111 protein-coding genes, 1 tRNA gene and 6 pseudogenes are annotated in these 115,343 nt (G+C 30.5%); 90 read left to right on the top strand and 28 right to left on the bottom strand.

Features of this window, described 5'->3' with window-relative positions; genetic code table 11:
- Positions 1–36 precede the first annotated feature (36 nt).
- The 6 genes from ACWJKE_RS07975 to ACWJKE_RS07950 all read left to right on the top strand — a co-directional run bounded on the left by ACWJKE_RS07975 (position 37) and on the right by ACWJKE_RS07950 (position 5,089).
- The gene (locus ACWJKE_RS07975; RefSeq protein ID WP_462959313.1) at positions 37–465 is read left to right on the top strand and encodes a flavodoxin; all 429 of its coding nucleotides are present in this window, start codon (positions 37–39) and stop codon (positions 463–465) included.
- A 62-nt stretch (positions 466–527) separates the two neighbouring features.
- On the top strand, positions 528–1,220 hold the full coding sequence (locus ACWJKE_RS07970) for a DUF3793 family protein (RefSeq protein ID WP_462959312.1): 693 nt from the start codon (positions 528–530) through the stop codon (positions 1,218–1,220).
- A gap of 374 nt (positions 1,221–1,594) precedes the next feature.
- Positions 1,595–2,740, top strand: a complete 1,146-nt coding sequence (locus ACWJKE_RS07965) for an efflux RND transporter periplasmic adaptor subunit (RefSeq protein ID WP_462959311.1) — start codon at positions 1,595–1,597, stop codon at positions 2,738–2,740.
- A complete protein-coding gene (locus tag ACWJKE_RS07960; protein WP_220320425.1) occupies positions 2,730–3,419 on the top strand; it encodes an ABC transporter ATP-binding protein in 690 nt (229 codons plus the stop codon). Before ACWJKE_RS07965 ends, ACWJKE_RS07960 begins: the two co-directional genes overlap by 11 nt.
- A gap of 2 nt (positions 3,420–3,421) precedes the next feature.
- Positions 3,422–4,606, top strand: a complete 1,185-nt coding sequence (locus tag ACWJKE_RS07955) for an ABC transporter permease (protein WP_220320402.1) — start codon at positions 3,422–3,424, stop codon at positions 4,604–4,606.
- 57 nt (positions 4,607–4,663) lie between these two features.
- Positions 4,664–5,089: a hypothetical protein gene (locus tag ACWJKE_RS07950; RefSeq protein WP_220320403.1), complete on the top strand. Its 426-nt coding sequence runs from the start codon at positions 4,664–4,666 to the stop codon at positions 5,087–5,089.
- A 189-nt stretch (positions 5,090–5,278) separates the two neighbouring features.
- On the opposite strand, the gene ACWJKE_RS07945 is transcribed toward ACWJKE_RS07950, so the two are convergent.
- Positions 5,279–6,655 carry a complement C1q domain-containing protein gene (locus ACWJKE_RS07945; RefSeq protein WP_462959310.1) on the bottom strand — a complete coding sequence of 459 codons (1,377 nt, stop codon included), beginning with the start codon at positions 6,653–6,655 and terminating at the stop codon, positions 5,279–5,281.
- Between the two features lie 288 nt (positions 6,656–6,943).
- On the opposite strand from ACWJKE_RS07945, the gene ACWJKE_RS07940 reads away from it, so the two are divergent.
- The 7 genes from ACWJKE_RS07940 to ACWJKE_RS07910 all read left to right on the top strand — a co-directional run bounded on the left by ACWJKE_RS07940 (position 6,944) and on the right by ACWJKE_RS07910 (position 13,594).
- Positions 6,944–7,555: a DNA-3-methyladenine glycosylase gene (locus ACWJKE_RS07940; protein WP_216302856.1), complete on the top strand. Its 612-nt coding sequence runs from the start codon at positions 6,944–6,946 to the stop codon at positions 7,553–7,555.
- Positions 7,556–7,812: 257 nt separating this feature from the next.
- Positions 7,813–8,124 (top strand): hypothetical protein, encoded by a 312-nt coding sequence (locus tag ACWJKE_RS07935; protein WP_165413217.1) that lies wholly within the window; start codon positions 7,813–7,815, stop codon positions 8,122–8,124.
- Between the two features lie 157 nt (positions 8,125–8,281).
- Positions 8,282–8,881 carry an acetylglutamate kinase gene (locus ACWJKE_RS07930; RefSeq protein WP_253198159.1) on the top strand — a complete coding sequence of 200 codons (600 nt, stop codon included), beginning with the start codon at positions 8,282–8,284 and terminating at the stop codon, positions 8,879–8,881.
- Positions 8,882–9,254: 373 nt separating this feature from the next.
- On the top strand, positions 9,255–10,511 hold the full coding sequence (locus ACWJKE_RS07925) for a Bcr/CflA family efflux MFS transporter (protein ID WP_462959309.1): 1,257 nt from the start codon (positions 9,255–9,257) through the stop codon (positions 10,509–10,511).
- A 24-nt stretch (positions 10,512–10,535) separates the two neighbouring features.
- The gene (locus ACWJKE_RS07920) at positions 10,536–11,291 is read left to right on the top strand and encodes a sulfite exporter TauE/SafE family protein (protein WP_216302854.1); all 756 of its coding nucleotides are present in this window, start codon (positions 10,536–10,538) and stop codon (positions 11,289–11,291) included.
- 271 nt (positions 11,292–11,562) lie between these two features.
- Positions 11,563–13,308 carry a sensor histidine kinase gene (locus ACWJKE_RS07915; protein ID WP_216302853.1) on the top strand — a complete coding sequence of 582 codons (1,746 nt, stop codon included), beginning with the start codon at positions 11,563–11,565 and terminating at the stop codon, positions 13,306–13,308.
- A 121-nt stretch (positions 13,309–13,429) separates the two neighbouring features.
- Positions 13,430–13,594 (top strand): ATP-binding protein, encoded by a 165-nt coding sequence (locus ACWJKE_RS07910; protein WP_216302852.1) that lies wholly within the window; start codon positions 13,430–13,432, stop codon positions 13,592–13,594.
- A 33-nt stretch (positions 13,595–13,627) separates the two neighbouring features.
- On the opposite strand, the gene ACWJKE_RS07905 is transcribed toward ACWJKE_RS07910, so the two are convergent.
- The gene (locus ACWJKE_RS07905) at positions 13,628–14,227 is read right to left on the bottom strand and encodes a TetR/AcrR family transcriptional regulator (RefSeq protein ID WP_216302851.1); all 600 of its coding nucleotides are present in this window, start codon (positions 14,225–14,227) and stop codon (positions 13,628–13,630) included.
- A 134-nt stretch (positions 14,228–14,361) separates the two neighbouring features.
- Here ACWJKE_RS07905 and ACWJKE_RS07900 point away from each other — a divergent pair, with 134 nt between their 5' ends.
- The 3 genes from ACWJKE_RS07900 (at position 14,362) to ACWJKE_RS07890 (ending at position 18,085) form a co-directional block, all read left to right on the top strand.
- Positions 14,362–16,032 carry an MFS transporter gene (locus ACWJKE_RS07900; RefSeq protein ID WP_216302850.1) on the top strand — a complete coding sequence of 557 codons (1,671 nt, stop codon included), beginning with the start codon at positions 14,362–14,364 and terminating at the stop codon, positions 16,030–16,032.
- Between the two features lie 147 nt (positions 16,033–16,179).
- Positions 16,180–16,908 carry an ABC transporter ATP-binding protein gene (locus ACWJKE_RS07895; protein ID WP_216302849.1) on the top strand — a complete coding sequence of 243 codons (729 nt, stop codon included), beginning with the start codon at positions 16,180–16,182 and terminating at the stop codon, positions 16,906–16,908.
- Complete coding sequence (locus ACWJKE_RS07890; RefSeq protein WP_216302848.1) at positions 16,901–18,085, top strand: ABC transporter permease; 1,185 nt, start codon at positions 16,901–16,903, stop codon at positions 18,083–18,085. Before ACWJKE_RS07895 ends, ACWJKE_RS07890 begins: the two co-directional genes overlap by 8 nt.
- 123 nt (positions 18,086–18,208) lie before the next feature.
- Here ACWJKE_RS07890 and ACWJKE_RS07885 read toward each other — a convergent pair whose 3' ends face one another.
- A complete protein-coding gene (locus tag ACWJKE_RS07885; RefSeq protein WP_216302847.1) occupies positions 18,209–18,784 on the bottom strand; it encodes a C40 family peptidase in 576 nt (191 codons plus the stop codon).
- A 204-nt stretch (positions 18,785–18,988) separates the two neighbouring features.
- On the opposite strand from ACWJKE_RS07885, the gene ACWJKE_RS07880 reads away from it, so the two are divergent.
- The 17 genes from ACWJKE_RS07880 to ACWJKE_RS07800 all read left to right on the top strand — a co-directional run bounded on the left by ACWJKE_RS07880 (position 18,989) and on the right by ACWJKE_RS07800 (position 36,796).
- On the top strand, positions 18,989–19,315 hold the full coding sequence (locus ACWJKE_RS07880) for a hypothetical protein (RefSeq protein WP_216302846.1): 327 nt from the start codon (positions 18,989–18,991) through the stop codon (positions 19,313–19,315).
- 184 nt (positions 19,316–19,499) lie between these two features.
- Positions 19,500–20,297: a nitroreductase family protein gene (locus ACWJKE_RS07875; protein WP_216302845.1), complete on the top strand. Its 798-nt coding sequence runs from the start codon at positions 19,500–19,502 to the stop codon at positions 20,295–20,297.
- A gap of 359 nt (positions 20,298–20,656) precedes the next feature.
- Positions 20,657–20,887 carry a PspC domain-containing protein gene (locus tag ACWJKE_RS07870; protein ID WP_216302844.1) on the top strand — a complete coding sequence of 77 codons (231 nt, stop codon included), beginning with the start codon at positions 20,657–20,659 and terminating at the stop codon, positions 20,885–20,887.
- Between the two features lie 226 nt (positions 20,888–21,113).
- Positions 21,114–21,992: a MerR family transcriptional regulator gene (locus ACWJKE_RS07865; RefSeq protein ID WP_216302843.1), complete on the top strand. Its 879-nt coding sequence runs from the start codon at positions 21,114–21,116 to the stop codon at positions 21,990–21,992.
- Between the two features lie 393 nt (positions 21,993–22,385).
- Positions 22,386–22,763 (top strand): HIT family protein, encoded by a 378-nt coding sequence (locus tag ACWJKE_RS07860; RefSeq protein ID WP_216302842.1) that lies wholly within the window; start codon positions 22,386–22,388, stop codon positions 22,761–22,763.
- Positions 22,753–22,974 carry a phospholipase D-like domain-containing protein gene (locus ACWJKE_RS07855; protein ID WP_326492864.1) on the top strand — a complete coding sequence of 74 codons (222 nt, stop codon included), beginning with the start codon at positions 22,753–22,755 and terminating at the stop codon, positions 22,972–22,974. Before ACWJKE_RS07860 ends, ACWJKE_RS07855 begins: the two co-directional genes overlap by 11 nt.
- Before the next feature lie 21 nt (positions 22,975–22,995).
- Entirely contained in the window at positions 22,996–23,364 is a 369-nt protein-coding gene (locus ACWJKE_RS07850) for a phospholipase D-like domain-containing protein (RefSeq protein ID WP_462959357.1), read from the top strand.
- A 467-nt stretch (positions 23,365–23,831) separates the two neighbouring features.
- Positions 23,832–25,553, top strand: coding sequence for a phosphoadenosine phosphosulfate reductase domain-containing protein (locus ACWJKE_RS07845; RefSeq protein WP_216304133.1), 1,722 nt, complete (start codon positions 23,832–23,834; stop codon positions 25,551–25,553).
- A gap of 2 nt (positions 25,554–25,555) precedes the next feature.
- Positions 25,556–26,458: a DUF4007 family protein gene (locus ACWJKE_RS07840; RefSeq protein WP_216304132.1), complete on the top strand. Its 903-nt coding sequence runs from the start codon at positions 25,556–25,558 to the stop codon at positions 26,456–26,458.
- 7 nt (positions 26,459–26,465) lie between these two features.
- Positions 26,466–30,056 carry a ligand-binding sensor domain-containing protein gene (locus tag ACWJKE_RS07835; RefSeq protein ID WP_216304131.1) on the top strand — a complete coding sequence of 1,197 codons (3,591 nt, stop codon included), beginning with the start codon at positions 26,466–26,468 and terminating at the stop codon, positions 30,054–30,056.
- A 34-nt stretch (positions 30,057–30,090) separates the two neighbouring features.
- A complete protein-coding gene (locus tag ACWJKE_RS07830) occupies positions 30,091–31,248 on the top strand; it encodes an aminotransferase class V-fold PLP-dependent enzyme (protein WP_216304130.1) in 1,158 nt (385 codons plus the stop codon).
- Between the two features lie 521 nt (positions 31,249–31,769).
- Positions 31,770–32,042, top strand: a complete 273-nt coding sequence (locus tag ACWJKE_RS07825) for a hypothetical protein (RefSeq protein ID WP_216304129.1) — start codon at positions 31,770–31,772, stop codon at positions 32,040–32,042.
- Positions 32,039–32,476: a hypothetical protein gene (locus tag ACWJKE_RS07820; RefSeq protein ID WP_216304128.1), complete on the top strand. Its 438-nt coding sequence runs from the start codon at positions 32,039–32,041 to the stop codon at positions 32,474–32,476. Before ACWJKE_RS07825 ends, ACWJKE_RS07820 begins: the two co-directional genes overlap by 4 nt.
- Positions 32,477–32,520: 44 nt before the next feature.
- The gene (locus ACWJKE_RS07815; protein WP_216304127.1) at positions 32,521–32,871 is read left to right on the top strand and encodes a hypothetical protein; all 351 of its coding nucleotides are present in this window, start codon (positions 32,521–32,523) and stop codon (positions 32,869–32,871) included.
- Between the two features lie 275 nt (positions 32,872–33,146).
- Positions 33,147–35,306 (top strand): DUF262 domain-containing protein, encoded by a 2,160-nt coding sequence (locus tag ACWJKE_RS07810; RefSeq protein ID WP_216304126.1) that lies wholly within the window; start codon positions 33,147–33,149, stop codon positions 35,304–35,306.
- Positions 35,307–35,931: 625 nt separating this feature from the next.
- Positions 35,932–36,069 carry a hypothetical protein gene (locus ACWJKE_RS07805; RefSeq protein ID WP_216304125.1) on the top strand — a complete coding sequence of 46 codons (138 nt, stop codon included), beginning with the start codon at positions 35,932–35,934 and terminating at the stop codon, positions 36,067–36,069.
- A complete protein-coding gene (locus ACWJKE_RS07800; RefSeq protein WP_216304124.1) occupies positions 36,053–36,796 on the top strand; it encodes a hypothetical protein in 744 nt (247 codons plus the stop codon). The genes ACWJKE_RS07805 and ACWJKE_RS07800 overlap by 17 nt, the downstream gene beginning before the upstream one ends.
- Positions 36,797–37,425: 629 nt before the next feature.
- On the opposite strand, the gene ACWJKE_RS07795 is transcribed toward ACWJKE_RS07800, so the two are convergent.
- On the bottom strand, positions 37,426–37,992 hold the full coding sequence (locus tag ACWJKE_RS07795) for a transposase (protein ID WP_216304123.1): 567 nt from the start codon (positions 37,990–37,992) through the stop codon (positions 37,426–37,428).
- 476 nt (positions 37,993–38,468) lie between these two features.
- Here ACWJKE_RS07795 and ACWJKE_RS07790 point away from each other — a divergent pair, with 476 nt between their 5' ends.
- The 6 genes and pseudogenes from ACWJKE_RS07790 (at position 38,469) to ACWJKE_RS07765 (ending at position 42,111) form a co-directional block, all read left to right on the top strand.
- Complete coding sequence (locus tag ACWJKE_RS07790) at positions 38,469–38,960, top strand: hypothetical protein (RefSeq protein ID WP_216304122.1); 492 nt, start codon at positions 38,469–38,471, stop codon at positions 38,958–38,960.
- A gap of 89 nt (positions 38,961–39,049) precedes the next feature.
- Positions 39,050–39,292, top strand: coding sequence for a hypothetical protein (locus ACWJKE_RS07785; RefSeq protein WP_268064200.1), 243 nt, complete (start codon positions 39,050–39,052; stop codon positions 39,290–39,292).
- Positions 39,293–39,392: 100 nt separating this feature from the next.
- Positions 39,393–39,572 (top strand): hypothetical protein, encoded by a 180-nt coding sequence (locus tag ACWJKE_RS07780; protein ID WP_216304120.1) that lies wholly within the window; start codon positions 39,393–39,395, stop codon positions 39,570–39,572.
- A 15-nt stretch (positions 39,573–39,587) separates the two neighbouring features.
- A pseudogene (locus ACWJKE_RS07775) lies at positions 39,588–40,424 on the top strand (DUF2357 domain-containing protein).
- A gap of 891 nt (positions 40,425–41,315) precedes the next feature.
- Positions 41,316–41,471 (top strand): hypothetical protein, encoded by a 156-nt coding sequence (locus ACWJKE_RS07770; protein ID WP_216304119.1) that lies wholly within the window; start codon positions 41,316–41,318, stop codon positions 41,469–41,471.
- Positions 41,472–41,508: 37 nt separating this feature from the next.
- A complete protein-coding gene (locus ACWJKE_RS07765; protein ID WP_216304118.1) occupies positions 41,509–42,111 on the top strand; it encodes a glycosyl-4,4'-diaponeurosporenoate acyltransferase CrtO family protein in 603 nt (200 codons plus the stop codon).
- A 182-nt stretch (positions 42,112–42,293) separates the two neighbouring features.
- On the opposite strand, the gene ACWJKE_RS07760 is transcribed toward ACWJKE_RS07765, so the two are convergent.
- Positions 42,294–43,646, bottom strand: a complete 1,353-nt coding sequence (locus ACWJKE_RS07760) for an APC family permease (protein WP_216304117.1) — start codon at positions 43,644–43,646, stop codon at positions 42,294–42,296.
- Positions 43,647–43,798: 152 nt separating this feature from the next.
- Here ACWJKE_RS07760 and ACWJKE_RS07755 point away from each other — a divergent pair.
- The 3 genes and pseudogenes from ACWJKE_RS07755 to ACWJKE_RS07745 all read left to right on the top strand — a co-directional run.
- A pseudogene (locus ACWJKE_RS07755) lies at positions 43,799–43,903 on the top strand (sugar O-acetyltransferase); the annotation flags it as partial.
- Between the two features lie 90 nt (positions 43,904–43,993).
- Positions 43,994–44,692, top strand: a complete 699-nt coding sequence (locus tag ACWJKE_RS07750) for a DUF998 domain-containing protein (RefSeq protein ID WP_253198273.1) — start codon at positions 43,994–43,996, stop codon at positions 44,690–44,692.
- A 2-nt stretch (positions 44,693–44,694) separates the two neighbouring features.
- Positions 44,695–45,786 (top strand): hypothetical protein, encoded by a 1,092-nt coding sequence (locus ACWJKE_RS07745; protein WP_216304116.1) that lies wholly within the window; start codon positions 44,695–44,697, stop codon positions 45,784–45,786.
- Between the two features lie 122 nt (positions 45,787–45,908).
- Here ACWJKE_RS07745 and ACWJKE_RS07740 read toward each other — a convergent pair whose 3' ends face one another.
- Positions 45,909–46,457 (bottom strand): TetR/AcrR family transcriptional regulator, encoded by a 549-nt coding sequence (locus tag ACWJKE_RS07740; RefSeq protein WP_216304115.1) that lies wholly within the window; start codon positions 46,455–46,457, stop codon positions 45,909–45,911.
- A gap of 159 nt (positions 46,458–46,616) precedes the next feature.
- Here ACWJKE_RS07740 and ACWJKE_RS07735 point away from each other — a divergent pair, with 159 nt between their 5' ends.
- The 6 genes from ACWJKE_RS07735 (at position 46,617) to ACWJKE_RS07710 (ending at position 53,292) form a co-directional block, all read left to right on the top strand.
- On the top strand, positions 46,617–47,507 hold the full coding sequence (locus ACWJKE_RS07735) for an alpha/beta hydrolase (protein WP_216304114.1): 891 nt from the start codon (positions 46,617–46,619) through the stop codon (positions 47,505–47,507).
- A gap of 155 nt (positions 47,508–47,662) precedes the next feature.
- Complete coding sequence (locus ACWJKE_RS07730; RefSeq protein WP_268064198.1) at positions 47,663–48,196, top strand: nucleotidyltransferase substrate binding protein; 534 nt, start codon at positions 47,663–47,665, stop codon at positions 48,194–48,196.
- Between the two features lie 332 nt (positions 48,197–48,528).
- Positions 48,529–50,463: a BglG family transcription antiterminator gene (locus ACWJKE_RS07725; RefSeq protein WP_462959308.1), complete on the top strand. Its 1,935-nt coding sequence runs from the start codon at positions 48,529–48,531 to the stop codon at positions 50,461–50,463.
- A 229-nt stretch (positions 50,464–50,692) separates the two neighbouring features.
- A complete protein-coding gene (locus ACWJKE_RS07720; RefSeq protein ID WP_253198271.1) occupies positions 50,693–52,108 on the top strand; it encodes a PTS fructose transporter subunit IIC in 1,416 nt (471 codons plus the stop codon).
- A gap of 27 nt (positions 52,109–52,135) precedes the next feature.
- Positions 52,136–52,582, top strand: coding sequence for a PTS sugar transporter subunit IIA (locus ACWJKE_RS07715; RefSeq protein WP_462959307.1), 447 nt, complete (start codon positions 52,136–52,138; stop codon positions 52,580–52,582).
- A gap of 218 nt (positions 52,583–52,800) precedes the next feature.
- Positions 52,801–53,292, top strand: a complete 492-nt coding sequence (locus ACWJKE_RS07710) for a hypothetical protein (RefSeq protein ID WP_462959306.1) — start codon at positions 52,801–52,803, stop codon at positions 53,290–53,292.
- 368 nt (positions 53,293–53,660) lie between these two features.
- On the opposite strand, the gene ACWJKE_RS07705 is transcribed toward ACWJKE_RS07710, so the two are convergent.
- A complete protein-coding gene (locus tag ACWJKE_RS07705; protein ID WP_216304111.1) occupies positions 53,661–54,305 on the bottom strand; it encodes a helix-turn-helix domain-containing protein in 645 nt (214 codons plus the stop codon).
- Positions 54,306–54,580: 275 nt separating this feature from the next.
- Between ACWJKE_RS07705 and ACWJKE_RS07700 the strand changes: the two genes are divergently transcribed.
- The 5 genes from ACWJKE_RS07700 to ACWJKE_RS07680 all read left to right on the top strand — a co-directional run bounded on the left by ACWJKE_RS07700 (position 54,581) and on the right by ACWJKE_RS07680 (position 60,071).
- Positions 54,581–55,408: a sugar phosphate isomerase/epimerase family protein gene (locus ACWJKE_RS07700; protein WP_216304110.1), complete on the top strand. Its 828-nt coding sequence runs from the start codon at positions 54,581–54,583 to the stop codon at positions 55,406–55,408.
- Between the two features lie 85 nt (positions 55,409–55,493).
- Positions 55,494–56,546, top strand: coding sequence for a zinc-dependent alcohol dehydrogenase (locus tag ACWJKE_RS07695; RefSeq protein WP_216304109.1), 1,053 nt, complete (start codon positions 55,494–55,496; stop codon positions 56,544–56,546).
- Between the two features lie 40 nt (positions 56,547–56,586).
- Positions 56,587–57,600, top strand: coding sequence for an inositol 2-dehydrogenase (iolG, locus tag ACWJKE_RS07690; protein WP_216304652.1), 1,014 nt, complete (start codon positions 56,587–56,589; stop codon positions 57,598–57,600).
- A gap of 18 nt (positions 57,601–57,618) precedes the next feature.
- Complete coding sequence (iolE, locus tag ACWJKE_RS07685) at positions 57,619–58,515, top strand: myo-inosose-2 dehydratase (protein WP_220287598.1); 897 nt, start codon at positions 57,619–57,621, stop codon at positions 58,513–58,515.
- A 146-nt stretch (positions 58,516–58,661) separates the two neighbouring features.
- A complete protein-coding gene (locus ACWJKE_RS07680) occupies positions 58,662–60,071 on the top strand; it encodes a sugar porter family MFS transporter (protein WP_216304529.1) in 1,410 nt (469 codons plus the stop codon).
- A 322-nt stretch (positions 60,072–60,393) separates the two neighbouring features.
- Here ACWJKE_RS07680 and ACWJKE_RS07675 read toward each other — a convergent pair whose 3' ends face one another.
- Positions 60,394–60,534, bottom strand: coding sequence for a hypothetical protein (locus ACWJKE_RS07675; RefSeq protein WP_216304528.1), 141 nt, complete (start codon positions 60,532–60,534; stop codon positions 60,394–60,396).
- A 380-nt stretch (positions 60,535–60,914) separates the two neighbouring features.
- Between ACWJKE_RS07675 and ACWJKE_RS07670 the strand changes: the two genes are divergently transcribed.
- Complete coding sequence (locus ACWJKE_RS07670; RefSeq protein ID WP_216304527.1) at positions 60,915–62,075, top strand: MerR family transcriptional regulator; 1,161 nt, start codon at positions 60,915–60,917, stop codon at positions 62,073–62,075.
- Positions 62,076–62,158: 83 nt separating this feature from the next.
- On the top strand, positions 62,159–62,392 hold the full coding sequence (locus tag ACWJKE_RS07665; RefSeq protein ID WP_216304526.1) for a hypothetical protein: 234 nt from the start codon (positions 62,159–62,161) through the stop codon (positions 62,390–62,392).
- Between the two features lie 178 nt (positions 62,393–62,570).
- Here ACWJKE_RS07665 and ACWJKE_RS07660 read toward each other — a convergent pair whose 3' ends face one another.
- Positions 62,571–62,822: a hypothetical protein gene (locus tag ACWJKE_RS07660; RefSeq protein WP_216304525.1), complete on the bottom strand. Its 252-nt coding sequence runs from the start codon at positions 62,820–62,822 to the stop codon at positions 62,571–62,573.
- A gap of 532 nt (positions 62,823–63,354) precedes the next feature.
- On the opposite strand from ACWJKE_RS07660, the gene ACWJKE_RS07655 reads away from it, so the two are divergent.
- From ACWJKE_RS07655 to ACWJKE_RS07645, 3 genes are all read left to right on the top strand, one after another.
- Entirely contained in the window at positions 63,355–63,840 is a 486-nt protein-coding gene (locus ACWJKE_RS07655; protein WP_216304524.1) for a MarR family transcriptional regulator, read from the top strand.
- Between the two features lie 264 nt (positions 63,841–64,104).
- Positions 64,105–64,686, top strand: coding sequence for a flavin reductase (locus ACWJKE_RS07650; protein ID WP_216304523.1), 582 nt, complete (start codon positions 64,105–64,107; stop codon positions 64,684–64,686).
- Positions 64,687–64,898: 212 nt separating this feature from the next.
- On the top strand, positions 64,899–65,891 hold the full coding sequence (locus tag ACWJKE_RS07645; RefSeq protein WP_165414767.1) for an alpha/beta fold hydrolase: 993 nt from the start codon (positions 64,899–64,901) through the stop codon (positions 65,889–65,891).
- A gap of 311 nt (positions 65,892–66,202) precedes the next feature.
- Here the strand turns inward: ACWJKE_RS07645 and ACWJKE_RS07640 are convergent, their stop codons facing one another.
- The 4 genes and pseudogenes from ACWJKE_RS07640 to ACWJKE_RS07625 all read right to left on the bottom strand — a co-directional run.
- Positions 66,203–68,440, bottom strand: coding sequence for an ATP-binding cassette domain-containing protein (locus ACWJKE_RS07640; RefSeq protein WP_216304522.1), 2,238 nt, complete (start codon positions 68,438–68,440; stop codon positions 66,203–66,205).
- A 210-nt stretch (positions 68,441–68,650) separates the two neighbouring features.
- Positions 68,651–68,854, bottom strand: coding sequence for a helix-turn-helix transcriptional regulator (locus ACWJKE_RS07635; RefSeq protein WP_253198308.1), 204 nt, complete (start codon positions 68,852–68,854; stop codon positions 68,651–68,653).
- 7 nt (positions 68,855–68,861) lie between these two features.
- Positions 68,862–69,230: a hypothetical protein gene (locus ACWJKE_RS07630; protein WP_216304521.1), complete on the bottom strand. Its 369-nt coding sequence runs from the start codon at positions 69,228–69,230 to the stop codon at positions 68,862–68,864.
- A gap of 388 nt (positions 69,231–69,618) precedes the next feature.
- A pseudogene (locus tag ACWJKE_RS07625) lies at positions 69,619–70,527 on the bottom strand (IS30 family transposase); the annotation flags it as partial.
- A 99-nt stretch (positions 70,528–70,626) separates the two neighbouring features.
- Between ACWJKE_RS07625 and istA (ACWJKE_RS07620) the strand changes: the two are divergent.
- Positions 70,627–72,222, top strand: a complete 1,596-nt coding sequence (istA, locus tag ACWJKE_RS07620) for an IS21 family transposase (protein WP_462959286.1) — start codon at positions 70,627–70,629, stop codon at positions 72,220–72,222.
- The gene (gene istB, locus ACWJKE_RS07615) at positions 72,219–72,983 is read left to right on the top strand and encodes an IS21-like element helper ATPase IstB (RefSeq protein WP_258876041.1); all 765 of its coding nucleotides are present in this window, start codon (positions 72,219–72,221) and stop codon (positions 72,981–72,983) included. Before istA (ACWJKE_RS07620) ends, istB (ACWJKE_RS07615) begins: the two co-directional genes overlap by 4 nt.
- 88 nt (positions 72,984–73,071) lie before the next feature.
- On the opposite strand, the pseudogene ACWJKE_RS07610 reads toward istB (ACWJKE_RS07615), so the two are convergent.
- Positions 73,072–73,491: pseudogene (locus tag ACWJKE_RS07610) on the bottom strand (helix-turn-helix domain-containing protein); the annotation flags it as partial.
- Positions 73,492–73,764: 273 nt separating this feature from the next.
- Positions 73,765–73,968: a recombinase family protein gene (locus ACWJKE_RS07605; protein ID WP_216304650.1), complete on the bottom strand. Its 204-nt coding sequence runs from the start codon at positions 73,966–73,968 to the stop codon at positions 73,765–73,767.
- 463 nt (positions 73,969–74,431) lie between these two features.
- Here ACWJKE_RS07605 and ACWJKE_RS07600 point away from each other — a divergent pair, with 463 nt between their 5' ends.
- Both ACWJKE_RS07600 and adc read left to right on the top strand, forming a co-directional pair.
- Positions 74,432–75,862: an aldehyde dehydrogenase family protein gene (locus ACWJKE_RS07600; protein ID WP_220287620.1), complete on the top strand. Its 1,431-nt coding sequence runs from the start codon at positions 74,432–74,434 to the stop codon at positions 75,860–75,862.
- A 199-nt stretch (positions 75,863–76,061) separates the two neighbouring features.
- Complete coding sequence (adc, locus tag ACWJKE_RS07595) at positions 76,062–76,805, top strand: acetoacetate decarboxylase (RefSeq protein WP_220287621.1); 744 nt, start codon at positions 76,062–76,064, stop codon at positions 76,803–76,805.
- A 244-nt stretch (positions 76,806–77,049) separates the two neighbouring features.
- Here the strand turns inward: adc and ACWJKE_RS07590 are convergent, their stop codons facing one another.
- Positions 77,050–77,181, bottom strand: a complete 132-nt coding sequence (locus tag ACWJKE_RS07590; protein WP_290441255.1) for a hypothetical protein — start codon at positions 77,179–77,181, stop codon at positions 77,050–77,052.
- 500 nt (positions 77,182–77,681) lie between these two features.
- On the opposite strand from ACWJKE_RS07590, the gene ACWJKE_RS07585 reads away from it, so the two are divergent.
- A complete protein-coding gene (locus ACWJKE_RS07585; protein ID WP_216304449.1) occupies positions 77,682–78,062 on the top strand; it encodes a DUF2268 domain-containing putative Zn-dependent protease in 381 nt (126 codons plus the stop codon).
- 206 nt (positions 78,063–78,268) lie between these two features.
- On the opposite strand, the gene ACWJKE_RS07580 is transcribed toward ACWJKE_RS07585, so the two are convergent.
- From ACWJKE_RS07580 to ACWJKE_RS07570, 3 genes are all read right to left on the bottom strand, one after another.
- Positions 78,269–78,427 (bottom strand): GNAT family N-acetyltransferase, encoded by a 159-nt coding sequence (locus tag ACWJKE_RS07580; RefSeq protein ID WP_216304450.1) that lies wholly within the window; start codon positions 78,425–78,427, stop codon positions 78,269–78,271.
- A gap of 98 nt (positions 78,428–78,525) precedes the next feature.
- Entirely contained in the window at positions 78,526–79,221 is a 696-nt protein-coding gene (locus ACWJKE_RS07575) for an aspartate/glutamate racemase family protein (RefSeq protein ID WP_216304461.1), read from the bottom strand.
- Between the two features lie 275 nt (positions 79,222–79,496).
- Positions 79,497–79,578 (bottom strand) — tRNA-Leu (locus ACWJKE_RS07570).
- Between the two features lie 301 nt (positions 79,579–79,879).
- Here ACWJKE_RS07570 and ACWJKE_RS07565 point away from each other — a divergent pair.
- The 3 genes and pseudogenes from ACWJKE_RS07565 to ACWJKE_RS07555 all read left to right on the top strand — a co-directional run.
- Positions 79,880–81,076 (top strand): DnaD domain-containing protein, encoded by a 1,197-nt coding sequence (locus tag ACWJKE_RS07565; protein ID WP_216304452.1) that lies wholly within the window; start codon positions 79,880–79,882, stop codon positions 81,074–81,076.
- Between the two features lie 268 nt (positions 81,077–81,344).
- Positions 81,345–82,427, top strand: a complete 1,083-nt coding sequence (locus ACWJKE_RS07560) for an XdhC family protein (protein ID WP_216304454.1) — start codon at positions 81,345–81,347, stop codon at positions 82,425–82,427.
- A gap of 218 nt (positions 82,428–82,645) precedes the next feature.
- Positions 82,646–82,945: pseudogene (locus ACWJKE_RS07555) on the top strand (transposase); the annotation flags it as partial.
- On the opposite strand, the gene ACWJKE_RS07550 reads toward ACWJKE_RS07555, so the two are convergent.
- Entirely contained in the window at positions 82,935–83,384 is a 450-nt protein-coding gene (locus ACWJKE_RS07550) for an HNH endonuclease (protein WP_442781456.1), read from the bottom strand. The pseudogene ACWJKE_RS07555 and the gene ACWJKE_RS07550 sit on opposite strands and share 11 nt — an antisense overlap.
- A gap of 993 nt (positions 83,385–84,377) precedes the next feature.
- Here ACWJKE_RS07550 and ACWJKE_RS07545 point away from each other — a divergent pair.
- Positions 84,378–84,857, top strand: a complete 480-nt coding sequence (locus ACWJKE_RS07545; protein ID WP_216304457.1) for an NUDIX hydrolase — start codon at positions 84,378–84,380, stop codon at positions 84,855–84,857.
- A 309-nt stretch (positions 84,858–85,166) separates the two neighbouring features.
- On the opposite strand, the gene ACWJKE_RS07540 is transcribed toward ACWJKE_RS07545, so the two are convergent.
- Both ACWJKE_RS07540 and ACWJKE_RS07535 read right to left on the bottom strand, forming a co-directional pair.
- Positions 85,167–85,715 carry a DUF6144 family protein gene (locus tag ACWJKE_RS07540; RefSeq protein ID WP_216304458.1) on the bottom strand — a complete coding sequence of 183 codons (549 nt, stop codon included), beginning with the start codon at positions 85,713–85,715 and terminating at the stop codon, positions 85,167–85,169.
- 362 nt (positions 85,716–86,077) lie between these two features.
- Complete coding sequence (locus ACWJKE_RS07535; RefSeq protein WP_366510050.1) at positions 86,078–86,308, bottom strand: hypothetical protein; 231 nt, start codon at positions 86,306–86,308, stop codon at positions 86,078–86,080.
- Between the two features lie 2,031 nt (positions 86,309–88,339).
- On the opposite strand from ACWJKE_RS07535, the gene ltrA (ACWJKE_RS07530) reads away from it, so the two are divergent.
- From ltrA (ACWJKE_RS07530) to ACWJKE_RS07470, 13 genes and pseudogenes are all read left to right on the top strand, one after another.
- Positions 88,340–89,350, top strand: coding sequence for a group II intron reverse transcriptase/maturase (gene ltrA / locus ACWJKE_RS07530; protein ID WP_462959305.1), 1,011 nt, complete (start codon positions 88,340–88,342; stop codon positions 89,348–89,350).
- 61 nt (positions 89,351–89,411) lie between these two features.
- Positions 89,412–91,007, top strand: coding sequence for an IS21 family transposase (gene istA / locus ACWJKE_RS07525; protein ID WP_462959286.1), 1,596 nt, complete (start codon positions 89,412–89,414; stop codon positions 91,005–91,007).
- A complete protein-coding gene (gene istB / locus ACWJKE_RS07520) occupies positions 91,004–91,768 on the top strand; it encodes an IS21-like element helper ATPase IstB (protein ID WP_258876041.1) in 765 nt (254 codons plus the stop codon). Before istA (ACWJKE_RS07525) ends, istB (ACWJKE_RS07520) begins: the two co-directional genes overlap by 4 nt.
- Before the next feature lie 99 nt (positions 91,769–91,867).
- On the top strand, positions 91,868–92,731 hold the full coding sequence (locus tag ACWJKE_RS07515; RefSeq protein WP_216304639.1) for an HNH endonuclease: 864 nt from the start codon (positions 91,868–91,870) through the stop codon (positions 92,729–92,731).
- Positions 92,732–92,868: 137 nt separating this feature from the next.
- A complete protein-coding gene (locus ACWJKE_RS07510; RefSeq protein ID WP_253198319.1) occupies positions 92,869–93,471 on the top strand; it encodes a reverse transcriptase domain-containing protein in 603 nt (200 codons plus the stop codon).
- A 551-nt stretch (positions 93,472–94,022) separates the two neighbouring features.
- Entirely contained in the window at positions 94,023–95,798 is a 1,776-nt protein-coding gene (gene ltrA / locus ACWJKE_RS07505) for a group II intron reverse transcriptase/maturase (protein ID WP_462959304.1), read from the top strand.
- Between the two features lie 134 nt (positions 95,799–95,932).
- On the top strand, positions 95,933–97,213 hold the full coding sequence (locus ACWJKE_RS07500) for a group II intron reverse transcriptase (RefSeq protein WP_253198317.1): 1,281 nt from the start codon (positions 95,933–95,935) through the stop codon (positions 97,211–97,213).
- A gap of 680 nt (positions 97,214–97,893) precedes the next feature.
- Positions 97,894–98,175, top strand: a complete 282-nt coding sequence (locus tag ACWJKE_RS07495; protein WP_462959303.1) for a hypothetical protein — start codon at positions 97,894–97,896, stop codon at positions 98,173–98,175.
- A 19-nt stretch (positions 98,176–98,194) separates the two neighbouring features.
- Positions 98,195–98,362 (top strand): annotated as a pseudogene (locus ACWJKE_RS07490) (transposase); the annotation flags it as partial.
- A gap of 51 nt (positions 98,363–98,413) precedes the next feature.
- The gene (locus tag ACWJKE_RS07485) at positions 98,414–98,704 is read left to right on the top strand and encodes a hypothetical protein (protein ID WP_462952948.1); all 291 of its coding nucleotides are present in this window, start codon (positions 98,414–98,416) and stop codon (positions 98,702–98,704) included.
- Between the two features lie 430 nt (positions 98,705–99,134).
- On the top strand, positions 99,135–99,665 hold the full coding sequence (locus ACWJKE_RS07480) for a hypothetical protein (protein WP_216304632.1): 531 nt from the start codon (positions 99,135–99,137) through the stop codon (positions 99,663–99,665).
- 230 nt (positions 99,666–99,895) lie between these two features.
- On the top strand, positions 99,896–100,117 hold the full coding sequence (locus tag ACWJKE_RS07475) for a helix-turn-helix transcriptional regulator (RefSeq protein ID WP_216304634.1): 222 nt from the start codon (positions 99,896–99,898) through the stop codon (positions 100,115–100,117).
- Entirely contained in the window at positions 100,098–100,535 is a 438-nt protein-coding gene (locus ACWJKE_RS07470) for a hypothetical protein (RefSeq protein ID WP_216304633.1), read from the top strand. The genes ACWJKE_RS07475 and ACWJKE_RS07470 overlap by 20 nt, the downstream gene beginning before the upstream one ends.
- A gap of 383 nt (positions 100,536–100,918) precedes the next feature.
- Here the strand turns inward: ACWJKE_RS07470 and ACWJKE_RS07465 are convergent, their stop codons facing one another.
- Both ACWJKE_RS07465 and ACWJKE_RS07460 read right to left on the bottom strand, forming a co-directional pair.
- Positions 100,919–102,379, bottom strand: coding sequence for an IS1182 family transposase (locus ACWJKE_RS07465; protein WP_220287894.1), 1,461 nt, complete (start codon positions 102,377–102,379; stop codon positions 100,919–100,921).
- Between the two features lie 187 nt (positions 102,380–102,566).
- Positions 102,567–102,701, bottom strand: coding sequence for a hypothetical protein (locus ACWJKE_RS07460; protein ID WP_258280728.1), 135 nt, complete (start codon positions 102,699–102,701; stop codon positions 102,567–102,569).
- Between the two features lie 491 nt (positions 102,702–103,192).
- Between ACWJKE_RS07460 and ACWJKE_RS07455 the strand changes: the two genes are divergently transcribed.
- Positions 103,193–103,768, top strand: a complete 576-nt coding sequence (locus tag ACWJKE_RS07455) for a recombinase family protein (RefSeq protein WP_216304602.1) — start codon at positions 103,193–103,195, stop codon at positions 103,766–103,768.
- Positions 103,769–104,086: 318 nt separating this feature from the next.
- Here the strand turns inward: ACWJKE_RS07455 and ACWJKE_RS07450 are convergent, their stop codons facing one another.
- The 3 genes from ACWJKE_RS07450 to ACWJKE_RS07440 all read right to left on the bottom strand — a co-directional run bounded on the left by ACWJKE_RS07450 (position 104,087) and on the right by ACWJKE_RS07440 (position 105,086).
- A complete protein-coding gene (locus tag ACWJKE_RS07450; RefSeq protein ID WP_216304601.1) occupies positions 104,087–104,269 on the bottom strand; it encodes a hypothetical protein in 183 nt (60 codons plus the stop codon).
- 264 nt (positions 104,270–104,533) lie between these two features.
- Positions 104,534–104,752 (bottom strand): VOC family protein, encoded by a 219-nt coding sequence (locus ACWJKE_RS07445; RefSeq protein ID WP_216304600.1) that lies wholly within the window; start codon positions 104,750–104,752, stop codon positions 104,534–104,536.
- Between the two features lie 37 nt (positions 104,753–104,789).
- The gene (locus ACWJKE_RS07440; RefSeq protein ID WP_216304599.1) at positions 104,790–105,086 is read right to left on the bottom strand and encodes a transcriptional regulator; all 297 of its coding nucleotides are present in this window, start codon (positions 105,084–105,086) and stop codon (positions 104,790–104,792) included.
- 212 nt (positions 105,087–105,298) lie between these two features.
- Here ACWJKE_RS07440 and ACWJKE_RS07435 point away from each other — a divergent pair, with 212 nt between their 5' ends.
- From ACWJKE_RS07435 to ACWJKE_RS07410, 6 genes are all read left to right on the top strand, one after another.
- Positions 105,299–106,165, top strand: coding sequence for a phospholipase A2 family protein (locus ACWJKE_RS07435; protein WP_216304598.1), 867 nt, complete (start codon positions 105,299–105,301; stop codon positions 106,163–106,165).
- A gap of 153 nt (positions 106,166–106,318) precedes the next feature.
- Positions 106,319–106,630 (top strand): hypothetical protein, encoded by a 312-nt coding sequence (locus ACWJKE_RS07430; protein ID WP_216304597.1) that lies wholly within the window; start codon positions 106,319–106,321, stop codon positions 106,628–106,630.
- Positions 106,624–106,815, top strand: coding sequence for a hypothetical protein (locus ACWJKE_RS07425; RefSeq protein ID WP_216304596.1), 192 nt, complete (start codon positions 106,624–106,626; stop codon positions 106,813–106,815). Before ACWJKE_RS07430 ends, ACWJKE_RS07425 begins: the two co-directional genes overlap by 7 nt.
- 206 nt (positions 106,816–107,021) lie before the next feature.
- Complete coding sequence (locus tag ACWJKE_RS07420; RefSeq protein WP_462959302.1) at positions 107,022–108,464, top strand: IS4 family transposase; 1,443 nt, start codon at positions 107,022–107,024, stop codon at positions 108,462–108,464.
- Positions 108,465–108,872: 408 nt separating this feature from the next.
- Positions 108,873–109,400, top strand: a complete 528-nt coding sequence (locus ACWJKE_RS07415; protein WP_216304616.1) for a helix-turn-helix domain-containing protein — start codon at positions 108,873–108,875, stop codon at positions 109,398–109,400.
- Positions 109,397–110,383, top strand: coding sequence for an alpha/beta fold hydrolase (locus ACWJKE_RS07410; protein WP_216304617.1), 987 nt, complete (start codon positions 109,397–109,399; stop codon positions 110,381–110,383). Before ACWJKE_RS07415 ends, ACWJKE_RS07410 begins: the two co-directional genes overlap by 4 nt.
- Before the next feature lie 111 nt (positions 110,384–110,494).
- Here ACWJKE_RS07410 and ACWJKE_RS07405 read toward each other — a convergent pair whose 3' ends face one another.
- The gene (locus ACWJKE_RS07405; RefSeq protein ID WP_216304618.1) at positions 110,495–111,115 is read right to left on the bottom strand and encodes a VanZ family protein; all 621 of its coding nucleotides are present in this window, start codon (positions 111,113–111,115) and stop codon (positions 110,495–110,497) included.
- A 371-nt stretch (positions 111,116–111,486) separates the two neighbouring features.
- Between ACWJKE_RS07405 and ACWJKE_RS07400 the strand changes: the two genes are divergently transcribed.
- From ACWJKE_RS07400 to ACWJKE_RS07390, 3 genes are all read left to right on the top strand, one after another.
- Positions 111,487–112,929: an IS4 family transposase gene (locus ACWJKE_RS07400; protein WP_462956354.1), complete on the top strand. Its 1,443-nt coding sequence runs from the start codon at positions 111,487–111,489 to the stop codon at positions 112,927–112,929.
- 517 nt (positions 112,930–113,446) lie between these two features.
- Entirely contained in the window at positions 113,447–114,007 is a 561-nt protein-coding gene (locus ACWJKE_RS07395) for a nitroreductase family protein (RefSeq protein WP_216303546.1), read from the top strand.
- A gap of 288 nt (positions 114,008–114,295) precedes the next feature.
- Positions 114,296–114,565, top strand: a complete 270-nt coding sequence (locus ACWJKE_RS07390) for a DUF3784 domain-containing protein (RefSeq protein WP_216303548.1) — start codon at positions 114,296–114,298, stop codon at positions 114,563–114,565.
- The last annotated feature ends 778 nt before the right edge of the window (positions 114,566–115,343 follow it).

Here is a 115,343-nt window from a genome sequence, read left to right as displayed (position 1 = left end):
AATGTACAAAATATTTTATATGAGGAGGAAATTGATTTGAAAAATGTAGTTATTATTTATTGGAGCGGAACAGGGAATACAGAGGCTATGGCAGTAGGGATTATGGAAGGGGCAAAAAATGTAGATGCAAACGTTAGACTACTTAATGTGAACGATGCAAAAGTAGAGGACGTAATAAATGCAGATGGAGTAGCTTTGGGATGTCCATCTATGGGCTCAGAGCAGCTTGAGGAATCAGAAATGGAACCATTTATTGAGTCAATTGCGAGCGCAATAAGCGGCAAAAACACTATTTTATTTGGTTCTTATGGATGGGGCAATGGAGAATGGATGGAGGATTGGCAAGAGAGAATGGAAATATATGGTGCTAACATTATAGTAGATGGACTTATAATTAATAACGATTCTGATAAAGAAGGTATTGAAAGGTGTAAGGAAATAGGTGCGTTATTATCAAAAAAATAAAAGTAAACTTAATATGAAGTTGATAGTGTTAACACTATTGTGAAATTAATGGAGGGTGTTTTATGGGAATAGTAGAGTTAAGGGGATTGTTAGAAATTGTAGATGGTTATGATGATTTGGAGTATTTATTTTCAGTAATAATACGTAATGCAGGACCAACTATTAAAAAGCATAAGACATCATCTTTAATTAATTTTAGTAATAGTAATAGAAACTCAAATAACATATGGGAAAGATATAAAGATGAAGTGAAAGCTAAACTAGATATTGATTACTTTGAATTAAAAAAGGATATAACAAATACGTTTGTACTATTTTATAATAAAGAAAAAATCAAGTTAAGTATAAGCGATAATAAAAACATGGAATTTTTAAAAAGATTTGGATACAATGAAAAAATGAATATAAAGGAATGTTTATTGCTTTTAGGCAAAAGATTCGAAAATATGTGCCCACACGAAATTGGGATTTTTTTAGGCTATCCTCTAGAAGATGTAGTATCCTTTGTTGATTATCCAAATGCTAAATGTAAAATGGTAGGTTATTGGAAGGTATATCATGATATTGAAAAAGCAGAAATTATTTTTAATAAATATGATGAAATTAAATTTACCATCATGAGATTAATGATGAAAGGGATGAAACCAACAGAACTATTAAATAAAGATAATCAATTAAAACAAATAGAAGAACAAAAGCGTGGAGAATCTATATTTCAATATATGGAAAGCAAAGATATGTATAGAGTTCAATAATATTAATTAGTATATAGTGAATCTAGAGTAAAATAAACGGTGAATTTTTTTAATAAAATTTCACCGTTTTAACTTTTATATATTTAATTTTAATATCGACTTCAGAAGGAGATAATTAGATTAAATTCCGTTTATGTCTAAATAATGACGATTAATGCATTTTGTATTGAATTATAGATCTTTATGAAATATGATATAAATAAAGCATGCTTAAATAAGGAATAAAACCATATTTATGGATGCAAAAAAATCATAAAACAAAGTTTTTGCTGCAAATGTTGTAAATCAAAGAAGAATGTGGTAAAATAATTCTGAAAGTTGTTATTAATTTAACATTTTTTTTTATTTAAAGTGTATTTATAGGGGGGAAATCTATGAAAAAGAAACATATTATTTTTTTAAGCATTATTGGTGTAATAATACTATCTGGAATTATTGCATATGTAGTTAAGAACAATAAAGATTCAGCAGGTAAGAAAGGTAAAGAAGTAGCTTTATATACAATACCGGCTAAAGAGAAAATATTTGTAAACGGTGTTGTTGTTCCTGAAAAAACGGAAAATATATATAGAGATGAAACAAAAGGAACAATAAATAAGGTTTCGGTTACGAATGGACAAGTAGTAAATAAGGGTGATGCTCTTTTTACATACAGGAACAGTTTGGTTACGGATGAGATAGATAAGGGAAACCAAGAAATTACTAATGCTAACAAGCAAAAAAAGAAATTAGTCGATAAACAAGAAGAAGCAAAACAACTTTTAGAAAAGCAGAAGGAAGAAGCAAAACAACAAGCAGAACAGGCTGGTGTCGATCCCGCTGCCATGGGTGCATCGGCTGCAGCAGGTACTGAGGCTCAAATTAGTGGCTACTCAGATCAAATAGATGCTGTGCAAGCACAAATTGATACTTCAAAAGGGATGCTTAAAAATTCAAAAGAGAAAGAATACACTTATATAAAAGCTCCGATAAATGGAAAAGTAATATTAAATGATTCTAAAGATATGACGAAACCATATATTGTAATAGAGTCTACTACAGTTTATGTAAAAGGAAATATTAATGAAAAGGATCAAACAAAGGTAAAGGAAAATCAAAAAGTGGATATACTTATATTCGCTATAAATAAAACTATAACAGGAAAGGTGAAAAGTGTAGGGAATAGTCCAGCAGCGCCAGATGTAGCGGCTGGAGCGCAAGGTGCTACAGGTGGAGCTTCTGCTGTATCTTATTATGATGCAAATGTATCCTTGGATTCACAAGCAGATGTTATCAATGGCTTTCATGTACAAGCCACAGTGAAACTTAAAGAAGAAGAGATGAAAATACCAAAGAGTGCAATACTTGAGGAAGCTGGAAAGCAATACGTGTTCAAGGTTGTGGATAAAAAGTTGAAAAAACAAGCAATCGCTTATAAAAAAGCTACAACGCCAGAAGTTGTTGTGCTTAGTGGGTTAAAAGAAAGTGATAGTATAGCGAAAACTACTAAAGATATGAAGGAAGGTATTTCTGTTGAGTAATCTTATTGAGTTAACAAATATTAATAAGTATTATAAGTTAAAGGATTCCAAATTACACGTATTGAAGGATATAAATTTAACTATAGAGCAAGGTGACTTTGTTATGATAATGGGGAAATCAGGTAGTGGAAAAACTACACTTTTAAACCTTCTTGGTTTCCTTGATCATTTTGATAATGGAAAATATGCGTTTAATGGCAAGGATGTTACTCATCTTAGTGAAAATGAAAGATCAGAACTTAGAAATAGTTATCTGGGTTTTATATTTCAACAGTTTCATTTGATAGATTCATTGACTATTGGTCAGAATGTTGAACTTCCTTTGCTTTATAAAGAAGGCACTGATGTACCTAAAAAAGAAAGGGCACACCGTGTAGAAAAATATTTAGATACGGTAGGATTGCTTCATAAAGAGAAGCAATCACCTTCACAATTATCTGGAGGACAGCAACAGCGTATTGCGATAGCAAGAGCTCTCATTAACAATCCTTACGTGATTTTAGCTGATGAGCCAACAGGCGCTCTAGACAGTAAAACCAGAGAGGAAATTATGAATATACTAAAGAAACTTAATGAAGAAAATAAAACAATAATAATGGTAACACATGATGACGATTTAACTAAATATGCTAGCAAAGTAATCCATTTAAAAGATGGAGTGATAACAAAGGTGGATTAGATATGTCTATAATAAATTTAATCAAAACTTCAGTATACAGTCTAAAATCACATAAATTAAGGGTTTTTCTCACAATGATAGGAATAATCATAGGTATAAGCTCTGTAATAACCATTATGTCAGTTGGTAATGGGTTAAAGGTAGAGGTAAATAAATCTATGGCGGATACAAGCGCAAATAAAATAAATGTTAATTTTGAACCAGAAAACGTTGATGCGGATTTAACCTTGATTGAACCCTTTAGCAAATCTGATCCATATTCTCTTAAAACAGTGACTGGAGTAGAAAAGGCTGAGGTATCGAAGGGTATGCAAGGAAGCGGAGGAATTATATATGGAGAATGTACATATATTGATAAAGACACACAAAGTGGGATAGAGGATTATGATGGTAAAGATATAAATATTAAGTATGGTCGTTCTTTCAAAAAAGATGAGAATTCTAAAAAGTTAATTATGTTGGATTATAAAGTTGCAGAAAAACTTTTTGAAACTCCAGAAAATGCCATAGGTTGTGGAATAACAGTAAATGGAATTATCTACGAGGTAGTAGGAGTTCTAGAAAAAAAGGCTGAATTCGATCTGACAAGTGGAATAAGTTATATTTCAAAGGAATCAAAAGAAGATATGAATACGGATACCTTTATCTCAAGCTTAGATATTTATCTTAAAGATGGCGAAGATAAAGATAAGGTTTTTGAAAACGTAAAAAAGGAACTTGTTAAGGCTCATCCTAATTTAAAAGGTGAGTATAAGCTTCAGGATCCTCAGGCAATGACTAAGTTGTTTGGACAGATTATTGGGTATTTAACTGCTTTCATAGCATTGATTAGTGGTATTTCCTTATTTGTTGGGGGAATAGGTGTAATGAATATAATGTATGTTTCTGTAACTGAGCGGAAACGAGAAATTGGTATACGTAGGGCTATTGGGGCAAAACCTAAAAGTATATTACTCCAATTTCTTATAGAAGCGATTATGGTGACAGGGCTTGGTGGTTTACTTGGTATATTATTCGGATTTATTTTTTGTAAAATAATTGGTATATTTATGCCATTCCCTCCAGTTATGAGCGGAGAAAGCGTTATAGGAGCAACTGCAATCTCTGTTATAATTGGAATAATTTTTGGAATTATACCAGCAATTAATGCATCGAAAATGGATCCAATTGAGGCTATTTACAATTAAATCTTGGTGAAAGCCATTATTATCTTATTTTAAAAATATATTTATTGGAGGCGAATTATGGAAAACGTTAAAAAACCAAAAGTAGGAGCAGGTATAAAAACAATATCGATTATTCAATTGATTGTTAGTGCGATTGGATTATTTAGTATAAAAAACTTTTCTAAGAAAGATGAACTTAACGCTGCATATAAAGCATTGGATATAGGTATGCCTGAAATCACAAATTTAAGTTTAACTATTGGGTTGGTATTCTCAGTAATATTAGCTATAAGTGTTATTTTGATTTTAATGAAAAAGGAATTAGGAATATATATCTATTTTATTGCTACAGTGGCTCAAATAGCATATACAATTGTAGCTGGTGGAACTAAACCTTGGATGATACTTGTTAGTTTAATAATGCCTGCACTTATGGGATTCTTTATTTGGAAGAAAAGAGAAATATTTAGTACTGACACTAAAACAGAACAGATAGATGTATAGTACCTGTTATTAATAATAACAAAAAATTAATAAATATTAGACTGAAAATCCTGTTAACTCATTATGTTAACAGGATTTTTAGCATTTGACTGTATATGCGTTAATGAAAATAATGTAATAGTAATCAAAAAAGGCTGCCGTCGATAGGCAGCCAGTTAAGGTAATAAAATTAGTTATAATCTGTTGATGTTAAACAATTCTGAAGACAGATATAGTTCCAATAGCCCCAGCTAGACCTGCAAGTACTATACTAATAGGACCATTTGAATTGTTAGCAAATCTAAAAGATTGTCCTGCTGTTGCGGCATAAACCTTGTTAGAGCCATTTACAGTTGGATTTGTTACTAAAATAGATATACCACCAATAACAACTCCACTAGGGGATTCTTCTAAATCAAGTTGTAAAGCAAAGGTTAAAGGATCTGGAGTAACAGCAAACTTCCAGTCGATTACATAAACACCCGTTGTATTAATTGTAAATATACCTGTTGTTGGATCATAACTTAAATCAGGTCCTACAATATCTACAGTATCATAAATAATAGTGCCGCCAACTGGAATTGATATTTTATTTGTTGTTATAACACCATTTGCATACGAATTAAAACTTGGACCAGTAGCTCCAGTAGCTCCGGTTGCTCCAGTTCGTCCAGTTGCACCGGTTGCACCAGTTGCTCCAGTTCGTCCAGTTGCACCGGTTGCACCAGTTGCTCCAGTTCGTCCAGTTGCTCCAGTTGCACCAGTTCGTCCAGTTGCACCAGTTGCACCAGTTGCTCCGGTTGCTCCGGTTGCTCCAGTAGCACCGGTTGCACCAGTTCGTCCAGTAGCTCCAGTTGCTCCAGTAGCACCGGTTGCACCAGTTCGTCCAGTAGCTCCAGTTGCACCAGTAGCCCCAGTTGCTCCAGTTCGTCCAGTTGCACCAGTTGCTCCGGTTCGTCCAGTCGCACCAGTCGCTCCAGTTCGTCCAGTAGCTCCGGTTGCTCCAGTTGCACCAGTTGCACCAGTTGCACCAGTTCGTCCAGTAGCTCCGGTTGCTCCAGTTCGTCCAGTTGCACCAGTTGCTCCGGTTGCACCAGTTCGTCCGGTTGCTCCGGTTCGTCCAGTAGCTCCGGTTGCTCCAGTTGCACCAGTTGCACCAGTTCGTCCAGTAGCTCCGGTTGCTCCAGTTCGTCCAGTTGCACCAGTTGCTCCGGTTGCTCCGGTTGCACCAGTTCGTCCAGTTGCTCCAGTTGCACCAGTTGCACCAGTTGCACCAGTTCGTCCAGTTGCTCCAGTTGCACCAGTTGCTCCAGTTCGTCCAGTTGCTCCGGTTGCACCAGTTCGTCCGGTTGCTCCGGTTCGTCCAGTAGCTCCAGTAGCTCCAGTTGGTCCAACTATGCATTTTATACAGCAAGGATGACAACGATCGTGTTTGTCATCACAGTGTGGTCTATCGTCACAGCGGTCTTTATCATTACAGTGTGGTTTGTCATCACAATTGTGGTTTTTAGGAATTAAAAAGTCATAAGGTTCATATTCATCGTCAGATTGATATTTTTCAGAAGAAAAATCATTGTATTTATTCAATATAGATACCTTCCTTATTAATAATATTTTTTCTATTTAAAGAGCTTGTACTTTCTCTTATTTAAGATGTTCACACTTTCTATACATAATATGCAGATGCCTTGTTTTGTGTTAAAGATATACATTAAAAATTTAGTTGAAAAAGTACTATTCCAATTATTGATGTGAAAATTATTTGTTTTGCAAAAAACAGTTATGTTCGTCATTGATTAAAAATGGTTACTTATATATAATATAAAGATATGGTTAAAAATAGATATTTATTATAGGTTTTAGGAGGAAGTTGGAATGAGACTTATTAGAGAATTTTATGCCAGAGAAGCTTTGCAGGTTGCTAAGGAACTTTTAGGAAAAACACTTGTACATGAAGTTAATGGAGTAAAGTTAAGGGGAAAGATAGTTGAAACAGAAGCATATATTGGATCAATAGATAAGGCTTGCCATGCTTACGGGGGAAAACATACACCAAGACTTGAGACTCTATATGGTATGCCTGGCATCGCATACGTATATTTTATTTATGGGATGTATCATTGCTTTAATGTAATAACAAAAGAAGAAGGAATTGCTGAAGGGGTTTTAATTAGAGCTATTCAGCCAATAGAAGGTCTAGACGAAATGTCAAAGCTAAGATTTAAAAAAGGTTATAATGAATTGACAAAAGCTCAAATTAAAAATTTAACCACAGGCCCATCTAAGCTCTGTATAGCTATGAATATAAATAAAGAAAATAACAAACAGGATTTGTGCATAAGTGAACTATATATTGAAGACGCAGTGGAAAAAGAAAAAATTGAAATTATAGAAGCTAAGAGAATTGGAATTGATTATGCAGAAGAAGCAAAGGACTTTCTATGGAGATTTTACATTAAAAACAATATTTGGGTATCTGTAAAATAGAGCAATTACATCATCTCTAAACTAATCTGGTATTTTTTGAATGGTTCTTAATCCTGTCTTTACAAGATTATAATGCATATCCACCATTTATATACTTCCTTTCGCTAATAAGTATTAAAACTTATATTATAGTTATATGATTATTATTTAAATCTTGGTTAGTTGGCTGAATAGGGAATGTTTCTTTTGATAAGAAAATTGACTATAATAATATTGATATTGAATCATTATAATAAAAATGAAGGGAAGTAATCGGAATGAGTTTTTTATTTAAAGACAATGATAAAAAAGATGGGGTACAAGAAATTAAGTTTGGGAAAATTATAAATAAAAATAGAAAAATTATAAGGGAGGCAACATTTAGAATATTAAGTACTGCAATTATATATAATGATGAAGAAGATTATTATGATACATTGGCAACATGTGTTAATGAAAATAATGTAATAGAAACAATAAGCATAGAGGGATTTGATATACATGAAAATGTAGTAGATCTTAAAGGTGCGTATATTGACTATGAAGAAGATTCAGAAGTAAACTTCACTGGGACAATATACTATTTGTAATTTTATGTAGATTATGAAAAGAATTGAAAAAAATAGAGAGGTTAGTATATCGTATACTAACCTCAATTTGTTATGCCCTTCTATATTCCTTTTTTTATGGGTACTTATTGCTCACATAAGCATATTATAGTATAAAAATTAGAAAGTGGTGATAACAATGTATTTATTTCCATATGATGCATCTTGGATGGTGGCGCAACGGCACATTACTGAGCCTAGGATAATTAGTGAAGCAGAAGTAGATTTAAGAAATATTATGCGGATACTTTGGGAACAACATATTGTCTGGACGAGGATGACAATAACAAGCATAATAAAAGATTTACCAGATGTAGATTTTGTTACTAAGCGACTTCTTCGAAATCCAACAGATTTTAAGTTAGTATTAAAACCTTTCTATGGGGATGAAATTGCTTCTCAATTTAGTGAGTTATTTAAAAGTCATCTTGTCATCGCCGCACAGCTTGTTAAAGCAGCCAAAGCTGGCTATAGTAAAGAGGCAGCAGATGCTGAGAAAAGATGGTACGCAAATGCAGATGAAATCGCAGTTTTCCTTGCTAGAATCAATCCTTATTGGTCTCAAGAAAATTGGAAAATAATGTTATATGAACACTTAGCTATGACCAAAGCAGAGGCAATCGATATACTTACCAACAATTACGAAAGAAGCATCGCAGTATACGATGAAATTGAAAATCAAGCCCTAAAGATGGCAGATGTTATGGCAGAGGGCATTGTTAAACAATTTTCAAAATAAGTTATCAATTCATCTTCTGCAAAGCTGTGCAGCTCTGCAGGAGATAATTTAATTATAAAAAGTATAGATAATTAAAGGCATATAGGGTAAAATTAAAAATATGGCACTTTATGGTTAAACAAAGGAGGAGTATTTTGGAGATTAATCAAATATCACAATTATTAACACAAGCTAATACTAGTGCTAATATTAATGACATAAATAATTCAAGTCAAGTTAATGCTTTGTCACCACAGGCGATAATTTAGGAAAATCCTAATTGAAGTTTATCAGGAATGGAGCAGGAGAAATCCTGTATTTTTTTTTGTGTAGGTTTATAAGGACATGTAATAACTTGAATGATGTAATATGCTATTATTTTTGGAGGCAAAGAATGGAAAACGAAGAAAAGATATGTGACAAAAAGGAAAAGAAACAAAAATATTTGGGAGATAAGGGCTTCATAATGTTTATAGCTTTTTTAAGTGCATTTATCCCATTATCTACAGATATCTATCTACCAGCGCTTCCTAAAATGGTTGAAAGCTTTAACACATCGGAAGGTCTAGTAAATCTTACATTAATATTTTTCTTTATATTTTACGCTGTAGGAACCCTATTTTGGGGACCCCTTAGTGATAAATACGGAAGGAAAAGAGTATTACTTATAGGATTATCTGTATATACTATTGGAAGCATTTTATGTATATTTTCTGTAAATGTTTACCAACTAATTTTTTATCGTATTCTGCAATCAATTGGTTGTGGGGCTGCAACAGCGGTGGCAACAGCTATAGTAAAAGATGTATATAGTGGTAGGAGGAGAGTAACCATAATAGCTTTAGTTCAGTCTATGGGAATGATATCACCTATAATTTCTCCAGTTATAGGAGCAATGATACTAAGTGTTCTTTCTTGGCGTGGAGTATTTGTGGTGCTATCTATAATAGGAGCTTTAGCCTTAGCTGGAAGCATAGCCATGGAAGAGACACTAGAAAAAAGATATACAGGAAGTATATTTAAATCCATAGGAAGGTTAGGCGTAGTTGCAAAAAATAAGAGCTTTATGTCACTTCTTATAATACTTTCACTGATATCTGCTGCTTCTATGTCATTTATATCATCCTCCTCGTATATTTATGTAAATGGCTTTGGATTAAGTGAAAAGGTATATAGTTATTATTTTGCTTTAAACGCGGTGTTTTACCTACTAGGGCCTTTACTATACATTAAATTATCAAAAAATTATCATAGTAATTCAATAATAACTGTCTCATTTATTGTGTTTAGTATAAGTGGGGTATTCATTTGTACGATAGGTAATTTAAGTCCTTTATTTTTTACATTATCATTAATTCCTGCGTCTCTCTTTGGTAACATTATGGCACCTGCAAGAACTAACCTTTTGCTTGAACAGTTACAGGGCGATATTGGTGCAGCATCCTCATTAATGAGTTGCGCAATGACCTTTTATGGTAGTATTGGTATGTTTATAATTTCTTTGAATTTTTCTAATAAAATAGTGGTAATGGGACTAATGCATTTATTAATAGGAATTATAAGCCTTATAGCATGGCTGATTATCTCTAAAAAACCATATATTAGACAGGTAACCTATCATATAGAGGTAGCAAATAAAAATGCTGAGTAATTATTTCAGAAGAGGGGTAAAATAATGGGAATCATTCATATGTTTAATTTATCAACGATGCAATGGATATGTTTAATAATATCGGCTGTCTTAGTAGGCGTTTCAAAGACCGGAATAAGCGGGTTTTTGATGCCTGTTATACCAATTATTGCCAGTGTATTTGGAGGGAAGGAATCTACAGGTGTTATACTTCCTATATTAGTAATAGGGGATGTTTTTGCAGTGTACTATTATAATAGACATGCTAAGTGGGAAAATATAAAAAAACTTTTGCCATGGACAATCATAGGGTTACTACTAGGTGTTATAGTTGGAAACTTTATTAATGATAAACAATTTAAGGCCGTTATATCTATTTCAGTTTTACTTTGCTTAGTCGCTTTAATTTATACTGAAAAAAAAGGTGAAAATATAAAAGTCCCAACAAATAAATGGTTTTATGCAATGGCTGGAATTGCTACTGGCTTTACATCCATGATTGGTAATGCTGCAGGACCTATATTCAGTGTGTATTTGTTAACTATGAACTTCAAAAAAAACGATTTTATGGGCACAACGGCTTGGTTTTTCTTACTTGTTAATTTGGCCAAATTACCATTGCAAATTTTATTCTGGCATAATATTGCCTTTAAGACAGTTTTACTTAGCATTGGTATGGTGCCAGCAATTGCATTAGGAGCCCTTTTAGGGATGCTTATGATTAAAAAAATTAATGAAAAAAACTTCAGATATATTATTATAATCATGACATTTATAGCAGCAGTAAGACTATTGGTATAAATTTAGAAAAAACAGTAATTCGATTTATAATCATATTCTACGCACAAGGATATAGTAGATTTAATGATTTAGATGAAATTTTTTCTTTTCCCAATTTTGATAAATAAAAATTATTAAATAAATGAAAAAGCTGTGAAGTAATTACTTCACAGCTTTTAATATTAGATATAGAATTTTTAATATCCTATACGACAATATTCCCCTAATTTAGCAAAGTTACTATGATAGAATGTTTTTAATAAGAGGGTATGTTACTTAGGAGGAATTATTTATGAGGAAAGTTAAATTTTCAGAACTAATAAATATTGATTCACTAAAAAAGATGGCTGAAAATATTTATGCTGCTGTAGGCATTAATTTTGGAATTGTTGATATAGACGGCACAATTATTATTGCAACGGGATGGCAGGATATATGCACTAAGTTTCATAGAGTTCATCCAGTTACATGCATGCAATGTTCCATTAGTGATCAATATATTAGTGACCATATTATGGATGGTGCATATATCTCTTATAAGTGTCTAAATAATATGAGGGATATTGCATTACCTATTGTTATTTCCGGAGAACATTTGGCTACGATTTTTTTTAGCCAATTTTTTTATGAAGATGAAGTAATAGATAAAGAATATTTTGCAGCACAAGCAATAGAATTAGGGTTTGATGAAAAAGAGTATCTAGATGCGTTAAGCAAGGTGCCTGTTTATTCTAAAAAGAAGGTTGATCATATAATTGAGTATTATTCAGGGCTTATTATGACGCTTGCCGAAAGTGGTTTAAGGCAACTTACGTATGAAAATTCTCAGAATGAACTTGAAAAAAGCCAAAAATATCTAAGCGCAATTTTTAATTCCGTAAGTGATTCAATATTCATTCATGATGTTTATGGAAATATAACGGATGTAAATGGAACTGCTACCACTATGTTTGGTTATTCTCGAAATGAATTAATAAGTATGAATGTATATGATATTATCTCAAAAAAACAGGACAATATTGAGCTTTATATAGATGCATTAAGTAATAAGAAAAACGGTAAGGACCATCTGATACAAGAGTTTATAGTTAAAAATAAAAGTAACAAAGATTTTTGGGTAGAAGTTAATGTTCATGCTACAAAGATTCATGAAGATGAAGTAATTATAGCAACTGTGCGGGATATTACAGAAAGAAAAAAGAATGAATTAGCATTACAGAATGAGGCTGCTGAAATAGAGAAGTTAAGATCTGAATTTTTTGCTAATATTTCTCATGAGCTAAGGACTCCGTTGAATATAATATTAGGTACAATAAAAATCATTGAAATGGGCGTTAATGATGAAAAAAACCCTATTAATAGAGAAAAGATTATTAATAATATAAATATTGAAAAACATAATTGCTTTAGATTGCTAAAATTAATAAACAATTTAATTGATTTAACTAAATTGGATGTAGGTTTTTTTGAACTGAATATGGTTAATTGTAACATTGTTAATATTGTGGAGGAAATTACGTTATCTGTAGCAGAGCATTTTAATAATAATGGCTTAAGTCTCATATTTGATACTGATATAGAGGAAAAGATAGTGGATTGTGATCTAGAAAAAATTGAAAGAATAATGCTTAACATGCTATCCAATGCTATAAAGTTTACAACTCTTGGTGGAAGCATATTTGTTAATATATATGATGGTGAAGAATACATAACTATTTCGATTGAAGACACAGGCATAGGAATACCGGATGACAAGGTAAATCTAATATTCGATAGATTTCGGCAGGCGGATAAATCGTTTACAAGGAAATATGAAGGAAGTGGTATCGGATTATCGCTTGTTAAATCGCTGGTAGAAATACAAGGTGGGACAATAACAGTTGAGAGTAAACATGGAGTTGGTACTAAGTTTTTTATAAAACTTCCTGTTAAGGTATCGAAGCATGATAGCAAAGAAGAAAGTATTAAGTCTATTGATAATAGCATAAACGATTTTGAGCAAAGAATAAAAATTGAGTTTTCAGATGTCTATAAATAGGATATGATGGATAATATTTAATACCTAATCCATTTCGGCAAGTAGAATCTTCAAGAACTCACCTCCACAAAGATAGACGAAGCCACACGATCTGTGTAGCTTTGTCTATCTTTGATTTAATTTGGTTGAAAATGCAATAAAATATGGTGTGAATGATGGGAAAATTAATATATTACTTAAAAAGATAGATAATGATAAAATATCGATAGTGGTTTCAGATAATGGTGTAGGTATACCTAACAATGAGATTCCTAATATCTTTGAGCTTTTTTATGATGAAATCTAACTTTGGGCGAATGTATTAATGTTTCTCTAATCTTTATAGTAATAATTTTTTTATTATTTCTGCACATTCTTCTATTAAAATATCTTTGTCTAGATTTGATTTCTCATTAAAAATAATTTCATGACAGGTACCTTCAATTAAAGAATATAACAAAAAATTCTTTTCACTTTTGTTTTTTAAATTTAGATCAAAATTTTTAAATTCTTCTTGATATTTATTAAGCAAAAGTTTTTGTTGCTCACGAACTTGGTATCTAATTTCATTATCTATATAGCATAATGTCATCATTTCTTGATGAAATTTTGAATATATTTTGTGGCTTTCTAGTATTATATTTATAGTGGTGTTTATCATTAAATCCAAATCATTTGTATCTTTAATTTTACTCAGTTCCTTAACGCTATGATTGTAAATAGTGTTCCCATATAAATTTGTGACTTCTAAAAATATATCCTTTTTATCCTTAAAATATGCATATAGACTCCCCGTAGCGAGCTCTGCTTCCTTAGCGATTTCGGCTGTATTAGTGTTAAAATATCCTTTATCATTAAATATTTTTAATGCAGCATCAATTATCTTTTTTCGCTTTTCAATTGACCTTTTTTGAACCGGTATTCTTATTTTACTTTTCATAATATCACCTGGTTAAATTTTAATATAAATAATATATTTTGTCAATAATATGAATTTCGTTTCATGTTATTGACATTTTTAGATATAAAAACTATAATATGAATATGAAATGAGTTTCACATTAGGAGGGTCTTATGAAAAAAAGTAAAGTTATTCTAGGTTTTACAGCATTAATTATCGGTTGTTTTTTAGGAGTTCTGGATAGTACTATAGTAAATATAGCATTACCAGATATAGCAATTTATTTAGGAAAAAATATTAATGATGTAAGTTGGATTACAACTGCGTATTTGTTATCATTTTCAGTTTTTCTAATTATAGGTTCTAAAATTGCAGATCAATTCGGGAGAAAGAAAATTCTAATAATAGGGCTATTTATATTTGGGTTATCATCACTACTTTGCGCAGTGGGAAATTCATTTATATTTTTGATCATTATGAGATTTTTTCAAGGGATAGGTGCTGCAATTATAACCCCAGTTGTTTTACCTCTAGGACTTGAGATTTTCGGCAAAGAAAAAAGAGGCTTTGTAATAGCTGTATCAGGTGGAATTACGGCTCTGGCAGCTGCTGTTGGTCCACCTATAGGTGGTGTGATTCTCCAGTATTTAAACTGGAAATATATTTTCTATGTTAATGTTCCAATGTCTATTATAGCTATACTTTTTGCAGTTATATCTTTAAATGAATCTTATGATACTACTGTTTCAAAAAAAGTAGACATTCTAGGTGCAATTTTACTTATGATAAGTATATGTTGCTTAGTTTTCCCACTTCTTAAAGGAAACGATTATGGATGGCAATCAAAAACAATAGTATCACTTTTTTGCATATGCATTTTATCAATTATCGCATTTTTATTTGTTGAAGTTAAAACTAAGGAACCAATGCTACCACTTAATTTGTTCAAGGAAAGTACCTTTACGGCCTCTTGCATTTTATATATGACGGCAGGTTTTGCAACAGCTTCGCCACTTTTATTATTAAATTTTTATTTAGAACAGATATTTAACTATTCTCCTCTTAAATCTGGACTTGTACTGATGACTCTTTCACTAGCTTCGGTATTAGGTATTCCCCTAGGTAGTATTTTGGTTAAAAAGATTGGAGCAAGACTTGTTAATTTCTTAGGAATAATTATTGTTGGAGTAGGTACAGTGTTGTTATCGCAGATAAATATAAACACTTCAATAACAAGCATGAGAACAACGCTTGTTATTATGGGAATTGGATTTGGATTTTCAGTACAATCAATCGCTTCATCAATAAAATACCTACCTGTAGAAAAAAGTGGTATGGCATCAGGAATTATTAATGCTGCAAGACAAATTGGGATGTGTGTAGGCATTGCAGTTCTTGTGAGTATATTAAACACTAATGTGACAAATGCAACTAATAATATTAAACAAGATGTTACGACCAAAATAAATTCACAAGCAAACCTAGATCCAATTATTAAAGAAAAAATGTTAAGTAAAGTTAATAATTTAAATCAAAATTCAACGTCATTTTCAAAGGAAGACGTCATTAAGGATATTGATAATCAAGGTAAAATGATGATAGCTAAGGTACCTAATGATAAAAAAATAGTAGTTTTAACGTCAATTAAGGAACAAAAAAACAAAGTAGAATATCTAATAAACTTCGGTCAAAATATTAAAGATAAGGAACTAAGCAACGCTTTTGATAATACGTTTGTAGTTTCCTATGCTATAGTTTTTATATTGTCTATATGTGGTCTATTTACTGATAGAAAACTACGAGAGGATGAAAAGATTATGCACCATACCCTTGGGGATAGATAAGTCGGAAAAAACCACGCTAAAAAATAGTAAACTATGGTATAATTTACTTATAAATTGTTGCAAATTGTCAGAACTTACGAAGGTAAACAGTTGAAAGGGGCAATTTTAAAAATATATCAATAAGATTTTACGCAAGGGGGAATTAAATTGTTAGAGGTAAAAAACCTTACTAAAAAGTTTAAAGATTTTACAGCGGTGGATGGAGTTTCTTTTGAAGTTAATAAAGGAGAAATATTAGGTCTCATCGGAGAAAATGGAGCTGGAAAAACAACTATAATGAGAATGCTTGCAACTATGCTTAAGGTAACAGAGGGGGAAGGAAAAATCTCAGGCCATGATTTAGTAAGTGAGCCTGAGAGTATTAGAGAGGAAATTGGAATTCTATTTGGTGGAGAGGTTGGCCTATATGACAGGCTTACAACAAGAGAAAATATAATGTATTTTGCTCAATTAAATGGAATGAACGCATGCGATGCCAAGAAAAGCATTGAAGAGCTTACGCGAGAACTTGAAATGAGTGAATTTATAGATAAAAGGGTAGGGAAATTTTCAAGAGGTATGAAACAAAAGGTAGCAATTGCAAGAAGTATTGTCCATAAGCCTTCAGTTATGTTATTTGATGAGCCAAGTACCGGACTTGATGTTTCTGCCACAAGACTCATTCAAGATTTTATATTTAAGTGTAAGTCAGAAGGTAAGGCTATAGTTTTCTCAAGTCACAGTATGGTAGAGGTTGAAAAGCTTTGTGATAGAGTTGTAATAATACATAAGGGAAAAGTTGTGGAACATGGAACAATAAGTTCGCTTAAGGCTAAATATAATAATGAAGACATGGAAGATATTTTTGTTAATCTTATTGGAGGTAATCATGAATAAATTAGTGAGTGTAATATTGTTTAAAGAACTTAAGGACATGCTTAGAGATAAAAAGACAATAATAGTAAGTTTGTTAATTCCTCTTTTATTAATGCCTATACTTAGCTTTATTATGGGGAAAACTATGAATAGTGCTGAGGATTCTGTTGAAAAAAATATAAATATCGTGATGGTCGATAAGGGAAATAGCAGCATTGGGAAGATATTAAAAAATGATAAAACTATTAAATTTAAAACGGGCATTGATGGGAAAGCCGCAGTAAAGGATGGAGAAGCACTACTTTTTATAGAAATACCAAAGGATTTTGATGAATCTATTTCAAGTGGTAATGTTTCTGATTTAAAGATTTTTTATGATAATACAAATACAAAATCATCTATTGCACTTAGCAAGGTAACGGAAACAGTAGATAAATTAAGTAAACAAATAGTTGCAAATAGATTAAAAAAAATAAATATTGATGCAAAGATATTAACCCCGATAAAAATTGCTGAAACAAGTTTTCAAAAAGAAGACAAGGCACAAAGTCAAATGTTATTAGGTATAATGATTCCTATGTTTATACTCCTTTACAGTGCAACAGGGACAATTGCAGCAGCCACAGATCTAGGAGCAGGTGAGAAGGAAAGAGGAACACTTGAACCACTTTTAACAACAAAAGCTGGGAGACATTATATATTAACAGGAAAACTCTTTGCAATAACAATAATGGGATTTATAGTATCGGTATGTTCAATGATTGGTCTTCTAATTGCAATGAAAATACCTGGTGGAATGTTCGGAAACGGAAGTTCTTCAGTTGGTCTAAGTTACAAAGCAATAGCCTTAATTGGAGTAATAGCAATAATAACAACAATGTTTTTTGGTGCTCTTGAACTAGGGGTAAGTATATATGCTCGTTCCTTCAAGGAAGCTCAAACTTATTTGGTACCATTTTCAATAATTCCGATATTTGCCGCTTATGGAACTATGTTTATGGATTCGAAAAACATACCTTTTCTTTATTTTAATATACCATTGCTTAGTGTAAGCTCAGTGGTTAAGGAACTTACAAGTGGAATTTATAATTATGGTCATATAGGAATAACAATAGTATGGTCAATAGTTTATACGATAGTTGCTGTTATGCTAGCAAAACATATGTTTAATAAGGAAAGTGTAATATTTAGATCTTAATAATTTAACCTGTAAAATAAACAGACTTCATAACACGATGGTAACCATATGCTCCCCTTCCCGGTAACAGATTTTTATTATTTAATCTGTCTACTTTAAGGGGAGCATATTAAAGTTAGCTGGTTATTTTATTATCCTTTTACCTATTACAAATTTTTCTTTATAATATCCAGTTAATTCAGATGTTTTTATAACATCACCAGTTTTAGGGGAATGTATAAATTTGCAGTTTCCGATATAAATTCCTACATGTGATACTTGAGATGGAAGATCTGGGTTTGTCATAAAAAAGACTAAATCCCCATTTTCAAGATTATTTATATTAATAGAAACACCTTTATTTATTTGGTCCATAGTTGTTCTGGGTAAATTTATACCAAAATGTTTATAAGCATACTGAATAAACCCAGAACAATCAAATCCACCTTTTACATATTTACCTGTAGCATCTAATATTGCGGGAGTTGTACCACCAAATAAGTATTTCATTCCTAAAAACGTATTTGAATATGACACTAAATCATTACCAGTTATTAATGATTCATATTGTTGTCCATTTTTAATATATTTAGCTTTGTTTAATGGAGTTTCAAAATTCGAAAAAATAACAAAAATCATATATACTATTGTTACTACTAAAACAATTAACATTATTAACCAAAGTCTTACTGGATTCCTTTTATTAAAAGATTTTCTCATATTGCCCCCCACACTACAATGTTTAATATAACCTTATATTAAATTACTATATCATTTCTAAAAATATTCTAAAATGTTTAGAAAAATCAAGAACTATTACAATACTTACTAATAGCCAATTTTGATTAATAGACAAATTTATACTATAATATATTCATCAAGAATGTGATTGAGAGCATTTAGATATTGGGGAGAGGATAATATATGGAATATATAGGAATGTTAGCATTCTTTTTAGCTATTTCAAATATGGGATTAAGTGATAAAGTTAAAAAACTAAAAGAAGATGTTAAAAAAATGAAGAATTCAATGAAGGGGGAAGTCAAAATGTCTGAAATACTAAAAGAACTTGAAGGTAAAAGATGTACGCTTACAGTGAGTGGAAGTTTAGGGGAACTAATAGATTGTGAAGTTATAAATGTGGATGGTGAATGGATGAAGGTAAATCAATTTGCAAAAAAAGATCAACGTAAAATAAGGATAATTAGAATTGATAATATAAATAATATAAATGATGTGTCAATAATCTAATTTCTATTAAGTATAATGGATAGGTATTTAGCGTCTATCCATTATTTTTTTTATCGATAGGGTTACATCATTTTCAATATGTAATGTGATGTATTACCCTAATTTAGCAAAGATTATATGGTAGAATGGGTCGAATGAAGGTTTAGATAATAAAATGTGAAATTTTAAAAAGGGGATGAACAAGATGGATTTTATAACTGTAAATGAAAAAAAATGTATTAAATGCGAACAATGCATTGTGGAATGTCCAGCATATGTTCTAAAGATGGGAGAAAAGGGACCAGAAGAAGTAGCAAATACCACTTGCATTGCCTGTGGACATTGTGTTGCTATATGCCAGATGGAAGCTATAGATAATAAAAAAACACCACTCGCACAACAAGTTGATGCAAAAGATTTTGCTAAATTAAATGCAGAGCAGGCGGAGCATTTTCTAAGGTCACGTCGTTCTATAAGAAATTATCAAGATAAATCTGTATCAAGAGAAAAATTAACAAAATTAGTTGATATTGCAAGGCTAGCACCTACTGGAAGTAATAGTCAAGGTATATCATTTGTTGTAGTTGAGGACAAGCAATTAGTTAAAAAAGCTGCTGAACTTACTATTCGAATGATAGAAAAATCTCCACTAAAGGATGCATTAAAAGGATTAATCAGTACTTATAGGGAAGACGGGATTGATTCAATTCTGCGAGGTGCTCCAAACTTAATTATAACCACTGCAGACAAAGGCTTTTCAAACGGGAGGGCTAATTCTATTTCTTGTCTGACTTATCTAGAATTATTTGCTCCTTCACTAGGACTTGGAACTTGTTGGGCTGGATTTTTTGAGTATTGTGCATCCATTAAGGGTTCACCAATGCTTAAATTATTTAATATTCCAGAAGGAAAGACGATAACAGCTGCCGTTATGGTCGGATATCCTAAGTATAGCTATAAGAAATTAGTTGATAGAAATTCATTAGAGGTTACTTATATATAATATTATAGGGAGATTAAGTATGTTACATACAATTTTAGGGGCTCATTAGCATTTACTCTAAATTTTCAACTGTTAATAAAGTAATTTAAGTTAAAGTCCTAATCAGTGGACAATATAAATTTCATTGATTAGGGCTTATATATATTGTACTGTGTGCTTAAACATTCTCTTTAGAAATCATTTTTGGTGGTTTTTATAGTTTTGAAAATTATATAACAAACATTTATGATATAATTGGTACATATTATAGTATGGGTGATATTTTTGATAGTAGTGATAATTAAATTATTTATATAGTTAAAATTATAAAAAAAGTTAATGTAGGGACCTTCTAAAAATTAAAAATTGGAGGAATAATTATGCAAAAAAAATTATATAAGTCTACCACAGATAAACAAATAGACGGCGTTTGCGGTGGTATTGCTGAGTATTTTGATATAGATGCTACAGTTATCAGATTAGCATGGGTACTTTTAACGCTAATATATGGTATAGGTATATTATTTTATATAATATGTTGTGTTGTTTTGCCAGTTAATCATAATACTCATTATGATGATGACGATACAATTCAATTTAAAGAATTATAAATGTAGGAACTTATGCTGGACAAACTATAAACTATCTACATGTACACTTGTTTTCCAGATATATAGGTGATGTGACTGATCCAAGGGGTGGGGTAAGGAATTTAAAAGAAGCTTTAATTGAGTATAATGGATAGGCATTTAGTGCTTATCCACTATTTTTTTGTCAATTGACTATTGACAGTTCCCCTAGAGGATAGTTTAAACTCAATTTTAGGAGGCGATGATAATGAAAATTAATGAAGTGATGAAAGAAACGGGAGTAACTAAAAAGGCAATTTATTATTATGAAGAGGTGGGACTTATTAGACCCCAAAAAGAGGAAGAAAGCAATTATAGAATTTATACTATGGATGATATTAATAGACTAATTACTATTAATGCTTTAAGAAAATTGGATTTCTCTATTAAGGATATTCAACTTATATTATTAGAAAAACAGGATGTTGCACAAGTTATAAAAAAACAGTTAGACATCATCAATGAAAAAATTAAACTGCTCGATAGCAGTAAAGGAGTGTTAGAAAATTTGATTGAACAAGGAATAGATTCAAATATTGATAATTTAAGGGTGTCAATTCAATGTTTAGAAGCCAAATCTAAAAATATTGCTGGATATATGCAAAAGGAACTTCATAGGATACTACCAGGTAATATGGGGAAAATGTTTGCGATTCATTACGGACAGTTTTTGGACGAACCGCTAGATACTAAAGAAAAAGAGAAGGCTTGGATGAACCTTATAAATTTATTAGATGCTAAGGAAGAGGTTCAATATGCAGAAAATATAAAAGAACTAATTGATGAAATGTTTGGAAAGTATAGCGACAAAGATCTGATGGAATTAAATGAAAAATCGAAAAGTGTAACAAACAAAATATTAAAGCGAGATGTGGAAGTCAGTGAGGAAGTAAAAAATGAGGTCAAAGCAAAAATTGTAGAATACGAAAAAACGCCTCAATATCAAAAAGATTTAAAATTTCAGCGGTTTATGATGGATAATATAGCTCCTATTTTCAATGAGATTGAAATATATTTATGTATTTTAAGCACTAGATTTGAGAAGTTCAATAAAATTTTACGTGCTTCAGCTAGCACTGAAAATTAGGTACCCATTTTCTTAAGATTATATTATGATAAGGCAGGGATAATCCTTGCCTTTATTTTTATTTGTTATAGTTATGATAATAGTATAAACGATTTTGCACTCAGAATAAAAGTTGAGTTTTCAGATATATATAAATAGTTTAGATATGCTTGACCAACGGATAATTTTAGAGGTATTGTATTGATATGATTTAATTAGAATCTTGTTAATTTAACAAGAATTTAATTCAACACTTAACTGCATTATCTAATAACATGCTGAAACCATTGATTCTATGGAGTTAAGTCTTAGTTTATAATTTAGTTAGATTTAACTAAATTTAATAATAGATTTTAACAATGAAAAAAGCAGTATGGATTCATACCTTAATACAAAATAAAGGCGGCGATACTAATGTCAGAATGTATATTTTGCGACTACGATGAATCAGAAATAATAGTAGAGAATAAATTGGCCTTTGCTATACTAGATCATTTCCCAGTAAATAATGGTCATTGTTTAATAATACCAAAGAGGCACTTTGCTAACTTCTTTGAGGCAACGGAGGAAGAGGTTAAATCAATATATAAATTAATGCACGAGGTAAAAGAAATGTTTGATATTCAATATGAACCAGCTGGATATAATATAGGTATAAATGTAGGGACTTATGCTGGACAAACCATAAACCATTTACATGTTCACTTGATTCCTAGGTATATAGGTGATGTAGCTAATCCAAGGGGTGGAGTAAGGAATTTGAAAGAGGCTTTGGTTGAGTATGATGGTTGAAGTAGATGTAATTAATAAAGGTATAATTACCAGTGATTCTATTGCGTTTAAAGAGGCAACTCAAGATTATGATTCAAACTGTTCTACGGGAGACAATGATTATTTGCTCCCTAAATTACAAGCTTCATTAAAAAGGGCAAAGAGCATAGATATTATAGTAGGATTTTTAATGGAATCAGGTGTTAAATTGCTTATTAACGATTTAAAATAGGTAGCAGATAGAGGAGTTAGAATTAGAATTTTAACAGGAAATTATCTTAATATCACTCAGCCTCAAGATTTATATTTAGTAAAGGATGCTCTAGGTGATAAAGTAGATTTAAGGTTTTATAATATTGCTAACAAATCATTTCAACCTAAATCATACATATTTGAATATGAAGAGGATGGAGATGTTTTTATAGGATCTTCCAATATGTCAAGTTCTGCATTAACTAGTGGCATTGAATGGAATTATAGATTAAATAAGAATAAAAACCTAGAAGATTTTACACACTTTAAAAATATTTTTGAAGATTTATTTTTAAATCATTCTATAATTATTGATGATGGTGATGATGAGATGCGGCGTTATTCATCATTTTATTTTAATTGCTTTTAGGAATGTATTTATATGATGAAATATTCCTAAATTTTATGAGTATTGTAATTATAGAAAAATACATATAATTCCTTCTGGTAGAAGTTATCATATTCAAATGCTAAGTAGTCTATATTTTTCAATGGGTTAAGTCAACCTTTTATGTGCAATAAATTAGATTTAGAAGATTAGAATATACTAATATATACTTAATCCCAAAAATGTTATGCTTTATATGTCTACTATACTTTGATATAATGATCATATGTTCTACAAAAAATAAAGATTAGAAAAGTATGATGAATGACAATGTTTTTAAGGAGAAAAATGGGAGTTAGCTGATTTTTTTATAAGTGATTTGTAATTCTAACGCAGAAACTAAATTTATACTTTGAAAATATAAATTGCTGTTTAAAAGGCAGCTTGAGATAATCAATTTGTAAATAAAATATTTGTTTTTTAACTGTACGTAATAAGGAGATTTATATATGATTAAGTATGTTTGCAAAAGTTGTAATATAGATTGTGAAACAAGCGAATGTCCAATTTGTCATGGAAGGACTAATGCTGAGTCAAAAATTTATTGGTGCAATCATTGTAATGTGCCAATTTTTGATGAAAAATGTGATGAGTGTGGAGAAAATGCAGAAGTATTAACTACGGATTTAAGACCGGTTTTTCCAGAAGAAAGACTTCTTTTAGAGATTTTAATAGGAGAACCTTTAAAATATATAAATTCCTCAGTTTGGAATAGCACTGGGAATAGATATATTGTTGATGGTGAGAGGTTGAAGTTAACAATAACTGAATTAACAAAAAAAGACTCTAAAATTGTAATTGAACAATTAAATAAATACAAAAATCAAAATAACTATGATTATTTTAACAATAACATAGAAAAATTTATTAGAGCAAATAGAAGAAGATTTAATTTAAATGTATCAGAAGCTACTGAGTTTATTAATAAAGTGTCTGCTGGTTACGAATTAGACGAACTTTTTATATCTTTTAGTGGTGGGAAAGACTCAACAGTTACCCAGGATTTAGTAGTTAAGGCATTAAGTGAACCTAAGATAATTCATATTTTCGGTGATACAACATTAGAATTTCCTCTTACGTATGAGTATTTAAAAAGATTCAGAAAAAATAATGGATATACTCCAATGCTTACTGCTAAAAATAAAGAGAAGGATTTCTATAATTTATGTGATACACTTGGCCCGCCAAGTAGGGTAATGAGATGGTGCTGCACTATTTTTAAAACAGGGCCAATCACTAGAAAGATGAGTGCTACATTTAGAGATAAGAAAAAAATTATTACTTTTCATGGAATTAGGAGAAGTGAATCTAATAGTAGGAGTAAATATGATAGAGAATCAAATAGCCCTAAAATTACTAAACAGAAAGTTATGTCCCCAATTATAGATTGGTATGATTTTGATGTTTGGCTCTACATATTAGCAACAGGTGTTGATTTTAATGATGCTTACAGATTAGGGTATGCTAGAGTTGGGTGTTGGTGTTGCCCTAACAATAGCAATTGGGCTCAATATCTATCGAGCATATATATGCCTGAGCAATATGAAGAATGGAGAAACTTTCTAGTTGGATTTGCTAAGAAAATTGGAAAGCCTGATGCAGAAGTTTATATAGATGAAGGAAGTTGGAAAGCAAGGCAAGGAGGAAATGGCGTAGATTTCAGTAAAAATGCATTTATCGCATTTAAACCTTGCGCTATAGAGGATAATTCTTTTAATTATGAATTAAAACGAAGTATTTCCGAAGAATTATATGAGTTATTTAAACCTTTTGGTAAAATTTCAAAAGAAATGGGTAATGAGAGGCTGGGGGAAGTTTTTGTTTTAGATAATGAAAACAATCCAATAATAAGATTGCAAGGACGAAAAGGAAGTAATATTTTGAAGGTTTCAATACTAAAACTGCCATTACTTAAAACTAAAAATATTAGGAATGCAAAATTAAAAATTGAATGTCAAATCACAAAATACCAGATGTGCATTGGTTGTCTAGGGTGTGAAAGTGTGTGTAAGCATAATGCTATAACAATTAAAAAATCTAATGGAAGCCCAAATGGTGGCTTATCATACACTATTGATGATATTAAGTGTGTTCGGTGTGGTGAATGTATTAATCATTTTGATGGTGGTTGTTATATGAGAAAAGTGTTGGCGATAAAAAGGGGAGAGTAAAATTGGAAGATGGTGTAGTTAAAATTAGATTAAAAGCGCATGAGAGCTTCTATATTAGAGAAGGATGGTTAAGAAAGGGAACAAAGAATGTTAATAATGATTGCAGAGTCTTTATAAACGAGGACGCAACAGATATTTTAGGTATAGGAGTTAGTATGGTTAAAGCTCTTAGATATTGGGTACAAGCTTGTGGGCTTACAGAAGAAGTAAAAGTTCAAGGTAATAAAAGAGAGCAGCATCTTACAAAAGATCTTGGTCAAATTATTTTCGAAAAAGATCCCTATTTTGAGGACATATTTTCTTTATGGATTGTTCATTATAAGGTAGTTACAAATAGTTCAAATTGTACTTCTTGGTACTTGTTTTTCAATGAAATTAATTCAAATGAGTTTACAAAAGAAGAATTAAAAAATGAAATGATTTATGCGTTAAACAGATTTACAAATAATATAATGTTTTCTGAAAGCTCACTCTTTAGTGACTGTGACTGTATAATAACAACTTATGTTGATAATAAAAAAAGAAATAAGAACCCAGAAGACAATATTTCTTGCCCATTAAATGAACTGGGATTATTATCAAGAACCGTTTTAAGTCAAGGGAAAGAAGTTATTCAAAAAATAAAGCCTTCAATGGATAAATTAGATAAATTAGTAATACTTTATATAATTTTAGATAACTTAAAGGGTGCAGAAAGCATTAGTATAGAAAGAATTCTAACTGATAAATGTAATGCAGGCAAAGTTTTGAATTTGGATAGAAATTTGTTAAATGAATATTTAGATTTGTTGAAAAATACAGATTATATTACTATAAATAGAACTGCTGGATTAAATCAAGTATATCCAAAAAAATGGTCTAAACAAGACATAATAAAAGAGTATTATGAACAATTAATGGAATGAGGGACAGATGATGTTATATAAAGACTTTATAAATGCAGACGAGGGATTTCAATACTCTATTAACCTTCAATATGATTTAAACAAATATTCGAAGTTAACTGGGTATATCCCTACAAGTGCATCAGTCGAGATTTTAAGGAGATATTTAACTAGCATTTACTATGATAGTAAAGATAGAGCGTCCATATTAGTGGGCCCTTATGGAAAAGGGAAATCACATTTGCTATTAATTCTTTTAGCTATTATTTCAATGGGAAATAATGGAGAGGAACAGAAAACTATAGAATTTTTAAACAATAAAATTGGAAATATAGATAATGAAGTAAAAGAAATGATTTTTGAATTAAGAGATCAAAATAAAAAATTACTTCCAGTTATAATAAATAGTAATTATTATGATTTAAACCAAGCATTTTTAGTTGGTATTAAAGATGCACTAGAGCGTGAAGGTCTGAATCAATTACGACCTAAGACTTATTTTGAATCAATACTTGAGACAATTAAAATATGGGAAAAAGAATATTGCGAAACATATAAGATATTTAAAGAAAAGCTCAAAAAAAGTGGATTAAGCATAAAAGAATTCAATGATAAAATTAAAAATTATGATGACGAAGCTTATGAAATATTCAAGGGAATACACCCTGGAATTACCTCAGGTACAGAATTTAATCCATTAATTAATTCAAATGTAATTAACTTATATGAAGAAATAAATTCAAAGTTATGTGAATCAAAGAATTTTAAGGGCATATTTGTTGTTTTTGATGAATTTAGTAAATTTCTTGAAGCTAGTGTTACAAGAAATTCTACGAGGGATATTAAACTAATTCAGGATTTTGCTGAATTAGCTAATAGAAGTGGTAAAAACCAAATACATCTATCATGTATTACGCATAAAAGTGTAAATGATTATATATCAAATTTAAGTAAAGAAAGAATAAATGCTTGGCGAGGGGTAGAGGGTAGATTCAAAGAGATATATTTCACTTCGTCATCTCAGCAAAATTATGAGTTAATTGCTAATGCAATAATTAAAGATCCAACAAAGTTTGAAGAATTTAAAGCTACTAACAATGATAAAATCACCGCGGTTCTAAATGAATGTGAAAGTACAGCAATATTTGGTGATATAGATAATTATTCTAGCTTGATTGGCAATGGATGTTTTCCTTTGAATCCAATTAGTAGTTATGTACTCCCTAGAGTAAGTGAAAAAGTTGCACAGAATGAAAGAACTTTATTTACTTTTTTAGCTAAAGATGAAAAAGGAAGTTTAGTTAATTTCATAAACTCAAATAATGGGACTGCTGATTTTCTAACGGTAGATTTAATATATGATTATTTTGAAACATTATTTAAAAAAGAAGTCTTTAATGAGAGTGTTCATATAGTTTGGTCAAAGGCTAACAGTGCATTATTAAAAATTAACGATGAAATTCAACGGAAAATAATTAAAAGTATAGCTGTAATTGGTATAGTAAAGGAATTTGAACGACTTTCTCCAACTGACGTATATATAAGAGCATCATTAGGATTAACTAATGAAAAATTTGAAGTAGCTATAATACAGCTTGTTAAAAAACAGATAATTTTAAAGAAAAATAGTAACGGAAATTACAGATTTTTACCTGGTAGCGAGCTAAATGTAATCAAGAAAATTACTGATAGAAAAAATCTTAATTCAAGTAGAATAAATGTAAAAGAGGTACTAGAGGGCATAGTTAATTTAGGATATGAATTACCAAAGAAATATAATGACGAGAAAGAAATGGTAAGATATTTTAAGAAAGATTTCATTACAGTAAATGAATTTTTAAATATTAGAACAATAAAGGATTTAACATTTGAAAGTAAATCTGATGGGATAATTCTTTATTTAATTCACTACTCTAAAGAAGAAAAAAAAATAGCCTTAGAAAAACTAATAGAGCTAAATGATAGTAGAATTTTATTATGTATTCTCAATAGTAATTTTTCAAAAGATGAAAAAATCAGAGAGCTATTATCAATTAAATCTCTGAAAAACGATGTGGAATTTAATGAAAATGAACTAGCGATACAAGAGTTGGAGATATTCGAGGACGATATAATAGAAGAGATTGAAAACTATATATATGTTAATTATGATGTTGAAAATGGACTTTCTGGATATTATGATTATCATGGCGAAAGCTTAGATATAAAAAAAAGGTATCAAATAAATAGAAAAATTTCTGAAATTTGTTTTGAAGTATTTAGTAAGACACCAGTTATTAATAATGAACTTATTAACAAAAACAAAATTAATAGCCCTATATTAAAGGCTAGAAATAAAATCATACAATATATTTTTGATGAAATGGAAAAAGGGTATGACTTTATTACAGAAGGAAATGGACCAGAAACTACAATCTTTAGAGTTGCAATAAAGAGAAAAGGTTTATTTGATGGAGAAGAAAGTAATGATGAAAAATTAAATGAAATTTTGGTGATGATTAAAAATTTCATATTAAGCAGTGAAGAAAAGAAAAGAAGTTTTTCTGAATTATATAACATGTTTTATGATCCAGGGTATAAGTATGGGTTAAGAACTGGTTTAATTCCAATCTATGTTGCACTGAAAATGAAGGATTATTTGGACAAAATAGTAATTTTTTTTGGAGAAAAAGAAGTTCCACTATCGATAGAAACCTTAAATAGAATTAATGATAATCCAGACAAATATTTTATTTTATTGGAAGAAGGTTCTAAGGAGAATGAAGACTATATAGCTAATCTTGATAACTTATTTAGCGAATATAAATCAAAGAAAAATGTAGGGTATAACAGATACACTTCAATACTTGAAGCAATGCAAAATTGGGTATATAGCTTGCCTAAATATTCTAAGGAATGTAAAATAGCACCTTATAGTAATGATGAAAATATTGATGTCGATATTATTGGTCTTAGGAAAGAATTGCTAAAATTTGACATTAACCCAAGGGAGTTAATATTAAATAAATTACAAAATAAGATTTTTAAAATGAATGATTTACAAAAGTGCTTTAACAGAATAGTTGTTATTAAGAAGGAACTTGATAATTTTATTATGAATACTAAAAACTATCTAAAATGTGAAACAAAAGAAGTGTTTGAAAAAGGTTATAAAGGTGAATTTAGAACAACTCTAGAAAACTGGTACAAAGAATTAGATAAAGCTAACATCGAACATTTATATGATACTAATGCAAATAATGTATTGGGTCTAATCACGTCAATATCAAACCGAAATGATGATTTTATATTGGATAAATTAGCTAAAATTGTTACAGGTTTAAGTATTGAAGATTGGCAGGATCATACTGTGAAAAACTATTTGAATAATATACAGCAAATTAAAGATACTGTTACAAATTATAAAAAAGAAGTGAAAATAAAGAGTGTACATTCTTATGATGTTAGTTTTTTTGTGAGTGACAAGAAAATGGTCAAAACCTTTGATAGTACTGAGATATCAATAACGGGGAGAACCTTGTATAATAATATAGAAGAAGCGTTTGATGACTATGCAGAGTCAATTGATGTAAATGAAAAGAGAAATATATTGATGAAACTTTTAGAAAAATACATGTAGGGGTTACTCCTTGCATGCTGAAAGAAGTGATAATATGGAAAAAACAATTTATCTTGATAATGCGGCGACTACTTTTCCAAAACCAAATAAAGTGTATGAACATATGGATATGTTCTATAGGGGATTTGGAGTTAATGCAGGAAGAAGTTCTTATAAACTAGCTAGAGAAGCGAGTAATCTTATTGTTGAAACAAGAAATAAATTAGCTTCTCTAGTTAATTATGACCGAGTAGAAAAGGTTATTTTTACACCTTCTGCTACTATTGCATTAAATCAAATAATAAGTGGATTAGAATGGAATGAAAGTAAAACGGTTTATGTAACTCCTTTTGAACATAATGCTGTAATGCGTCCATTAGAATATATAAAAGAAAAATTTAATATTAAAATTGAAATAATGCCATTTGATTCAGTAACCTTCGAGGTAGACATAGCAGAACTTAATTTAATGTTTTCGAGAAATTTCCCTGATTTTATTTTTATGTCTCATATAAGCAATGTCACTGGTTTTATTTTGCCGGTTCAGGAAATAATTGAGGCTTCAGAGAAATATGGTTCTATAATCATTTTAGACTGCTCACAGTCAATGGGATTAATACCCATTGATGTTAGGGAAATAAAGGCTGATTATTTTGTTTTTGCAGGGCATAAAACACTATATGGTCCATTTGGAATAGGCGGATTTATAGATAACAGTAGAGTGGAACTTTCAGAGGTCATTATTGGTGGAACAGGTTCAGATTCTTTGAATTTGAAAATGCCAGATGTATATCCAGGAAAGTATGAAGCTGCTAGTCCTAATATATTATCAATTGCAGGATTGCATTCAGCGCTAGAGTGGATTAATGATATTGGAATAGATAATATTAGGGAAAAAGAAGATAAACTGACTAAGGCATTAATAGAGGGTTTAAAAGGTATTGATGAAGTGAAAATGTATTTACCAGGAAATCTTAATAATCATGTTGGAATTGTCTCATTTACTATAGAAAATTATAAACCCAATGAACTAGGTCAGATTCTTGATCAGGATTTTAATATTGCTGTCAGAACAGGATACCACTGTGCTCCTTTAATCCATAACTTTACAAATGAAGAGAATATAGGTGGTAATGTAAGAATTAGCTTGGGGTATTTTAATGATATTGATGATATTCATTATCTTGTGAAAAGTTTGAAAGAAATCATTTAAGGGTCATGTAATAAAATAAAATTATGAAGGTTAAAAAATGTTAAAAAAAATAATAATTATAACTAGTTAGTTAAGTAAAAGAATTTAAGCTATTGTTCCTAAATTATTATTATGTTGGTAACTTAAATGTAACGGAACAAGTAAATCATAAATATACATAATTTTGTAATTATATAGAGAGTTACTCCTAGCACTGGCTTAATTTAAGCTAGTACTAATGATGAGTTAGCTATGAATTATGAGAAAAATAAAATAAATCTAGATGTGGATATTAACAATAATGTGAAAAATGAGGAAATGAAATTAAAGATGAATATCTAACAGAGCCTTTTAAAATTTTAAATTGGATTGATAAACAGCCCTACAAAGAACATTTTTAGATATTAGAGTTGTGGATATAAATAATCAGGTGAATTCATGAGTATTATAAAAGCTATTGATACAGATTTACAATCAGCTATAGAAAAACAAGGTATCTACTTGAAAGGCTATACAATCAAAACAGAGATATACCTGAGGATATGGATTTATTAGAAAAGAGATTTTATGCTAATGCTTTATTTGATAAAATTGAAATTGTGGAACAAATGTTAGAAACTTATGAAAAACTTAAAAACAAAAATAAAATATTGTTAGATAGTAATTTTTGTAACATTAATATGGAAGGCTCAAAAAGTGAAATAGAGCGTACTAAGGAAACTTCTAATGAGCTAGAACAATTTACCGAGTTAGGTCTTGATCAAATGAATAATTTAAAAATAGGAATCTTAGTACGCTATATTATAAAAAAATGACTAATGAGAACAAACTCTCAAAAATAGATATTAGCAACTTTCAAAATAAGGAATGGTGTAAGGAAGTATTACTAGTTAACCATCAATTAATTAAAAAGTACAACAAGTACTTGACTGAAGCTGACCAACATAGAGTAAATGGAGTATGTAAATATTACACACAGATTTATATTATAGACGAAAGTGAGTATTTTTTATGCTCAGAATTATATGATCGATCTCGCCAACCATTTTTGCAATGGTTTTATAAAAAATATAATATAAATAAAAAAAATGAGAGTTCAATTCAAAATAAATCAAAAGATAAAACCGACAATTTATCTTTAGTTCGTTATAATTGCGATGAATTAAGAAACATTAATAATTCATTAAATAAACCTTGTAAAGTTGCATATTTAATAGAGAATCTAGTGTTGATAATTGGTCTGAAATAATTGTTGCGGTTTGTGAATGCATGATTTCGTTGAATTCATATAGTATGTCTAAAATTGTTAATGAGTCACAATTTAGATTTAAAAATGGATGTATATTCAGTTTAGATTCTACTATACTAGAACAGCCAAAGAAACTATCAAATGGATTATATGTTCAGACAGCATTCAGTTCGGAAAGAATTGTACGTTATTGCAATAGCATTCTATGCTATTGTGAAGTAGACAGTGAAATGCCTGAGATTTATTGCTATAAAGAAGAAAGAGGGAAAACAATCAAACAAGAGATGAATGAAGAAGATAATTACAACGGAGACGTTGAAACATTAACATTAGAAAATATTGATAGTGAATTAGTTAATGAATTTACAAAAATATTAGATGTTTATGATAATTGAGATAAAAGGGAATTTATATTTTAATTGAATTAAAGATTATTGTAATTACTTCAGGTAAAATCCATGAATTTGATAATTATCTGTAGCAACAGCGATTATACGCTTACTTCCAAACTCTGTAAAGTGCCTGCATTCTTCGAACATGTTCCTGAAACGATTATTTTTACGCTGATGTAAAAATAAGATAAAAATGTTAATTTAAAATAAAATAACATAATAATAAGCAATAATAGATGCAATTTGTTATATAAATTTGATCATTTAGGAGAATAAACATGGAATTAATAGAATTGTTTAAATTAGTAGAGGAAAAAAAATTGGTATTACCAGACTTCCAAAGAGATTTAGTATGGAATAAAGGCCAACAGAAAGAACTTATAGCATCACTTATATTGTCATTACCAATTGGAAGTTTTTTAATTTTAGACGGTAAAAATGATGACTTCGCAACAAAAGAACTTGGGTTTCCTAATGGTGAATCTAATCCAAAAGAAGAGTGCATGTATTTACTTGATGGTCAACAGCGATTAACATCACTAAAGGGAGTATTGAGTGACTTTTTTTCAAAGAGTGATTGGAAAGATACTGCGAGAGAAGTATATAAAATATTAAAAGTTAGATGGTTTTTAAGAATAACACCGAAGCAAGATGAAATTGACATTTTTGGATGGAAAGATTTAAAATTCAATCCTAAAAGTTTAATAAAAGAAGAGCCGAGTAATATAGAGAATAGGCTGGTTTTTGAAAATATAGGGGTTACCCTTTCTAAAAAGTGGTATAATCCTGACTTTGAGGCACTTGATATCTCAGGTAATAAAATTGAAAAGCACAATAGTATATTAAATGCGAAAGCTAAAGATGCAACAAAAGAAGGCTGGATACCATTATATAGTTTATTTAGATTAAATGATGAAAAGGCTTTTTATGAATATGTAATAGATAAAATAGCAAATGAAAGAAAAGATGAGCTTATAAATGATTATAAAGATGACACAAATAAAATCATTGAAATTTTAGGAGATGTAGAACCAGATATCGAAATATTTATTGAAAACAATAATGAAACAGCGATATTAGACACATGGTCAAAGTTAGCGGCTATCTGGAAAGTTCAAGTACAAACGTTTTTGGAAAATATTTTAAAACAAAAAGTAGATATAATTAGATTGCAATCAGATGAAATTTGCAGAGCAGTAGTGATTTTTGAAAGGATAAATAAAGGTGGTACCCCTCTAGACAATTTTGATCTTGTAGTTGCTAGAGCAGCAAGAGATAAAAATTGTGAATCTTTAAGTAAGAGAATTACAAATTTATTAGAATCTGATTATGATATATCTCATGCTCTTACTTCATTGGTGAAGGGTAATAAACCTCAAAATATAAAATCATCTAATATGGAAACAATAAAAGAGAAAGAGATAAATACAATTATTAAGAAACAATATTTAAACCTTTTATCGATTTTAAGTTATACAAGATATGGGGATATTGATGATATTAAAATTGATTTAATGAAAAGAGAGAAGATTTTAAATATTAAACATGAGGATATAAATGGAAGGACAAACACAGTTATAAATGGAATAATAAGGGCTTGTTCATTTTTGCAAATGCGTTGTGGTATAGTTAAGATTACAGATTTACATTATACGTTAATGTTGCTACCTATTGCTTACTTATTATTAGATGATAATGTGTGGAATAGTAATGAAAAATTGGCAAAGTTAGAGTTTTGGTATTGGGCTTCGATAATTGGTGGAGAGTATATAAATAATCAAAATGAAAAATGTATAAAAGATACTCAAAATCTATATAAATGGATAGTAAAAGGTGAAAATGGAAATTATGAGAAATTGAAAGATAAGATGTTAAATGTTGAGGGCTTTTGTGATATGCAGATATTATTAGGCGATGATGATAATGAAACAGTTACAAATGTTGTTCATAAAACTATTTTACAGTATATTTTAAGTGGGCAGCCTAAAGATTTATTATATGATATATCTTTAAATCCATGGGAAATAGCTAGAGGAAAAGAAATATTAATTGGCAATGAAACAATAAAAATAGAGGTGCAAGATCATCACATTATCCCATTAAAAAATTGTGTAAAAATTGGTGAATCATCTAAACAATTAAGGGATAAAAAGAATCATATTTTAAATAGTCCACTTAATAGAACATATATATTATCAAAAACAAATAATAAAATTAGTGATCTAAATCCAATTAAGTACTTAGAAGATATTTTTGAAAAGAATAATAATAATTCTGTTTTTGTAAATCACTTTATATCTAGTGAATATAAACAGATGTTTGAAGGCTGTCAACAAAATGAAAGTGACTGTTATAAAAAAATATTAGAAAAAAGGTTTATAATGTTAAAGGATGGTATGGTCAAAGAATTAGATGATTTATTATCAATAAGAGATTAGTTTACTCTAAATAAAAGAAATGTTTAAGTATATGACGGTTAGTTATTTGTATGAAATATTAACACTTAAATATGAATTCTTTAAAAAACAAATCTGCATAAAAATAGTTAAGCATACTATATTCAAAAACTCAACAATAAATCTATCCATAATTAATTAAACAATTGCCAAATGATAATTGGAGTAGGCGTAATTGGTGATTTAAGATAACAATTGGTTCTTAGCTACTTTTGATTTAAACAATTAAAAATAAAGTTGACTTCGTAAATGTTGGATAATATTAAAAATGTCCTCTAATATTCTGTTGTTTTCTTTAATATAAATATATTTTCAAAGTTTAAGATGTTTTTATTTAATTAAATCGTGTGAATATATAAATTTTATTGGTGGGTATTCCTAAGGTATCCCTTCTTATTTTATAATGTTTTGCGATTTATTGTGTAACCTAATCACATGTTATTTAGCTCGAGTATCCAATCGAGACAATTGGATTGTCTCAAAGCATGTGTTAAATAGCATCGCTCCAGACTACGTGCCAATAATGCGCTACTCTATCTAATTGTTGGAATAGTAGATGTAAAAGCGATTTGGTATATTTGAATATACTGTTGATATTTTAGGGTGTATGGTCTATAACGATTCTAATGGGGATTTTATTAATATAAGAGAAACAATAGTGAATGCAGTAGATATCTGTAATATTAGAATAAAATCAACTATATGTATACTACAAAAGGAGAGATTAAATGAAGCTTTTGATTAATTGTTTTGTTTGTCTACAAAAAACTGGAGTCCCCAATATGGAATTTATGGAAGTCGAAATTTGTGATGATGGGATTTATAAAGCCACCTGTGATTGTGGTCATGAGACAGTTACCTTTTTACAACAAGATAAGGTAGAAGTGTTATTTGAAATGGGAGCAATGGCTTTACTAGATGGTTATCCTAGAGAAGCTGTATCAAGTTTTGCAGCGTCATTAGAAAGATTTTATGAGTTATGCATAAAAGTGTTTTTATTAAAGCGAGGGGCGAACATGGACAATGTCGACAAAACTTGGAAATTAGTATCCAATCAATCAGAACGTCAATTAGGGGCTTATTATTTTTTATACCTTGATATATTAGGCAATATTCCGTTATGTCTTGATAATAAACAGGTTGAATTTAGAAATAAGGTAATACATAAAGGCTACATTCCTAAATATGATGAGGTTCTTAAGTATGCAAATTATTTGCTAAACTACATGCTTCAAATTTTAATAGATCTTAAACTAGAATGCAATGACGAAATAATTCAAGTAACATCAGGGAGATTTAGTAATATGCGGAAAGGATTTATTAAAGATGGCAAAATTACAAGACAAATAGCAACGATGAGTATTCCAACAATAGTAAATTTATTTGATAGTAATATTAATTATACAAACAAAGACTTCACGGAGCTTTTAGAAAGCAAGAAGGAGTATTATGCAAAATTTTATAGAAGATAGAACAATAGTTAAGGTCTTAATTAAAATTAATAAAGTAAATATTTATAATGTGAAACATAAAAAACATGCATTTATCAATTGCAATTAAAAGAGCAAGAGAATAAAAGAATATGTAATGGAGTAGCAACCTCAGTCGCAAGTTCCTTCAGAAAATGCCCCCATAGCCATCAACTGAATAATTTCCCATGGTTTAAATAAAGTTATTGTAATGGCGATTGGGAATGTTTTATAATAACCATTATTTAAATATACTTGTTAATTGAGAATTAATCGTATATTAAGCGACTTTAATAAACCTCCAGAAATAAATGTAGCAAGTTCGTCGGTAAGCCTCCTCACTAGGGCGACAGGAACTTGTAAAAGGATGTAAAAATAAAAGTGCTAAAAAAATAAATGCGCAGCTCGGTAGAAACGTTGAGAGGTTTGAAAAAGAATAGAAACAAAAAAGACTTGGCGGTAGCCAGGGATCTTAGGTTAAAGATGTCATTATTGATAGTGCTGGGGCCTGTGTTTAGGATTTTAGTAAAAAAAAGATATATACCCGTTGAGCTGAGAAAATTGGCTTGGTGGGTATTTTTTATACTCACTTAAAAGTTTTTTATAGTTTATTATCAGCATATTTTATACGTTCACATCAAAACTATGTAAGGTGCCTGACACTTGGAAATAGTTGTTAAAGTAAATGAAATAAAAATATTCTGAAAAGGAATGTAAAAATAGAAAATAGTAAAAGGGATTTCCAAACTGAACTGCCCCCTACTGCTATTGTTTTCAATACAGTACTTTATGATTTCAATGCGTTCAATATAAGAAGTTTTGCGTCCTTTGGTCATGATTATTTTTCCTCCCGTTCCAGAAGATTTTATATTTTCATGACCATTATACTTCTTTATCCAATTGCATAAAACTGTATTTGAAGAAATATGATACTTAATGCATAAATCATTCAGTGAGCCATGCCCATCAAGATATTCTTTTACAATGTTGATCTTGGCTTTGGCAGTATAAGAAGTATTTTTGCTAGAATGTTTTAACCCAGCTTCACCTTCTGATTTATATCGTATTACCCATTTTTGAAAAGAACTCTTATGTACTTGAAGTTTGTTGCATAAACTTAACATACTAGCTTTTCCATTTAAATATGATGTTACAGCCTTAATTTTTTGTTGGTCTGATATAGTTGATTTTCTTCCCATAAAAAAATAGCCCTCCTTATAGTAAACAGTTTTATTATTTTAACTGTCTACCATAAGGGGAGCATATCAAACAGGGAATCCCTTAAAACATATCTAGACCAAAGTACTTAAGCTAAATATATTAAATAACCCAACAAAAATTCTCCTTAATTATGATGCAATTACCATATGATAAAACAAAGTAGGTGTAATAAATGGAGAAAAATAAAAAAGATTCATGGATAGATAGGCTACTGGAAATGAAAATATTTTAGAAAGAAAAAACAGTAGATAAGAGTACATTTAAATATGGTACTACAATACCACTCAGATATCACAAAGTTTTTCTAGACAACCTATCAGATAGGCTATCCTTTGGTAAAAGTATAAAGGTAAAGATATTTATCAATAACAAAGAGTTTTCAGAAATAGTTTCATGACCAAATTCTACAGGAAGAGTTGGAAGTGTAGTTCAACTTAGATATAGTAACAAAGCTTTGCTTGAGATTTCAAAAGAAAAGCTAGAAGTAAGCTATGATTATATTGTTCAATATGAAAAAGAAAATGATAAGAAACCTACAACAATTCCAGTGGAATATCAAGAATATATTGATTTTTATAAAGGTGATAAAATAGATACTTTTATACTTGATCGAATTCCTAAATCAAAGAGTAAACCAGAAGATGAGGAATTAGATGATGAAGAAATTATAGAAGATGAAATAGACAATGAATTTGATACAATAAACAGTATCAATACGGAAATTACATATATTCATAATTACATAACAAGTAAAGGGTTTTATTATACAAAATATCTAATCAATAATTTCTATCTTAGTTTAAAAACTAAACCCTTTGTTATTCTCTCCGGAATTTCAGGCGCTGGGAAGAGTAAAATAGTAGAATTATTTGCACAGGCAACTGGTGCTAATATGGATAATCAAAGAGTTAACGACATTTCAGAAGGAAGGTCTCCTACTTTTTAAAATGGTAGTTACATGCTATAACAAAGAGAAAACTTCAGTAGAAGTCTAAAGATCCTTCTGAAGTCATTAATATTGCAGCACCGCAGGTGATGATTAAGCTGATACTAGTTAGACCAGATTGCTCAGATGCAACAGATCTATTAGGCTACAGAAATATTGAAAACAAGTTTGTCCCAGGTATTATTATGGAGGCTGCATATGAAGCCATGAAGAATATAGATAAACCATATTTCCTATGTCTTGATGAAATGAATTTAGCAAGAGTGGAGTATTATTTCAGTGATATCTTATCATCCATGGAAACAAGAAATACAAAAATGATGGATACATAGAGGATAATCAAATAGAAAACTATGGAAATTCAATGTGAAAACAGTAAATATATATTGTGTAGTGAAAAAATCATATATATGATCAGGAGGTTCCTCGGAGATGGATTTACAACCTTCTGGCAATAATTCTGAGTTACTATTTATAGAAACAGAAGAAGTATATTTTTCAATTAAGGGAAATAAGGGAGCTACTGGCTGCGGTGAATTAAAATCACTTACTATCATAATAGAAGGTAAAGAATGTGTAGATGATATCAATCAATACCTTTACTTTAAGTAATACACAAATTATGAAATAGTAATTGAACGAAAAAATAAAGCTACTATAAAGTTTTATCATGAAAATGCTAATATAAGAAATAAAGTAACGCCCACAGGTAGAGGTGGCAATATCTTAAGCGGAATAATTAATTTCAGAGGAGATATAGGTTACTCAGATCTTTATGTAAAGGTAAATGGAAATACTCATATGAAGATAATTTTAGAAGTACTACCTAGTAAAATTGATTATAAAGAAGATTATGAAGCAATACTCAAGGACGTTAACGAGGAAATATATAATCTAGCTTATGGATTTTTAAGTAGTACATATCTAGCTGCAGAGAGAAATAACAAAAGGGCTAATAGCTATACTGAGTTTTACAGTATACTAGACTATATTTATGAAAATTTAATGAAATCTATTAATATAGTATTATTAAAGCCTCATCATGAATTAATAGTGGATAGTCGGGTATGTAAATATCAAAGTCTAAAGAGTATAAGTATGGATACTATCAAATGACTAGAGAAAAGACCTCATTTATTAAAGAATATAGAGGGTAGATGTATTCCTACTGAAGCTTTACAGGTAACAAAAAAAGTAACAGTAGACACAAAAGAAAATAGATTTCTAAAGTTTATGCTAATAAAGATAATTGAAAAGATAGATGGTTTCATAAGAACTTATACTGCCACGCCTTGGAAAAAGAATGAGGATATTATAAATATATTAAAAACCATAAAGAAAGCAATAAACAATAAACTAAAGACCTCATTTTTAAAGGATGTAGATAGTGATTATAGAAACACATCTATATCTTTAGTTTTTAATATGGCAAGCGGTACAGAGAAATTTACAAATACTATTTAACGACATTTTAGAATGAAGGTCGTCCACATATATATGTGGAGAATATATACTATTAGCAAGAACAAACTGTTCCCAGTTTCTTCTATGGGGTCTGGACACTCACCTAAAAAAGGTAATAAAGCAGAGACATGGATAGAATGACCTGTTTGATTAACATTTAAATGAGAATAAGTTGAGTAGAAATGGTTATTGTGAAGCTTATCTTCTTTACATTTATTAGGTTGTAAGTGTGACCCCGTTGTAAAATATGGAAGCGTATGCGGACAGATTTTACTTGCTAAAAGTATAAAAGTAAAAGGATTAAAAAAGAAAGAGTTCCTCCTATGTCTATGAACTTTTAAAAGATGTGATTCAAGAAGGGTGCCTTAACCAGAAAGAGGTGTAACTTCTATTGGAAAAAAAGTATATAGTTGAAAGCTAGGTGAATAGCAAGGTGGTAACTTTCAGTTACTGCCTAAGGGTCTGGACAGCAACCTAAGAAAAGGGGGCAAAGCGACAGCCAGTGAGAAAACTCCTGAAACATATATTTCGGTAGTTTTTTAGACATTAAAATATAATCCAATGACAGTTATAGAATGTCAATCATAGTGTTTAAGCAAATATTAAAAGTGATTACTGAACGGGTGGAATCCCTTCAAATATATTAAGATTAAAATAGTTAAGTAGCATATATTGAAAAATCTAACGACAATTCTCCTTAATTATGACGCAATTACCATATGATAAAATAAAGCAGGTATTAGATTATTTAATTCCTTATACTTGAAATTAATGTTATATTTAGTATGCAATCAAACTACAATTACGATAAAAGAAATCTCAAGTGATTCTGATATAGATTATTATGTTTTTAAAATAGATACATGAAAGAAGCTTCACAGAAAAATTGAAGTGGTTGTAAAGCTTTATAATGAAGAGTTAAATTTAGATAATGTAAAGCTCTGTGATGGATACTGTTATCAAAGCTTAAGTTTATGTGTTATAGATGATGTATTTTTAATTGGAGTAAAACATACAAGTACTAGAAATCCATTAGAGGTTACTTAGATATAATACTTTATATAAGAAGGGTGGTGCATACAACATGATCAAAGTAAAGCAAAACACATTTCTCGAGTGTGTTATTGTAATGACGACCACAGGTGGGGTAGGTTTTTTAATTCTATTCCCTTTTATGAGCATGAGTTCCTTAACATATAGTATTTCACTAAACTTCTTACTGATGATTTGGATGTCTATAGTGGAAACATTATTGAGGCCGGAACTCAAATCATCTTATTTTAATTGTCACCGTATTGAGGATGAAGGTAAAATATACAAGTATCTTGGTGTTGTTTTTTTTAGAAAATTACTAGTATTAAGTAATTGGGAGAGAAGTAGAAAAAAGGAAACTCCTATCAGAAAATCTTTAATTTTATTAGAGTATTATGAATACAGAACCCGGACTTCTGAATTTGGACACGTAATTATAGCTATTATAATTGCAATCATTACCGTATATGTTTGTATGGCATATTCATTTAAGCAAACAATATGGTTAATATTTTTTAATATATTTCTTAACATATACCCTATTATTGTCCAGCGGTATAATCGGCCACGGGTACGGCGAGTGATTAATAAACATAAGTTAAAACATCCTAATTTTGCTAAAGAAATTGATAATATAGTGAAGTTTTATTACTAGGTATTCTTTGTATCATATAAAATTATTAGCAAACTCTAAGCTTTGTTGTTAATACATATATAAATAATTTAAAAGCCACTTCCGAAAGGAAGTGGCTTCTGCTTATTTGTTAATATGGTATATCAATAATCGTGATTAGAAGCTTATCTTCAGTACAACATCTTTTAATTAGATATTAGATTCTAATTAAGTTTTGTTTTGTTCGAAAACATAGAACCAATAGCCATTATAATTGCAAAGATAATTAGATATGAAACAACTGCCATTTTATGAGAAAAACAAGCAGCAATCATCATGAATATGCATCCTGCTAATGAAATAATAGGCATTACGAATCTTTTAAATGAGCTTAGATCCTTTTCTTTTTTCATTATCATAATAAAAATAGGAATATATAATGCATAAATAGTAACTATAGGTAATTCTGATGAATCAAAACAAAAGAATCCAAACCAAGGGTTTGTTAAGTTAGCGCCATAGAAGTATAATAACCATATAGCACAAAGAAGTAGTCCCAGTATAGATGAATTTGTTGGCATATTAGTCTCACTATCTATTTGTTTAAATATTTTTGGTTTTGGTCCAAAGCCCCTTGCTGCTAATGAATAAATACCACGAGTACATCCGAGCATTAATCCATTCAAAGTTCCGAGGCAAGAAATAATAACAAATACAAATATTAGAGAACCAAATGTAGAGGAGAATGTTTTTTGAAATGCCAATTTAGCTCCAGCTTCTCCGCCTTTCATCATAACTTCGTTTGTTACAGCTCCAGCTAGTCCTATGTAGTAAAGAATATAAACAGCCATAATTAGAAAAGTTCCTCCAATAAGAGCAAGTGGAAGATTTCTCTTTGCATCTTTTAATTCAGCATTGATACTTGTAGCAATAATCCAACCCTCATATGCAAAAGCTGTAGCAACAACTGCTGTAAATAATGCATTCGTAGTATTTACTTCTTTTACTACTGTTGTAAAATTAAACATAGTCATACCACTATTGATACCTACGATTGTCCCAATTATACCCATTAAAATCAGTGGGATTAGTTTTATAATAGTTGTACTAACTTGAAATTTACCAGCTAAAACTGGTGATAATGCATTTAAAGCATAACTACCTATCAAATATAGACATGCGATAGTCATACACTCTCCACCTGTAATTGGAAATCCAAATAATACGCAGGTATATCTAGCTGAAACCCATGATAAAACTGATGTCAATGTTGGATAGTAAATTAGTGCCATAAACCAGCCAACATAATATCCATATTTCTCACCCATAGCAGCTTCTGCATAATCAACTATACCATTTACTTTCTCGTATTTAGTTGCCATTACAGCAAAAGTATAGGCGCAAGAAATCATAATAATACCGCCAATAATCCAAGCCAAAATACCTAGTGGAAGACTTCCTCCAGTTGCAGTTAATACTTTTTCTGCCTTAAAAAAAACACCACTGCCGATTACGATGCCAACAACCATTGCTATTGCAGTCATTAGCCCGTACTTTTTTTCTAATTTTGGCTTCATAATTAACCATTCCTTTCGTAATTTATAATTTTCAGATAATTGATTATATCATTATATTTTACTTTTTTATAGGGATAAAACCAATATTATTGTTGCCAATATTTACATCTTTGTATATCCTTCAAATTTGTATTTTGATAAATATTATCGTCAGCGTTGTTACAAAAGATATCCCGGATAATTATATTGCATACGGCAATCCGTGCAAACCAATAAGATTAATTACAGAAAAAGATTCAAAGTTAAACTTACTGTAATTTTTTAATATCCCGTATATGGTAATAATGTTATAATTAATTAATAAATTTGTTATGTAATAATAAGATAATATCGGGAGGGTATAACCAATGAAAAAAATTGAAAAAATATCTATGCCACTGGGGATGGTTGGTGTAATTGGATATATGCTACATACTATTATTGGAAACTTGCTATGGAAACAATATAATCCGATTACAACAGATATTAGTTCTCTAACAGCAGTTGGTGCTCCAAATGCTGTAATCCTTAAATTTTTTACAAGTGTATATGGTATTTGCACAATTTTATTTGTGGCAGGACTTATCATTAAATCTTTTAGAAAATATCACTTGGTAACACGAGTAGGATATGTTGTGATGATGATTATGCAGATTGTTTCCATGGTTGGCTATAGCCTTTTTCCATTGACGGGTGATAAAACGGTTATGAATTTTCAAAATAGGATGCACATCGTAGTAACAGTTGTGGTAATGTTCACTACAATTTCATACTGTTTTATACTTGCAGTTGGATACTTAAAGCAAGAAAAAATAAAAAAACTCGGAAGGTTTGTTTTAATAATGTCCATTGTTATAACACTAACAGGAGCAACCAATCCCATAGGAATGGGTATGAGACTTAATATTTTAGGATTAACAGAACGATTGGTTATTTATTCCTTGCAATTTATGATGTTTACACTATCCTATTATTATACTTTCAATAAAGATGAGAAAAGTTATTTGGATACCTCAGCTTTAAAAGTGGGGGTATTTTATAAGTTTATGGTGAAGGAGAAATTGTGATTATGCGTAAGTTCAAATCACCATTTATATTAATAATAGCATCAATGTTATCAGTACTAGTATTACTTTTTTTAGTCCATATGAAACAATCTAGAGAGAAAGCAACTTCTAATAAAGACTTTAACATAGGAGTAATTGAAACAACTGAACAAGATAATAAAAGCAACTTAACTTTTTACAATAAAGATTTAAAAAAAACTGGAACACAAAAAATTAAATTAGGGTCCATGGGTTCGTCATTTGACCTTCCAAGAATGTATGGTAAGAATATGTATGTTGTTCCAAAAGGAATAGGTAATCAGAAAGAGTTAACTGTAATTATGGAATATAATACTGAAACTAGTAAATATAAAACATATGATATGAAGCAGCACGGTATAAATAGTTTTGCTGTTAATGATAAAGCAATCTACAGCGCAAACACTTTAAGTAATGAATCCATAATAAGTTGGTATGATAAGCGTTCGGGAAATCTAAAAACAATATCGAAGGAAGGGATTTATATTGACCGTATTGACTTGTATAATGGTACTTTATATGCTTTTGCAATGGAGAAAGATAACGATGGAAATAAATCTCATTTGTATTTAATTGATACAAAAAGTTTTAAGATTACAGATATAATAGATATAAGTAAAAGTGGTGAAGGCCACAATTACTCAACTAAAATAGGTGATGATATTTATTTTACTAACCAATATGAAGTATCTGATACTGAGCGAGGATCCTATAATTTAAGTAAATTTAATATTAAAAATAAAACTGTTTCAAACATAAAGCTTAAAGAAAGGTATCCATTTCAAATATTAAATTATAAAAATAAATTAATAATATCTCATTATGATTTAGTTCAAATGCAAGGAAATAAAATTACTATATATGACCCCGGGACTAATGAACAAGATGTTGTAACTCTTGAAAACAATTTGGGACAAATAAGTATCAAAGATGATAAGCTTTATTCAAAGGATGGAGAATATTTATATGTTTACAGTATTAACAATAAAACTTTTAAATTAATAAACAATGTTGATATTTATACAAAGAGAAAAAATATCCTATTTTATTATGTATCCGGATTTTTTACTAAATAGGGGTAAATATAGATAAACCTTATTTTTCATGTATTGATGAAGTTTTACCTACGTTCTATTAATATGAGAAAAATTTGCTTATATAATGCATGAAACTATAGTGAAATATTTACCGCCACAAGTTACAATTGAGTTGGAAATAGGGTTCTCATAATAGCAGCCATTTCTTCAGGAGATTCTACTGCTCCTTGAGATAACCATTTTGCTAAAAGATTAAAAAATCCTCCAATATGAAAGGCTAGGGCATAATGTTCCTCCTTTGTAATGGAGGATTCTTTGATTTCGGGCATAACAGTTTCTCTAGTAATAATAAGAAGTTGGTCAAATTCCTTTAATAAAAAGAATAGTAAGTTATCACGTTGTAATAGATTTAAAAAATCAAGATGATTCCCCCAAAAAGAAAAATATGCAATAGTTACGTTTGATTTACTAATAGTTCCTTGTTTTAATAGGAGAGCTGTGAACTCTGAAATTATTGTTTGACAATACTTTTCTAGGAGTTCTTCCGTGGATTTAAAGTGGCGATAAAAGGTTCTGCGATCTAGTCCTGCATTCTTCGAAATTTCAGAAATAGAAATTTCTTTAAATGATTTTTTTTCTAACAGTCTATAAAAAGATTCTAAGAGCCACTGCTCAGATTGTATGGCAAGTTTATTTGTAGATTTACTCATATGACCTCCTGTGTAATTGTCACAAATATTCTATTATGTAGCACTTGGTGATATGGGATTGACATTACTTATACATAAATTATACAATAAATATGAGAGTGTCACAAGTGTGACATGAAGATATTTAAATATCTCAGAATTGAAAGGTGGAAGGTTAGTATGTTGAATTTTAAACAAGACATGAGTGAATATAAAAAATTATTTCCAATACAGATTAAGGTTATAAATGGTGTAAGATTTACATATCGATTAGCTGGATATGGTGAAAAAACATTGGTATTACTTGTTGGTGGATTGGGGATGTCAGATGCTTTATATAATCATGCAAAGGAGTTTGCTAAAGAATTTAGAGTTTTACTATTTGATTATCCTTATGGATATAAGACCAATATTGCACTTGTGGATGGAATTGCATCGCTAATTAAGGAGCTTAATTTGGGGACTGTAGTATTAATTGGTCAGTCCTATGGTGGATTTTTGGCTCAGATTGTTGCAACCCGTTATAAAAATCTTGTGAGCGAATTGATAATATCTAATTCGGGTTGTTTATCAGAAACATTAAAGGAAACTGATATGAAACCAATGTATGAAATGATTCGGAAGATGAGAAAAGTAAAGAAGCTAACTAGATGTATACCAATGGCATTTTTACGGAAAAAATTTATCAAGCAGTCCATGGAACATCTAAAGGGATGTACAGAAGAAGAGCAAGAGTATATGCAAGCGCTATTTGAGATAATGTTTCATAGATTGACTAATCGAAGTGAACGCCATATGTGTAGCCTAATGATAGACTTATTGGATTTAAAGAGAAGCAGTAGAAATGATTTTGCATATCTCGATGGGAAAGTATTACTGATTCTATCCAAGGATGATGAGACATTTAGTGGGGGAATAAAGCAGGGATTGATTGAATTAATGCCAAATCCGAAAATATGTGATTATTTAAGTGGTGGACATCTCGCTTTGTTTTTAAAAATAGATTCATATATTCCATTGGTGAAAGATTTTTTGGAAAGTACAAAAACTAGTAATGAATGTAGTCAATAGTGTAAAAGTTATTAAAGCATTCATATATTCACCTAAAAGCTTTTTATAGTTTATTATTTTTAAGTGTTTTTCAATATTTTAGTTTTAAATAATTTTATATGTGCTAAAATAATAAATATAATTCAGATATAGATATTTGTATAGTTGGAGCAGGAATGATGCACTTGACATTAGCTAATATTAATATGGATATAAGCGAAATAAATACGCCTTTAAGTTTTGATATATTATCATTTAATGAGTTAAATAAAGAAGAATTAATAAAGAATATATTAAAGGAAGGGGTGTTATATACAATGGGAAAGAGATTAGGTGAAAAAGTAAGCGATTTTGTAAAAGCCTTAGCTAGATTGGACGAAGCATTAAAAAAGGATATTACAGATGATATAATTATTGATGGAATTATTCAAAGATTTGAATTTACATTTGAGCAAAGTTGGAAAGTTATGAAGTCCTATTTAGAAGAACAGGGTATAATAGACGAGGAAATATCTCCACGGAGTACTATTAAGATAGCATATAAGCATAAGATAATTGTTGATGGGGAAATTTGGATCGAAATGATGTTGGATAGGAATAGAACATCACATATGTATGATGAAACAATAGGTAGAAATATAGTTGAGCGAATTAGAAAAAGTTATATTGCTGAATTTAATAATTTAAAAGCTTTTTTGCAAACATATTAATGAGATGTCGCGAAGCAAGAACGTCATTTAATTTTGTGAAATTGTTTTATATAGAAGATGACTTATCTTTATATTTAATATAAATAAACTTGAACCAGAGCAAACAAAACAAATGTTTGGAAGGTTCTTTTTTTATTATCTTAATATACTGATTTATGGGAAAAGTGTAAATTTGAATATGTTTATATTAGAGATATTATAAAGATGGGTTTTGGTATAATATAATTTGTGAGGTGTAATAGATATGTTATCATGTATAAAAAGTATACATTTTAGAAGATTAAGAATGAGAGGAATAAAAACAATTAAATATTAATATAAGGGTGGTAAACATGATATGTAATTTAAGATTGCAAAAGATTTTACACATATTATTATGTGTTGATAAGATAGTTACTGGAGAATATCTCTGTAATACATTAGGCGTCTCATCTAGAACTATAAGAAGTGATATAAAGGAATTAAACTATATATTAGAAGATAAAGGTGCAATTATTTTATCCGAAAAATCAAGAGGGTATAGAATTGAAATTCTTAAAGAGAAAACATTTAAGGAGTTCTTAAGTGAGAACAAAGAAAAGGATATATCTAATAATTTAACAGCTATAGAAAGGGCAGAATATATAATAACAAGGTTATTAATAAATGAGTTAAAAGGAATGGAAGGAATAACTCAAATTGAACTCGCAGATGAATTATATGTAAGTTTATCATCATTAAAGAATGATATTAAACTTGCAAAAATTACTCTAGTAAAATTTAGTGCTGATATAGAGAAGATTGGTAATAAGGGAATTAAAATAACTGGAAGTGAAGAGAATATACGTTATTGCATCAATAGATATGTTTTAGCTAGTAATAAAGAAATAAAAAATAACCTGGATATCCTAATAAAGAAAATTTTAGGAGAAAAAAATACATATATAAATTATATAATTAAAAATAATATTTCTAAATTTAATTTTAGATTATCGGACATAGCATATAGAGATATACAATCTTATTTAATAATAATGATTATTAGAAACTATTATCATAAAAATATTTCTTATGATGCGGATATTAGAAAAAAGTTAAAAATAGAATCAAAAATTAAGATAGCTAAAAGTGTATGTAATGAAATAAAGGATGAATTTGGAATTGATTTAATCGAAGAGGAAATGTTATATCTGACTAAACATATAATGGCAAGTAGTCATATGGAAACAAGCAAAGAAACAGAAGAATATTATGTAGAGGAAGATGCAATACTACGAAAAATATTAGCATCAATAAATAATAGTTTTAATATCAATTTTACTAATGATAATATGCTTATCAATTTCTTAGGTCATCATCTTAAAGTATCAATAAATAGAGCGAGATATGGAATTAGGGTAGAAAATTCTATGCTGAGTGTAATAAAAAATAACTATCCTTTTGCATTAGAGCTTTCACTTCTCGCAAACAAGATTATTAAAGAGGAAACAGACCTTAATTTAACAGAAGATGATATTGGATTTATTGCTCTACATTTTGCAGCAGCCATTGAAAGAAAAAATAAAAACAGAGAATCTACTGCAAAGAAAGTCATAATAGTATGTACAACAGGTGTTGGGACATCTCTGCTTCTTAAAGTAAAGTTAGAATCCCATTTTAAAAATAGGTTAAATATCGTAGATACTATTCCGCGATATGAATTAAATGATGACGTAATAGAAAAAGCAGATTTAATAATATCTACAGTTCCTTTAGATATTAGATTAGATAAGGTTATATATATTAAAAGCTTATTAGATAGTGAAGAAATTAAGCTAATTGAAGAAAAGATAGACAATAACATTAATAATACAAATGGTCTTGTAAGTAAACTTAAAGAAAATTTATTCTTTAAGAATGTTGTGGCTAGTAATAGAGACGATTTACTAGATTTTATGACAAAAGAACTAATTAAAAGAGAGTATATAAATGAAAATGTAAGAGAGAGTATTTTTAAAAGAGAAGAGATAGCTAGTACAGAAATAGGCGAATTAGTTGCGGTGCCACATCATATGAGCGAGGACATAAATGAATCTTTTATTGCTGTTGCTGTATTAAAGAAGGGAATTACTTGGAGTAAAGAACAAGTACAATTAGTTTTACTTATAGGTATTGCGGTTAAGGATAGGTATGAATGGAAAAATTGTTTAGAGCATTTATATAAAAATATTATAGACATTGAAGTTGTGAAAAATATTATTAAATGTAATGATTTTGAAGAATTAAATAAGATAATAAGCAAATTTTAAAGATAAAACTTCGGTGGGAGGATAAATCTCCTTCTGAAGTTTTATTTTTGCTGCATCTAAGATGATGATTTAAAAGAATTGTAATTAACTAAAAGTAGATATTTAATTTCCGCTATAACAGGAAAAAGTGTATCTATGAATATGTTTACATCCAATATATAATAAAGACAAGAAATGAATAAAGCATTTGAAGTTTCTTAATTAATAAAGTAAACGGAGGATGAAATATATGAAATTATTAGCAGTTACATCATGTCCAGTTGGAATTGCACATACTTATATAGCCGCAGCAAAGTTAAGTAAGATGGCAAAGAAAATGGGAGTAGAAATTAAAGTTGAAACTCAAGGAGCAACGGGCGCGGAAAATGTAATAACAGAAGAAGATATAAGAGAAGCTGATGGAATAATAATTGCAGCTGATAAAGCAGTAAGTTTAGAAAGATTTGAAGGGCTTCCAATGATAGAGTGTCCAATAACTAGAGCTATTAAAGAACCAGATGTTCTAATACAAATGTTTTTAGATGGAAAAGTAGAAAAGAAGAAAGAAAAAAGGATGAAGAGTGTTGATGAAAGTAAGAAGGAATTAAAATCTAAGCAACCAACTTTTTATAAGCACTTAATGGGTGGCGTTTCATATATGATTCCAGTTGTAGTTGTTGCAGGACTATTAATAGCAATGGCACTTGCATTTGGTGGAAAACCTACTAATGCAGGACTTGTAATACCAGATGAATCATTTTGGAAAATTATAGAGAAGATAGGTGGAGCAGGATTCCTATTCATGGTACCAGTATTGTCTGGATTTATTGCGTATTCAATAGGTGATAGACCAGGTTTAGTACCAGGACTAATTGGTGGATATATTGCATCGAATGGATCTTTTTATGGGTCAGAAGCGAATGCTGGATTTTTAGGCGGTATAGTAACAGGATTTTTAGCTGGATATATAGTTAAGGGATTAAAATCAATTAAAGTTCCAGACATGATTAAGCCAATAATGCCGATAATAGTAATTCCAATTATATCAACATTGGTAACGGGATTAGTATTTATATTAGTTGTAGGTGGGCCAATAACAATAACATTTGAAGCATTAAAAAGTTTTCTAGTAGGTTTGTCGGGCACAAGTTCAGTAATTTTAGCTACTATATTAGGTGCAATGGTCGCATTTGATATGGGTGGACCAGTAAATAAAACAGCATTCTTATTTGGTGTTTCAATGATAACAGCAGGCAATCCAGAAATAATGGGTCCTATTGCAGCAGCAATAGCAATTCCTCCAATAGGAATGGGTATTGCAACATTCTTAAAAAAGAAATACTACAGTAGTGAAGAATTAGATGCTGGTAAAGCAGCATTTGCAATGGGGCTTTGTGGAATAACAGAAGGAGCAATTCCATTTGCTTCACTTGATCCTTTAAGAGTTATACCATCATTAATGGTAGGTTCAATAGTTGGCGCTAACATAGCTATGTTAGGTGGAGTTGCTGATAGAGTACCACACGGTGGCCCAATAGTTGCTTTAATGGGTGGTATTGACGGAATATTAATGTTTTTAATAGCAATAATTGTAGGTTCAATTGTTACAGCATTAATGATTAATTATCTAAAAGGTATGAAAATAAGAAAAGAGCAAAAAGCTTAAAAAATAAGGAATACAAGGAGAAAAAATATGAGTAAATTATTTGATGTGAAATATATGGATTTAGATTTAAATACATCTGAAAAGTTTGAAACTATAAAACATTTAGCAAACTTAATAGATGAAAGATTAATAGATGTAGATAAATATGTAGAAGATGTTAAAGCAAGAGAATCAATATCAACAACAGGAATAGGTGATGGAGTTGCTATTCCACATGCAAAGTCATCTTGGGTTAAAGTACCAACAGTTGTTGTGGGGAAAAGTTCAAGTGGAATAGAATGGGAAAGTCTTGATGATGAACCGGTGAACATTGTATTCCTAATAGCAGTACCAGAAGATGGAAAGAATGAACATTTAAAGATTCTTCAAAGACTTGCTATAAGCTTAATGGACGATGAGATTAAAGAAGAAATAGTAAATGCAACAGATAAAAAAGTTATTGAAGAATTATTAAATCACAATACAGAGGGATAAGTAAAATAGTAAGCTATGAATGTAGAAAATTTCTAAATTCATAGCTTTTTTATATAATAATAACGATATAATTAAAAGCGGGGGGGAGTATAGATAAATATAATGAATTTATTGAACGTTTAAAATCTAAGGAAACTACAATTGATAAGATTGCTAAAATGGCTATAAAGCAATATGGAAGTATTGAAAAATATTGTGGATAGAAGGAGTTGATAAAGATGTCAGATATATATATGTATAGAAATAAAGTGAGAAACTACCTTAATAAACTTTCTGGTGCTTTGTCAGATGAACTAATGAAGATATCAAATTTTAATTTTCATCCAGAAATCGAAGTTTTGGACTTCGAAATTTTTAATGAAGGCTTTACATCTGGATTTTATATCCGTATGTTTTCTATGACAAGAGACGCTAATGAATTTTTCCATGACGAAAAAATTGATGGAGATATTTATTTTTCAGGAGGATATGATTTGCTTCAAGAAGTTGAACATATATTTTCTTATGATGAGATCGAGCATTATGAGGAAGTAGGGATCGATGCCTATGAAGAAGATTCTTTTGAACTTATTAGATGGTTCTCGGAAATGTGGAAGAAAATTATTGGAACAAAAATCAACATTCCTTCGTACTTATGTTTACATGACGATATAAGATCTTTTGATCTAATAAATATGGAATGGATTTCAGACGATGAAAAGTGGATATAAAAATAAATTATCAACCAACTAATTATCGCGATTGCAACGATATTAATATATAAAAATGTTATGAAATGACCAGGTTCGGATTCAGATGTTGAGCCGATAAAAACTATCACCTTAAGTATATACCTAAGTGATGATAGCTACGAAAGTTGCTCAATGTCTGAAACGAGCTATTGAACGATCCCGCGTTAGCTCTACTATGGAGATTAAATCTTTCTCCTCTTTTGTAATCATTTCACCCTGCCACAGCAAGAACAAATAGTTATATCTATTCCCCTCTTATTTACTTTTCTATTTAGATTTTACGATAATTGTATTTAATGCAATAAAATTCTGCCTATTTTATTATGAGATATTAATGTTTAAGTCTACTACCGCGTTCTTTTTCTATATTCATTGGGGGAAACATTCACATATTTCTTAAATGTAGTACAAAAATGACTTTGACTATTAAAACCAGATTTAAAATAAATCACATCTAGTGGATAGGATGAGTTGTCTAAGAAATTTTTTGCTACATTTGTTCTACATATGTTTATGTATTCACAAAATTTAAAACTAGTATTCTCTTTAAAAAGATAACACAAGTAGTTTCTGCTTATATGAATGTGAGTTGCAACTTTTTGTAAGGTTATCTTTTTTTCAATATTTGAATGAATATAGATCAAAGCATGTTTTATAATTTCGTTTTCTGATATTGATTTATCATGATGAATGGCTTTTATGTAGCTCTTAATAATTGATTTCCCTAAAGAAATTAAATCTTCCTTTAAGTGATAATTGTCCATAAGATTAAGATTTTTATAGCATAAATCCTCCAAGGTTATGGAATTGTTGTTGCAGAAATAGGTGTATATAAAGATGTTAATTGAGTAGAGCAGTTTCCTTAATTCATTTGTATTACTGGATAATACTAAAAGTACTTTTACCTTTTTCATATATATCATATTGGCATTTTCTAAGTTATTATTCTTAATGCTTAAGGCAAGTTCTGTGTGATTGAGTAAATTTTTCATAGCATCTCCTTAATATTTTAAAAAAATATAGTAATAATGTTAAAAAAATCTAATTTAAAACCATTATAATGTAAATAAGAACGATAATCAATATCAACACAATAAAAAATGTAAATAAAATTGTTCTCTATCATAATGAAGATGGACGGTAAGGGTTATCAGCAGTTACTATACCAATAGGAATATGAATGTACATAATATTATCAAGAGGAGGAAAAAAATGAAAAAATTAGTAATTATTTATTGGAGTGGAACTAAGAAAGAGGTGATTGTGTATGCCTAAAATAAGTTACAACACTAATGGATTAAGAAAGCTGGAGTTGATTGAAGCCATCAACAAGGTAAAGAATTTTGGCTACGATGGCTTAGAAATGTCATTTCATGATAACCATATTAATCCATTAAAGGTGAGTAGAGAGCGATTATTGCAAGTAAAAAAAATATGCAAAGATATAGATATAGATATCGTATGTATTGCTACTGGCGCTGATAAGTTATTAAGTTCTGAACCATTTGAACCATCATTAATAAATACTGAAAAGGAGGGCAGAAGAAAAAGAATTGATTTGTTAAAAAAATCAATAGCTGTAGCTAAATATTTAGAAGTACCTGTTTTAAATTTTGCAAGTGGAAAATTAAAAGAAGGTATGGATAAAGAAAAAGCTATGGAGTATCTTTGTGAGGGAATTGATACCTTATTAGAAGAAGATGACAAAATAATACTAGCAATAGAACCAGAACCTAATTTTTTTGTCGGTACATCAGCTGTTGCAGTAGAATTAATTAAAAAGATAAATAATCCAAGATTTAGGTTGAATTTAGATATTGGACATGTTTATTGCTGTGAAAATGATTTTTATGGAGCTTTAGAAAATTCTTTACAATATACACGCCATATTCATATAGAAGATATTAAGAATAAGGTACATTATCATCAAATACCTGGAGAAGGAGATATAAACTTTCAAAAGGTGTTTGAAATCCTAAAGAAATATAACTATGAAGATTATGTAAGTGTAGAGTTATATAACCATTCAGAAATGTGTGATAAGGCATTAAAGGAAAGTAAAGAGTACCTAACTAATGTAATCGATAGTTTTTAGTATAGTGGGAATGCATTATTAGATATAAAAGGATATATAGATGGTCTCAAAACAAATAAACAAATAAAGGAAGAGGGTAATAAATATGGTTTTAGAAAAAACGGAGCTTTTTAAAAACAAAGCTGTAATGTTAAGTGGTCCCCAAAAGATAGAAGTTAAAGAAATAAAATTAAACCCAATCAAGGATGGTGAAATACTCATAAAGGTTAATTATGTAGCCCTTTGTGGTTCCGATATAAAACTATATGAAGGGAAATACTTAGGTCCACATAGTTATCCCATCATTTTGGGACATGAATGGGTAGGGAAAATAAGTTATATTGGGGAAAATGTAAAAGGAAATTGGAACATTGGAGATTTAGTAACTGGAGATTGTTCTATCTATTGTGATGAATGTACTCTCTGTAAAGAGAATAAAAATCAATGTGACAATGTAGAAAAAAGAGGCATAACAATTGACGGAGCATGTGCACAATATATTATTGAAAATGAGAAGTATATTTATCATTGCCCAAAAATTAGCAAACATAAGGCGTTTGTTCTAGCAGAACCTATGGCTGTTGCTGTACAAGCAATAACCAACAGAATTGAAAAATCAAAATTAAAAAAAATTAATAATGCTTTGGTACTAGGCGCCGGCGGGATAGGCGTGATGTCATTATTTGTATTACGAGAGCTAGGTATCCCTAATATTACAGTGGCAGATATAGAAAGCAAGAAACTAGAGTTGATTTCTTCATTTGATTATTCTAATGTAAATACAGTTAACATGGATTTTAAGGATAGTATAGGGGATTCAAATAATTGTTATGATCTTATCATTGAGGCTACTGGAAGTGGAGAAGCGTTTAAGAAAGCACTTATTCTAGCTGAAAGATGTGGAACTGTCATATGCATTGGTCATCAGAACTATATTGATTTAGATTTTGGAACAGTTATTAAAAAAGCATTAAGTGTTTATGGCAGTATTGGCGGTACAGGAGGATTTGAAAAAGCAATACAAATAATAGAGAAGAACAGTGAAAATATTTCAAAAGTAATTACTGAGACAATACCATTGGACGACGTTGAAAAAGAGTTTATTGATGGATTAAAAATATCAGATAATATTAAAATTGCGATAAATTTACAAGTATAAACAAGTATCATATGCTGATTAAGAGGGGGTACGGGGCAATATGTTAAAGGTTGGAATTATTGGTGTAGGAAGAATTGGGAAGGTACATGGAGAAAGTATATCAAAATATGTTAAAAATGCTGAAATTAAATCAATTGCTGATGCATACTTAAACGATGCTACAAGAGAATGGGCAAAGAGTAAGGGAATACTTGAGGTATATACTGACTATAAAAAAATATTAGAAGATCCAGAAATTGATGCAGTATTAATTTGCTCCTCAACAGATACACACTCACCAATCTCAATAGAAGCAATAAGAGCAGGAAAGCATGTTTTCTGTGAAAAACCAATTGATCATGATTTAACTAGAATAAAAGAAGTCATTAATGAATTAGGTAAATCTAAGGTTAAGTATCAAGTAGGGTTTAATAGAAGATTTGACCACAACTTTAAATCAATTAAGAATGCGGTTGCTAGTGGAAAAATTGGAGAACCTCATATTTTGAAAATAACTTCAAGAGATCCTGAGCCACCTTCAATAGATTATGTGAAGATTTCTGGTGGCATGTTCTTAGATATGACAATTCATGATTTTGATATGGCTAGATATCTTTTAGATAGTGAAGTTGAAGAAGTTTATGCACTCGGTAATGTATTGATAGACAACGCTATAGGCGAAGCTGGGGACATTGATACAGCTATTATAACATTAAAGATGCAAAACGGAACTTTAGCAGTAATTGATAACTCAAGGCAGTCAGCTTATGGATATGATCAAAGGGCTGAAGTGTTTGGATCATTAGGTCAGGTTTCAATAGCAAATGATAGCACTTCATCGGCAGTAATATCAAATGAAAATGGTGTTACAGGAGAAAAACCATTATTCTTCTTCCTAGAAAGATATATGCAGGCTTATGCGCAGGAAGTAACAGAATTTATTGACGCAATTGTAAATAATACAGATACACCTGTAGATGGTGAAGATGGGTTACAAGCTGTATTAATTGGTGAAGCTGCTACAAAATCATTACATGAGAACAGACCAGTTAAATTATCTGAAATTAAATTTTAATTATGAGGGGTGTTAATTATGTTAGATAGTAAAAAGGTCAAATTAGGTATTGCTCCAATTGCATGGACAAATGATGATATGCCAGATTTAGGAAAAGAAAACACTTTTGATCAGTGCTTGAGTGAAGCCGCATTAGCTGGTTTCCAAGGAACAGAGGTAGGAAATAAGTATCCAAAGGATGTTAAAGTTTTAAAAAAGGCTTTAGAGCTTAGAGGGTTGGAAATTGCAAGCGGTTGGTTTAGTTCATTCTTAACCACGAAACCATATGAAGAAACTAAGGCGGAATTCATTAAGCATAGAGATTTTCTACATGCTTTGGGAGCTAATATAATCGTTGTAGCTGAGCAGGGACATAGCGTACAAGGTGAAGTAGATACTCCAGTGTTTGATGAAAAGTACCATTTTAATGAGGAAGAATGGAAGCTGCTTGGAAATGGATTAAACAAGCTAGGAAAGTTGGCCCAAGATAAGGGAATGAAGCTCGTTTACCATCATCATATGGGAACAGGAGTACAAACAACAGAAGAAATCGACAAGCTTATGAGCATTACTGATGAAAAGTTAGTTTACTTGTTGTTTGATTCAGGTCATTTAGTATATTCAGGTGAGGAGCATATAGAAATACTTAAAAAATATATAAATAGAATCAAGCATGTTCATTTAAAAGATATTAGACCGGAGATAGCAAAAAAGGTTAAAGATGAAAAACTTAGTTTCTTAAAAGGAGTTCGATTAGGAGCTTTTACAGTACCAGGTGATGGAAGCATTGATTTTAATGCAATATTCAAAATTTTAGCAGAAAACAATTATGAGGGTTGGCTATTGGTGGAAGCAGAACAAGACCCTGCAAAGGCAAATCCATTTGAATATGCAGTAAAGGCAAGAAAATATATTAAAGAGACATGCGGACTATAATCTCCCTGTAAGTATATTAAATTTATGTGGTGTATTTTTACTATACTACAATGAAGGGAAATATAAAAGTTTACCGGTTAAAAGTTAGGGAAACCAATGCTTTCTGAATTTAACAAGCTACTAATTATGAAGTAGGAGGAATTAGTATGGAACAAAATCTTAAGAAAAAAAAATTCCTAAGCAAAATAGCTTTTATATCAACTTTGGGTGGACTTTTATTTGGATATGATACGGGGGTAATCAATGGGTCCTTAAGTTATATGGCTAGAAAGGATCAATTGGATTTAAACACTATCACTGAAGGACTTGTTACAAGCGGATTATTATTTGGTGCAGCTATAGGTGCAGTAGTAGGAGGACGTTTATCTGATAGATACGGTAGAAAAACAATAATTAAATTTCTTGCTATAGTTTTCGTCTTTGCAACTTTAGGTTGCTCAATTTCATCTAGTGCATCAATTTTAATCTTTTGTAGATTTATATTAGGACTAGCGGTGGGAGGAGCATCAGTTATTGTACCAACATTTTTAGCTGAAATATCTCCTACGCACTTAAGGGGAAGTATTGTCACCCAAAATGAAGTTATGATTGTTATTGGACAACTATTAGCTTATATATTGAATGCTATTTTAGGAAATGTTTTTGATGCTCCTGGTATTTGGCGCTATATGATAGTCATTGCTACTATCCCAGCAATTATCTTATGGGTTGGAATATTAACAGTTCCTGAAACCCCAAGATGGTTAGCCGCTAACGGAAAATTTTATCAAGCATTGGAGATTTTAAGAAAAATTCGTAATGAAGAAGATGCAGAGGAGGAAATTAAGGAAATAGAACAAGTTATTCAAGCTGAAAAAAATTTAGAGTGTGCTACTTTTAAAGATTTAAATACTCCATGGATTCGCCACATTGTATTAATTGGAATCGGAATAGCCGTTACACAACAAATCCCAGGAATTAATATAATGATGTATTATGGAACAACAATTTTGGAAAAAGCCGGTTTTGGAACTCGAATGGCATTAATAGCTAATATAGCAAATGGATTAATGTCTGTTATTGCGGCAGTTATCTATATGAAATTTTTTGCAAATAGATTTGGTCGTAGACCCTTATTATTAATAGGACTTTCTGGAACTACCTTAACTATGCTTGCAATGTCTATTCTTACAAATACGTTAGCGGGTTCAAGTATGCTTCCATACGTTGTACTTATATTTACTGTGATTTTCTTAGCTTTCTTCCAAGGGTGTCTTGGACCAATAGTCTGGTTATTACTAGCCGAAATTTTCCCGATAAGAATAAGAGGATTAGGAATGGGTATTGCAGTATTTTTCCTATGGACCACTAACTTTTTTATTGGCCTTCTTTTCCCTACAATATTAAAAGGGTTAGGTTTATCTGGTTCATTTATGGTATTTGTAGTGTTAGGCGCTATGGGTATGATATTTGTATATAAATGTGTACCAGAAACACTTGGTATATCTCTTGAAGAATTAGAGAAAACTTTTAAGAATTATAAAACAAAAAATACAGGGATAACTATAGAAAAATAAATAGTAGGAATTACATATAGACAAAGGTACATTTAAAAAAATAGGTTCTTAATTAGTGTGATTTCTAGTCAATAATAATAAAGATTATTCTTATATGTCATCTTAAGTAACCCCATATCTATGATAGGGGGTTACTTGAGATGACAATGATCTTAATAGGGGTTATTGCAACATTAACCTTTATAAATCAAAGAAGCAACATATGGTTTTTTAAATGTAATATTTATTATATGCGTTTCCCAAATAGCATGTTCTTCCATGTATTTGTTTATTCTTCCTCTAAATTTTGTTCTTTACCATATTTATTACTTACATCAAGAAATTATTTCCCTTTCTTTTTCTTTTTAAGATTTCCTTGTCTACCAATACTTTCTGTAGGTTTTATCTTGGACTTTGCCTTGACGCTCTTAGCTTTCTCCACTGACTTGTTAACAGCTACCTTACCCTTAACAATTGCCTTCATAATATCCCCCTTTTGATTTTCTTTTATCCTAATATGGTAATTTGCCCTATTATCATATTGTACGTATTTATCATAGAAATAACACTTAAAATCATAAATAGTACCACAGTGACTTTCACAGCGTTAATGGCAACCGCAGTCGCAAGCTCCTTAGAAAAACTCCCTGGGGGATATTAATAAATCATGGATATAATTTGTTTTGCTACTTTGTCTAACTAAATTAGATGCTCTATGCTCTTAAAAAAAAGTAAAAAAGTGTTGACCCTAACACTATGTCATAGTGTAATATAAAAATAGAGTTTAACGACATTGGCAAAACTCATAGACGGCGAGTATTAAACAGTATTGATAGCTCTAAAGTCAAAGTTGGAGGTGCAGCAATGAAAACAATAAAACAAGTTTCGGATTTGACAGGAATAAGTGTGCGCATGCTACATTACTACGATAAAATCGGATTGTTAAAACCAAGCAATTTTACAGACGCAGGTTACAGACTTTATGACGATGAAGCTCTTGAAACCTTGCAACAGATTTTATTTTTTAAGGAACTTGATATACCACTAAAAGAAGTTAAAGAAATCATGGCTAGTGCCCACTTTGATAAAATGCAAGCACTAAAAAGTCATGAAAAATTGCTTATACTAAAACGCAACAGATTGAATGGTTTAATAGAACTTGTAAATAAAACATTAAAAGGAGAAACCACAATGAGTTTTGAAGAATTTGATATGAGTGAATATTATAATGCACTAGAAGAATTTAAAACTGAACACAAAAATATTATAATTAAATCTTATGGTAGTATGGATAAATATGATAAATTTATTGGAATGTGTAAATCTAAGGAAGCTGAGATTGCTAAAATGGCTATAAAGCAATATGGAAGTATTAAAAAATATGTTAAAGCTATGAAGAAAAATTTTAATAGTGATATGTTTATTAAAGAAGAACAATATGATAAGTTTAAAAAAGATTGCTTGGAAGATAAGCATCCTAAATTAAAAGAACTATATAAAAAGCTTGTATCTGACTTAAGTAAAGATCCTTTTTCAAAGGGAATTCAACAGATTGCTGAAGAAATAACAAATATAGCTAAAAAAGATTATGAAATTTTCAAAGTGGATAATGGGGATGATTATTGGTACTCTATGGTAAAAATTTATTTAGTATATCCTAAGTGGATAGAAGAAGTTGATAAGAAATATGGAAATGGTGCATCTAAATTTATCGGAGAAGCCCTAAAAAATTATTTGGCAGATAAGCTGCCTAAAATAAATACATTATATGAAAAGCTTACATCTGACTTAAGTAAAGATTCTTCTTCAAAAGAGATTCAACAAATTGTTGATAAAATTGCAGCTATAACTAAAAAGAGTCTTGAATCTTTAAAAGTGGATGTTGGAGATAACTATTGGGGTTATACAGCTGATCATTATTTATCAAATCCTACGTATATAAAAGTAATCGATAAGGAATATGGCACTGGTGCATCTAAATTTATTGGAGAAGCTTTAAAATTTTATTCTGAAAATAATAAGTAATGAATTATTCCAAGCACTCTCAATTTCTTGAGATGTTTCATTTTTAATGAAGGCTTTACATCTGGATTTTCTATCCGTTTTCTATGACAAGAGATGCTAATGAGTTTTTCCATGACAAAAGAATTGATAGAGATATTTATTTTTCTGGAGGATATGATTTGTTTCAAGAAGTGGAACATATATTTTCCTATGATGAGATCGAGTATTATGAGAAATTGGGGATCAATTACTATGAAGAAGGTTCTTTTGAACTTATTAGATGGTTTTCGGAAATATGTAAGAAAAATCAACATTCCTTCGTACTTATGTTTACATGAACGATATAAGATCTTTTGATCTAATAAATTTGAGAAGTGTTTAGGCACATGCTGAATATTAGTTCCAGCATGTGACCAGTTTTACAATTATGTCCATTGAACCCTATTTGAATCTACCCAAATAGATATTTTAAAGGTATTAATGATCTATTACTAAGTAAATACAAAATATTTTATACTAGAATTTTACTGAAGACACAAAACATAAATTAACTGCAGCTCCACCGGTTCCAGGAATGTCAATTAATGCTAAACTTGCACCAGTTGCTAAAACAGTGTTGCTGCCTGATATTATATTGTCTCTATTTGAATCTATATTAGCAACACTTTTACTAATATTATCTTCAAACAATAATCTTAGCTGTTCAGAGCAACATTGCTTACAAGCATCTGACATATCTTTAATAGTTTTATCCAAAGCAACTTTCAATGCATCTGGTACTTTATCGGAAGAACTATCTACTAAAGCGGAAGCTTGTATTAACTCAATTTCACAAAGAGATACAATTGTTCCATCTTTAAATTGAACTAATATCGCTGTGGATGCATCATTTGCATCAGGATAAAATCTATCTATGCTGTCATTAGTTACAGGTGGTTGTGGTGCTACTGTTTCAACCCTTATTTTAGTTGCACTAACGCTAAATAGATAACCTAAAACTACTCTTAAACTTGGTAAACAGCATTCACAACTACTTGGCCCGGCAGGTCCTTGAGCTCCAGTATCGCCTTTCGGCCCTTGTGGGCCAGATTGGTCATCAACTTAAAAAGGCAGTAATGTCTTTTTTCTATATAATCTGCTAATATCATAGAAATAACACGAATGATGAATGGTTATGCGACTTTGTCTCTATTTTTTCAGATGTAGCTCAATGCTTAGAATAATTACTTTAACATTGTTGAAATAGAAACAAAAGTATAATATAATATTGTTAATACACTAACGGGTGGGAGGCCAGGCCATGAACAAAGAAGAACAGGTCATAATGGGTTTCAGGGACTTATTAAACAAGATAGTTTCGCTTAATAAGGTTAAGATGAAAGACAGTCTTAAGGGCTATAAGTCTTCTGAAGTACATTGCATCGAATACATTGGAAGAAATGTAGATTCAAACGTGACAAGACTTGCGGAGTCCTTTTATATGACTAGGGGTGCCATAAGTAAACTAACTAAGAAGCTCATAAAAAAAGGCATTATCGAAAGCTACCAGAAACCGGATAATAAGAAAGAAATCTATTTTAGGCTTGCTGAGCAAGGGAAAGTAATTAACAAAGTCCATGAGCAGTTGCACAAAGAGTTTCAAGAGCGGGATAAAGCCGTATTTGAACAGGTAACCGAGGAACAATTTGATATCATGCTTAGCTTCGTGGAAAAGTATAGTAGGCATTTGGATGCAGAAATAAAGAAGCAAGGTGTAGATATAACAAATCGAAATGATTCTGAATAATGGAGTTGTATAAAAAAGTAGCCTAAAGGGGGCTGTATCAAAACGCTGAAACATCAGCGTATGATACAGCCCCCTTTATTATTGACAAGGAAACAATAAAGTAATAGAATAGTTATGTTTCCAAGGAAACATAACTATTCTTTTTCGAGAGGTGAGAATTTTAAATGTGTAAATTTAAGTAAATCAATACACAATCTACAGAACAAACCGTTATATAGTATACATAATAATACTATAAATAGACCAGACATAAAAGGAGAAAAAATGAAGGAAAAAATAAATCATGTAAATGCCAAAGAGTTGAATTTTGATCAATTATTTAAACAAATTTCTACGGAAGAGATATGCGACGATGTACTTACGTTGGTAGGTCCGTTGGTAGGAAAAGATTTTACGGTTATTACTGCGGGCAAGGAAGATCATTATAATTCCATGATAGGCAGTGGGGGTGGTTTGGGAACTCTTTTCAAAAAAACCACCACTTGGTGTATTCTTCGAGCAGATCGTTATACGCTTGAAATAATTCAAAAAGAGCAAACATATACGCTGTCTTACTTCGCGAATGAATATAAGGAACAAGTGCTCCTTTTGGGAAGTAAATCAGGAAGAGATAGTGAAAAAATGAAAGAAGTTGAATTGACAAGTGTTCAAACTCCTTCCGGTGATATGTCTTTCAAAGAAGCCAGACTAATTATTGAATGTAAATTAACGCAACTTACTACCCCCAATCCCAATGATTTTTACACACAAGAAACTAAAGACTATATAAACGAAGCTTACAAAGAAGCAAACCATTATCGCAAATTTGCATTTGGGGAAATCACCCATGTTTGGGTAAAGAAATAAGAAGAAACCAGAATTAACGCAGAGAATAATAAGTCATTCTCTGCTTAAGTCGTAGGGGTTAAAAATAGGGTTGTTTTTTAACAACTCTTTTTTTAATTTTCCATAAAATTACAAAATATACAATTTTATGGAATTAAAATATAAAATATTGTATATTCTTATATGTAAGGTATTTAACTATCTTATTTTTAAAAATATAAGGGGGCGTTAAAATGAGAGGAAATGTATCAAAAAAGCTTATATCTACGGTAGTAGCGGCTACACTAATGTTGGGGTCATTCTCAATAAATGCATATGCTAAGGAAGATAATAATCAATTTGAAGGTAAGGTAAGCATAGGCGATTTCGGGCTATATACTAAAATAGCGGGAGAGGGCAAGGTTTCTGTAGTGTTTGATTCAGGTTATAATGATGGTATAAATACTGAAAGTGATCCCCAAAAAGGTTGGGGAGAAATTCAACAGGAAATATCTAAATATGCAAGAACAGTAACATATGATAGAGCAGGGCTTGGAAAAAGTGATGACACTGCCAATAGAGAACCATTAAATGATAAAGATAGGCAACTATTGATGAATAATAATTTTTGCTCAGTATCATATGATAGCTCAATATTTGAAAAAGGTAATGGCAAAACAGCCATTGATAAAGCTCGTAACTTACATGCCCTTTTAAGAGCAAAAGGTGTTAAAGCACCTTATCTTTTAGTAGCTCATTCAATAGCTAGTTTAGATGCTGTTGAATTTACAAAATTGTATCGAAAAGAGGTTGCAGGCATAATTATGGTAGATGGTTCAGGAAAGAATGTTATGGGGGATGCGATGAATTTCATTAATTCAAATATGCCAGAACTGAAAGAATCTCTCTTAGGTCAGTTTACTAAAGCGGATGGCACAATAGATGAAGTATTACAAAGTGAGCAGCAGGTGTACCAAGCAGGAGATGTACTTAGAAATGTACCATTAACTTACCTATCAGCAGATGATGAAGGTATGGGACCCATATATCAAGCAGTTGTAAACGCAGAACAAGAAGATTGGCTTAGCTGCTCTAATTACTCTAAAAGAATACCAGTTCCAAATTCTGGACACTATATATATATAGACCAACCTCAGTACGTAGTAAATGCAATTAAAGACATGATTAATACTATAGAAAATAAAAATTCACCACACAAGGATGATAATCAAAAGATTATGAAATAATAATCGGTACTTTGTTAAGGTCAATTCAAGTAAAGTTTGCGCTAGATTAAGAGGATGATTTCTGTATTGTGAACAGGAGTTATCTTTTTTTTATTAAATATTTATACAATAGTTATTGTTGAAAAAGGAGACTAATAAAAAAATATAGATATAGTTGCGTCGCAATATTCGTATATTTCATCAAAAGTAACCCCATATCTAATGATATGGGGTTTAATATATTTAGATTATATTGATGTCTGAATGTAACACTAGAATTTGTACTGTATGTTATAATAACAATATTTAGTAAAATGCACTTTATCTCTAAACTATATATATTTAGCAGTAAGAGATTCTTTACATTTAGTTAACTCTAAAGGTGTCCCCTCAAAAATTACATTTCCGCCTCTTATACCACCCTCTGGTCCAAGATCTATTATCCAATCTGCGCTCCTAATAATATCCATATTGTGTTCTATTATAATAACAGTATTTCCATTATCAACAATATTTTCAACTATGCCTATGAATTTTTCTATATCAGACATGTGAAGTCCAGTTGATGGTTCATCCATAACATATATTGAACCATTTTTATGTAATTCGTTAGCAAGTTTCAACCTTTGGCATTCTCCACCGGATAATGTATCAAGTGTTTGACCTAAAGTTAAATATCCAATTCCCATTTCTTCTATTGACTGTAACTTTGTCTTAATTTGTTTATTATTAAAAAATACTAAAGCTTCCGAAACAGTCATATCTAGAACATCTATTATTGTTTGATCTTGGATAGTATATTCTAAAACTTCTTTTTTGAACCTTTTACCAGCGCATTCTTCACAAGTGTTTTTAGTATTCTCCATAAAAGCAAGGTTTGTTTCAATTATTCCAGTGCCATTACAATTTTCACAGGCACCTTTTGAATTATAACTAAATAGTGATGCATTGACGTTATTATCTTTTGCAAAGACCTTTCTTATGTTATCCATTATTCCACCATAAGTGGCTAGGCTTGATCTAGAATTTGCGGAAACCGCACTCTGGTCAATTAATATAACATCTTTATTTTGATTTGGAAATTCCTGTTTCATAAGTGTACTTTTTCCAGAGCCTGCAACACCTGTTATAACCGTTAATACCCCCTTGGGGACCTTAACTGATATGTTTTTTAGATTATTTGTATTGCAATTATTAACTTCTAGATATCCATTAGGCTTTCTTGTAACTTTTTTAATTGAAAGACTACTCTTTAAGGCATTTCCTGTAAGTGTGCCAGATGTGAGTAATTCATCATAGCTTCCTTCAAATACTATATTACCGCCTTTGGTACCTGCATATGGACCAACATCAACAACATAATCAGCGATTTTTATGACATCTGGATCATGTTCAACTACAATAACTGTATTTCCTTTATCTCTGAGCTTTTGTAATAGATCATTTAATTTATGAACATCTCTTGGATGAAGCCCAATACTTGGCTCATCAAATATATACAATAAATCTATAAGATTACTATTTAAATGCTTAACCATCTTTATGCGCTGAGATTCACCACCTGATAGTGTTGAAGTCTCCCTATCAAGGGTTAAATATCCCAGGCCTATATCAATAATATTATTGAGTTTTTCTTTTATACTATCAATTACCGTGGAGACTTCTTTAAAATTAATTTCGTCTATAACATTAATAAGTTCATCAATTTGCATTGACATAAAATCTGAAATGTTATAACCATTAATTAAAGAACTTAATGCTTCTTGATTTAGTCTTTTACCGTGGCACAGAGGGCATTCTGCTGACATCGTTAATTTACTAAGCTTTTTCTTTGAAGCCTCAGACATTTCCTTATCACTATTTAAATATGATCTATTAAACTTTAGAATTAACCCTTCATAAGTTATATTCATTGTTCCAATAACATTTACTTTTATCTTTTCAGGGGGGCCATATAAAAATTTCTCTAGTTCCTCATCTGTATAATCACATAGCTTCTTATCATTATCGAAAAATCCAGATTCAGCAAATATTTTCCATGGCCAAGAACCAATACCAAACCCTGAGAGCAATATAGCACCTTCATTAATTGATTTATTTTTATCTAGAATTTGATCCATATCTACAGTTAGTTTCATGCCAAGGCCCTCACACTCTGGGCACATACCACTTATATCATTAAAAGAAAACTTATTTCGCTGAGCTATATGAGGAATTGCTATTCTAGAAAAGAGCATTCTAATGAATGGGTTGATATCTGTAATCGTTCCAAGGGTTGACCTTGAATTCGCACCAATTCTTTTTTGATCAATAATTATCGGTGTAGATAAATTTCCTATATATTCAGCTTTCACTTCGCCATACTTTGGTAAAAAGTTTCTAATAAAGGCACTAAATGTCTCATTTAACTGACGTTTTGCTTCCTTTCCTATTGTATCAAAAACAATAGAGGACTTTCCTGAACCAGATACCCCAGTAAATATAGTGATTTTTCTTTTAGGTATATTTAATGAAACATTTTTTAAATTATTTTCTCTACATCCTTTTAAAATTATAAACTCTTCCTTCATTTTATCTCCTCCATCGATCATTCTTCTGTTGCTCTTACTATATCTACATTTATATCTAGTGTTTCTATAACTTCTTTTAAATAATCCTAGTTGCCAACTTTTATTTGATAAAGCATTTTAAATATAGACATCATACCATAATTAGTTAGGTCATAGATTTTTTATATATTTCGTCGCAAGTAATCCTATATATAATGCTACAGGTATTAATCATAATTCATCTATAAATTCAAACAATTCTTCAACTCTTACTTCAAATACTTTAGCCAAACCTATAGCAAGTTTTAAAGAGGGGTTATATTGCCCTTTTTCTAACCGGATTATAGTTTCTCTTCTTACTCCAACTTTAGCAGCTAATTCATCCTGTTTCATATTGGTTTTTGCTCGATATTCCTTTAATTTAGTTACTAACATTATTTAATTACTCCCCTTCGCTGTCACTTACTGTGCGGTCGAACCATAAAAATAATATACTTTTTGCAGCTATAGCAGCAAATGCAACACATCCAAAAACATTAGCTGGAATTATGACCTCTTTCAATGTCAAGAAATGAAATACTACGAAAGCTACTAACATTAAAATTATTATTATCTTATTTGCTTTATTAATATTTGATTCTACCAGTTCATCTGCTTTTTCATATTCCCCCACAAACACAAACACCGTATAAAAAACGATTTCTGCTAATACTATAATACTAATAGGTCTTTCCATTGGTATTACTGACAAAACTCCCATAATGATGGATAGGCCTGCAATTAAAAAATGTTTTTGTTTTAAGTCTTTCATAAGTTCCCTCCTATATGTGATTAATTTATCACTTCATGTTACAATTAAATCACATATCGAAAGATATATCAATACAAATGTGATTGATTTATCACTTTATACTCAATTGCAAAGCGATATGCCACTTTGTAAATTGAAATGCAACGTTTGTAATTGACAATTGAATATTTGTAAATGAAATGCAACCTTTGTATCTGAAAAGCCAGTTTTGAAACCCAAAAGCCACATTTGTAATCCAAATGCAGTTTGATTTTTCGGTTTTTTGATGTATGATAATAGAAAATATGCATGCCGAATAGAGGTCAACTCACTCTCGATTTTTTTGTAATCGGAGAATCCACCCCTATTTTAGGATTGTATGGATAGCTGGCGGCACTGTTTTATATTTTTATTTTTTGAGAAGAATTGGTTTTAACATGATGTCGCTGGCTGCTACCGGTGTACACCCTAGGTTTTGTAAAATCTCTTCTCCATGGTAAAAGCTGAACGTTTCGTATGGGCTACGGTTGTTCAGTTTTTTTCTTTTATAGGAATTAATGTGATTCATCATTAGGCTGATATTTTCCTGTGTCAGATGATCGAAGCTGTTTCCCTTCGTAAGAATCCGCCTAATCATCTCATGGTTAACCTCAATGGCTCCCTTTTGATAGGGACTTCCAGCATCACAATAAAATACATTGGTACGATGTCCTGAGAATTTTTCAGTACCATATTCAATTGCCTTTGGATTCGAAAATTCGCTCCCGTTGTCTGTAAGAATTACAGGGAAAAGGGCTGTAAAAACCTCCTTCCCAAGGGTTTCATAAAGTGTTTCATAAATATCCGTTACTGATTTTGAAGTATTTGCATCTCTAAGAAATGCTAACATCAAGCTGGTATCTACAAAGTGAATCGTTAAAAGGCATTTGCCACCCTTACTTCCAATCACAGAATCCATCTGTACAACAGTGGTATCCTGATTTTTAGCAAGGAATGCCTGAAAGTCATTATAGTTGCGCCCAATGCGGCAGCCTTTATCTACCTTGAATTCCGGTTTTTTATACCTTTCGCGGAACTTGACTTTTCTCGGAAGATCAATATTTCGCACATCGAAAAGGCAGGCATCTATGTAGTTGTAAATAGTCTTTTCACTACACATAATTTCATCTTCATGCGTAACATATATCTGATGAACAGATTGACCGTTTTGAACTAGTGGAGAAATTATTTTATTGAGTCTGGCTACTTCATCTTCCGATACACACAATCCACTTCTGGACTGTGAAATGGCTTCGTGAGCTTTCATATGGGCATGCTGTATATGTTAATCTAAAACTACCCCACAATTCTAATTGAAATATCCCCCACCTTACAGTAAACTTTCTTATGAGAGGCATCATAAGAGGGGGAAATGGAGATGATTAAATTGAGTGAAAAACAACACATCATAATATCGGCACATCTAAACGGAAAGTCTCAAAGGTCCATAGCTAGAGAGACCGGAATTGATAGAAAAACCATTAGTAAATATGTTAAAGAATACGAAGTGGCAAGACAAGAAATTTTGAATTTTAATGGAGGAATTGATGATATAAGAGAACTTCAGGACAGTATTGTTGAGAAACCTAAATACAATTGCATAAATAGAAAAAAGAAAAAATTAACCGATGAAATTATAAATAAGATAAAGGGGTATATTGAAGAAAACCAGCAAAAACGGCATGCCGGGAGGCATAAGCAGCAAAAAAAGAAAATTGATATATATGAAGCGTTAAAAGAAGACGATTACGATATAAGTTATCCAACTGTGAGTAACTATATAAATAAATTACTTGAGAATGGAGCCGAGGCATTTATAAAATCAGAATATGAGCTTGGGGATATTTGTGAATTTGATTGGGGGGAAGTAAAGTTAACTATTAATGCTGTGGATAGAACATTTCAAATGGCTGTATTTACATCTGCAAAAGGGAATTATAGATATGCACAGTTATTTGCTAAACAAAATTCAGAGTGTTTTCAAGAAGCTCATGCTTTGTTTTTTGAACATATAGGACAAGTATATAGAACAATCGTTTATGATAACATGAGAGTTGCAGTTAAAAAATTTGTAGGACCTACTGAGAAAGAACCTACGGATGCATTGCTTAAAATGTCCATGTATTATGGCTTTGATTTTAGGTTTTGCAATACTCGAGCTGGAAATGAAAAAGGTCATGTCGAGCGAAGTGTAGAGGTAGTACGACGTAAGTCTTTTAGTAAAAATGATAGTTTTAAATCATTAGAAGAAGCTAATAAATATCTGATGGAAACATGCGATAAATTGAATAGCCAACCACATAAAATAAAAAATATGAAGACTGCAAAAGAAATTCTTAATGAGGAAAGACAACATATGGGGCCTTATATTGCAAAACTTGACACTGCTAGGATAGAAGAACCTAGAGTGGATAAATATTCGACATTCTCAGTGAATACCTGTCGGTATTCTGTACCTGATATATATGTTGGAAAAAGAATATTCATAAAAGTATATTCCAATGACATTGTTTGCTTTAGTGAGGGTAAAAAAATAGCTTCCCATGAAAGGAAGTTAGGATTTTATGAATGGTCTATTAAGCTTGAACATTATCTTAATACCTTTAAAAGAAAGCCAGGATCATTAGCTTCAAGCACTGCAATGCTACAAGCAGACCCTAGGATTCAAAACATCTATGATACCTATTATAACAAAAAAGAGAAAGATTTTATAGAATTACTTTTATTTATAGGTAAAAGTAATATCTCTAAGGTCCTAAATGCAATAAATTTATTAAATAAAATAAATCCTACGGATATAACAACCGAAAAAATAAAGTCTATTTGTAATAGAGATTATACTAATTTTATCGAAAATAATGTTATCCAACTAAATTCAACTGTTGAATTTAAACCTAACGGTTTACTAGATGTGTATAAATCTTTAATACCAATATCAACGGAAGATTTTAATAATGAGGTGGCTATAATATGATAAATAAGAAGAAATTATATAAAGATATTGAAGAATTAGCAATAGATCTTAAACTTGCAGGTATAAAAAACAACTTTGAGGTGGGTGCGAAAGATGCTTGCATTAATGACATAAGCTATGAAGAATTTCTTTACAAATTATTGGAAAAAGAATCTGTTTTAAGAAGTGAAAGTAGTAAACAAAATAGAATTAGAATAGCAAAGTTTCCTTATAAAAAATATATCGAAGATCTTGTAGTTGAAGATTTACCAGTTGATGCTAAAAAGAAATTAAAGACGTTAAGTTCACTTGAATTTATTAGTACAGGACAAAATGTAATTTTAGCTGGAAATCCTGGGACAGGCAAGACCCACATGAGTATTGGCCTTGGAATAAAAGCTTGTTTAGCTGGCTATAAAGTTCTTTTTATTACGGTATCATCGCTTATCACCCAATTAAAAGAAAGTCGTTCTCAGAAAGTATTAAGAGCATTTGAAAATAAATTTGATAAATATGATTTAATTATTGCTGATGAATTGGGATATATTTCTTATGATAAAGAAGGTTCAGAACTTTTATTTAGTCACTTATCATTAAGAGCAGGTAGAAAATCAACTATAGTAACCACAAATTTATCCTTTGAAAGGTGGAATGAGATATTTAAAGACCCTATTATGACCGCTGCAATGATCGATAGACTTACGCATAAGGCATATATAGTAAATATGAATGGTAACTCCTACAGATTAAAGGAAACTAAAGAATGGCTCGCAAAACAATAATAAAATTTTCCTTCACTATATAATTAATTTGGAGGGAATATTATTTTTTTACAATTTTTGGTGGAGGAGTTTTGGGTTAGAATATGGGGGAGTTTTCACTTGACAAATACACATGCTCCGCATTGTATATATTTTTTAATAAAGAGCATTTTCCAAGCGTTTCACAACCATTACAGACATAGGGAACCCTAAAGCGGGCAGTACAGATTTCCAAAATGAAATCAGGACAGTTATCATTACAGGATTGACAAAGCTTACAGTAGATGGTTGTTTTTCTTGTGCAGTTTTTACCGCATACATCCTTATACCTGCAGTTAAAACGATTTTTACAGGCATTGTACGGATATCCCGAATAACCTGTTGCAACCTCTGAACTGTGCTTACGTATTTCTCTGGAGATGGTGGTTGGATTCTTTTCCAATCTTCGGCTGATTTCTTTAAAGGAAAGACTTTCTTTTAAGAATTTTTGTATCTCGAGCCTTTCTTCATAGGTGAAAAACGTTGACATATATCCTCCATTCTGCCGCCAACTCTTTTAGGATATGTAATTTTGAATGTTAGTAAAACAAAAGACTGACACATACCAATATTTTTGTATACCGAGATGCAACCTCTTGGCATATATATTTTATTTAAGAATTATACCTCAATTGTAAATAGAACAGGTTGCTTTTAGATTTACAATTGAGTATTTATCACTTTATTTAGTTCTATTGAGTTGACAATTTTAAATTAGGTCTACCCAACTTAATTCCCTTCTCATTAGCATTCTTTAGTACCTCTATAACTCTACCATGTATTTTTTTCCTTTCCTTGTTAATACTTTATACTGTTTTCTTTCAAAGTCCTTACCACTTGCTCTATCCTCGAATGTAACTTTATATTCAATGTTATTAGATACAGCATATTGTTCTAGGGCTTCATGTTGCCTGTCTGTGTTTTGTTCCTTGGTGCTAACTCTTATATAAGTATATATATTTTTCATCCTTTACAACTCCCACGAATTATTTACCATGATTTTATTGTAATGGGTACCATAAAACATATCAAACCACATTTGTTTAAATCATTAAAAATCTAGTTGCCTAAAAACTATGAATTTTTAGGAAGAATCATTCTTTACAGATCATATGATAAAAATATCTCACCTTAGTGTAGTTTGGTATCGTTTAAAATGCCTGTCATTACATTTATTACATTTATATACTATTTTTGGCTTAATTAGTGGTAATATCCTATTTGTACAGAAATAAAACATCTTATTCACTAAAACATGTTTGTTATAAAATGAATAGCACTACGCCAATTTTTTATTGAATATCGATGGTTAGAAATAATTCTATACTATTATTATAATTTCCAGTTATCTTTATCATTTTGTAGTTAGTTGAAATACTAGAAATTCATTAAAAACTAAATGCAAAATTAATTATTCGAGGAGGAAAACTATGATGAAAGATGTATTAGTATCACCACAAACAAAAGATTTAAATGTAATAACAAATGTTGAAGGTACCGAATTTAAGCAAGCTAACAATGAGGGTTTATATTTAGGAGTGTTCGAAGACGTTAAAATTGCTATTGCCAAAGCAATATATGCACAAAAGGCGTTGACTATTTCTTATAATAAAGAAGATAGAGAACGACTTATAAGAAGTATAAGAAAGGCTACATTGGAAAATAAAGAGATACTCTCAAGAATGATTTTAGAAGAAACAAAAATGGGACGATATGAAGATAAAATATTAAAACATGAATTGGCAGCTAAATATACTCCGGGTACAGAAGATCTAACTACTACAGCTTGGTCTGGAGACCACGGGCTTACCGTAGTAGAGATGTCTCCATATGGGGTCATAGGTGCGATAACACCCTCCACAAATCCAACGGAAACTGTTATTTGCAATAGTATAGGTATGATAGCTGCCGGAAATTCTGTCGTGTTTAATGGACATCCAGGGGCAAAAAAATGTGTTGCATTTGCTGTAGATATGATAAATAGAGCCATCATCTCTTCTGGTGGTCCAGAAAATTTAGTAACTACTGTAGAAAACCCAACTATGGAATCCTTAGGTGTAATTATGAAACACCCATATATAAAACTTTTATGTGGGACTGGAGGACCAGGATTAATAAAAACACTTTTGAATTCAGGTAAAAAAGCTATAGGTGCAGGTTCCGGAAATCCTCCTGTTATAGTAGATGATACTGCAGATATAGAGAAAGCCGCAAAAAGCATCATAGAAGGTTGTTCTTTTGATAACAATTTACCTTGTATTGCAGAAAAAGAAGTGTTTGTTTTTGAAAATGTAGCAAATGATTTAATAAATAATATGATTCAAAACAATTCTGTACTTCTAAACAAAGAGCAAGTATCAAGGTTATTAGATTTAATACTAATAAAGAAAGATGAGAAAAGTTATAATTGCAACAAAAAACTAGAATATGATATAAATAAAAAATGGGTAGGAAAAGATGCAAAATTATTTTTAGATCAAATAGATGTAGAAGTCCCTACTAACGTAAAATGTATAATATGCGAGGTAGATACAAATCATCCTTTTGTAATGACAGAGCTTATGATGCCAATACTTCCAATTGTAAGAGTTAAAGATATTGATGAAGCTATAGAGTGTGCAAAAATAGCGGAACAAAATAAACGACATAGTGCATATATATATTCAAAAAATATTGATAATTTAAATAGATTTGAAAAAGAAATAGATACAACTATTTTTGTAAAGAATGCTAAATCCTTTGCTGGAGTAGGTTTTGGTGCAGAAGGATTTACAACATTCACTATTGCTGGACCTACTGGTGAAGGAATAACCTCTGCAAGAAATTTTACAAAACAAAGGAGATGTGTGCTTGCAAACTAACTTTTTAATGAAGCCGGTGCATTTACAAACCATGGCAGGGAGATACAACCATTGATGAAATTAATTTCGTGACAGAAGCAAATTTAATTATTCCAAATGATATAAAGATTATGGATGTATAAAAATTTGCATTTCAAAATATAGTACTTGTAAAAAAATGTGTTGATAGTAATAAATAAGAAAAGAGAGTGATCATTTTATGTTAGAAAGTGAAATATCTAACCACATTACAACACCACTTACTGCTCCATCATTTCCTAGAGGACCCTATAGATTTCATAACCGTGAATATCTTAATATAGTATACCGTACAAGTGCTGATGCCTTACTAAAAGTTGTACCGGAACCTTTATCTTTAGATTTAGATGAACCTTTAGTTAGAGTTGAAATGATGTATATGCCGGATGTAAGTGGATTAGGTGCTTATACAGAATGTGGCCAGGTTATTCCTGTAAGTTTTAATGGTATAAAAGGTGACTATTTGCATATGATGTATTTAGATAATTATCCGGCTATTGCCGTTGGTAGAGAACTTAGTGCCTACCCTAAAAAACTTGGTTATCCAAAACTATTTGTTGATTCAGATACATTAGTTGGTACATTAGATTACGGAAAATTAAGAGTATTAACTGCTACGATGGGATATAAACACCAATCTTTAGATATAAATGAGGCACGCAATGAAATTTGCCGACCTAATTTTATGCTGAAAATTATACCTAATTATGATGGGACTCAAAGAATTTGCGAGCTCATATCTACACAAATTACGGAGATTACTATAAATGAGGCATGGACTGGTCCTGCAAGATTACAATTATTCGATCATGCTATGGCACCATTTAATGACCTACCTGTAAAAGAAATAGTATCCTGTTCTCATATTCTTACGAACTTAACCCTTCCTACGCCTAAAGTTGTATATGATTATCTAAAAAAATAGTTATAATATATCACTGCATAAAAAAATATCACCAACTGACAGGTGGTATTTTTTTTGCATTTTTAAATAATAGATTATCAAAAATATTAATTGTTGTTAATGCACAGTATTTGCAATAATGTTATTAACATTTGTTCTATAAATCAATCTTTGGGATATGTGTAGTAATGGAACGAAAATCCCTGTCTTTTCAATTAAATAATTGTTTAATTCTTAAAACGTTTACAGCTAATTTACAGTTAAGCTAACTGTTATTAAACAGTAGATCACGTAGTACTGATCTTGTTAGTATACCTGTTGATTGCTCATAATTCAATCTTTTTAGTTCAGGAGCGGCTTCAAGTTTTTTTCTCCAACTAGTTTTAGCTCGTGCCATTTTGACTAAAATTTTAATATTAGCTTGAGTTCCATTCTTAATTTTATAAGTTATTAATATCTAAACCACCTCGCTCCTCTTTTTTATATTCCTATAGGAAATATTAGTATCATTTATTTGTGGGTTGAATTTAAAAGAGCACCTTATAGAGCCTTTATCTAACTTTTATAATAAAATCATATCATAAAACCTGCAATTTTTTTGTAATATTATGTTTTGATTAATGATAACTATTTTGCAAATTTCGCTAATATTATAAATGTAGACTCTTATAAATTGGTACATATGTCAAGGATATTCTAAAAAAAAGGTACTAACAAGCCAAGAGCTAGACACTCCTGATAATTCACATAAGCATCTGGTTATATTTTTAAAGCTATATTTTTCAATAACTTCTTTAATAGTTTTAAAAGCATCACTAGATTTAATTTTGTTATTGACTCTAACGTAACGTAATAGTTTATTGTATAACTATACTAAAAAGAAAAGAGGTGAAAAAAGTGAAAGTTACAGCAATTAGATCCGATGAAATCTATAAAAAAATGATTTCCTCAAAGCTTGAGCAGCGAGATGACATCTATCGATATGAACTGATGAAACCATTTGAATTTAAGTGGTCATGTATTGGTATTCCAATTAAAGCGGATCAGTCAGGTGGTTACGATGTTGTTATGGCAAGCAGTATGGGTGGTGGATTTTCACCAAGCCAAATTAACAGGGAACGTTTGAACAATAATGACTTCAATAAACTTTCAGCATTTCTCTATGGCGATGAAATTATGGCCATGCGTGGTGTAAAGCCAGTTGGTATGCCTTATTGCGCAGGATATGCTTGTGGCTATTATCTAATCAAGCATTATCTTAAAAAGACTGTGTTGTAACCGGCAATCACAAAGGGGAAGATTTCGGCAAACTAAAAGGGTGAATTTCTTCCAGTTCAAAAACTAAGGTTGGTGTAGCGAACTATAGAATAATGGATATATACGTTTATAAAATTTGTTTCGGGGATGTATGTCTTAATGTGTATTTTATAGGAAAGATTGGCTGGTCCCCTAAAAGATATAAAAATATCGAGAACCATCTGTACCTAAATTAATTTTAGTAGCATTAAATAGTCATCTTTTTTTTTAGCTATAATTTTAAATCCTACAGCCTTATACATTCTCACTGCATAATTGTCTTTGGATACACTCAATGATGTTTGGCTGTATCCTTTTTCCTTCAAGTATTCTAATATCTTTTTCATCAAAGATGTTACTATCCCTTGATTGTATATCGACCTAAAATACTCAACAAAATGCTTTTAATCTTTAACTTGTTCTTTATGTTCATGTGCCATAATTATTATTTACCTAAGGCAAATTCAAATGCAGAAATGGCATGTATTGTTGTTGTGTCAAAAACGGGTATATTAACATCTTCTTGTTTTATTAATAAAGGTATTTCAGTACATCCTAATATTATTCCCTCCGCACCTCTTAATGCTAAATTACTTATTATTTTTTTATATTTCTCCTTTGAACCCTCATTTATTATACCTTTGCATAATTCATTATAAATAACCTCATGAACAATTTCTCTCTCATTTTCATCTGGAATAACTACATCAATATTAAATTTTTCTTCTAAGATTTTTTTATAAAAATCTTGCTCCATAGTAAATTTAGTTCCAAGTAATCCAACCTTTTTCATTCCTTTTTGAATTATTTTTTCACCAGTTACTTCGGCTATATGTAAAACTTTTATTCCTACCTTATTTTCTATATCACTTGCCATTTTATGCATTGTATTTGTACATATTACAATAAAATCAGCACCGCTATTTTTAAGTTTTTCAGCAGTATTGACCATAATATTAGTTAATTCTTGCCATTTGTTTTGATGTTGTAATAATTCTATTTCTTGAAAATCCACTGAATACATTACACATTGTGCAGAATGAAGTCCTCCTAATTTTAATTTAGCAGTTTCGTTTATAATTCTGTAATATTCAAGTGATGATTCCCAACTCATTCCACCTATTAAACCAATTGTTTTCAAATTAATCCCTCCTTTATATATAAAATATGCTATTAACTTTAAGGGGTCTGGACAGTACAGTTCCGCAGGTATCATGGCTGTATTATCATCCGCAGTGCTGTTAAATAAAGCTGATGTCCCTTTTACACCATTACCACTCTCTGGCTTCATGATGAAATTTTCTGCGTAAATAAACCTACAAAACTACCCCCTAAGCCTATTTTAACTCGCCTTAAATTACGATTTGTTAATTTAATTAAAAAATAAAAAGCATTCATAAAATGAGTGTTTTTTTGTGCAGATGACCGGAATCGAACCTGCATGCCGTAAAGCGCTAGACCCTGATTCTAGTGCGTCTGCCAATTCCACCACATCTGCATGAATGGTGAGCCTTATGGCAATCAAATTTCTACAATGTTTTGTTTTGCTTAAACTAAATAAAGAAAACCCAAAGTTGAATTAGTATAATAAGTATATTATACACGTTTTGTCTAATCCAGGATTATTATATAACATAATCTGGACGTAAATTTAAAAAGATTTATAAAAAACTTAAAAATATTTAATATTAGGGGGTTCGGATTTGCGATTCTCGTGGCTATTATATATAGGGCTTAATTAAAAGGTGTTAATAGTGTAGATTTGCAGGGACACTAGATATATTAAGGAGGATTAACTAATGGCTAAATACAGACAGATTTATACAGAATTTTGGAGTGATAGCTTTGTGTTTGAACTTACACCAGAGGAAAAATACTTTTATTTATATCTTATTTCAAATACCAAAACAACGCAGTGTGGTATTTATGAAATATCAAAAAAATTTATAGCTACAGAAACTGGGTACAACAGAGATACTGTAGATAAGCTAATTAAAAGATTCTGTGAGTATAACAAAATATTATACTGTGATGATACGAAAGAGATTATGCTGTTAAATTGGATGAAATACAACGTACCTAACAATATAAACGCTATTAAATGTGTTCATCACGAGTTATCCAGGGTTAAAAATAAAGAATTTCTTAAAATTTTATTTAAAAAATGTGATGTAGCTCAATTAGATGTAGCGAAAATTTTCGAGAACCTCATTATAGAGGAATCTTTTGATATTAATTTTATTGATGATAGAACTTCTGTAAATTGCTACTTAGAAAAAGTGGACAATCATCCTATAAACTTTACTTTAGAAAGCAGCTCTAATGTAATTCCCATGAAAACAGAAAATATAGAAGACCAAGATAATAATGATTTTCTGAAAAAGGAAGAAATTCAGGAGCCACGTGAATTCATAATTAATAAGGATATTAGTAGGGGGTTACAAGGCCCTTATAAGGGGCTACCAAGTAATAGAATAAGAAGTAATAAAGAAGAATTAATAAATAAAGAACAAGAATTAATAAATAAAGAAGAAGAAGCATTAACTAAGAAAGAAGCAGTAACAAAAGAAGAAGCATTAACTAAAGAAGAAGCAATAGTCATAAAATATAGAAATAATTCTGCTGCTGCTGATGGTGAGGGCTTAAAAAGTGTACTTAAGGTATTTGAAGAAAACGTACATGCTATCACGCCTTTGGTGTATGAAAAAATATTAGATTTTGCAAAGCAGGTAAGTAGCAAAGTTATCATTATGGCTATTGATGAGGCTGTAGAATATAATGCTAAAACTATAAAGTACATCACTAAAGTACTCAATAGCTGGATAAGTAAAGGCATAAAAACTTCTGAGCAGGTAAAATTCTATCAAAAACAGTGGGCGAGTAAAAAGAGTGGCAGCTCAAGCCCTAATGTGAAAAATGGTGGCTTCTGCGACTATGATCAAAGAACATATGATTTCGATCTTCTAGAAAAACAGCTATTAGGACAAGTATACTGATTAGTTATTTTTGGATATTCCCTTAATAACGAATTTTATATTCCAGAGATATGGGTTCAAAGAAATAGTATTAATTATATGATGAAAGGTTTATTGGAAATGAATTTTCAGTTTTTGTTGTTAACAATATATCCAGCAATGTTATTGAAATTTTAGGATATATTGTTATAATAAAGTAATAGTTTGTTGGTTAATTCGCTTGTTTATAGACATAAATAACTTATCAAAGGTGAATTTCAAATGATAATAAACTTGGAGGAATGAAATCATGAATGTAGATACCTATAAAAATTTACTGGATGAAGTGGGCTCAGGAAATAATGCTGTTATTATTACAATGTTGGATAACAAAAATTGTGGAAATAAACCATCTCAGAACAAAACACTTTTTACAAAGGAAAGTCTGAATTCCCATAATCGAATATCTGATTTAGATGAATTACTTTACCAAAAGGCAAACTATGCAATAGAAACTGGAATTCTTCAGCTTGTTAAAATTAGTGAAAGTGAAGCTTATTTAATTGAACCATATTTTCCAGAACCACGCTTGATAGTTTTAGGTGGTGGACATATAGCTAAGCCCTTAGCTGAATTTGGTTCAAAAGTAGGTTTTTCAGTTACAGTTATCGATGACAGACCATCATTTGCTAATAGTGAACGATTTCCTACTGCTAAAAAAGTGATTTGTGAGAGTTTCGAGAACTGTTTCGACTTAATTAGTTTAAATAATTCTGCCTATGTTGTTATTGTAACTAGAGGTCATAGGCATGATATGGATTGTCTCAGACAAGTTTTAAAACATGATACTGCATATGTTGGAATGATTGGTTCAAAACGGCGAGTTAAAAGCGTCATGGAGCAAATGGTAAATGAAGGATATACTCAAGAGAAGTTAAACAAAGTCAATGCCCCTATAGGTCTTGAGATAGGAGCAGTAACACCAGAAGAGATAGCGTTTTGTATTATATCTCAGGTCATCAGTTATAGACGACTCGGTGATATAACCAATAGTATTAATAGGCATACGAAAAGTAATTGGCCGGAATTTGACAATGAAGTGTTGATGGAATTGTGCAAAGAAGAAAATTCTCCAAAGGCAATCATTACAATTATTTCTACGAAAGGTTCAGTTCCAAGAAATGCAGGAGCTAAAATGCTTGTATGGCCTTATGGTAAGATTTTAGGGAGTATCGGCGGAGGGTGTAGCGAAGGCACGATAATTAATGACGCCCGTAACTTACTCGGAAATGGTGGGTATCAAATTCAAAACATAGATATGACAGGCGCCATCGCTGAAGATGAAGGGATGGTATGTGGAGGAATCATGGAGGTAATAATAGAATCTTTTTAAACATCACGATAACGATTGCATTTATTTTTAGTTAAACAAAATATACTTGTCCATATCTAAAGTTTACAATTAAAATAATTACAAAAGCTATAAGTCTTAATCTTATTCTTGGTTTATTAGGCCTGTAAATAATTTTGTGTAAACAGAATAAAAAGCACTCTTTCTTGGCAATAATTGAGATAAGCTAATTATCAAAGATTGCAAGGAGGAGTATTTTTATGTCAAACATTTCGAAAGATATTTTAAGGGATTATATCAACGAGCAAAAGTTTACAAGTCCAAATGAGGTTTTAACTGCTATGAAAAGTATGTTTAGAGACGTTCTTCAGGAGACATTAGAAGCAGAAATGGATTCGCAACTTGGATATGATAAATATGATATATCCGAAAAGCGAACTCCAAACAGTAGAAATGGCTATTCTAAAAAAACTGTAAAATCTGAGTTGGGAGCAGTAGATCTTAATATACCTCGTGATAGAAATGGTGAATTTGACCCTAAAATATTGCCTAAGTATCAAATAATGAATCATGCCCTGTGCATAATAACATACCATTATTAACATCTAATCGTTCTATGTTATTACTCTCCTTCCAAGGTTTACAATGACTTGCTATAAATAATTCTTTTATTGTAAGATTACATATCGCACATACACATGAATTTTTTAATAACTTATTTTTAAATAGTCCTTGTCCAACTCTTATCTTAATTATTGCTTCTCTTTCTGTTTCATCCTTAAATTTATTAAGTAAATTATTAATACTGTCTATGTTATCTTTTTGCTCTTGTGATAAACCTTTATTGGTATTAATGTTATGCCTTTTATAATCTGTGGGGTATTCCGGATCATAAATTTTATCTATTTCGTCTAAAATAAGATTTATCTCATCATTAGTTTTAAAAACTAAATTTTTTCTGTTACAGAATTCTTCGTATAACTGATAGTTATTTTTCATATCACATAAATTTGAATAAGCTTTGCACCTTTTGTTATATCTCATCGCGACCTTTAAAAAGTCCTTATCGGTTAGACTCCCATTTCTGTCTTTTATATGTTTTATATAGAAGAACATACCAGATTCCTTTAATGAGTCTGCAGTTACATGTACTCCCAATGTCTGTTTTGCTGTAAGTCTTAATGTAGATGAAATTGTTTTTTTTTTTTCTCTATAATCTGCTTTTAGGGACTCTTTTACATTATCGAAGACCCTTTCATAAGAAAGACTATCAGTAACCCTATAACCTTTAATTTTTGCCCACTTTATATATCTATCATAAGTACTCATGCCTTGATCACACGATGATTTTGATACAGTTTTAAATAGTTTAAGTAATGTTTCTTTTAATTGGTCATCTGTAAAATTGAAAAACTCATTTTTATTTTTAGGTTGTCTTTCGTACATAATAAGCTCATTTAAAAAATGTTTAGATTGAATTCTACTTGCTTCTTTATTAGAAGTATATTCTTCTTTAATAAAAGCTTGTTTATAAGCTATCACTATTTTTATCCCCCTAAATTAAATCTTTATTGTAATTATATACTTTAAAATGTAATTAATTCATATTAGGGTGATTAAGTACTATCAAACTGCTTGGAAATTTATGAAAGGTAAGTTAAAATAATAATACTAAATATTTATTATTGTATTATAAAGATATAAACCATGCATAAAAGTAGTGTATATTCTCAATTAGACACCTTTTATGCAGTTAAATAGAGCCTTATTGCATATGGAAAAAGTATGAATGAGGGTATATGCTAGATATAGGTACATAACAAATGACGTGAAATTATCCTTTCACTACATTGTGTTTTTTTGATACCTAATATATAACGTAATTTTTAATTTTTATTTATATATATAATTAGGTAAAAATAGTATAATTAGCTAAACATCTATGTCATAATCGTAAAATACTACGAACTAAATATTTTGGAGGAATACATTATGGATGGAATGGATTTAACTTTTAAGACAGAGCAAGGAAAATTTAATTATCGAGTAGGTGCAATTATTCTACATGATAACAAATTATTGATGGTCAAGAATAATAAAGCACCTTATTTTTACAGTGTTGGAGGAAGGGTTAAGCTACATGAATCAGCTGAAGAAGCCGTTGTACGAGAAGTGTATGAAGAAACTGGAATTTATATGAAAATAGAAAGGCTTGGATTTATACATGAGAACTTTTTCACTGAAGATGTTACAAAAGAAAGATTCCATGAACTGTCCTTTTTCTTTTATATGAAAGACATGGATTCCTTGAATACAATTTGCATGAGCTTTACAGAAGATGGAGCAAAAGAAGAATTACAATGGATTCCATTGGGTAAAATTTCAGATGTATATCTTTATCCTGAGTTTTTCAAAGAAAAACTGCTTAATCCATTAGCAACAGTAGAACATATTTTAACTAAAGAGTGGTAATTATTTGAGCACAATGTGAAGTTGAATTGTACTACCATTTTCGAATATGTCGTCTTAAATGATGTCAATATTAAAACAGTTAATTGCATACATAAGAATAACAATGGGGCTATAAGGAAAGCAAATGACGTGAAAGTCATCTTTCACGTCATTTCTCTAAAGAACAAAAGGATGCTTTTCGTAAAATGGATATCACAAATCCTATAGTTGAGGATGGATATATTGGCATTGATACTCAAAAGGACAACATATTAATTTACTACTCCATTCAGATTTGATTGAAGTATTACCTTTATGTAGGGCATTCGCCTATTTCCAAATAGAATCACGAGGAATGATTTTCATAAGACATACATTGTCACCCATTTTTATACTTTTTAATAATTCTACAACGACTTCACATCCAAAAGCTTTTTCGAAAAGAACTTTACTATACCCTGCAGTGCATTGACACCATGTATCCGTATCTAATTTATTCACATCAGCAAGCATGGGACAAGGACAAAATGGAAATTGTAGATAGAGTTCCCCATCTGTGTAAGATAGTCCAGCTGCCTTTGCTTTATCTTGGTTTGCAAATTCTTCTAAATTAGACGATGATGCAACCAGTTCTTGCACTAACGCTAATTTTTCATCCATCCCATATCCACATTGACAGTTCATTCTAATCTGCTTAACGGTAGACCTATCAAAGTTGCTTTCTAGTCTGTTCATGGTGGATTTCACCCATGTCGCATTATCTTCTGATGAAGATAGCTCGTGTTCTCCATATACAATTTTTGTTGCCATTTTATCGTCATGCGCATTTTTTACGGCACCAAAAATTACTTGCTCTTGGATTTTTCTAATATCAAACATATTAAAACCTCATTTTCTCAATTTTTTTGTGAGTTGTCTTTTTACCATACTGCTTACATTATTAAATTGTAGGTGGTGGGGATAGGTACTGTATATCAAAGGTTAACTTTTGCATGAAAAACTCTCCTCCATATTAACAATTAATAGGAAGGATAACGGGTGGATTGTCACAAAATTTTTCCATCATAACTCCTCCTAATCTAGTGTTTTTTCTACTTGAATTGTACCATCCGAGCATTCAAAACTAAACCTTAAAGACAGTTAATAAAAAAAATGAGCCAATACAGTAATAAAACTGCTTTGGCTCATTTTGAAAATTAAATACTATTTTTTTTGTTCCCTAATTATCCTTTGTATGCTTTTCAAGGATAAAAAATATTTTTTAGATAAATGTTGTGAATTATGACTCGCCAAATAGTCTTCATAAATATGAGTATTTCGTTATATAATTCTTGTCGGGTAGAGGTTTTGGCTCCCCATTCTTTTTTATTGCTTGGTTTTCTTGGAATATAGATAAACTCACCATCTACATATTCCTGAACCTTTTCGATCAAATTATTAGGGAGTATATACATTGCTTTGTTATAGCTCATCTTTGCCCTCCTAAAGGTTTTGTTTCTATTAGGAATAGCAAAGGCTATGTGTCTTAACTGCTCGTTGCAATAGCCTTTGCTATGCAACAATAACGATTGGATTAAACATACACTTTCAAACCTCCTTTTACAGGATCTTATAAATTATAATATCATACTTATATTACCACATCTGCCATCACTAGCTATTTACTAAAAAAAAAAATCTGCACCATTTATGGTACGGTTCAACTTAACTAATTCTAAATATAACTGAAATATATAGTTATATCACAATCTTTGAATATTACGTCTCAGATAATCTCATATCTAACGATGTGGGGTTTAATATATTTAGATTATATTAATATTCTGAAAGTAACTCAAATGTAATTGAGTTACTTTCACATTGATGCTATTGCCTAATCCTTTAAAATTTCAATTTGAATATAACATAACGTGTTGACTCTTTACTTTGAATGTATTACAAATCAGTCTTAATATAATAATAAGACTCCGCAGTCAAAGGCTGGTCACATCCGATTTTCTCCTTCATTCTTCATACGAAAACCTGATGTGGCACAAGTTCTTTCACTGCTCTAGGTCCCAAAGGAAGCTTTGGACAATGTGCGAGACGTTAATTAGTGAAAAGCTAATTAACCTAACTTTCATGGTTAGGGATAACTGATAATTGAGAAGTAGAATGAAGGGGTAACATCCTGAAATGCTTCCTTTGATACTCCGAATAGCTTTAGATTGATTAAGCAATCTATGGTTATAAGCTCGGTAAAGTCGGCTGAGATTATACCCTAACATTAAGTTGAGGAAAAGCGAACTAGAGGTAGTCGAGTATAAGATAGGTCGGAAGTCCAAAAAAATTACCTATGGTGAGAATGTAAGAAATTACTGACGAAATTCCGAAAGTAAGGGTCTAAACAAGGAATAACTAGAAATAGTTATGACAACTAAGTTTGTCATATGAGGAGATTAGTAAACATGTTGTCTATGAAAATCTCTATACTGTTACAGGCAGTATCAATCATATAGGCTCAGAGGAAACACTTAAGGGTAAAATGCGTATAAAATTATCGGAACGTCGTAAGCCAGTAATATTGAGGTATTAATGCAAATGAGATAGTAGTAAGGAAATTCATAAGATATAACTTACTTTAATACTGGTGAAAGTAGAGCCACAGTATTGATGAAGCTATGATAATAAGTAGTGGAGAGATAGGCTCAAGTCAAGATGTTATTAGAAATGTTAATAGAATTAGAATGTTGTAAGGTTCGAGTAAGACTAAGGTGCGACTTGTTGCTAGACAAAAGTAAGCGTGGGTTTACTACAAAACTAGCCTAATCAGCCAATTAAAACTTGGAAATTAGAACTGTTATTACGATAGGTAGAATGATAGGGTAACGCCTTGAAATGCCTTCACAAAGGTATACGAATAGCGTTTAGCTAAATAAATAGTAAAATGTTATAAGCTCGTTAAAATGCTTGAGAGCTACCGTAAGTAGAAGAAAAATAATCCCTACACGAAATGCGAACCAGAGGTGGTCGAGTAGTGATAGAGCCAGTGTCTATAAAATATCTATGGTTAGGATGTTCCATAAGGAACTGACGAAATCGGGAAGGTAAGGGTCTTAACTTACGATACTTAGAAATGAGTATAACACATAAGTGTAGTAAGTGTGGATAAGTAAAACTTTTAGTTATGAAAGTCCATATAATGTTATAGGCATTATCAAGCTTACAGGCTCATACCGATTACCTAAGGATATATGTAAAGATAGTAATAATGGAACAAGGGAAACTTGGAATACGGAGGTTTTACTACCAATGAAGTAGTGATAAGGAAAACGTAAGTATAACTTATCTTAATCCAAGCGAAAGTGGTGGCATAAAGCAAAGATGAATATTGTAATGATGTTCTAGCAATAGCCACTAGACAAAATGTTGATTAAAAATTAAATACTGAATAATTTCAAGGTTCGAGTAAGAAGAAGAGATATGAAACCGAAATTGTGCAAACAAAGGAGGAAGTAATAGACTTGAAGGAAAGCTTAAAATTAGAGAAAAAGCAAAAACTAAGAAATAATGAATATTACGCAATGCAACCAATACTTGACGAATTGTATAAGAAAGCTTGTAGTAAAAATAAATTTACAAACTTGATGCAGTATATAACGTCTAAAGAAAATATTTTACTAGCATATAGAAATATTAAGAAAAATAAAGGTTCAGCAACAGTTGGAACGGATAAACTTAATATAGATTTCTTTAAGGAAATGGATAATGATGAATTTGTGAAATATATACAAAATAAATTCAAAAATTATTTTCCCAAAAGTGTTCGCAGAGTAGATATTCCAAAACCAAATGGTAAAACTAGACCTCTAGGAATACCATGTATAGATGATAGAATAATGCAACAATGTATTAAACAAATAATTGAACCAATATGTGAAGCTAAATTTCACAAACATAGTTATGGTTTTAGACCGAATAGGTCAACAGAACATGCTATTGCAAGATGTATGAGTTTAATGAATCAAGCTAAATTACACTACGTTGTAGATGTAGATGTAAAAGGCTTCTTTGATAACGTAAACCATAGTAAACTAAAAAAGCAACTATGGAATATGGGAATACAAGATAAAAACCTCATAAGCATCATTGGTAAAATTCTTAAATCAGAAATACAAGGAATTGGAATACCGACAAAAGGAACGCCTCAAGGGGGCATAATTAGTCCATTATTAGCCAATGTGGTATTAAATGAACTTGATTGGTGGATAAGTTCTCAATGGGAAACATTTGTGACAAAACATAAATACTCTAAACCTGAACACAGATATAATGCCCAAAAGAAAACTAATTTAAAAGAAATTTGGTTCGTAAGATATGCAGATGATTTTAAAATATTTTGCAGAGATGCTAAAACTGCTCAAAAAATCTATAATGCTACAAGAAAATGGTTAGAAGAAAGATTAGGGTTAGAAATTAGTCCTGATAAATCTAATGTATATGTTAATCTAAAACTACCCCACAATTCTAATTGAAATATCCCCCACCTTACAGTAAACTTTCTTATGAGAGGCATCATAAGAGGGGGAAATGGAGATGATTAAATTGAGTGAAAAACAACACATCATAATATCGGCACATCTAAACGGAAAGTCTCAAAGGTCCATAGCTAGAGAGACCGGAATTGATAGAAAAACCATTAGTAAATATGTTAAAGAATACGAAGTGGCAAGACAAGAAATTTTGAATTTTAATGGAGGAATTGATGATATAAGAGAACTTCAGGACAGTATTGTTGAGAAACCTAAATACAATTGCATAAATAGAAAAAAGAAAAAATTAACCGATGAAATTATAAATAAGATAAAGGGGTATATTGAAGAAAACCAGCAAAAACGGCATGCCGGGAGGCATAAGCAGCAAAAAAAGAAAATTGATATATATGAAGCGTTAAAAGAAGACGATTACGATATAAGTTATCCAACTGTGAGTAACTATATAAATAAATTACTTGAGAATGGAGCCGAGGCATTTATAAAATCAGAATATGAGCTTGGGGATATTTGTGAATTTGATTGGGGGGAAGTAAAGTTAACTATTAATGCTGTGGATAGAACATTTCAAATGGCTGTATTTACATCTGCAAAAGGGAATTATAGATATGCACAGTTATTTGCTAAACAAAATTCAGAGTGTTTTCAAGAAGCTCATGCTTTGTTTTTTGAACATATAGGACAAGTATATAGAACAATCGTTTATGATAACATGAGAGTTGCAGTTAAAAAATTTGTAGGACCTACTGAGAAAGAACCTACGGATGCATTGCTTAAAATGTCCATGTATTATGGCTTTGATTTTAGGTTTTGCAATACTCGAGCTGGAAATGAAAAAGGTCATGTCGAGCGAAGTGTAGAGGTAGTACGACGTAAGTCTTTTAGTAAAAATGATAGTTTTAAATCATTAGAAGAAGCTAATAAATATCTGATGGAAACATGCGATAAATTGAATAGCCAACCACATAAAATAAAAAATATGAAGACTGCAAAAGAAATTCTTAATGAGGAAAGACAACATATGGGGCCTTATATTGCAAAACTTGACACTGCTAGGATAGAAGAACCTAGAGTGGATAAATATTCGACATTCTCAGTGAATACCTGTCGGTATTCTGTACCTGATATATATGTTGGAAAAAGAATATTCATAAAAGTATATTCCAATGACATTGTTTGCTTTAGTGAGGGTAAAAAAATAGCTTCCCATGAAAGGAAGTTAGGATTTTATGAATGGTCTATTAAGCTTGAACATTATCTTAATACCTTTAAAAGAAAGCCAGGATCATTAGCTTCAAGCACTGCAATGCTACAAGCAGACCCTAGGATTCAAAACATCTATGATACCTATTATAACAAAAAAGAGAAAGATTTTATAGAATTACTTTTATTTATAGGTAAAAGTAATATCTCTAAGGTCCTAAATGCAATAAATTTATTAAATAAAATAAATCCTACGGATATAACAACCGAAAAAATAAAGTCTATTTGTAATAGAGATTATACTAATTTTATCGAAAATAATGTTATCCAACTAAATTCAACTGTTGAATTTAAACCTAACGGTTTACTAGATGTGTATAAATCTTTAATACCAATATCAACGGAAGATTTTAATAATGAGGTGGCTATAATATGATAAATAAGAAGAAATTATATAAAGATATTGAAGAATTAGCAATAGATCTTAAACTTGCAGGTATAAAAAACAACTTTGAGGTGGGTGCGAAAGATGCTTGCATTAATGACATAAGCTATGAAGAATTTCTTTACAAATTATTGGAAAAAGAATCTGTTTTAAGAAGTGAAAGTAGTAAACAAAATAGAATTAGAATAGCAAAGTTTCCTTATAAAAAATATATCGAAGATCTTGTAGTTGAAGATTTACCAGTTGATGCTAAAAAGAAATTAAAGACGTTAAGTTCACTTGAATTTATTAGTACAGGACAAAATGTAATTTTAGCTGGAAATCCTGGGACAGGCAAGACCCACATGAGTATTGGCCTTGGAATAAAAGCTTGTTTAGCTGGCTATAAAGTTCTTTTTATTACGGTATCATCGCTTATCACCCAATTAAAAGAAAGTCGTTCTCAGAAAGTATTAAGAGCATTTGAAAATAAATTTGATAAATATGATTTAATTATTGCTGATGAATTGGGATATATTTCTTATGATAAAGAAGGTTCAGAACTTTTATTTAGTCACTTATCATTAAGAGCAGGTAGAAAATCAACTATAGTAACCACAAATTTATCCTTTGAAAGGTGGAATGAGATATTTAAAGACCCTATTATGACCGCTGCAATGATCGATAGACTTACGCATAAGGCATATATAGTAAATATGAATGGTAACTCCTACAGATTAAAGGAAACTAAAGAATGGCTCGCAAAACAATAATAAAATTTCCCTTCACTATATAATTAATTTGGAGGGAATATTATTTTTTTACAATTTTTGGTGGAGGAGTTTTGGGTTAGAATATGGGGGAGTTTTCACTTGACAAATACATCTAAGATAACTAATCTAAGAAAGAATTATACAGAGTTTTTAGGTTTTAAACTAATGGTTAAACCTAAAAAGAATAAGTATGTATGTCAAAGTAGAATGTGTGATAAATCTGTTCAAAAGACTATTAATAAGTTAAAAGAACAAATTAAAATAGCACAAAAAAAATGTATTGCAAAAGAAATATCAAAGTTAAACTCCATAATATTAGGAAGTCACAACTACTACAGGTGTGCTACCAATGTTGTAAAGAATTTTGGTTACATTAACTTCTTAGTTACAAAAACCTTAGAAATACGATTAAGGAATTATATATCGGATAAACCGAAACTTTCGGAAACCTATAAACGGTTATACGGTCAATATAAAGGTAAAATAAGAACGATACAAGGAATGACTATATTTCCAATCTATGGTTGTAGAACTAAAGTCGCATTATGTTTTAATCAAGTGAAATGCAATTATACTGAAAAAGGAAGAAAGGCAATCCATGTACAACTTAAAGGTAGTAGCATTAAACTAATAAAATACTATTTGAGCACTGTACACGAAAGTCAGACAACTGAATTGAGTGATAATAGTATTTCACTTATAGCAGGACAACAAGGCATGTGTTACGTTACTGGTGAGCCACTAGAAATTGGAAATATGGAATGTCACCACAAGATGCCTAAACAATTAGGCGGAATGGATGAATATAAAAATCTTGTATGGTTAAAAATGAGTGCACATAAATTAATACATTGCACACTACCCACAACTATTGAAAAATATCTAGGTTTATTGTCCCTTGATGAAAAAGGGTTAAAGCGAATTAATTCTCTAAGAAAGCAAGTAGGAAATTCAGTTATTTAATTAAATAAAAACAAATTGTTGGAACGCCGTATGAGCTGGAAACTCTCACGTACGGTGTGAGGTGGGGGAAAAGTTGGAGATAACTTCAAAGATTTACCTATCACTATAGAAATACGAAATCGTAAGGAGAAGTAGTATTGACTTACACGACACAGGATAAGAAAATTAAGAAGAAACAAAAACTAAGAAACAATGAGTATTATAACACTCAAAAAATGCAAGACAAACTTTATGAAGAAAGTTGCAAAGGAAGAACATTCAAGAGATTAATGCCTTTAATTTGTGCAGAAGAAAATATACTTCTTGCATATAGGAATATTAAACAAAATACTGGAAGCAATACAGAAGGCACAGATGGTATGACTATTAGAAATATAGAAAATTTACCGTCTCAACTTGTAGTGAATACAGTTAAAGCGATGCTTAGTGATTTTAACCCTGGTACAGTTAGAAGAGTTTTTATTCCTAAGTCCAATGGAAATTTACGACCACTAGGAATACCTACTATGTGGGACAGACTGCTACAACAGTCAATAAAGCAAGTACTTGAACCCATTTGTGAAGCAAAATTTCATAAGCATAGTTATGGATTTAGACCAAACAGAAGTACCAAACATGCTATAGCTAAATCCATGTTATTTATCCACTTCAACAAACTACACTATGTGGTTGATATAGACATTAAAGGATTTTTTGGTGCGACAAGAAGTGACTTCTTCCGCAATTGTCAGTGGATATAGTTAATCCTATATCCTATCCTAGTTGAAAGGATATCCCTATCTGAAACTGCAAGGGAAGTAATTCCTTTGTGGGTTGCATGAGGAAATACCTAATCAATGTCTAGTATCCGAGACAAAGTTGGTTAAGGGAAGAATGGTATGGTTAATGCAAATGAATTCTGTATAAAGTGTCGAAACCTTTGACAATAGTTGGGATATATTTGCTATTGATGTAGATAGGAAAATATGTATCGAAGTGCATATAGGCATCAACCCATATATCTACCGGCATATAAGGAAGACCTAACCCATTCGTGTCTGACAGAAGTCAAACTTGGTAAGCCCAATGTGGTCCATAAAAATGGTAAGCCTTCCGCAAGGAAAGCCTAATTTCCACAGTGGGTAAAGGATGTTGAAATAAGCAAATGCCCTTAAGTCGAAAGACAACAGGAAAGGAAATAACTGGAGGGATAGTGATTTTTTTTTCACACTCGAAAGAGAGCTGAATTTCTAAACAGGTATGCAACATGATATAAAGCGTAAAGTAATGTCCAAAAGGGAGGTAACAGTCGATGAATGCTTCTAAACAGAAGTCCGCATTATCTAACACTAATAATCAATGGCAACAGTTTGACTGGAAATCCATTGAAAAATATGTAGGGAAATTACAACAACGAATATATCATGCCGAAAAACTTGGACAAAAAAGAAAAGTAAGAGACTTACAAAGGTTACTTATTCACAGTCAAGGTGCTTTGTTACTATCAATTAAACGAGTTACTCAATCTAATAAAGGAAAAAAAACAGCTGGTGTGGATGGATTTGTAGCATTGAATTCAAAAGCAAGATATAACCTCTATGTAAAAATGCAAAAAATGAGTATATATTTACACAAACCTAAACCAGCATATCGAGTTTACATAAAGAAAAAAAATGGCAAGTTACGACCTTTAGGTATTCCCACAATCATTGATAGAGTATATCAAAATATTGTTAAAATATCATTAGAACCTCAATGGGAAGTTCGTTTTGAACCCACTATGTATGGATTTAGACCTCAAAGAAGTTGTCAAGACGCCATCCTGAGAATTTATCTTTCCTTGGCGAGGAAAAAGAGACAATGGATATTTGAGGGTGATTTTAAGAACTGTTTTGGAACGTTAAATCATGACTACATCATGGAACAAATAGGAACATTTCCAGCTAATGAAATCATTTATAACTGGCTGAAAGCAGGCTATGTTGATAACAATATTTTCAATGAAACAGATAATGGAACACCTCAAGGCTCGATTGCGTCACCGTTACTTGCTAATATTGCACTTAATGGAATGGGAAAGGCTCTTGGCGTCAAGTACAAAACAACACAGACTGCTACCGGCGTTATTAAGTATGAAAATAGAGGGAAATATACACTATCTGTTTATGCTGATGATTTTGTAATTATGTGCTATACAAAAGAAGATGCAGAAAATGTATATAATTCATTAACCGGTTACTTAAATGCAAGAGGTTTAGAACTTGCAGAAGAAAAAACGAAAATAACAAATGTGGCAGAGGGATTTGACTTTTTAGGCTTTAATATTAGAACATATAAAAACGGAAATAAAACCAAACTCCTAATTAAACCATCCCAAAAGAGTATTAAAACTCTAAAAAGTAAAATATCAGATAAATTTAAAGAGTGTACTGGAAATAATGTAGGAGATTTAATTAGAAAGCTTAATCCTGTTGTTATAGGAACAGCCAATTATTGGAATACACAAGTAGCTAAAGAAATCTTTGGCGATATAGATAATTATCTATGGATAAAAACCAGACGATTCCTTAATAGGTTGCATCCAAAGAAAAGTAATAAATGGAAAAAGAGTCAATATTTCAAACCGGATATAGCAGGACAAAGTAAGGATAAATGGATACTTACAGACCCGATTACAGGCAGACAGTTAACTAAAATGAAGTGGACGCCGATTGTCAGACATGTACTTATAAAGCATGACTTTACTCCTTTTGATGAAAGACTTAATGATTATTTTCAAAAGAGAAAGACTAAAGAATTCGATAAAAATAATATTAAATCGAGACAAAAATTAGCTAAAAAACAGAAATACTTATGCCCTTTATGTAAAAAAGATATTACAAATGGAAAAGAAATCCTGGTAACTCACTATAAAATACCTAAAATATTTGGTGGTACTAATGAATATAAAAATATACAACTGGTACACAAAAGCTGTGATGAAGAGTATAGTAATTACTTTTCTAGCACATTAACAGAACCAAATAAAAAGCAAATATTTGACTGCCACAAAAGTATACTGAATAAGAAACTTGCAGGAATAATTTGAACAGAAGTCTCGGATGAAAGCATGCTCGAGCCGTATATATGGAAACATATAAGTACGGTTCCAAGGGGAGTAGGGAGCAGTAATGCTCCACTCTTACCCGACACAATGTTAATCATGGTAAGTTGCTGAAGCAAATGTGGTACCTAGGAATACGGGACAAACAGCTGATCAGTGTAATTTCAAAAATGTTAAAAGGGCAAATTGAAGGTGAAGAACCCCCAACCAAGGGAACACCTCAAGGGGGCATCTTGTCCCCACTTTTATCTAATATTGTACTAAACGAGTTAGATTGGTGGGTTAGTAGTCAGTGGGAAAATATGAAAACTACCTCCGAATATAAATCATACAAAATTAGAGAAGGCAAAAAGGTATATGACCAAACAAATAAAATTGTAGCATTAAAGAAAATCGCTCTTAAAGAATGTTACATTGTGAGGTATGCTGATGACTTTAAAGTCTTCTGTAGAGATTATAAATCAGCCCAAAGGGTTTTTATTGCTGTAAAGCAGTGGCTAAAAGAAAGATTAGGTCTTGATATAAGTCCTGAAAAATCTAAAGTTACCAATCTCAGAAAGAATTACACTGAATTTCTAGGAATTAAACTAAAAGCAACACCTAAAAAGAATAAGTGTGTCTGCAAATCTCATATGACTAATAAAGCAATAAATGAAACTATCAAAAATTTTAAAGATAGTATCACGAGAATTCAACAAAATTCTAGCATTGAGCAGGTTAATAAATTTAACAGCCAAATATTAGGAAAGCATATTTATTATAATATGGCAACTCATATAAGTGAAGATTTTAGTAAAATTAGTTTCTTAGTCACAAAAATCCTATACAACAGATTGCACAAACTAAGTAAATTTGAAGGTGTAAAAGGCAAAACCTATATGAGATATTATGGGAATTATAACCTTAAAACATATTTTATTAGGGGCAGACCTATCTTCCCTATTGCAGGTATCAAAACAAATCCTACTATGAGTTTTAACCAAGATACCTGTAACTATACTGAACAAGGAAGATTAAAAATACACAAAAATCAAAAATGTGTTAATGCAGAAATATTGAGATATCTTATGATAAATCCAGTAAGAGGACAATCGGTAGAATACAATGACAACAGACAAAGTTTATACACTGCCCAGAAAGGTTGCTGTGGAGTTACAGGGAAACCTTTAAAAATTCATAGTATGGAATGTCATCATAAAATACCTAAAGAAAAGGGAGGAACAGATGACTATAGCAACCTAATATTGCTGAATCATCACGTACATAAACTTGTTCATGTAGTTGTAGAAAACACAATTAATAAATATATAGTAAATCTCAATCTTGATGAAAAGGCTCTTAATAAGATTAATTCACTTAGACAGAAAGTCGGAAATTCTAAAGTTCTACTAACTAAGTAAAATAAATTAAAATTCTTGATGGAACGCCGTATGAAGTGAAAGTTTCACGTACGGTGTGGACTGGGGAAAAGGTAGCGATAATTTCAAAGCCTTACCTATCAGTATCTTACTCACTGCCCAGAAGTAAATTAATCTATTAAAGTACCTAATCATTAATTTTTCTATTTAGTCTTAGTAGCAGTCAGTAAACTAGTCCAAAGCAAATGAAATATTCCCCCTTCCCCCAAGGGTAACAAGCCCTACTGCAATGCAGCAGGACTTGTTTTTGTCTTCAAAATACTAATATTTAAAAAAATCTACATGTTTTAAAGGTAAAACCTCGCGACCCTCGGGTGAAAAATGGACAGGTTTTTCACCTCAGATTAACATATCAGTAACTTTTGTTTCATGAATTTAGAGTTTCAATAAAACAAATTTATAATAGAGGTCAAAAAACTCGTCCATTTTTCACGGCAAATAGACAGGCCTACCCGCCACTTCGTCCCTCAGTAGCTAGGCTCGTCCATTTGCCAGCATCCTACAAGTTTTAAAAAAGTAATTAGTTATCATGTTTTCCTTCTTGGATATCGAAATATTATTATAGTAAATAGATTTTATAAAACTTTATTATAATAATTATTATATTTTATATCTACTATAGTTACTAGTAGTATAGAGATTTCGGAAGGATAAGTTATTTTTTGGACATAGAAGATAGAGAAGCGTTTTACATATCAAGACTCAAACCTAATATAGCAGTATATATAGAAAATAAGGATATAGAGTACTATAAGAATGGCGCTCCTAAAAAATCAAGCCTTTTAAAAAGAATCTATATTTCTGACATAATGAAACAGATGGCCGAGGGGGACCGTTATGAAATTAAGGATGTCTATGTAGGCAAGGAAAAGACGCTAAAAACAAGGCTTATTTTATATAAACTAACAAATGATCAATTGAAAAAAGAACAGAAAAATCTGTGAAGAATGCTAAAAAAAGGGTATAGAAAAAAGTAATAATACGATTGAATTATTAGGTATATCTATTTATATAACGAATATTAAGGAAGAAGTTTTAAGTTCAAAGCAGGTTCATGAGTTTTACAGTTTAAGATGGCAGATCGAAATAATATTTAAAACGTGGAAATCCATATTTAGTATACAGGTTGTAAAGTTAGTTAAAATAGAACGGTTTCAATGTCAGCTTTATGGAAAACTTATTTTGCTACTAATAAGCTCTGCTGTAATGTTTAAAATGAGGACTTTAGCTTTAGAAAATAAAGGCCTTGAAGCCAGTGAAATTAAAACTTGTGAAATAGTTCATGAATATATTGATAGTCTATATTTTGAGCTTATCAAATTCCCTAATAAAGTTCTCGATACCTTAAAATTAATATTTGAAAATGTAGTTAGGAATGGTCTGAAATCTCATAAAAAGGATAAGAAAACTGTTTTTGATATTCTTGGAGTTTGTTATAAATTAACATCATCGCAGGCTAAAGTTGCAGCATAAAACAACTTGATAAAATTGTAAAAGCCCCACTATATACGTGGCTTTTTTTGGTGTACCCTAAAATTGTTTGAATACTATTGTACACTTAAAATTTACCATTAAAATTTATCAAAATAAATTTCGATGGTAAAATATAGTATTTAATAATGACTTACTAATATTCAATATGGCTTAGCTTGATGGCTATGGTGCCATACCCCTATATGAGACTATTATAAGCAATTTAAGAAAAAACAGTTACCTATTTCAATTAAATTGAATTTATGGTAACTGTTTTTCTTTAATGGGACTTTTGCACAAATCGCGAGCACTACCCCTACAGGGTCACGAAAACCACATTTTTATATTGAATTATACGGTTTAATGGTATATTATATTAAATAAGGAATAATTTTTATATTTAATATAATAAAAAGGAGTGAATATTAATATGCATAAAAAACTAATTTCATTATGTTTGATTTGTAGCTTACTTGGGAGTAGCGCTACTGTTTTTGCAGCGACAAATAGTAATTATACAGTGAATGTATCTTCAATAAATGCCACTACTGTAACTAAATCTACTACTGCAACACAAAATGAGGCAATTAAAACTCAAATGAAAATTAATGAGACAATTGCTAATAAGGCACTTGCTAATAAAGGAAATGCTAAAGATATAATTGATAATGGCTCTGTCAGGAATACAAGGAGTGTCCCATCAGCAGCTGCTAAAAAGGCTGTTAAAGCAGCTGCAAAATGGATGAAAGCTAATAAGGCTAAAGTTATTAAAGCTATCCCTGCTCCATTAAAAAAGTATGTTACTTTTGATGCATTAACTAAAGCTATTGATGCTTATACCAATTATTCCGATTCAATTCATAATTTCTTAACGAGTGTTGTTGACAAGATGTTACCTGAATGGGCAGAAATTTCAATACCTGGAATTGTAGCTTTACTCGAGTTACTTTTACCATTTTAATAAAATCACACTAGAATCTCATATTTGGACAAGCTTAATAGTGTCGAGTTTTTAATATGATATGAACTGCTTGTAGTTCATATCATATTAAAAAAATATAAAAGAGTAAAACTTATTGATTTAGGTTTTGCTCTTTTATATTTTTTGTGTTGACAATACAATATGTTTATATTATCATGAAGCTAACTTCACGTCAAGTAAGCTTCATATTGTGGAAAGAAGGTGGATTGTTGAAAAATAAAATTAAAGAATTACGAATAAAAAAAAATATGACACAGCAACAATTGGCTGACTTGGTTTTCGTTTCAAATAGAACTATTATATCTCTTGAAAAAGAGCAGTATAATCCATCTATTATGTTGGCATATAAAATTGCACTTGTTTTTAATACTACCATAGAAAAATTATATGATTTGGAGGGGAATTTAAAAAATGAAAAAAAAGATATATAATAAAAAAGGTTTTTGGAGTGGTGTTTCTTTTATTTTATTAGCAGTTGGCTATATTATAATCTTGATAAATAATTGGGATAATATGAATTCAATAAGAAATGGTAAAAGTATTTTATTCACTATTATTTGTGCGTTAATTGGTATTGTGCAAATATATAGAGGAATAGATAGTAAGTGTGCAAAAGATGATCATCAGGACGATGATGAAAGAAAAAAACTGGTTATACTCAAAACTGAAAGTAGCACTTATAAAATTACATTTAATATTAGTATTGTCTTAACTTTATTATTAGCAGTTGCCATAGGAGTTACTAAAAATAATGATTTATCAGGTGTTTTTGTAGGAGTAGCAATTATGCCAACTATTATGATTATTTCTTATATGTTTGCTAATTATTATCATAATAAACGCAATTAAATCATAATAAATATACCAATGAAAATACAACTAATTTATTAGTTGTCAGGGTTTGGCACATTCAGTTATACGATAGCATTTTAAATTATGAATAACTTAATTTTGAATGTTACTTAATACTAATATTTGATATTGTTATGTAATATATTACTTTTAAGTACACCTAGATGCCGTTACTGCCTCATACTAACATACCGTTTCCGGAGGATAGGCAAAAACTCCCAAGATGTTATATTGAACCAAAAAAGCCACAGTAAAAATAGAGGCCGCTGAAAAAAGCACTCTTTATTTAGTAGAGTTTTCAAGCTTGAATAGAAAAAGCATGAGATATCCATATTTGGGATATCTCATGCTTTTTATTTTATAATTAAGTTTTAAAAGCCCTATTTCATGCTTTTCAACTTAATTATTCTCTTTAGATTCACAGTGAAGATTGATAATGCACCTTGCATTTGCATGCTAATTAAGCCTGACGATATTGCTACATCATAGCTATGTTGGTGCTTAAGTTCACTGTTTTTAGCCTCTATCATATAACGTTCCCTAGCTCGTTTTTTAAAATATTCACTTTTTTCGAACTCTATTTGATCTTTGTGAGTATTTGACTTTATTGAAACTGAATAAGTTTTAGATTTAGCGCCTTCTTTATAACACCCATCTTTATGAACACAATTTTTACACTTTTCTACATTAAAATAGTAGGTTAGCACTTGATTTTTACCAACATTCTTCTTTCCCTGTTTTGCTTTTTTAATAGCCATATGACCTGCCGGACATACAAATAAACCAGCATCTTTATTAAACTCAAATTCATCTTCTTTTTTTCGCATTCCTTGTGAAATTACAGGATTTAGTCTTGAAATTAATGCAATTTTATTTTCTTTTGTATATTCTAGGTTTTTCTTTTCAGAATAAGCTGTATCTCCAATTACTTCATTTACATCTATACCAGCCTCACGGCTTTTTTCTATTAAGGTTATGAGCTCCTTTCCATCACTTTTTTCGCCAGTTGTAATAACAGCTGCTGTAATTAAACGTTCTTCACTCATAGCAAGGTGTGATTTATATCCAAAAAAAGAACTATCCTCAGTTTTATGCCCCACTTTTGCATCCTCATCTTTTGATATTTTTAGATTTTCTAAGTCATCATTAATAGCTTCCATTAAGTAGTTTAATTTAGTTTTCACAGCTGGATTTGCTGCAGTTTCTGGCTTCTCGTTTATGGTATCAATTAATAATTTGCAGTACTCAAGAATATCTTCAAGTACTCCAGTTGTAACTTTATTAGGTAACTCTTCTTTAATACCAGGATGTACTCCGTACAATGTTTTTCTTAAGTTTTTTGCACGTTTCAATAATTCCTCGCTTGCTGACTTTTGGTTATAACGTGACTTGGTATGCGTAGCATCAACTATTATTGCTTTACTTTTTAAAACTCCCTCTTTTATAGCAAGTTCTACAGTCTTGTTTATTAATAAATCCAATAAATTCATGTCTTTAAGGCGAAGCTTTCTAAATTTAGTTAGTGTACTTGAGTTTATTAAATTTGTTTCTTCTGGGGCTAAATTTAGAAAATATTTAAAGGACATGTCATAAAGAGTTCTTTCAACAACATCTTCATCAGACAATTCATATATTACTTTCAAAAGTAAATATTTAAATAGCATTATGGGGTTAATAGCACCTCTACCCATAGATGAACTATAGTTAATCATCAATTCGTCATAAACAAATGAAAAGTCAACAAGGTCATTAATTTGCTTTAAAATGTTATCTTTCGGAATAATTAACGAATATAAGCTATGGTATGTATTTATTTTTATTTCCAATTGTCCTTTTAGCATAATAGTTTAGCCCCTTTTATTTTATTCTACTATACTAATTCGACATATCTTTTAAAATTCCTTTTTGTTTTTTAGTCTTTTATATAAAAAAATCGCCATCTTTAATTAGATGACGATTTTTCATATAGTTTTTCAGTGGCCTCTAAAAATACTGTGGCTTTTTTGGTAATCTGCAATGAATGTATTATTATACTGGTCTACGTTCTAATACTTTTATTTTAATTTCATGTTTCCCAGTAACTTCTTCAAGTACCTCAACAATTTCTTTAACCTGTTTTACATCACTCGAAACATTTTTTATCGCTGTTTCTGATATATCCATTTTCTCCAATATGGGGTAGTGCTCGCAAAACGCGGATTTTATACGTTAAGACAGTTATTACCAAAAAAACTTTTATCAAAACATTCTGAGTTAGAATTAATACCTAATAGTTCTAACTCGAAAAAATATATAACATCAGTGTAGATTATTGATATATCTAGGGTTTAATCACTAAATGATAAGCTCTTATTTTTTTTACTCAAAACAAGTTAGTTAAAGTTCAGTTATAGTATTGATAATGCTAACTAAAACAGTAAGAAAAACATTAAATTAACACGAGTATATTTAATATTCTCTCTGAATTTATCGCCATTTTGGTAATATGTGTCTTAACGTGGTAAATTTACGCTTAGCGATATAAGAAAATGTATAAAATCTTAATGTCATAACTTAACAGTATTGACACCTATAAAACGCTTACGTATAATCAAAGGATTGGACGGTGTCAAAACTTACAGTCAAAACGATATGATATAAAGGAGTTATGAATTGTGATACTAGGTTATGTAAGGGTAAGTACAAAAAAACAATTAAAAGAAGGTCATTCCATAGAGGTCCAGACGAGGGATATACTAGATAGATATAATGGTGCGGAAATAAGAGTAGAACAGTACACAGGTACTACAACTGATAGACCTATATTCAATAAATTGATAGAGGATTTAAAACAGGGGGATACCTTAGTAGTTACTAAACTAGACAGATTGGCTAGAAATACTGTAGAAGGCATTAGCATAGTTCAAGATCTATTTAATAAAGGAATATCTGTCCATGTAATTAATATTGGACTGCTAGAGAATACAAGTATGGGTAAATTTTTTTTAACTACACTATTAGCAGTTGCCGAGATGGAGCGTTACACAATTATTGAACGTACCCAAACAGGCAAAGCAATTGCAAAAACTAAAGAAGGTTTTAAAGAAGGTAGACCTAAGATATATACATCAAAACAAATAAATAATGCGATTGAGATGCTAAAAAACAATTCATATACAGAAGTTGCAGCGATAACTAGAATAAGTAAGTCAACACTAATTCGAGAAGTTAGGAAAAGAAAGGTTAAATAAGTACATTGTGTAATATTGGAGATTTTAAATTCGAAAAATATGGATATCATTATTTTCGGTTCTTATACCGGTTTTCTGTTCCGTTACTACACAACCCCCGAGTATACAAAGGTCAAGGCAAAATCATATTATACCTTAAATTGGATATAAACAAAATTAAAAACACTCAACATAATAAGTAAACAACAAATGCCGTGAAATAATAAAATTTCACGGCATTTGTTGTTTATGCACATCTAGCCTATAGGCTCAATGTGAAAGTAACACAATTACATTTGTGTTACTTTCGCTAATCCAATCCATTTTACAAATTTGATTTTATCTTATTACAAATTTAAAAATTGAAACCCCAAAAGCAAGTATCGCAGCAAATAAACTAACTTTAGCAACCTCTTTATTTTTCTTCCAATTCTGAATGACTTGAATTAACATTGACACACCCACCAATGGCACAAATACATCTGTTTGTGTTTTACTCCAACTACCTCTCACTTTTCCCATTGTACCTCCAATACGATTAATTATTATTTTATTATCTAAAACGCAATAATCTACAAGTTCATCATAAAATATATATTTAACTATAACATAATTACCATAAATTAAATATATTTACAATTTAAAAAATCAGTAGTAAGCCTCAATGTGAAAGTAACTCAATTGGTATTGTGTTACTTTCAGAATATCAATATACACTTAATAAATTAACCCCATATCATTAGATATGGGGTTAGTTGAGACGAAATATTTGAAAAATATGTATTACTAAAACTCCAACATATCATTTTTATCAAATGTAAAATTAGGTCCCCATGCAACTTCCCAATGGTATCCGTCAGGATCAGAAAAATAGGCATGATATCCTCCCCAAAATACATCCTGTGGCTCTTTTTCGATTTTCGCTCCTGACCTTCTTGCCAGTTCAATGACCTCACATACTTCTTCCTTGCTTTTAGCAGTATATGCAACTGCATTCAGTACCACAACAACTAAAACTACTCATTTCTGGAATTCTCATCTTTTATTTTTTTATCTTTTTCTTTTTTGGTTTTGGTTCGGGTAATTCCTCATACATAGTTACTACCATTTGTTTTAATATCTCACTATTATCGGCAATATCTACATGCAACATTGGCTTTGCTCCATCGTATGGACTTTCTGAAATGCTATCAGGCATATAATGTTTACTTGCTTTAGTAATTTTTTCCATAAAGCCTGTTCCGTAGATTCCACCAAATATTCTACCTTTATAATAAAACAAGTAACCACCCATCATAGGTATAGATTTTATATCTTCCAATCCTTCTAATTGATCCATTATGGGGTAGTGCTCGCAATTTGTGCAAAAGTCCCATTAAGAAAAAACAGTTACCATAAATTCAAGTTAATGTAAAACTCAATGCTAAATAAGGCTTTTTAATATGTTCGAAGATATATTTCACATAAAAACATTAAGTTGTATTAATTGTAAAATACTGATAGTATATACTTGTAATGTCAACAAAAATATTTTTGAAAGGATGGATTTATATGTGTTCAAAAAAATTAAAAATATTTCTTACCTCGTTAGTTTTATCGGGAGGATTAATAGTAAATAATTTAAGCACAACAGTATTAGCACTGGATTTAAATAACCCTAGTTGTAATTCTTATGAAAATGGGAATGATAAAAAAACTTCTTCTTATGAAGAAATGATGTTAGAAGTTGCAAATTCAAAACAAATAGATTTAAACTCTCTTAGTACTCTAACACAAACTGAATTAACCGAATTAAAAAATAAAGCTGATAATGATACTGTGTTTAAAACATTAATTGATGAATTGTATAATAATGGAACAATAAAATCTAAGGACTATATTGTTAATAAATCTAGTAAAATATCCGGCGAAGATTATCAAATATCCATTATTAGTTTTTCGATAGATAAAGATTCTATTATATTTATTAGTACAGATGATGGCTATTCTTCATATGCTATGATACAAGAAAAGATAGAAAATAATGGAGTTTTTAAATTATACGATTTACAAGATAATAAGTTAAACTTAATTGATCATATTAAATATGATCAAAATTCACAAAAATTATCAAACGTTATTAGTATACCCACATCTAAAAAAGGACTAAGTACTCTTATGTCTCTTAAGTTCCCATTTTATGGTAAATGGTGTGGCCCGGGATATAGTGGACCAGGTACCCCCATTGATAATATAGATAATTGCTGTAAAACACATGATAATTGTTACGGTGGAGGTGGAAATAAAAAAAACTGTGACATGCAACTAGTATCCTGTTTAACAAATGTAGGTAAATATCCCAAACTAACAGCCAAGCAAAGAGCAGCTATAATTGCAATGGAAACATACTTTATGTCGCTATATTCACATGATAATTAAGTAAAATGGTAGTTAGATAGATTTTTTTATATAAAAATCATTTTAGTTATATTATTACCTGAGTGAGAACATATTCTAAAAATTAAAGATGCTGAGTTTTTTGAAACATTCAAAAGTAATTGAGTAAATATTTGTGATAAAGGAGACAATTTAATGAAAAATAAACACTATATGAAAGGTATTAGTAAAGTATTTGCTATAACTTCTATAAGTATATCATTAACTATGATTATGCTTATGTTAAACGGACTTTTTCAAATAATACCGTGTCAAAATTCAGGGGGATTAATAGTGTTCATGACACCTATTATAAGTATAATAGGTGGTGTTTTAGCTTCTATATCACTAAAAATACACCCTAACATATTGGCAAAATTAGGCATAATTACGAATATTGTATCGTTAATATTGGTAATGTTAATTATGGGTAGTCTTGGCACCACTGCATCATTGCTATTTTGTTAAATCATAATAATGCAAAAGTTTCATTGGCAATTCAAGGTTTGATTGTTACCGAAGCAGAAACGAAACTCCTAGAAGATTATCTTAAAGGGATAGTGCTCGCAATTTGTGCAAAAGTCCCATTAAGGAAAAACAGTTACCATAAATTCAAGTTAATTGAAATAGGTGACTGTCTTTTATTAGATTGATTTTAATGGTCTCATATTATTTACTAAATCATAATCACAATTATCATCAAAATTATACTGTCCAATAAAATTTATATGTTCCCATCCTAGGGGTACGGCAACATAGCCATCAAGCTAAGGGAGTCTATGAAAATAAAGCCCCCCCATTTGTAAAAATGTTATCATTTAAAAGATAACAAAAACACATCAATGGGGGTAATTTACAAATGATAGAAGAAAACTTAAAATTGGATAAAGATATAAAACATTTTGCAGCTGAAATTAAAAGATGTTTTTCAAAAGAGGAGATTGAAGAAATAGCTAGAGTAACAGGCTTTGTGAAAAGAAAAGGTAAAATTAAAGCATGGGAATTCGTTTGCTTATGCTGCTTTATGGATGCAGAGGTCGCGAATAATACACTTGTTACCTTATGTACAAAACTTAGTGCAAAAATAGGAATAGTTATTTCTAATCAAGCATTAGATCAACGTTTAAATGAAAGATGTGTGGAATTTTTAAAGAAGATTTTTGAGAACCTGTTGCGCCAAACAATAACAAATAATACTTGCATACCAAGTGTATGGGATGAACATTTCAAACGAATAAGAATACTTGATTCTACTGCTTTTCAAGTAACAGAAAGCTATAAAGATATTTATCCTGGATCTGGTGGCTGCTCTCAAGCTTCAGGTGTAAAAATACAACTAGAATATGAATTGAAATCTGGAAATCTTCTTAATATACAAGTAGGAGCTGGCTCAGGAAGCGACAATACTTTTGGGAGCAAAATAAGAGATACTATCAAATCTGGGGATCTTATTTTAAGAGATCTTGGGTATTTCAACTTTGAAGATTTTTTGGACATAGAAGATAGAGAAGCGTTTTACATATCAAGACTCAAACCTAATATAGCAGTATATATAGAAAATAAGGATATAGAGTACTATAAGAATGGCGCTCCTAAAAAATCAAGCCTTTTTAAAAGAATCTATATTTCTGACATAATGAAACAGATGGGCGAGGGGGACCGTTATGAAATTAAGGATGTCTATGTAGGCAAGGAAAAGACGCTAAAAACAAGGCTTATTTTATATAAACTAACAAATGATCAATTGAAAAAAAGAACAGAAAAATCTGTGAAGAATGCTAAAAAAAAGGGTATAGAAAAAAGTAATAATACGATTGAATTATTAGGTATATCTATTTATATAACGAATATTAAGGAAGAAGTTTTAAGTTCAAAGCAGGTTCATGAGTTTTACAGTTTAAGATGGCAGATCGAAATAATATTTAAAACGTGGAAATCCATATTTAGTATACAGGTTGTAAAGTTAGTTAAAATAGAACGGTTTCAATGTCAGCTTTATGGAAAACTTATTTTGCTACTAATAAGCTCTGCTGTAATGTTTAAAATCAGGACTTTAGCTTTAGAAAATAAAGGCCTTGAAGCCAGTGAAATTAAAACTTGTGAAATAGTTCATGAATATATTGATAGTCTGTATTTTGAGCTTATCAAATTCCCTAATAAAGTTCTCAATACCTTAAAATTAATATTTGAAAATGTAGTTAGGAATGGTCTGAAATCTCATAAAAAGGACAAGAAAACTGTTTTTGATATTCTTGGAGTTTGTTATAAATTAACATCATCGCAGGCTAAAGTTGCAGCATAAAACAACTTGATAAAATTGTAAAAGCCCCACTATATACGTGGCTTTTTTTGGTGTACCCTAAAATTGTTTGAATACTATTGTACACTTAAAATTTACCATTAAAATTTATCAAAATAAATTTTAATGGTAAAATATAGTATTTAATACTGACTTACTAATATTCAATATGGCTTAGCTTGATGGCTATGGGGTAGCGCCAACATTTCCGACAAAACCCACGTTAAGACATAAAATGGATAAATGTTTTACAATTCACTCACGTTAAGAAATAGTACTGTAAGATATAGGTATTAATAAAGCTTGTTGCCTTTTTACAACAAGCTTTATTTTTGTGAATTAAAAATACATATTGACTAATCCCAAAAGCGGTATTATAATCACATTTGAAACCAATTTGGAGGTGCTTCTATGAAAGATATAAACAAAATCCTTATGAATCCTGTTCGCATGAGAATATTACAGTATTTTTCTACACATAAAGTAGCAACAGCAGGAGAATTAGTAGATTTTATAACTGATGTGCCAAGAACAACATTATACCGCCATATTAACATTCTTGCAGAAAACAATCTTATTAATGTAGTGGATGAAAATAGAATAAGAGGAGCTGTTGAACGAACTTATGCACTTAATATAGCTACTATATCAAACGAGAACACATTGGAAAATGCTACCCGAAATGCATACGGATTTTTGATGAATCTTTACTCAAAGTTCGAACAGTATTTTAACAGCACCAAAGCCGATCCTCTTCGTGATAAGCTATTTTTGAACACGGCGGTACTTTTAATGAGTGATGAGGAATTTGATACGTTTTTAGGTGAAATCAATGCTTTAATGAGTCAACATTTAAACAATAAGACTTCTGAGAAACGAAAATCGAGAAATATTTCGATAATATCATCTCCTGATATAGACTCAGAGGTTATTTTATGAAAATAAAATGTAAAAAGAGAGGAAAAAAGATTATGATGATTTTTGGTATTATATTGGGAGTAATAGTGAGTATAAACATCGTCGGATTTATTGTAAACACAATCTTTTTCAAGGACGAGCTTAAAAGTATTGAGCCTTACGGTCAAATGGTTGAAGTAGATGGCAAGAAAATGCACGTCTTTTCTATGGGCAGTAGTAAAAGTACTATTGTACTTTTACCTGGATGGGGCACTGCCCTTCCAAGTGCTGATTTTGCTCCTCTGATGAGGAAGCTAAGCAAGGATTATACCGTTGTATGTATTGAATATTTCGGTGTTGGTTTCAGTGATCAGACAGATGCTCCAAGAACAAACGAGAATTATACAAAAGAAATTCGTACTGCATTGTCAGGGGCAGGCTTTCACGCACCGTATATTTTGATGCCTCATTCTGTTTCGGGTATTTATTCTGAATATTATGCTGCAAAATATCCTGATGAAGTATCAGCAATCGTTATGCTTGACACGACCTCAACTGCCGCAATCCCTGAAGGGAATGCGCCAAGTATTATATACTCTATCTCAAAGCTTAGCCAGTCGTGCGGGTTGACACGAATTACCATACCACTGGTTCCTGAAACCAAGCTTATTAAAAATGGTTACATTGAAAAAGAGATTACTGACTACAAAAAATTCGGTTACCACTTAATAAACGATACGATGATTAATCAGTCATCGTTGCTTCTTGACAACATCAAAGAAGTAAATAAGCTTAAATTTCCTACTGACATTCCGGTACTAAAAATTATATCAGAGCAAACGCTTAATGGGATGGCAAAGAAGAATAAGGATGATGGTATGGGGTATCAAAACGCTCATTTAGCACGACTTGGTAATAATGCAACATATAAAGTTCTTAAGGGAACAACCCATTATATTCACCAAACACATGCTGATGAAATTGCGGAAATTACAAAGACATTCATTAACAATGTCAAAAAATAAATTGCATGGAAAAACAAGTAAAACTAGCACCATAAACGGTCGTTTATGGGACTCTAGCAAAAAAAATAAAGCAAGAGCATTTCTACCCTTGTTAATCTTTTATTCATTTTTTCAACCTAAAAATGTACTTATAATTGGAATCGCAATGTATAGATAAGGTTCTAATTTAATAGCCATACTATCATTAGAAGAAATTTCAATTACTGTTTTATTAGCAAGTTTATGAAAAATTTTGCTTATAATATTGAAAATAATCCAACCACAAATAGTTCCTATGGTATTCATTATTAAATCATTAATATCTGATGCACGATGTGGAACAAACAATTGACCAATTTCAATAATAATTGAAAATAATATTCCATTACATAATGTCGGTAATAATTTTCTATACTTTTTCCATAATGTTGGCAATAAAAATCCAAAAGGCATAAAAAATATTATATTAAGTATAGAAGAAATTTCAAATCCATCGTTAAAAGGTACTAAATTTATAATGGGATTAAATATTGGCCTGTTTAATCTTGAAAGTCTTTGCCAGTCGCTCAAATAAGGAAATCCTACTACTTCTGTTAACGAAATCATAAGATATAATATAAAAAGATATCCAAAAAAGTAATGTTGACATTCTATTTTCTTTTTAAGACTTTTACTATTTTTGTTTAAAAATATATTTAAAATAGTTATTAGAAAAATTGATATTATCATTGATATTATAAAACTTTTTACCATAAAAATCTTTCCCCCCTGGTTTAATCGTTATATATATATAACGATTGTAAAATATAAAACACTTCAAAATAAAATACGATTGTGAATTAACTTACAAGTAAAGTATAACAGTATGTATCATATGTCACTATTACTTAGAGTAAATTTTTTTAATAATCTATTAAAGTGGTTTTTATAAGAAGTGGCAGCTTTAAGTTAATAAAAAAAGCTTAAAACATTACATAATATGGGAAGTGGCCCATTTTTACATGAATGGTTGCCGTACCCCATAGCCATCAAGCTAAGGGAAGTCTATAAAAATAAAGCCCCCCATTTGTAAAAATGTTATCATTTAAAAGATAACAAAACACATCAATGGGGGTAATTTACAAATGATAGAAGAAAACTTAAAATTGGATAAAGATATGAAACATTTTGCAGCTGAAATTAAAAGATGCTTTTCAAAAGAGGAGATTGAAGAAATAGCTAGAGTAACAGGCTTTGTGAAAAGAAAAGGTAAAATTAAAGCATGGGAATTCGTTTGCTTATGCTGCTTTATGGATGCAGAGGTTGCGAATAATACACTTGTTACCTTATGTACAAAACTTAGTGCAAAAATAGGAATAGTTATTTCTAATCAAGCATTAGATCAACGTTTAAATGAAAGATGTGTGGAATTTTTAAAGAAAATTTTTGAAAACCTGTTGCGCCAAACAATAACAAATAATACTTGCATACCAAGTGTATGGGATGAACATTTCAAACGAATAAGAATACTTGATTCTACTGCTTTTCAAGTACCAGAAAGCTATAAAGATATTTATCCTGGATCTGGTGGCTGCTCTCAAGCTTCAGGTGTAAAAATACAACTAGAATATGAATTGAAATCTGGAAATCTTCTTAATATACAAGTAGGAGCTGGCTCAGGAAGCGACAATACTTTTGGGAGCAAAATAAGAGATACTATCAAATCTGGGGATCTTATTTTAAGAGATCTTGGGTATTTCAACTTTGAAGATTTTTTGGACATAGAAGATAGAGAAGCGTTTTACATATCAAGACTCAAACCTAATATAGCAGTATATATAGAAAATAAGGATATAGAGTACTATAAGAATGGCGCTCCTAAAAAATCAAGCCTTTTTAAAAGAATCTATATTTCTGACATAATGAAACAGATGGGCGAGGGGGACCGTTATGAAATTAAGGATGTCTATGTAGGCAAGGAAAAGACGCTAAAAACAAGGCTTATTTTATATAAACTAACAAATGATCAATTGAAAAAAAGAACAGAAAAATCTGTGAAGAATGCTAAAAAAAAGGGTATAGAAAAAAGTAATAATACGATTGAATTATTAGGTATATCTATTTATATAACGAATATTAAGGAAGAAGTTTTAAGTTCAAAGCAGGTTCATGAGTTTTACAGTTTAAGATGGCAGATCGAAATAATATTTAAAACGTGGAAATCCATATTTAGTATACAGGTTGTAAAGTTAGTTAAAATAGAACGGTTTCAATGTCAGCTTTATGGAAAACTTATTTTGCTACTAATAAGCTCTGCTGTAATGTTTAAAATGAGGACTTTAGCTTTAGAAAATAAAGGCCTTGAAGCCAGTGAAATTAAAACTTGTGAAATAGTTCATGAATATATTGATAGTCTATATTTTGAGCTTATCAAATTCCCTAATAAAGTTCTCGATACCTTAAAATTAATATTTGAAAATGTAGTTAGGAATGGTCTGAAATCTCATAAAAAGGATAAGAAAACTGTTTTTGATATTCTTGGAGTTTGTTATAAATTAACATCATCGCAGGCTAAAGTTGCAGCATAAAACAACTTGATAAAATTGTAAAAGCCCCACTATATACGTGGCTTTTTTTGGTGTACCCTAAAATTGTTTGAATACTATTGTACACTTAAAATTTACCATTAAAATTTATCAAAATAAATTTTAATGGTAAAATATAGTATTTAATACTGACTTACTAATATTCAATATGGCTTAGCTTGATGGCTATGTTGCCGTACCCCAGACTCGTTATGTATGCAAATTCTTTAGTTGCACTAGGAGAATTTGTATAATGGTAATAGACGTACGCATTATATCTACAAAGGTGAACTATGGCTATATAACTAGTTTTCATGACCTCATTATAAAATAAACGAACTTTAAGTTGATATAACACGAACTTTTGACACTTTTTCATTCATTTTATAATTATTATTATTATTCTGACTCTTGGATAAGACAATAGTAGTATAATTAACCATATATTTGATGACATACTTATATAAGCTTATGTATTAAAATTCAAACAAAACATATTCATTTGGAGGGGAATTATTATATGAATGAAACACTTAAAATTCTAAAGGAAAGAAGAAGTATAAGGGTTTTTAAAGATGAACAAATTAAAGATGATGAATTACAATCTATTTTAGAAGCTGGATTGTATGCACCGAGTGCTCTAAATGAGCAGTCTTGGCACTTTACTGTTATACAAAACAGTAACATGCTTCAAAAATTTACTCAAGTTGCAAAAGCTGCTTTAGCTAAATCTCATATTGTTCAGTTAAGAAACATGGCAAGTAATGACAACTATAGAGCATTCTATAATGCACCTACAGCTATAATTATATCTGGTTATATGAATGCATCTAATCCTCAGGCGGATACTTCTAATGCTACTGAAAATATATTAATTGCAGCAAAGTCTCTTGGTTTAGGTACTTGTTGGATAGGGAGTATGCCATTTATATTTGGGAATGGTGAAAATGAAGAGCTAAAAAAAGAACTTAGGATACCTGAAGGATATCAGCCAATAAATTCTATTGCTTTAGGATATGCCGTTTCTGAAGTTTCTAAAGCGCCTGCAAGGAAAGAAAACAAAATAACTATAATCAAATAATTTTTTACTGTACAATTTTCGAATATGTCGACACAAGTAAACCCATATCATTAATTAGATATGGGTTTACTTTATATTTTGAAAGTAACACAATACCAATTGTGTTACTTTCACATTGAGGCTATTACCCATTTTAAAAGAATTGTAAATATACTTAATTTATGGTAATTATGTTATAGTTAAATATATATTATTATTCGAAATTGTAATAAACTAAGAACTTAGGAGATGATTATATGTCTGAATTAATAGTTATGTTGCTTATTATTACCTGTAGGATTATATTTTATTTTTATAGGATGGCGTATTTGGAAAAAAGAACAGATAACGATAATACATGATTATCATTATACAGGGGTTGCTGAAAAGGATAAAAAATCTTATACAGAAAAAATGGGTAAAGCATGTATTATAATGGGAATAGGAATGATACTGATGATGGGTATTATTAAATTCACATCAAATACTGCATATGGTGTGATATGCTTTGGGATATTCTTTGTAGGGGGATTAGTTATGATGTTTATGGCACAGAAAAAATATAATGGTGGACTGTAATGAGCATTCGCAATGATCTTATATGTCGTTATCACAAGTAACCTCATATAATTAAATATGAGGTTACTTGTTTTAAGTGTATATTGATATTCTGAAAGTAACACAATAGTAATTGAGTTACTTTCACATTGATGCTATTGCCTAATCCTTTAAAATTTCAATTTGAATGTAACATAACGTGTTGACTCTTTACTTTGAATGTATTAAAAATCAGTCTTAATATAATAATAAGACTCCGCAGTCAAAGGCTGGTCCACAGCATATTTTCTCCTTCATTCTTCATACGAAAACTTGATGTGGCACAAGCTCTTTCACTGCTCTAGGTCATAAATGAAGCTTTGGGCAATCTTACTCACTGCCCAGAAGTAAATTAATCTATTAAAGTACCTAATCATTAATTTTTCTATTTAGTCTTAGTAGCAGTCAGTAAACTAGTCCAAAGCAAATGAAATATTCCCCCTTCCCCCAAGGGTAACAAGCCCTACTGCAATGCAGCGGGACTTGTTTTTGTCTTCAAAATACTAATATTTAAAAAAATCCACATAACTTAAAGATAGAACCTCGCGACCCTCGGGTGAAAAATGGTAGGTTTTTCACCTCAGATTAACATATCAGTAACTTTTGTTTCATGAATTTAGAGTTTCAAAAAAAAAAATTATAATAGAGGTCAGAAACTCGTCCATTTTTCACATCAAATAGACAGGCTTACCCGCCACTTCGTCCCTCAGTAGCTGGGCTAGTCCATTTGCCAGCATCCTACAAGTTTTAAAAAAATGAT

Source organism: Clostridium sp. CM036 (assembly GCF_055081135.1).
Note: the sequence above shows the minus strand (reverse complement) of the source record. Positions and strands in the feature narration are given on the sequence as shown.

Coding starts and splice junctions, on each gene's coding strand:
- ACWJKE_RS07900 (WP_216302850.1), top strand. CDS start 14,362: ATGAAAAAAAGTAAAGTTATTCTAGGTTTTACAGCATTAATTATCGGT.
- ACWJKE_RS07750 (WP_253198273.1), top strand. CDS start 43,994: ATGAAAAAAATTGAAAAAATATCTATGCCACTGGGGATGGTTGGTGTA.
- ACWJKE_RS07740 (WP_216304115.1), bottom strand. CDS start 46,457: ATGAGTAAATCTACAAATAAACTTGCCATACAATCTGAGCAGTGGCTC.
- ACWJKE_RS07865 (WP_216302843.1), top strand. CDS start 21,114: ATGAAAATTAATGAAGTGATGAAAGAAACGGGAGTAACTAAAAAGGCA.
- ACWJKE_RS07805 (WP_216304125.1), top strand. CDS start 35,932: ATGGTCTATAACGATTCTAATGGGGATTTTATTAATATAAGAGAAACA.
- ACWJKE_RS07655 (WP_216304524.1), top strand. CDS start 63,355: ATGAACAAAGAAGAACAGGTCATAATGGGTTTCAGGGACTTATTAAAC.
- ACWJKE_RS07830 (WP_216304130.1), top strand. CDS start 30,091: ATGGAAAAAACAATTTATCTTGATAATGCGGCGACTACTTTTCCAAAA.
- ACWJKE_RS07580 (WP_216304450.1), bottom strand. CDS start 78,427: ATGAAAAAGATATTAGAATACTTGAAGGAAAAAGGATACAGCCAAACA.
- ACWJKE_RS07765 (WP_216304118.1), top strand. CDS start 41,509: ATGATCAAAGTAAAGCAAAACACATTTCTCGAGTGTGTTATTGTAATG.
- ACWJKE_RS07780 (WP_216304120.1), top strand. CDS start 39,393: ATGGATTTACAACCTTCTGGCAATAATTCTGAGTTACTATTTATAGAA.
- ACWJKE_RS07820 (WP_216304128.1), top strand. CDS start 32,039: ATGACTAATGAGAACAAACTCTCAAAAATAGATATTAGCAACTTTCAA.
- ACWJKE_RS07745 (WP_216304116.1), top strand. CDS start 44,695: ATGCGTAAGTTCAAATCACCATTTATATTAATAATAGCATCAATGTTA.
- ACWJKE_RS07905 (WP_216302851.1), bottom strand. CDS start 14,227: ATGAAAAGTAAAATAAGAATACCGGTTCAAAAAAGGTCAATTGAAAAG.
- ACWJKE_RS07735 (WP_216304114.1), top strand. CDS start 46,617: ATGTTGAATTTTAAACAAGACATGAGTGAATATAAAAAATTATTTCCA.
- ACWJKE_RS07950 (WP_220320403.1), top strand. CDS start 4,664: ATGGAAAACGTTAAAAAACCAAAAGTAGGAGCAGGTATAAAAACAATA.
- ACWJKE_RS07600 (WP_220287620.1), top strand. CDS start 74,432: ATGATGAAAGATGTATTAGTATCACCACAAACAAAAGATTTAAATGTA.
- ACWJKE_RS07435 (WP_216304598.1), top strand. CDS start 105,299: ATGTGTTCAAAAAAATTAAAAATATTTCTTACCTCGTTAGTTTTATCG.
- ACWJKE_RS07870 (WP_216302844.1), top strand. CDS start 20,657: ATGCAAAAAAAATTATATAAGTCTACCACAGATAAACAAATAGACGGC.
- ACWJKE_RS07855 (WP_326492864.1), top strand. CDS start 22,753: ATGATGGTTGAAGTAGATGTAATTAATAAAGGTATAATTACCAGTGAT.
- ACWJKE_RS07815 (WP_216304127.1), top strand. CDS start 32,521: ATGTCTAAAATTGTTAATGAGTCACAATTTAGATTTAAAAATGGATGT.
- ACWJKE_RS07535 (WP_366510050.1), bottom strand. CDS start 86,308: ATGAGCTATAACAAAGCAATGTATATACTCCCTAATAATTTGATCGAA.
- adc (WP_220287621.1), top strand. CDS start 76,062: ATGTTAGAAAGTGAAATATCTAACCACATTACAACACCACTTACTGCT.
- ACWJKE_RS07695 (WP_216304109.1), top strand. CDS start 55,494: ATGGTTTTAGAAAAAACGGAGCTTTTTAAAAACAAAGCTGTAATGTTA.
- ACWJKE_RS07400 (WP_462956354.1), top strand. CDS start 111,487: ATGATAGAAGAAAACTTAAAATTGGATAAAGATATGAAACATTTTGCA.
- ACWJKE_RS07860 (WP_216302842.1), top strand. CDS start 22,386: ATGTCAGAATGTATATTTTGCGACTACGATGAATCAGAAATAATAGTA.
- ACWJKE_RS07450 (WP_216304601.1), bottom strand. CDS start 104,269: ATGGGAAAAGTGAGAGGTAGTTGGAGTAAAACACAAACAGATGTATTT.
- ACWJKE_RS07640 (WP_216304522.1), bottom strand. CDS start 68,440: ATGAAGGAAGAGTTTATAATTTTAAAAGGATGTAGAGAAAATAATTTA.
- ACWJKE_RS07955 (WP_220320402.1), top strand. CDS start 3,422: ATGTCTATAATAAATTTAATCAAAACTTCAGTATACAGTCTAAAATCA.
- ACWJKE_RS07440 (WP_216304599.1), bottom strand. CDS start 105,086: ATGGATCAATTAGAAGGATTGGAAGATATAAAATCTATACCTATGATG.
- ACWJKE_RS07540 (WP_216304458.1), bottom strand. CDS start 85,715: ATGTTTGATATTAGAAAAATCCAAGAGCAAGTAATTTTTGGTGCCGTA.
- ACWJKE_RS07825 (WP_216304129.1), top strand. CDS start 31,770: ATGGATTTATTAGAAAAGAGATTTTATGCTAATGCTTTATTTGATAAA.
- istA (WP_462959286.1), top strand. CDS start 89,412: ATGATTAAATTGAGTGAAAAACAACACATCATAATATCGGCACATCTA.
- ACWJKE_RS07930 (WP_253198159.1), top strand. CDS start 8,282: ATGTATTTATTTCCATATGATGCATCTTGGATGGTGGCGCAACGGCAC.
- ACWJKE_RS07730 (WP_268064198.1), top strand. CDS start 47,663: ATGATGCACTTGACATTAGCTAATATTAATATGGATATAAGCGAAATA.
- ACWJKE_RS07800 (WP_216304124.1), top strand. CDS start 36,053: ATGAAGCTTTTGATTAATTGTTTTGTTTGTCTACAAAAAACTGGAGTC.
- ACWJKE_RS07725 (WP_462959308.1), top strand. CDS start 48,529: ATGATATGTAATTTAAGATTGCAAAAGATTTTACACATATTATTATGT.
- ACWJKE_RS07935 (WP_165413217.1), top strand. CDS start 7,813: ATGAGTTTTTTATTTAAAGACAATGATAAAAAAGATGGGGTACAAGAA.
- ACWJKE_RS07430 (WP_216304597.1), top strand. CDS start 106,319: ATGAAAAATAAACACTATATGAAAGGTATTAGTAAAGTATTTGCTATA.
- ACWJKE_RS07465 (WP_220287894.1), bottom strand. CDS start 102,379: ATGCTAAAAGGACAATTGGAAATAAAAATAAATACATACCATAGCTTA.
- ACWJKE_RS07590 (WP_290441255.1), bottom strand. CDS start 77,181: ATGGCACGAGCTAAAACTAGTTGGAGAAAAAAACTTGAAGCCGCTCCT.
- ACWJKE_RS07420 (WP_462959302.1), top strand. CDS start 107,022: ATGATAGAAGAAAACTTAAAATTGGATAAAGATATAAAACATTTTGCA.
- ACWJKE_RS07920 (WP_216302854.1), top strand. CDS start 10,536: ATGGGAATCATTCATATGTTTAATTTATCAACGATGCAATGGATATGT.
- ACWJKE_RS07760 (WP_216304117.1), bottom strand. CDS start 43,646: ATGAAGCCAAAATTAGAAAAAAAGTACGGGCTAATGACTGCAATAGCA.
- istA (WP_462959286.1), top strand. CDS start 70,627: ATGATTAAATTGAGTGAAAAACAACACATCATAATATCGGCACATCTA.
- ACWJKE_RS07885 (WP_216302847.1), bottom strand. CDS start 18,784: ATGAGAAAATCTTTTAATAAAAGGAATCCAGTAAGACTTTGGTTAATA.
- ACWJKE_RS07410 (WP_216304617.1), top strand. CDS start 109,397: ATGAAAATAAAATGTAAAAAGAGAGGAAAAAAGATTATGATGATTTTT.
- ACWJKE_RS07500 (WP_253198317.1), top strand. CDS start 95,933: ATGTGGTACCTAGGAATACGGGACAAACAGCTGATCAGTGTAATTTCA.
- istB (WP_258876041.1), top strand. CDS start 72,219: ATGATAAATAAGAAGAAATTATATAAAGATATTGAAGAATTAGCAATA.
- ACWJKE_RS07785 (WP_268064200.1), top strand. CDS start 39,050: ATGATTAAGCTGATACTAGTTAGACCAGATTGCTCAGATGCAACAGAT.
- ACWJKE_RS07810 (WP_216304126.1), top strand. CDS start 33,147: ATGGAATTAATAGAATTGTTTAAATTAGTAGAGGAAAAAAAATTGGTA.
- ACWJKE_RS07635 (WP_253198308.1), bottom strand. CDS start 68,854: ATGTTAGTAACTAAATTAAAGGAATATCGAGCAAAAACCAATATGAAA.
- ACWJKE_RS07645 (WP_165414767.1), top strand. CDS start 64,899: ATGAGAGGAAATGTATCAAAAAAGCTTATATCTACGGTAGTAGCGGCT.
- ACWJKE_RS07915 (WP_216302853.1), top strand. CDS start 11,563: ATGAGGAAAGTTAAATTTTCAGAACTAATAAATATTGATTCACTAAAA.
- ACWJKE_RS07720 (WP_253198271.1), top strand. CDS start 50,693: ATGAAATTATTAGCAGTTACATCATGTCCAGTTGGAATTGCACATACT.
- ACWJKE_RS07795 (WP_216304123.1), bottom strand. CDS start 37,992: ATGGGAAGAAAATCAACTATATCAGACCAACAAAAAATTAAGGCTGTA.
- ACWJKE_RS07675 (WP_216304528.1), bottom strand. CDS start 60,534: ATGAAGGCAATTGTTAAGGGTAAGGTAGCTGTTAACAAGTCAGTGGAG.
- istB (WP_258876041.1), top strand. CDS start 91,004: ATGATAAATAAGAAGAAATTATATAAAGATATTGAAGAATTAGCAATA.
- ACWJKE_RS07700 (WP_216304110.1), top strand. CDS start 54,581: ATGCCTAAAATAAGTTACAACACTAATGGATTAAGAAAGCTGGAGTTG.
- ACWJKE_RS07970 (WP_462959312.1), top strand. CDS start 528: ATGGGAATAGTAGAGTTAAGGGGATTGTTAGAAATTGTAGATGGTTAT.
- ACWJKE_RS07460 (WP_258280728.1), bottom strand. CDS start 102,701: ATGGATATATCAGAAACAGCGATAAAAAATGTTTCGAGTGATGTAAAA.
- ACWJKE_RS07965 (WP_462959311.1), top strand. CDS start 1,595: ATGAAAAAGAAACATATTATTTTTTTAAGCATTATTGGTGTAATAATA.
- iolG (WP_216304652.1), top strand. CDS start 56,587: ATGTTAAAGGTTGGAATTATTGGTGTAGGAAGAATTGGGAAGGTACAT.
- ACWJKE_RS07715 (WP_462959307.1), top strand. CDS start 52,136: ATGAGTAAATTATTTGATGTGAAATATATGGATTTAGATTTAAATACA.
- ACWJKE_RS07710 (WP_462959306.1), top strand. CDS start 52,801: ATGTCAGATATATATATGTATAGAAATAAAGTGAGAAACTACCTTAAT.
- ACWJKE_RS07925 (WP_462959309.1), top strand. CDS start 9,255: ATGGAAAACGAAGAAAAGATATGTGACAAAAAGGAAAAGAAACAAAAA.
- ACWJKE_RS07940 (WP_216302856.1), top strand. CDS start 6,944: ATGAGACTTATTAGAGAATTTTATGCCAGAGAAGCTTTGCAGGTTGCT.
- ACWJKE_RS07395 (WP_216303546.1), top strand. CDS start 113,447: ATGAATGAAACACTTAAAATTCTAAAGGAAAGAAGAAGTATAAGGGTT.
- ACWJKE_RS07680 (WP_216304529.1), top strand. CDS start 58,662: ATGGAACAAAATCTTAAGAAAAAAAAATTCCTAAGCAAAATAGCTTTT.
- ACWJKE_RS07550 (WP_442781456.1), bottom strand. CDS start 83,384: ATGAAAAATAACTATCAGTTATACGAAGAATTCTGTAACAGAAAAAAT.
- iolE (WP_220287598.1), top strand. CDS start 57,619: ATGTTAGATAGTAAAAAGGTCAAATTAGGTATTGCTCCAATTGCATGG.
- ACWJKE_RS07560 (WP_216304454.1), top strand. CDS start 81,345: ATGAATGTAGATACCTATAAAAATTTACTGGATGAAGTGGGCTCAGGA.
- ACWJKE_RS07670 (WP_216304527.1), top strand. CDS start 60,915: ATGAAAACAATAAAACAAGTTTCGGATTTGACAGGAATAAGTGTGCGC.
- ACWJKE_RS07890 (WP_216302848.1), top strand. CDS start 16,901: ATGAATAAATTAGTGAGTGTAATATTGTTTAAAGAACTTAAGGACATG.
- ACWJKE_RS07480 (WP_216304632.1), top strand. CDS start 99,135: ATGCATAAAAAACTAATTTCATTATGTTTGATTTGTAGCTTACTTGGG.
- ACWJKE_RS07470 (WP_216304633.1), top strand. CDS start 100,098: ATGAAAAAAAAGATATATAATAAAAAAGGTTTTTGGAGTGGTGTTTCT.
- ACWJKE_RS07650 (WP_216304523.1), top strand. CDS start 64,105: ATGAAGGAAAAAATAAATCATGTAAATGCCAAAGAGTTGAATTTTGAT.
- ACWJKE_RS07405 (WP_216304618.1), bottom strand. CDS start 111,115: ATGGTAAAAAGTTTTATAATATCAATGATAATATCAATTTTTCTAATA.
- ACWJKE_RS07565 (WP_216304452.1), top strand. CDS start 79,880: ATGGCTAAATACAGACAGATTTATACAGAATTTTGGAGTGATAGCTTT.
- ACWJKE_RS07705 (WP_216304111.1), bottom strand. CDS start 54,305: ATGAAAAATTTACTCAATCACACAGAACTTGCCTTAAGCATTAAGAAT.
- ACWJKE_RS07630 (WP_216304521.1), bottom strand. CDS start 69,230: ATGAAAGACTTAAAACAAAAACATTTTTTAATTGCAGGCCTATCCATC.
- ACWJKE_RS07415 (WP_216304616.1), top strand. CDS start 108,873: ATGAAAGATATAAACAAAATCCTTATGAATCCTGTTCGCATGAGAATA.
- ACWJKE_RS07875 (WP_216302845.1), top strand. CDS start 19,500: ATGGATTTTATAACTGTAAATGAAAAAAAATGTATTAAATGCGAACAA.
- ACWJKE_RS07545 (WP_216304457.1), top strand. CDS start 84,378: ATGGATGGAATGGATTTAACTTTTAAGACAGAGCAAGGAAAATTTAAT.
- ACWJKE_RS07845 (WP_216304133.1), top strand. CDS start 23,832: ATGATTAAGTATGTTTGCAAAAGTTGTAATATAGATTGTGAAACAAGC.
- ACWJKE_RS07665 (WP_216304526.1), top strand. CDS start 62,159: ATGACAAGAGATGCTAATGAGTTTTTCCATGACAAAAGAATTGATAGA.
- ltrA (WP_462959304.1), top strand. CDS start 94,023: ATGAATGCTTCTAAACAGAAGTCCGCATTATCTAACACTAATAATCAA.
- ACWJKE_RS07605 (WP_216304650.1), bottom strand. CDS start 73,968: ATGAAAAATATATATACTTATATAAGAGTTAGCACCAAGGAACAAAAC.
- ACWJKE_RS07835 (WP_216304131.1), top strand. CDS start 26,466: ATGATGTTATATAAAGACTTTATAAATGCAGACGAGGGATTTCAATAC.
- ACWJKE_RS07880 (WP_216302846.1), top strand. CDS start 18,989: ATGGAATATATAGGAATGTTAGCATTCTTTTTAGCTATTTCAAATATG.